Source organism: Ligilactobacillus faecis (genome assembly GCF_029889745.1).
Classification (GTDB): Bacteria; Bacillota; Bacilli; order Lactobacillales; family Lactobacillaceae; genus Ligilactobacillus; species Ligilactobacillus faecis.
Window position 1 is genome coordinate 760858 of the sequence record NZ_CP123639.1, and the last position, 109143, is coordinate 870000.

Annotated in this window: 101 protein-coding genes, 2 rRNA genes, 2 pseudogenes and 1 other annotated feature (2 of these 106 cut by a window edge); of the genes and pseudogenes, 81 read left to right on the plus strand and 24 right to left on the minus strand. The window is 41.0% G+C overall.

Annotated features, from left to right (window positions below; all coding sequences use genetic code 11):
• On the plus strand, nucleotides 1–632 hold the 3' portion of the coding sequence (locus QFX10_RS03740) for a DHHA1 domain-containing protein (protein WP_280606874.1). The gene continues 457 nt to the left of window position 1, outside the view; only the last 632 of its 1089 coding nucleotides appear in the window; its start codon lies off the left edge, out of view; its stop codon occupies nucleotides 630–632.
• 38 nt (nucleotides 633–670) lie between these two features.
• Here the strand turns inward: QFX10_RS03740 and QFX10_RS03745 are convergent, their stop codons facing one another.
• Nucleotides 671–1366: a GntR family transcriptional regulator gene (locus QFX10_RS03745; protein ID WP_280606875.1), complete on the minus strand. Its 696-nt coding sequence runs from the start codon at nucleotides 1364–1366 to the stop codon at nucleotides 671–673.
• Nucleotides 1367–1545: 179 nt separating this feature from the next.
• On the opposite strand from QFX10_RS03745, the gene QFX10_RS03750 reads away from it, so the two are divergent.
• Both QFX10_RS03750 and QFX10_RS03755 read left to right on the plus strand, forming a co-directional pair.
• A complete protein-coding gene (locus tag QFX10_RS03750) occupies nucleotides 1546–3426 on the plus strand; it encodes a beta-glucoside-specific PTS transporter subunit IIABC (RefSeq protein WP_280606876.1) in 1881 nt (626 codons plus the stop codon).
• A gap of 18 nt (nucleotides 3427–3444) precedes the next feature.
• Nucleotides 3445–4872 (plus strand): 6-phospho-beta-glucosidase, encoded by a 1428-nt coding sequence (locus QFX10_RS03755; RefSeq protein ID WP_280606877.1) that lies wholly within the window; start codon nucleotides 3445–3447, stop codon nucleotides 4870–4872.
• Nucleotides 4873–4923: 51 nt separating this feature from the next.
• Here QFX10_RS03755 and QFX10_RS03760 read toward each other — a convergent pair whose 3' ends face one another.
• The 4 genes from QFX10_RS03760 to QFX10_RS03775 all read right to left on the minus strand — a co-directional run bounded on the left by QFX10_RS03760 (nucleotide 4924) and on the right by QFX10_RS03775 (nucleotide 6861).
• Nucleotides 4924–5154, minus strand: a complete 231-nt coding sequence (locus tag QFX10_RS03760; RefSeq protein ID WP_280606878.1) for a DUF2922 domain-containing protein — start codon at nucleotides 5152–5154, stop codon at nucleotides 4924–4926.
• Nucleotide 5155: 1 nt separating this feature from the next.
• Nucleotides 5156–5368, minus strand: a complete 213-nt coding sequence (locus QFX10_RS03765; protein ID WP_280606879.1) for a DUF1659 domain-containing protein — start codon at nucleotides 5366–5368, stop codon at nucleotides 5156–5158.
• Nucleotides 5369–5499: 131 nt separating this feature from the next.
• A complete protein-coding gene (locus QFX10_RS03770; protein ID WP_280606880.1) occupies nucleotides 5500–6174 on the minus strand; it encodes a VIT1/CCC1 transporter family protein in 675 nt (224 codons plus the stop codon).
• Nucleotides 6175–6180: 6 nt separating this feature from the next.
• Entirely contained in the window at nucleotides 6181–6861 is a 681-nt protein-coding gene (locus QFX10_RS03775) for a VIT1/CCC1 transporter family protein (RefSeq protein WP_280606881.1), read from the minus strand.
• Nucleotides 6862–7019: 158 nt separating this feature from the next.
• Between QFX10_RS03775 and QFX10_RS03780 the strand changes: the two genes are divergently transcribed.
• From QFX10_RS03780 to QFX10_RS03825, 10 genes are all read left to right on the plus strand, one after another.
• Nucleotides 7020–8810 (plus strand): DUF2207 domain-containing protein, encoded by a 1791-nt coding sequence (locus QFX10_RS03780; RefSeq protein ID WP_280606882.1) that lies wholly within the window; start codon nucleotides 7020–7022, stop codon nucleotides 8808–8810.
• 89 nt (nucleotides 8811–8899) lie between these two features.
• Entirely contained in the window at nucleotides 8900–9082 is a 183-nt protein-coding gene (locus QFX10_RS03785) for a PLDc N-terminal domain-containing protein (RefSeq protein WP_280606883.1), read from the plus strand.
• A 2-nt stretch (nucleotides 9083–9084) separates the two neighbouring features.
• The gene (locus QFX10_RS03790; protein WP_280606884.1) at nucleotides 9085–9981 is read left to right on the plus strand and encodes an ATP-binding cassette domain-containing protein; all 897 of its coding nucleotides are present in this window, start codon (nucleotides 9085–9087) and stop codon (nucleotides 9979–9981) included.
• A complete protein-coding gene (locus QFX10_RS03795) occupies nucleotides 9978–10721 on the plus strand; it encodes a hypothetical protein (protein WP_280606885.1) in 744 nt (247 codons plus the stop codon). The genes QFX10_RS03790 and QFX10_RS03795 overlap by 4 nt, the downstream gene beginning before the upstream one ends.
• Before the next feature lie 114 nt (nucleotides 10722–10835).
• Nucleotides 10836–11405 (plus strand): histidine phosphatase family protein, encoded by a 570-nt coding sequence (locus tag QFX10_RS03800; RefSeq protein WP_280606886.1) that lies wholly within the window; start codon nucleotides 10836–10838, stop codon nucleotides 11403–11405.
• Nucleotides 11406–11421: 16 nt separating this feature from the next.
• The gene (locus QFX10_RS03805; RefSeq protein WP_280606887.1) at nucleotides 11422–12909 is read left to right on the plus strand and encodes a family 1 glycosylhydrolase; all 1488 of its coding nucleotides are present in this window, start codon (nucleotides 11422–11424) and stop codon (nucleotides 12907–12909) included.
• Between the two features lie 137 nt (nucleotides 12910–13046).
• Nucleotides 13047–13466, plus strand: a complete 420-nt coding sequence (locus tag QFX10_RS03810) for a helix-turn-helix domain-containing protein (RefSeq protein ID WP_280606888.1) — start codon at nucleotides 13047–13049, stop codon at nucleotides 13464–13466.
• A 182-nt stretch (nucleotides 13467–13648) separates the two neighbouring features.
• Nucleotides 13649–15043 carry a tRNA uridine-5-carboxymethylaminomethyl(34) synthesis GTPase MnmE gene (gene mnmE, locus QFX10_RS03815; protein ID WP_280606889.1) on the plus strand — a complete coding sequence of 465 codons (1395 nt, stop codon included), beginning with the start codon at nucleotides 13649–13651 and terminating at the stop codon, nucleotides 15041–15043.
• Between the two features lie 15 nt (nucleotides 15044–15058).
• Complete coding sequence (gene mnmG / locus QFX10_RS03820) at nucleotides 15059–16969, plus strand: tRNA uridine-5-carboxymethylaminomethyl(34) synthesis enzyme MnmG (protein WP_280606890.1); 1911 nt, start codon at nucleotides 15059–15061, stop codon at nucleotides 16967–16969.
• Between the two features lie 78 nt (nucleotides 16970–17047).
• The gene (locus QFX10_RS03825; RefSeq protein ID WP_280606891.1) at nucleotides 17048–17509 is read left to right on the plus strand and encodes a DUF441 domain-containing protein; all 462 of its coding nucleotides are present in this window, start codon (nucleotides 17048–17050) and stop codon (nucleotides 17507–17509) included.
• A 53-nt stretch (nucleotides 17510–17562) separates the two neighbouring features.
• Here the strand turns inward: QFX10_RS03825 and brnQ (QFX10_RS03830) are convergent, their stop codons facing one another.
• On the minus strand, nucleotides 17563–18939 hold the full coding sequence (gene brnQ / locus QFX10_RS03830; protein WP_280606892.1) for a branched-chain amino acid transport system II carrier protein: 1377 nt from the start codon (nucleotides 18937–18939) through the stop codon (nucleotides 17563–17565).
• A gap of 74 nt (nucleotides 18940–19013) precedes the next feature.
• Nucleotides 19014–19276: a binding site (T-box leader), on the minus strand.
• A 237-nt stretch (nucleotides 19277–19513) separates the two neighbouring features.
• On the opposite strand from brnQ (QFX10_RS03830), the gene QFX10_RS03835 reads away from it, so the two are divergent.
• From QFX10_RS03835 to QFX10_RS03875, 9 genes are all read left to right on the plus strand, one after another.
• Nucleotides 19514–20536 carry an ABC transporter ATP-binding protein gene (locus QFX10_RS03835; protein WP_280606893.1) on the plus strand — a complete coding sequence of 341 codons (1023 nt, stop codon included), beginning with the start codon at nucleotides 19514–19516 and terminating at the stop codon, nucleotides 20534–20536.
• A gap of 20 nt (nucleotides 20537–20556) precedes the next feature.
• Nucleotides 20557–21498 carry an ATP-binding cassette domain-containing protein gene (locus QFX10_RS03840; protein WP_280606894.1) on the plus strand — a complete coding sequence of 314 codons (942 nt, stop codon included), beginning with the start codon at nucleotides 20557–20559 and terminating at the stop codon, nucleotides 21496–21498.
• A gap of 3 nt (nucleotides 21499–21501) precedes the next feature.
• Nucleotides 21502–22461 (plus strand): oligopeptide ABC transporter permease, encoded by a 960-nt coding sequence (gene opp4B, locus QFX10_RS03845; RefSeq protein ID WP_280606895.1) that lies wholly within the window; start codon nucleotides 21502–21504, stop codon nucleotides 22459–22461.
• A 10-nt stretch (nucleotides 22462–22471) separates the two neighbouring features.
• A complete protein-coding gene (locus tag QFX10_RS03850; RefSeq protein ID WP_280606896.1) occupies nucleotides 22472–23338 on the plus strand; it encodes an ABC transporter permease in 867 nt (288 codons plus the stop codon).
• A 15-nt stretch (nucleotides 23339–23353) separates the two neighbouring features.
• Nucleotides 23354–25072, plus strand: a complete 1719-nt coding sequence (locus QFX10_RS03855; RefSeq protein ID WP_280606897.1) for an ABC transporter substrate-binding protein — start codon at nucleotides 23354–23356, stop codon at nucleotides 25070–25072.
• A gap of 71 nt (nucleotides 25073–25143) precedes the next feature.
• The gene (gene yaaA / locus QFX10_RS03860; protein WP_280606898.1) at nucleotides 25144–25893 is read left to right on the plus strand and encodes a peroxide stress protein YaaA; all 750 of its coding nucleotides are present in this window, start codon (nucleotides 25144–25146) and stop codon (nucleotides 25891–25893) included.
• 346 nt (nucleotides 25894–26239) lie between these two features.
• The gene (locus QFX10_RS03865; RefSeq protein WP_280606899.1) at nucleotides 26240–27979 is read left to right on the plus strand and encodes an ABC transporter substrate-binding protein; all 1740 of its coding nucleotides are present in this window, start codon (nucleotides 26240–26242) and stop codon (nucleotides 27977–27979) included.
• A 24-nt stretch (nucleotides 27980–28003) separates the two neighbouring features.
• A complete protein-coding gene (locus tag QFX10_RS03870) occupies nucleotides 28004–29749 on the plus strand; it encodes an ABC transporter substrate-binding protein (protein WP_280606900.1) in 1746 nt (581 codons plus the stop codon).
• 26 nt (nucleotides 29750–29775) lie between these two features.
• Entirely contained in the window at nucleotides 29776–31515 is a 1740-nt protein-coding gene (locus tag QFX10_RS03875) for an ABC transporter substrate-binding protein (protein ID WP_280606901.1), read from the plus strand.
• A 46-nt stretch (nucleotides 31516–31561) separates the two neighbouring features.
• Here the strand turns inward: QFX10_RS03875 and QFX10_RS03880 are convergent, their stop codons facing one another.
• A complete protein-coding gene (locus QFX10_RS03880; RefSeq protein WP_437178595.1) occupies nucleotides 31562–32353 on the minus strand; it encodes a (S)-acetoin forming diacetyl reductase in 792 nt (263 codons plus the stop codon).
• 148 nt (nucleotides 32354–32501) lie between these two features.
• On the opposite strand from QFX10_RS03880, the gene QFX10_RS03885 reads away from it, so the two are divergent.
• The 3 genes from QFX10_RS03885 to QFX10_RS03895 all read left to right on the plus strand — a co-directional run bounded on the left by QFX10_RS03885 (nucleotide 32502) and on the right by QFX10_RS03895 (nucleotide 35444).
• The gene (locus tag QFX10_RS03885; RefSeq protein ID WP_280606903.1) at nucleotides 32502–33314 is read left to right on the plus strand and encodes a PfkB family carbohydrate kinase; all 813 of its coding nucleotides are present in this window, start codon (nucleotides 32502–32504) and stop codon (nucleotides 33312–33314) included.
• 14 nt (nucleotides 33315–33328) lie between these two features.
• Nucleotides 33329–33814, plus strand: coding sequence for an ECF transporter S component (locus QFX10_RS03890; protein ID WP_280606904.1), 486 nt, complete (start codon nucleotides 33329–33331; stop codon nucleotides 33812–33814).
• Between the two features lie 64 nt (nucleotides 33815–33878).
• Nucleotides 33879–35444 (plus strand): cation:proton antiporter, encoded by a 1566-nt coding sequence (locus QFX10_RS03895; RefSeq protein ID WP_280606905.1) that lies wholly within the window; start codon nucleotides 33879–33881, stop codon nucleotides 35442–35444.
• Nucleotides 35445–35471: 27 nt separating this feature from the next.
• On the opposite strand, the gene QFX10_RS03900 is transcribed toward QFX10_RS03895, so the two are convergent.
• The 5 genes from QFX10_RS03900 to QFX10_RS03920 form a co-directional block, all read right to left on the minus strand.
• A complete protein-coding gene (locus QFX10_RS03900; RefSeq protein ID WP_280606906.1) occupies nucleotides 35472–35927 on the minus strand; it encodes a hypothetical protein in 456 nt (151 codons plus the stop codon).
• 97 nt (nucleotides 35928–36024) lie between these two features.
• On the minus strand, nucleotides 36025–37941 hold the full coding sequence (locus QFX10_RS03905) for a M13 family metallopeptidase (RefSeq protein ID WP_280606907.1): 1917 nt from the start codon (nucleotides 37939–37941) through the stop codon (nucleotides 36025–36027).
• Between the two features lie 19 nt (nucleotides 37942–37960).
• Entirely contained in the window at nucleotides 37961–38812 is an 852-nt protein-coding gene (locus QFX10_RS03910) for an aldo/keto reductase (RefSeq protein ID WP_280607228.1), read from the minus strand.
• A 237-nt stretch (nucleotides 38813–39049) separates the two neighbouring features.
• Entirely contained in the window at nucleotides 39050–39703 is a 654-nt protein-coding gene (locus tag QFX10_RS03915; protein ID WP_280607229.1) for a sugar transferase, read from the minus strand.
• Nucleotides 39704–39717: 14 nt separating this feature from the next.
• On the minus strand, nucleotides 39718–40527 hold the full coding sequence (locus QFX10_RS03920) for a DUF4422 domain-containing protein (RefSeq protein WP_280606908.1): 810 nt from the start codon (nucleotides 40525–40527) through the stop codon (nucleotides 39718–39720).
• 289 nt (nucleotides 40528–40816) lie between these two features.
• Here QFX10_RS03920 and jag point away from each other — a divergent pair, with 289 nt between their 5' ends.
• Both jag and QFX10_RS03930 read left to right on the plus strand, forming a co-directional pair.
• Complete coding sequence (gene jag, locus QFX10_RS03925; RefSeq protein ID WP_280606909.1) at nucleotides 40817–41497, plus strand: RNA-binding cell elongation regulator Jag/EloR; 681 nt, start codon at nucleotides 40817–40819, stop codon at nucleotides 41495–41497.
• Nucleotides 41498–41529: 32 nt separating this feature from the next.
• Nucleotides 41530–42000, plus strand: coding sequence for a MarR family winged helix-turn-helix transcriptional regulator (locus QFX10_RS03930; RefSeq protein WP_280606910.1), 471 nt, complete (start codon nucleotides 41530–41532; stop codon nucleotides 41998–42000).
• A 294-nt stretch (nucleotides 42001–42294) separates the two neighbouring features.
• Here QFX10_RS03930 and QFX10_RS03935 read toward each other — a convergent pair whose 3' ends face one another.
• From QFX10_RS03935 to QFX10_RS03945, 3 genes are all read right to left on the minus strand, one after another.
• A complete protein-coding gene (locus QFX10_RS03935) occupies nucleotides 42295–42552 on the minus strand; it encodes a hypothetical protein (protein ID WP_280606911.1) in 258 nt (85 codons plus the stop codon).
• Nucleotides 42553–42657: 105 nt separating this feature from the next.
• Nucleotides 42658–43362, minus strand: coding sequence for a DUF4811 domain-containing protein (locus QFX10_RS03940; protein ID WP_280606912.1), 705 nt, complete (start codon nucleotides 43360–43362; stop codon nucleotides 42658–42660).
• Nucleotides 43359–44852: an MDR family MFS transporter gene (locus tag QFX10_RS03945; RefSeq protein WP_280606913.1), complete on the minus strand. Its 1494-nt coding sequence runs from the start codon at nucleotides 44850–44852 to the stop codon at nucleotides 43359–43361. Before QFX10_RS03945 ends, QFX10_RS03940 begins: the two co-directional genes overlap by 4 nt.
• Nucleotides 44853–45002: 150 nt before the next feature.
• Between QFX10_RS03945 and QFX10_RS03950 the strand changes: the two genes are divergently transcribed.
• From QFX10_RS03950 to QFX10_RS03995, 10 genes are all read left to right on the plus strand, one after another.
• The gene (locus tag QFX10_RS03950; RefSeq protein WP_280606914.1) at nucleotides 45003–45431 is read left to right on the plus strand and encodes a MerR family transcriptional regulator; all 429 of its coding nucleotides are present in this window, start codon (nucleotides 45003–45005) and stop codon (nucleotides 45429–45431) included.
• Entirely contained in the window at nucleotides 45431–45817 is a 387-nt protein-coding gene (gloA2, locus tag QFX10_RS03955; RefSeq protein ID WP_280606915.1) for an SMU1112c/YaeR family gloxylase I-like metalloprotein, read from the plus strand. The genes QFX10_RS03950 and gloA2 overlap by 1 nt, the downstream gene beginning before the upstream one ends.
• Before the next feature lie 20 nt (nucleotides 45818–45837).
• On the plus strand, nucleotides 45838–46113 hold the full coding sequence (locus QFX10_RS03960) for a hypothetical protein (RefSeq protein WP_280606916.1): 276 nt from the start codon (nucleotides 45838–45840) through the stop codon (nucleotides 46111–46113).
• Between the two features lie 149 nt (nucleotides 46114–46262).
• Complete coding sequence (locus tag QFX10_RS03965) at nucleotides 46263–46631, plus strand: PadR family transcriptional regulator (RefSeq protein WP_280606917.1); 369 nt, start codon at nucleotides 46263–46265, stop codon at nucleotides 46629–46631.
• The gene (locus QFX10_RS03970; RefSeq protein ID WP_280606918.1) at nucleotides 46610–47248 is read left to right on the plus strand and encodes a DUF1700 domain-containing protein; all 639 of its coding nucleotides are present in this window, start codon (nucleotides 46610–46612) and stop codon (nucleotides 47246–47248) included. Before QFX10_RS03965 ends, QFX10_RS03970 begins: the two co-directional genes overlap by 22 nt.
• Nucleotides 47232–48176, plus strand: coding sequence for a DUF4097 family beta strand repeat-containing protein (locus QFX10_RS03975; protein WP_280606919.1), 945 nt, complete (start codon nucleotides 47232–47234; stop codon nucleotides 48174–48176). The genes QFX10_RS03970 and QFX10_RS03975 overlap by 17 nt, the downstream gene beginning before the upstream one ends.
• 24 nt (nucleotides 48177–48200) lie before the next feature.
• The gene (locus QFX10_RS03980; protein ID WP_280606920.1) at nucleotides 48201–48470 is read left to right on the plus strand and encodes a PspC domain-containing protein; all 270 of its coding nucleotides are present in this window, start codon (nucleotides 48201–48203) and stop codon (nucleotides 48468–48470) included.
• 89 nt (nucleotides 48471–48559) lie between these two features.
• Complete coding sequence (locus QFX10_RS03985; RefSeq protein ID WP_280606921.1) at nucleotides 48560–49000, plus strand: DUF3290 domain-containing protein; 441 nt, start codon at nucleotides 48560–48562, stop codon at nucleotides 48998–49000.
• A gap of 9 nt (nucleotides 49001–49009) precedes the next feature.
• Complete coding sequence (locus QFX10_RS03990) at nucleotides 49010–49651, plus strand: DUF421 domain-containing protein (RefSeq protein ID WP_280606922.1); 642 nt, start codon at nucleotides 49010–49012, stop codon at nucleotides 49649–49651.
• A gap of 63 nt (nucleotides 49652–49714) precedes the next feature.
• Nucleotides 49715–50206: a hypothetical protein gene (locus tag QFX10_RS03995; protein ID WP_280606923.1), complete on the plus strand. Its 492-nt coding sequence runs from the start codon at nucleotides 49715–49717 to the stop codon at nucleotides 50204–50206.
• A 34-nt stretch (nucleotides 50207–50240) separates the two neighbouring features.
• Here the strand turns inward: QFX10_RS03995 and QFX10_RS04000 are convergent, their stop codons facing one another.
• The gene (locus tag QFX10_RS04000) at nucleotides 50241–50552 is read right to left on the minus strand and encodes an ArsR/SmtB family transcription factor (protein WP_280606924.1); all 312 of its coding nucleotides are present in this window, start codon (nucleotides 50550–50552) and stop codon (nucleotides 50241–50243) included.
• A gap of 168 nt (nucleotides 50553–50720) precedes the next feature.
• On the opposite strand from QFX10_RS04000, the gene QFX10_RS04005 reads away from it, so the two are divergent.
• Together QFX10_RS04005 and QFX10_RS04010 are read left to right on the plus strand one after the other, a co-directional pair.
• Nucleotides 50721–52445, plus strand: a complete 1725-nt coding sequence (locus QFX10_RS04005; protein ID WP_280606925.1) for an ABC transporter ATP-binding protein — start codon at nucleotides 50721–50723, stop codon at nucleotides 52443–52445.
• On the plus strand, nucleotides 52442–54223 hold the full coding sequence (locus QFX10_RS04010) for an ABC transporter ATP-binding protein (RefSeq protein WP_280606926.1): 1782 nt from the start codon (nucleotides 52442–52444) through the stop codon (nucleotides 54221–54223). The genes QFX10_RS04005 and QFX10_RS04010 overlap by 4 nt, the downstream gene beginning before the upstream one ends.
• A 29-nt stretch (nucleotides 54224–54252) precedes the next feature.
• Here the strand turns inward: QFX10_RS04010 and QFX10_RS04015 are convergent, their stop codons facing one another.
• Nucleotides 54253–54597 (minus strand): winged helix-turn-helix transcriptional regulator, encoded by a 345-nt coding sequence (locus tag QFX10_RS04015; protein ID WP_280606927.1) that lies wholly within the window; start codon nucleotides 54595–54597, stop codon nucleotides 54253–54255.
• 159 nt (nucleotides 54598–54756) lie between these two features.
• Between QFX10_RS04015 and QFX10_RS04020 the strand changes: the two genes are divergently transcribed.
• Both QFX10_RS04020 and QFX10_RS04025 read left to right on the plus strand, forming a co-directional pair.
• Nucleotides 54757–55683 carry an ATP-binding cassette domain-containing protein gene (locus QFX10_RS04020; protein ID WP_280606928.1) on the plus strand — a complete coding sequence of 309 codons (927 nt, stop codon included), beginning with the start codon at nucleotides 54757–54759 and terminating at the stop codon, nucleotides 55681–55683.
• A gap of 2 nt (nucleotides 55684–55685) precedes the next feature.
• The gene (locus tag QFX10_RS04025) at nucleotides 55686–57224 is read left to right on the plus strand and encodes an ABC transporter permease/substrate-binding protein (RefSeq protein ID WP_280606929.1); all 1539 of its coding nucleotides are present in this window, start codon (nucleotides 55686–55688) and stop codon (nucleotides 57222–57224) included.
• A 135-nt stretch (nucleotides 57225–57359) separates the two neighbouring features.
• Here the strand turns inward: QFX10_RS04025 and brnQ (QFX10_RS04030) are convergent, their stop codons facing one another.
• Nucleotides 57360–58715, minus strand: a complete 1356-nt coding sequence (gene brnQ, locus QFX10_RS04030; protein ID WP_280606930.1) for a branched-chain amino acid transport system II carrier protein — start codon at nucleotides 58713–58715, stop codon at nucleotides 57360–57362.
• A gap of 191 nt (nucleotides 58716–58906) precedes the next feature.
• On the opposite strand from brnQ (QFX10_RS04030), the gene QFX10_RS04035 reads away from it, so the two are divergent.
• From QFX10_RS04035 to QFX10_RS04080, 10 genes are all read left to right on the plus strand, one after another.
• Nucleotides 58907–60772 (plus strand): heavy metal translocating P-type ATPase, encoded by a 1866-nt coding sequence (locus tag QFX10_RS04035; protein ID WP_280606931.1) that lies wholly within the window; start codon nucleotides 58907–58909, stop codon nucleotides 60770–60772.
• Between the two features lie 143 nt (nucleotides 60773–60915).
• A complete protein-coding gene (locus tag QFX10_RS04040) occupies nucleotides 60916–61917 on the plus strand; it encodes a LacI family DNA-binding transcriptional regulator (protein ID WP_280606932.1) in 1002 nt (333 codons plus the stop codon).
• 99 nt (nucleotides 61918–62016) lie between these two features.
• Nucleotides 62017–64275, plus strand: coding sequence for a glycoside hydrolase family 65 protein (locus QFX10_RS04045; RefSeq protein WP_280606933.1), 2259 nt, complete (start codon nucleotides 62017–62019; stop codon nucleotides 64273–64275).
• Nucleotides 64276–64286: 11 nt separating this feature from the next.
• A complete protein-coding gene (pgmB, locus tag QFX10_RS04050; RefSeq protein WP_280606934.1) occupies nucleotides 64287–64952 on the plus strand; it encodes a beta-phosphoglucomutase in 666 nt (221 codons plus the stop codon).
• A gap of 350 nt (nucleotides 64953–65302) precedes the next feature.
• Entirely contained in the window at nucleotides 65303–65914 is a 612-nt protein-coding gene (locus QFX10_RS04055) for a LysE/ArgO family amino acid transporter (RefSeq protein WP_280606935.1), read from the plus strand.
• 18 nt (nucleotides 65915–65932) lie between these two features.
• Complete coding sequence (locus tag QFX10_RS04060) at nucleotides 65933–66574, plus strand: CpXC domain-containing protein (protein ID WP_280606936.1); 642 nt, start codon at nucleotides 65933–65935, stop codon at nucleotides 66572–66574.
• A gap of 70 nt (nucleotides 66575–66644) precedes the next feature.
• Nucleotides 66645–67220: a DJ-1 family glyoxalase III gene (locus QFX10_RS04065; protein WP_280606937.1), complete on the plus strand. Its 576-nt coding sequence runs from the start codon at nucleotides 66645–66647 to the stop codon at nucleotides 67218–67220.
• A 98-nt stretch (nucleotides 67221–67318) separates the two neighbouring features.
• Nucleotides 67319–68224 (plus strand): hypothetical protein, encoded by a 906-nt coding sequence (locus tag QFX10_RS04070; protein ID WP_280606938.1) that lies wholly within the window; start codon nucleotides 67319–67321, stop codon nucleotides 68222–68224.
• A gap of 121 nt (nucleotides 68225–68345) precedes the next feature.
• Nucleotides 68346–68909, plus strand: coding sequence for an alkyl hydroperoxide reductase subunit C (gene ahpC / locus QFX10_RS04075; RefSeq protein ID WP_280606939.1), 564 nt, complete (start codon nucleotides 68346–68348; stop codon nucleotides 68907–68909).
• 145 nt (nucleotides 68910–69054) lie between these two features.
• The gene (locus tag QFX10_RS04080) at nucleotides 69055–70362 is read left to right on the plus strand and encodes an IS4 family transposase (protein ID WP_280605492.1); all 1308 of its coding nucleotides are present in this window, start codon (nucleotides 69055–69057) and stop codon (nucleotides 70360–70362) included.
• A 270-nt stretch (nucleotides 70363–70632) separates the two neighbouring features.
• On the opposite strand, the gene QFX10_RS04085 is transcribed toward QFX10_RS04080, so the two are convergent.
• Complete coding sequence (locus QFX10_RS04085; RefSeq protein WP_280605405.1) at nucleotides 70633–72300, minus strand: IS1182 family transposase; 1668 nt, start codon at nucleotides 72298–72300, stop codon at nucleotides 70633–70635.
• 179 nt (nucleotides 72301–72479) lie between these two features.
• Between QFX10_RS04085 and QFX10_RS04090 the strand changes: the two genes are divergently transcribed.
• From QFX10_RS04090 to QFX10_RS04100, 3 genes are read left to right on the plus strand one after another with little or no spacing between them, the layout of a single operon-like run.
• Entirely contained in the window at nucleotides 72480–73406 is a 927-nt protein-coding gene (locus QFX10_RS04090) for an ABC transporter ATP-binding protein (RefSeq protein WP_280606940.1), read from the plus strand.
• The gene (locus tag QFX10_RS04095; protein WP_280606941.1) at nucleotides 73403–74179 is read left to right on the plus strand and encodes an ABC-2 family transporter protein; all 777 of its coding nucleotides are present in this window, start codon (nucleotides 73403–73405) and stop codon (nucleotides 74177–74179) included. The genes QFX10_RS04090 and QFX10_RS04095 overlap by 4 nt, the downstream gene beginning before the upstream one ends.
• Entirely contained in the window at nucleotides 74176–74943 is a 768-nt protein-coding gene (locus tag QFX10_RS04100) for an ABC-2 family transporter protein (RefSeq protein ID WP_280606942.1), read from the plus strand. Before QFX10_RS04095 ends, QFX10_RS04100 begins: the two co-directional genes overlap by 4 nt.
• A 221-nt stretch (nucleotides 74944–75164) precedes the next feature.
• On the opposite strand, the pseudogene QFX10_RS04105 reads toward QFX10_RS04100, so the two are convergent.
• Nucleotides 75165–76415, minus strand: a pseudogene (locus tag QFX10_RS04105) (RNA-guided endonuclease InsQ/TnpB family protein).
• Between the two features lie 74 nt (nucleotides 76416–76489).
• Between QFX10_RS04105 and tnpA the strand changes: the two are divergent.
• Nucleotides 76490–76939, plus strand: a complete 450-nt coding sequence (tnpA, locus tag QFX10_RS04110; RefSeq protein ID WP_280606436.1) for an IS200/IS605 family transposase — start codon at nucleotides 76490–76492, stop codon at nucleotides 76937–76939.
• On the opposite strand, the gene QFX10_RS04115 is transcribed toward tnpA, so the two are convergent.
• Nucleotides 76927–77649 carry a YoaK family protein gene (locus QFX10_RS04115; protein WP_280606943.1) on the minus strand — a complete coding sequence of 241 codons (723 nt, stop codon included), beginning with the start codon at nucleotides 77647–77649 and terminating at the stop codon, nucleotides 76927–76929. The genes tnpA and QFX10_RS04115 overlap by 13 nt on opposite strands.
• Before the next feature lie 103 nt (nucleotides 77650–77752).
• Between QFX10_RS04115 and QFX10_RS04120 the strand changes: the two genes are divergently transcribed.
• The 17 genes from QFX10_RS04120 to QFX10_RS04200 all read left to right on the plus strand — a co-directional run bounded on the left by QFX10_RS04120 (nucleotide 77753) and on the right by QFX10_RS04200 (nucleotide 95022).
• Nucleotides 77753–78511, plus strand: coding sequence for a formate/nitrite transporter family protein (locus QFX10_RS04120; protein ID WP_280606944.1), 759 nt, complete (start codon nucleotides 77753–77755; stop codon nucleotides 78509–78511).
• 103 nt (nucleotides 78512–78614) lie between these two features.
• Nucleotides 78615–79727, plus strand: a complete 1113-nt coding sequence (locus QFX10_RS04125) for an ABC transporter ATP-binding protein (protein WP_280606945.1) — start codon at nucleotides 78615–78617, stop codon at nucleotides 79725–79727.
• Nucleotides 79714–80517: an ABC transporter permease gene (locus tag QFX10_RS04130; RefSeq protein WP_280606946.1), complete on the plus strand. Its 804-nt coding sequence runs from the start codon at nucleotides 79714–79716 to the stop codon at nucleotides 80515–80517. The genes QFX10_RS04125 and QFX10_RS04130 overlap by 14 nt, the downstream gene beginning before the upstream one ends.
• A complete protein-coding gene (locus QFX10_RS04135) occupies nucleotides 80517–81347 on the plus strand; it encodes an ABC transporter permease (protein ID WP_280606947.1) in 831 nt (276 codons plus the stop codon). Before QFX10_RS04130 ends, QFX10_RS04135 begins: the two co-directional genes overlap by 1 nt.
• Complete coding sequence (locus QFX10_RS04140) at nucleotides 81344–82417, plus strand: ABC transporter substrate-binding protein (RefSeq protein ID WP_280606948.1); 1074 nt, start codon at nucleotides 81344–81346, stop codon at nucleotides 82415–82417. Before QFX10_RS04135 ends, QFX10_RS04140 begins: the two co-directional genes overlap by 4 nt.
• Before the next feature lie 343 nt (nucleotides 82418–82760).
• Nucleotides 82761–83753: a ribose utilization transcriptional repressor RbsR gene (gene rbsR / locus QFX10_RS04145; protein ID WP_280606949.1), complete on the plus strand. Its 993-nt coding sequence runs from the start codon at nucleotides 82761–82763 to the stop codon at nucleotides 83751–83753.
• A 107-nt stretch (nucleotides 83754–83860) separates the two neighbouring features.
• Nucleotides 83861–84781, plus strand: a complete 921-nt coding sequence (gene rbsK, locus QFX10_RS04150) for a ribokinase (RefSeq protein WP_280606950.1) — start codon at nucleotides 83861–83863, stop codon at nucleotides 84779–84781.
• Entirely contained in the window at nucleotides 84782–85174 is a 393-nt protein-coding gene (rbsD, locus tag QFX10_RS04155) for a D-ribose pyranase (RefSeq protein WP_280606951.1), read from the plus strand. It begins immediately after the preceding gene.
• A 13-nt stretch (nucleotides 85175–85187) separates the two neighbouring features.
• Nucleotides 85188–86075, plus strand: coding sequence for a ribose/proton symporter RbsU (gene rbsU / locus QFX10_RS04160; RefSeq protein WP_280606952.1), 888 nt, complete (start codon nucleotides 85188–85190; stop codon nucleotides 86073–86075).
• A gap of 359 nt (nucleotides 86076–86434) precedes the next feature.
• The gene (locus tag QFX10_RS04165; RefSeq protein ID WP_280606953.1) at nucleotides 86435–87664 is read left to right on the plus strand and encodes a nucleotide sugar dehydrogenase; all 1230 of its coding nucleotides are present in this window, start codon (nucleotides 86435–86437) and stop codon (nucleotides 87662–87664) included.
• Between the two features lie 187 nt (nucleotides 87665–87851).
• A complete protein-coding gene (locus tag QFX10_RS04170) occupies nucleotides 87852–89063 on the plus strand; it encodes a glycosyltransferase family 4 protein (protein ID WP_280606954.1) in 1212 nt (403 codons plus the stop codon).
• Nucleotides 89064–89086: 23 nt separating this feature from the next.
• Nucleotides 89087–89542, plus strand: coding sequence for a PssD/Cps14F family polysaccharide biosynthesis glycosyltransferase (pssD, locus tag QFX10_RS04175; RefSeq protein ID WP_280606955.1), 456 nt, complete (start codon nucleotides 89087–89089; stop codon nucleotides 89540–89542).
• 19 nt (nucleotides 89543–89561) lie between these two features.
• Nucleotides 89562–90050 (plus strand): PssE/Cps14G family polysaccharide biosynthesis glycosyltransferase, encoded by a 489-nt coding sequence (gene pssE / locus QFX10_RS04180; RefSeq protein WP_280606956.1) that lies wholly within the window; start codon nucleotides 89562–89564, stop codon nucleotides 90048–90050.
• Nucleotides 90037–91161 (plus strand): glycosyltransferase family 1 protein, encoded by a 1125-nt coding sequence (locus tag QFX10_RS04185; protein ID WP_280606957.1) that lies wholly within the window; start codon nucleotides 90037–90039, stop codon nucleotides 91159–91161. Before pssE ends, QFX10_RS04185 begins: the two co-directional genes overlap by 14 nt.
• Before the next feature lie 301 nt (nucleotides 91162–91462).
• Entirely contained in the window at nucleotides 91463–92383 is a 921-nt protein-coding gene (locus tag QFX10_RS04190; RefSeq protein ID WP_280606958.1) for an O-antigen ligase family protein, read from the plus strand.
• Between the two features lie 22 nt (nucleotides 92384–92405).
• Nucleotides 92406–93377: a glycosyltransferase family 2 protein gene (locus QFX10_RS04195; protein WP_280606959.1), complete on the plus strand. Its 972-nt coding sequence runs from the start codon at nucleotides 92406–92408 to the stop codon at nucleotides 93375–93377.
• 313 nt (nucleotides 93378–93690) lie between these two features.
• Nucleotides 93691–95022, plus strand: coding sequence for a lipopolysaccharide biosynthesis protein (locus tag QFX10_RS04200; RefSeq protein ID WP_280606960.1), 1332 nt, complete (start codon nucleotides 93691–93693; stop codon nucleotides 95020–95022).
• 84 nt (nucleotides 95023–95106) lie between these two features.
• Here QFX10_RS04200 and QFX10_RS04205 read toward each other — a convergent pair whose 3' ends face one another.
• Both QFX10_RS04205 and QFX10_RS04210 read right to left on the minus strand, forming a co-directional pair.
• A complete protein-coding gene (locus QFX10_RS04205; protein ID WP_280606961.1) occupies nucleotides 95107–95706 on the minus strand; it encodes a nitroreductase family protein in 600 nt (199 codons plus the stop codon).
• 88 nt (nucleotides 95707–95794) lie between these two features.
• Nucleotides 95795–97531, minus strand: coding sequence for an ABC1 kinase family protein (locus tag QFX10_RS04210; RefSeq protein ID WP_280606962.1), 1737 nt, complete (start codon nucleotides 97529–97531; stop codon nucleotides 95795–95797).
• A gap of 154 nt (nucleotides 97532–97685) precedes the next feature.
• Between QFX10_RS04210 and QFX10_RS04215 the strand changes: the two genes are divergently transcribed.
• The 7 genes from QFX10_RS04215 (at nucleotide 97686) to QFX10_RS04245 (ending at nucleotide 104785) form a co-directional block, all read left to right on the plus strand.
• Nucleotides 97686–100436, plus strand: a complete 2751-nt coding sequence (locus QFX10_RS04215; RefSeq protein ID WP_280606963.1) for a sigma-54-dependent transcriptional regulator — start codon at nucleotides 97686–97688, stop codon at nucleotides 100434–100436.
• A 159-nt stretch (nucleotides 100437–100595) separates the two neighbouring features.
• The gene (locus QFX10_RS04220) at nucleotides 100596–101009 is read left to right on the plus strand and encodes a PTS sugar transporter subunit IIA (RefSeq protein WP_280606964.1); all 414 of its coding nucleotides are present in this window, start codon (nucleotides 100596–100598) and stop codon (nucleotides 101007–101009) included.
• Nucleotides 101000–101491 carry a PTS sugar transporter subunit IIB gene (locus QFX10_RS04225; RefSeq protein ID WP_280606965.1) on the plus strand — a complete coding sequence of 164 codons (492 nt, stop codon included), beginning with the start codon at nucleotides 101000–101002 and terminating at the stop codon, nucleotides 101489–101491. The genes QFX10_RS04220 and QFX10_RS04225 overlap by 10 nt, the downstream gene beginning before the upstream one ends.
• A gap of 54 nt (nucleotides 101492–101545) precedes the next feature.
• Nucleotides 101546–102532: a mannose/fructose/sorbose PTS transporter subunit IIB gene (locus QFX10_RS04230; RefSeq protein WP_280606966.1), complete on the plus strand. Its 987-nt coding sequence runs from the start codon at nucleotides 101546–101548 to the stop codon at nucleotides 102530–102532.
• A gap of 36 nt (nucleotides 102533–102568) precedes the next feature.
• A complete protein-coding gene (locus tag QFX10_RS04235) occupies nucleotides 102569–103381 on the plus strand; it encodes a PTS mannose/fructose/sorbose transporter subunit IIC (protein WP_280606967.1) in 813 nt (270 codons plus the stop codon).
• Between the two features lie 14 nt (nucleotides 103382–103395).
• On the plus strand, nucleotides 103396–104316 hold the full coding sequence (locus tag QFX10_RS04240) for a PTS system mannose/fructose/sorbose family transporter subunit IID (protein ID WP_280606968.1): 921 nt from the start codon (nucleotides 103396–103398) through the stop codon (nucleotides 104314–104316).
• Between the two features lie 88 nt (nucleotides 104317–104404).
• The gene (locus tag QFX10_RS04245; RefSeq protein WP_280606969.1) at nucleotides 104405–104785 is read left to right on the plus strand and encodes a DUF956 family protein; all 381 of its coding nucleotides are present in this window, start codon (nucleotides 104405–104407) and stop codon (nucleotides 104783–104785) included.
• Nucleotides 104786–105003: 218 nt separating this feature from the next.
• Here the strand turns inward: QFX10_RS04245 and QFX10_RS04250 are convergent.
• Nucleotides 105004–106419: pseudogene (locus tag QFX10_RS04250) on the minus strand (IS1182 family transposase).
• 570 nt (nucleotides 106420–106989) lie between these two features.
• Here QFX10_RS04250 and QFX10_RS04255 point away from each other — a divergent pair.
• Nucleotides 106990–108554, plus strand: a 16S ribosomal RNA gene (locus QFX10_RS04255).
• A 202-nt stretch (nucleotides 108555–108756) separates the two neighbouring features.
• Nucleotides 108757–109143 (plus strand): 23S ribosomal RNA (locus QFX10_RS04260); it runs 2536 nt beyond the window's last position.
• Together the 16S and 23S rRNA genes form the textbook arrangement of a ribosomal RNA operon.

Here is a 109143-nt window from a genome sequence, read left to right on the forward strand (position 1 = left end):
TGATCCGTGCGTACGATACGTGGGATTGGCAAAAAGATCCTTTGATGACCCAAGAAGAACGCACAGCCGCTGACGAACTGAATCAGCTCTTTTGGTTTTACCCATTGAGCAAATCCAAGAGTTTTGTGGAAAGTGTCTTTGCAACTGGCTGGGAAAACTATCGCGCTCAAAATGAACTTTTGATCAGCACGTTAAATGGACGACGTCAACGCTATTTAGATAAACATTTAAAAAATGTTGAGACCTTTGAACTTGACGGACGCAGTTTTGGCGTCGTGTATGCTAGTGATTATAAATCTGAGATCGCCCACGCTTTATTAAAGCGTTTTGATGTCGACGCAGCTTTGGTGATCGATAGTCATAGTGTCTCGTTACGTTCAAACGGGCAACTAGATGTTGCTAAATTTGCTGCTGAATACTTTGGTGGCGGTGGGCATGCTGATTCAGCCGGAGGACGTTTAGAGATCGAACCTTTAAAAGTTGCCGAGCAAGCTGTGATCGAAGTCATCAAACAACAAGCTAAATTAAATGCCGATGTCGAAAAACAAAATCAAAGCGAAAAAGCTTCGTTGGCTGATCAATTAGATCCCCAAATGGCAGCTAAACTTGCCGCTTTATTTGAAGATAAATGAAAAAAGGCGCTCAAGGTATTTTTTCCTTGAGGGCCTTTTTACGTTGTACTTTGGATGAAAAACTTAGCATTTTTGAAATGATAAGTCGTTTTTGAGTGATCAAATGCCTCACCTGAGGTCAGATAGTAAGTTTCTTCGATCGTCAAGGCTGGCGCTTTTTCTGGTAATTCTAAAAGTTTTGCCTCTTTTTTAGATAATTCGATCACATTAAGATATTTATCAGAAAAACCGATCGCGATCCCTAGTTCACGGACGTAGTTGAAGATTGAACCTTGGGCGATCTGCTCATTTAAAAAAGAAACTACGGAAGTTTTGAAGTAAGATTCTTCTAAGCACAAGATCTGATCATCTAAATAGCGGATCCGTTTGACTTCGTAGACTTCTTTAACGTCGCCGTTGAAATACTTGATCATGTCTTTTGGCGGGGCGATCTTTTTTAGCGAGAGCACTTTAGCAGTCATCTTATGTTTGACCATGTCGGCTGTAAAACCATTATTATTGATCAAATTGATATGTTCATCAAGTTTGGGGCGTCGAACAAAAACCCCACTTCCTTGGATCTGATAGATCAATCCGCGCTGTTCTAGTTTGGCAAGGGCTTTGACGATCGTACTTTTACTGACAGCGTATTTTGCCATCAATTCAGTCAATTTCGGCAATTTATCCCCTTGCGTCAAGCCATCTGCGATGATCTGAGCTTCCATCTTAGTTGCGACTTCATCGTATTTGAGCAAATAGGTCACCTCACTTTAGGATCAGAATAATTTTTCTTGATTATATCATATTTCTAAAGCCAACTAGCACCGTGAAATATTTCCTGAGAAAATTTGAAAGCCTTTTCTTGACAAATTGTGAATTCACAATTATTATATAAATATACAATAAATAAAACGGTTACAAAGGAGGTCAATAAATGGCTGAAAAAGTTAGAGATTATAAAAAGCTAGCGCAAGAGATCGTCACGATCATCGGTCAAGAAAATATCAGTAGTGCGGGGCATTGCGCTACGCGTTTGCGGCTAGTCTTGACTAAGACACCGGCAGATGCTAAAGAGAAGATCAGTGAATTGCCAGGGGTGATCACAGTCGTCGAAAAAGGTGGGCAATTTCAGGTCGTGATCGGGCCACATGTCGTTGATGTTTTCAATGAGTTCAAGCAACTTGTTGATCTTGATTCATTGGCCAAAGTCGAAGTCGAAGATAAGAGCATCGTCAATCGCGTTATTGCAACGATGTCAGCCGTCTTTGCCCCATTTATCTATATTTTAGCTGCTGCTGGGATCTTACAAGGCTTGTTGATCTTGAGTAAATTAGCTTTTCCAGCTTTTGCAACAACGGGGACTTATCAAGTCTTTGACTTGATCTCTTGGGCGCCTTTTACGTTCTTGCCTTTATTCATTGCAGTTACGGCTTCCAAGCATTTCAAGACCAATGTGTATATCGCTTTAGCGTGTTGTGCCGCTCTAGTTTCGCCTAGTTTGACGGAATTGACGCAACAAGTCGCAAGTGGGAAGACAGTTGAACTGTTCTCATTACCTCTTTCCCAAACGACATACACGTCTTCGGTCTTACCACCGCTGATCTTAGTGTGGCTCTTATCTTATTTAGAACGTTTTGTCGAAAAACGTTTACCAGGAGTCGTTAAGCAACTTTTGACCCCGCTTTTTTGTCTAGTGATCATGGTGCCAGTTACTTTACTTGTATTAGGGCCGGCTTCAGCTGTTTTTGCGGCAGGAATTGCAAACGGATACAACTGGTTAGTCGAAGTAGCGCCACCTTTAGCTGCTTTGATCATCGGGGGTTTTTGGCAGATCTTTGTCATCTTTGGCGTCCATTGGGGCATCACGCCTGTGGTAATGGCCAACTTTGATATGTACGGACGCGATAGTTTCCAAGCTTTCCAAACGATCGCCGTTACCGCACAAGTAGCTGCAACGCTAGGCGTCTTTTTGAAAGCTAACAGTAAAGAACTTAAAAACATCTCGCTTTCAGCCTTTATCACGGGGCTCTTTGGGATCACCGAACCAGCGATCTACGGGGTAACGTTACGCTTCAAACGTCCCTTTATCTATGGCTGTATCGCAGGTGGTCTTGGGGCAGTCGTTGCAAGTTTCTTCAAACCTTTTTACTTTGCGTATGCTGGTCTCCCAAGCATTTTGACTAGTGTCAATGCGATCAATGAAAAGATGCCTCTGTCCTTTATTGGTCTTTTGATCGGTCTAGGCGTTGCGATCGTAACAGCTGTTTTATTGACTTTGATCTTTGGTTTTGGCGAAGATGAAGCAAAAGATGAAAAATTAGCCGCTGATGTTGCTGATAAACCAGCAGTTGCTTTGACAAAAAATGTTAAAGTGACGACACCATTAGAAGGTGAAGTTTTACCTTTAAGTGAAGTACCTGACGCTGTTTTTGCAAGTGGGGCGATGGGTGAAGGGATCGCGATCATGCCAAGTGATAATAAGATCTATGCACCTTTTGATGGTCAAGTTATCATGGAGACTAGCTCAAAGCACGCTTTAGGGCTTCAGGCTAAAAACGGGATCGAGCTTTTGATCCATGTCGGTCTAGAGACCGTTGAACTAAATGGAGCACCATTTACGTACCATGTCAGTGAAGGTCAGACCTTTAAAAAAGGGGAGCTCTTAATGGAATTTGACCGTGATGCGATCAAAAAAGCTGGTCTTTCTTTGATCACTCCAGTCATCGTCACGAATAGTGCCGATTACACGCAAGTAGTTCCAGAAAATGAACATCAACAGATCGTAAACGAGACAGTGATCTTTCAGATCAATTAAATGAAAGGATAATATGATATGCAAAAAGATTTTCTCTGGGGTGGCGCAGTTGCTGCCCATCAATTTGAAGGTGGTTGGGACGCAGATGGTAAAGGACCTAGCGTGATCGATGTTTTGACGGCAGGAGCACACGGTGTGCCACGGCGTTTAACAGAAACGATCGAAGCGGATGAATTTTATCCAAACCATGAAGCGATCGACTTTTATCATCACTATAAAGAAGATATCGCGCTTTTCGCTGAGATGGGGCTCAAATGCTTCCGAACTTCGATCGCTTGGACGCGGATCTATCCAAAAGGGATCGAAGAAGAACCAAATGAAGCTGGGTTAAAATTTTATGATGAAATGTTTGATGAGCTTTTAAAATATGGGATCGAACCAGTCATCACGCTCTCGCACTTTGAGATGCCACTTTATTTAGCCAAAGAGTACGGCGGTTTCCGGAATAAGAAAGTGATCGATCATTTTGTCAAATTTGCCAAAACGGTCTTTGAACGCTACCGAGGCAAAGTCAAATACTGGATGACATTTAATGAGATCAATAATCAAATGGATACGAACAATCCGCTCTTTTTATGGACGAACTCAGGTGTAACATTAAAAGAAGGTGAAGATCCCCGCGAGGTCTTATTCCAAGTAGCGCATAATGAACTTGTGGCTAGTGCGCGCGCTGTTAAACTTGGGCATGAGATCGATCCTGACTTTAAGATCGGCTGTATGATCTCACATGTCCCGATCTACCCATATTCATGTGCTCCAGCTGATATTTTAGCTGCCCAACAGGCGATGCACGAACGCTATTTCTTCTCAGACGTGCAAGTGCGTGGTTATTACCCGGGTTATGCCAAAAAAGAATGGGAAAGAAATGGCTACCACTTAGAGATCACCCCAGAAGAATTAGCCGACCTCAAACAAGGGACGGTCGATTACATCGGCTTTAGTTATTATATGTCGACAACAGTCAAAGCTGATGTTAAAAATGAGCAGCTAGAAAATGTTGTCAACGGTGGCATGGAAAATGCGGTCGAAAATCCATATATCGAAGTTTCTGATTGGGGTTGGGCGATCGATCCTTTAGGTTTACGGTATACGTTGAACAATTTGTATGAACGTTACCAACTACCACTTTTCATCGTTGAAAATGGCTTTGGTGCGATCGATGAATTAGAAGATGGCACTGTCCACGATCAAGCGCGGATCGACTATTTGACTGCCCATATCAAAGCCTTAGAAGAAGCAGTCGACTATGATGGAGTCGAGCTGTTAGGTTATACTCCATGGGGGATCATCGATCTAGTCTCCTTTACGACGGGGGAAATGAAAAAACGTTATGGTATGATCTATGTTGATCGCGATAATGCAGGGCATGGGACACTCAAACGCTATAAAAAAGATTCTTTTGCCTGGTATCGTGATGTGATCAAACATAACGGGATCAGTGAATAAAAAAGGCAAGTCCGACTTTTACGTTGGACTTGCCTTTTTGGCTAGGTGCGCCTATTTTTTAAAGCCAAAGAGCGGTTCTGTCGCAGTTGTGACGTAGGCAGCACTGACTGGTGTTTCCAAGAGTTTTTGCCCCTCTTTATCGACAAAGAGCTGCAATGAAGCGATCTCTTGCATTGCTTGTTGGACTTCTTGTGGACTCAATTCTTTTTCAACGTAATTGAGCTGGAGGCGGTGCAAAGTTTTTTGGGTACTTGAGTGAAAGCCTAAACTTAATTTTTTCATCTTAACGTTTCCCTCCTGTGATATTTGTCGTTGTTGTTTCAGTGACGCCAAGAAAAGTTTCGCCTGTCAGTAAAGCGATCAAGTGTCCAAATTTTTCCAGCTGGTCTCCGGTGACGTTTTGCGCGATGTTATTGAAAGTCCGTGTGCGTTTTTTCCCAAGCTTAGTTTGCAGTTGTACGCGGATCGCATTTTTTGTCCAAGTTGCTTCAGTCATTGAGATGACCCCCTTTTTTTAAATTCGTGTAAGTGTTGGCCGGCTTGGCTTACACTCTTAATAACGAATTTGAACTGGGATCTGTCAAGCTCGCTCAAAAAATTGCTAGCTAAAAAATAAGAGTAGTTATTTTAGAGCAGTAACCCGACAGAATAGTGGATGATCATCGTAATGATCCCGACGATGATATTGCGAATGATCGCAGTTTTGACCATGCCGTTGCCAAGACGTGCACTGAGATAACCAGTCAAACCGACTGAGACAAGTACGGCTAAGATCGTTAGGGGCCATTGATATTGGACGGGACTAAGCGACATCGCAGCGAGCGGGAAGATCCCACCGAGTGACGCTGAAACTAACGAAGATAAGGCTGCGTTCCAAGGATTCATATATTGGCCGAGTTTCAAGTTATATTTCACTGCGATCACAGTTTCTAACGGCTTTTTTTGCATGAGATCTTCAGCGATCAGCTGTGCAGTTTTTGAGGTAACGCCTTTTTCGACGTAAAAGACTTTGACCGCTTCTAATTCAGTAGCGAAATCGTGTTTTAATAACGCTTTTTCTTTGGCAACCGCCGCTTTTTCAGCATCTTTTTGAGTGCTGACTGAGGCGTATTCACCAGCTGCCATCGAGAAAGCGCAGGCTAATAGATCAGAGAGACCGGCGATAAAGATCGTAAATTGGTTAGTCGTGGCTACGGCGACACTAAATAAGACTCCGACAACGGTCAAGATCCCATCATTTGAACCTAAAACGCCAGCCCGTAAAGTGTTTAGTCGTTCACTCATTGAAGTAGTTTTTTTCATATGGTGTTACCCCCCGATGATCCGACCGATGATGTATGTCACCGTCATCGTCAACATGCCAGATAAGATATTGCGTAAGATCCCTTGCTTTTTATCAGCGTTACTTAAGATCGCAGCGCCCCAGCCTGTTAAAGCTAAGGCGATCAAGACTGCGATAAAAGTAGCTATGATCTTGATCTTTTCAGGAAAGATCGTGATCGCAAGCATTGGTAATAAAGAGCCTGTCGGAAACGAAAGCATTGAAGCAAGTGCAGCTGCATAAGGGTTGATGATCTCATTGATGTTTAACCCAAAGCGTTCCCGTACAGTTGTTACAAGGGGGTCTTTAGCCATCATCTCTTTTGTAGCTTGGTAGGCTAATTCTTCTTTGATCCCTTGCGCAAGATATTTTTGTTCGACCATTTGAAATTCGTGGTCATAGTTCAAAGTAAGGTAGCTCTTTTCTTGCGCGATCGCCTGTTTTTCAGAGTCTTTTTGAGTGCTGACTGAGACATATTCGCCCATCGCCATCGAAACAGTTCCTGCAAGCATCCCAGCGATCCCAGAGATCAAGATCGCATAGTTACTTTCATGCGCTCCAGCGACCCCGATGACGATCCCTGCAACAGAGATGATCCCGTCATTTGCTCCCATGACGCTGGCGCGCAAAACATTGACTTTTTGCGCTAAACTAAGTTGTTTTTTCATAAAACTTCACGCCTCTTTTTTAGAATCATTCTAAATCTATTATAGAGCAATTTTGTTTGATGTAAACTAAAAGCTTAAAGATATTTTAAGGATGTCAATAACTTGTCTCTTAAAATACAATTTGAGATAATTTAGGCAAAGTAGAGGGGGTGCGATAAATGAAGAAAGGGAAAGTTTTACTTGGGATCGTAAGTGCACTTTTATTATTGTTCCATCTGCAAGCGATCAAAGCTGCGGGAAGCTATGAGATCACTGGCTATAATGCGACAGCCGATATTTTAGAAGATGGTAGTATCGAACTGACGCAAAAGATAACATATGCCTTTGACGGGGATTTTAACGGTGTTTACTATGATCAAAATTTAACTAAGATCAAGCAATTAAGTGATGTCTTTGTCGCAGTCACACAAGCTGGACAAACGACAACTTTGAAAGAAGCTACGACTGGGGCTAATAATACTTACCAGCTATTACAAGAGGCAGATAAGCTACGGATCAAAGTCTTTCATAAAGTTTCGGATGAAGACGTGACTTTGACATATCGCTACAAATTGTTCGGGTTAGTCACTAATTATCGTGATACAGCTGAATTGAATTGGAAGATCTTAGGCGCAGGTTGGGATGAACCAGTCCAAAATATCAAAGTGACACTCAATTTCCCGACTAGACCTCAAAATGAGCTCCAAGCTTGGTCGCATGGGCCCCTGACTGGGTATACGGCTGTCGATAAAAAACAAGGTAAAGTTACTTTAACGTTAGCAGAATTACCAACAGATCAATTTTTAGAGACGCATCTTTTATTTCCAACGGCCGTCACCGCTAAAAATCAACAATTTGTTGATAAAGATGCTAAGCAAACTATCCAACAAGCCGAAGCTGTGTTAGCTAAAGAAGCAAATGAAAAGCGGAAAGCAGAAAAAAGGCAGATGCAAATGCTCAAAAATGGCTTTTTAGGTGTGATCTTACTTGCTTCAGGCGGGATGCTCTTTTTATTGTGGCGCGATCCAGGCAAGAAAAAACTGAAATTTCCACCAGTGACGCATAGTTATGAGGTACCTCGATATACTCCTCTTGAGGCGTGGGCGATCGTAAAAGATCAAACTCCAGATAGTCAGGCTTTTAGTGCGTATTTGTTAGAATTAGCAGGTCAAAAACGACTTATGCTCGAAAAAGTTCCTGGTAAAAAGGCTGAGAATTATTTGATCACTTTGAAAGATCAAACCTTACTCGACCAAGAGCTCTTCAACTTTTTATTTACCAAAGTCGGTACAGGGACAGCTTTTACTTTAGAAGAGTTGAAGCGCTACGGGAAGCGCAACCGCCAGGCTAAACAACTATCTAAAAGTTTTGATCAATGGTCTGAAACGAATTTTAAAAAAGCGCGCGCACTAGGGTATTATGATGCCCAAAGTACAGGCTGGTTATGGACGATCGGAATAGCAGGTGCGTTAGACATTTTTGCCCTGATGCTCATCGGTTTTTTTGTCACAGGTATTTGGCGCTACCTTTGTTTTGGGCTCGCCGGGGGAGTTTTAGTTTTAAGTTGGCGTTATCTGACAACACATGCGCGTTATACTGAGACTGGGCAAGAAGCTTTATATGAACTTAAATGCTTTAAAAAGATGTTAAGTGATATTGGACGTTTTGATCTTAAAAAAGTCGGTGATCTAGTCTTGTGGGAGCAGATCTTACCATATGCAGTCATTTTTGGCTTAGCTAAAAAAGTTATCCGAGCTTTACAAGTCGAGTTTGGAGAGGCTGAGCTAAGAGAAGCTTTTGGGACCTACTATTTCGTTTACTTTAGTGATGACTTTGATCATTCGTTTGCAAGTAGTTTTTCAAACACTATGACCAATGTTACGAGCTATTCTTCGGCTAGTGGAGGCTCAGGTGGTTTTTCAGGCGGTAGTTCTGGTGGCGGTGGTGGTGGCACTGGCGGTGCTTTCTAAAACTAAGAAACTAGAGTCTAAGGTTCTAAACGATTTTTAGAACTTTCGTTTGAGAAAAAATCTTATAATGTTTAAATGAAGGTGAAAAAATGAATTTGAAGATCTTGATCCCGTTGGTTTTGATAGGGATCGTCTACTTATATTTATGTATCCGCAGTATCTTTTGGAAAGATGAGACGCGCTATTTACCAAAGATCGTTTGGCTAGGGATCTGTTTGGTATCAGTTCCTTTAGGGGGCGTGCTCTATTACTTTGTTGGACGTGAGGTGTAGCGATGGATAAAACCCTTTTAGCTGTCGAGGCGCTGACCGTTAAGTTTGGCAAGTTTAAAGCTTTAGATACAGTTTCGTTTGCCCTCCAAACGGATGCTGGTGTCGTCGGGCTGATCGGGCCAAATGGGGCCGGCAAAACGACTTTGATCCAGACGATCTTACGGCAAAATCGAGCTCAAGGAAAACTTATGGTAAATTGTAAGATAGCCTATTGCCCAGATATGCCGGAATTTGAAAAGCAATATACGCCTGTTGAAGTGTTAGCTCAAGCACTTTATTTAAATGGGGCCAAGTTTGAGCGCCAAAGGGTCTTTTCGATCTTAAAAAGAGTTGGGCTAGCTCAAGCACTTGATCGACCAAATGGTGGGTTTTCCCGGGGAATGAAACAACGTTTAGGGATCGCCGTTGCGTTAGTTTTAGATCCCGAGATGATCTTTTTAGATGAGCCAACAAGTGCTTTAGATCCTCTAGGAAGAAAAGAAATTTTAACACTGATAAAAGAGATCGCTAAAGAAAAAGTCGTTGTCGTCTCGAGTCATCTACTCGTTGATATCCAAAATATTGCAACGCACCTTTTAGTCTTAAACGAAGGGCATTTGTTATATCAAGGAAAAACAAAAGATTTTTTAGCGACCTATGATCGCTTGGCGGTGTTAAAACTCGAAGCTAATGACCTTTTACGTGCTACACAATATTTAGCCAAGGCTAAGATCAAAGTGACTGTAGTTAAAGAGGAAGCAAGTTTATATTTTGAAAAAGAAAATTTGGCAAAAGTTATGCAGATCGTGTTAGCGTACCAACTCAAGTTTTATTTTTGTGGTGTTGATGATAATGGACTTGAACGCGCTTTTGAAAATATCGTCCAGCATGACCAAACTAAAAAGCAGGTGAGCCGATGATCTATAAATTAGAGTTTTTAAAATGGAAAAGAAGTGGACAACTGTGGCTACTATGGGGATTATTTGCCTTTTTTGCCCTTACTTCGATGGTCATGACGTATTATTTAAAAGATATCATGGAAAGCATGGACGCTGGCAATCTCCAGCTGGTCCTTCAAAAGCCAACATGGCAGGCTTTATTTGCTTCTTACTTGAAAAATGCAGCTCAGTTACTCTTACTGATCACAACGTATCTTGTAGCTTTGAACTGTACACTGGGCAACAGTGAAGCTTTGAACTTATTTTATAAAACAAACGCTAAAAGTCCGTGGCGTGTTTTTTTGCCAAAGATCAGCGTCAGTTTAGGTGTGCTTGCAAGTGCCCTTTGTGTTGGTGGGCTCTGTGCTACATATGTGACTTGGGCTTTTTTTGACGAGTTAGCAATAGATAAGATCATAGCGACTTTATTGCTACAAGCTTTAGGCTACTTAGTCTTTGTTTTATTTGGCAGTGTGCTTGCGATCTGGAATGGACGCCCTTTTATCGCAGCTGTTGTCGTTGAAGTCATCGTTTTAGTCGCGACACTTTTTAGTGGCGTCAAAACTTTTGCTACTTGGGCCCCAACCAGTTTGTTGCAGTCAGAACAGGCTTTAAAACAAGGGTTTGCTTGGGATGAGAGTGGTCAGGCAGTCTTATTTAGTTTGTTCTTATGTGCTATCTTTTTAGGGGTTTTACTCATTCGACCATTGAAAAAATCATAAAAATTTTATGTATTTCCTAAATTTCTAGCTGATTCTTTGCTCCGCCCTAAAGAAAGCGCTATACTTATTTATGTAAAGTCATATTGATAAAAGATTATACATTTTGGAGGTCTTATGGAACAGACGTTATATTTGATGCGCCACGGGCAAACTTTATTTGATAGTTTAGGCAAACTCGAAGGTTGGAGCGATTCACCGTTGACAGAAAAAGGCAAAAGACAAGCTAAAGCAGCTGCTAAGTACTTTGAACAAGTCGATCTTTCAGCCGCGTATTGTTCAGCGTCAGAGCGTTGTTGCGATACGTTAAGAGCGACGACGAATCTACCATATATGCGGTTAAAAGGCCTCAAAGAACAAAACTTTGGTCTTTTAGAAGGTGAGCACGATTATTTCCATCATCTTTTCCCATACGGAGAACGTTTTGTCAAATATGGTGGCGAAAGTGATCAAGCTGTCAAACAACGGATCGTTAAAACGTGCACTCATTTGATGCATCGTTCTAGTAGTCAAAATGTTTTAGCTGTCAGTCATGAAAGTGCGTGTCATCAATTTTTAGCGCATTGGGATGCCAAAAAAGCACGTCAGATCAAGCGGATCCCTAATGGATGTATTTTCAAATATGGCTTTGAGAAAAGGAATGATACTTTTAAACTATTAGAAAAGATCGAACTAGATCACGTGTGAGAAAGGATGAGCGCAGATGGCATTTAGAAAAGATTTTTTGTGGGGTGGCGCAACAGCGGCTAACCAATACGAAGGTGGCTTTGATGAAGATGGCAAAGGCTTGAATGCGATCGATGTCTTGACAAACGGTTCAGCGACCTCACCGCGCAAAGTGACTTGGAAACTACCAAACGGTCAGACCGGGGCCACACCAGTCGAATGGGGCGGTCAACCGTTCAAACTGCCTAAAGGAGCTGTACCGGCGCTTCTTGAAGGTTATTACTATCCGAGTCATACAGCGACAGATTTTTACCATCATTATGAAGAAGATCTCAAGCTGATGGCAGAGATGGGCTTTCGCTGTTACCGCTTATCGCTCAACTGGGCACGGATCTTTCCTAATGGTGATGACAAAGAACCAAATGAAGCAGGCTTAGCCTTTTATGATAAGATCTTTGAGCTCTGTCAGACGTATGGGATGGAACCGTTAGTGACTTTATCGCACTATGAGTTACCACTAGCTTTGATCCAAAAATACGGTGGGTGGAAAGACCGCAAGTTGATCGCGATCTTTGAACGTTATGCGCAGACAGTTTTTACCCGTTATCAAGGAAAAGTCAAATATTGGTTGACCTTTAACGAGATCAATGCGATCGATATGGCGCCTTACATTGCGGCTGGGCTTCTTGATTCAAACTTGAATGATCGTGCTAACGCTGCCCACAATCAATTTGTGGCTAGTGCATTAGCAGTCAAAGCAGCGCACGCGCTTGATGAACAGATGCAAGTCGGGCAAATGTTAGCTTACCAACCAGCTTATCCATATACATGTGATCCAGCCGACCAGATCAAAGTTATGGAATATAACCAGCAGATGCTTTTTTATACTGATGTGCAGACTGGTGGGCGCTATCCTGATTTTAAATTAAAAGAATACGAGCGCAAAAATATCACTTTAGATGATCGGCCCGAAGACTATGAGCTTTTGCGCAAATATCCAGCGGATTTCTTGAGTTTTTCTTGTTACGGTTCGAGTGTTTTGACGACGCATGAAGAAGCGGCACGTGAAAGTGGGAACTTAGGGATCAATGGGATCAAAAATCCATATTTAGAAACGAACGCTTGGGGCTGGGCGACTGATCCAGATTGTTTACGCTTAGCTCTAAACGTTTTGTGGGATCGTTACCATAAACCGCTGTGGGTCGTTGAAAACGGCTTAGGTTGGGCCGATGAACTCACGGCTGATGGCAAGATCCACGATGATTACCGGATCAAATATTTACAAGCAAATATCAACTCGATGAAAGAGGCTGTCGAACTCGATGGGGTCGATCTCTTAGGTTATACGATGTGGGGCTGTATCGACCTTGTCTCAAACGGGACCGGTGAGATGAAGAAGCGCTATGGCTTTGTCTATGTTGATCGAGACGATCACGGGCACGGAAGTTTAGCGCGGATCCCGAAAGACTCATTTTATTGGTATCAAAAAGTCATCCAAACTAATGGCGCCGATCTTTCGAATTAGTAAAACAGCGAGCTTAGAAATACTTCTAAACTCGCTGTTTTTTTACATTATCTCGGGAAATTTAAATTACTTTTTTCAAATTTGATCCAAAAATTTTGCTATAATCAAAATAAAAAATGAGAGCGAGGAAGAGGTAGATGAAATATGAACTGATGCTCTTTGATAAAAACTGGCAGTTTTCTTTATCAGAGTATCTGGCACAAATGGCGCACCAACATGAAGCGATCATGGCTCGCTCTTTTGAACGACAAGAACAGCTAAAAACTAAGCAACCTAAAGAAAGCGCACAACACACGACTTTTGAACCACAAGCACTAGTCCTTTCGCAAAAGACCAAAGCTTATTACCAACGGCAAAATCTCAAAGTCGATTACCAATTAGCTTTTCACCGGATCAGAAAACAGTTGGGGCTAAGTCAACGTGCTTTTGCTAAATGCTTAGGGATAAAACTTAAGCAAGTACAAGCGATCGAAGCTGGTAAGGTTTTACCAACGCTTGATGAATTGCTCAAGTTAGCGACAGTGAGCGGTCAAACTTTGCGCATCAGCTTTGAATGAGCTAAAACATTTGTTTGACAATTTGAACGTTTAACATTATATTAGAGATAATCATTCTTATCTTAATTGATAAAGTAGTCAAAGTGCTTTATCCACCAAAAAACTTGCCGTCAGGTGAGTTTATTTTTGCGTGGAGTAGGCGCTTTTTTTATGTTCAAAAAAGAAAGTAGGGAAATATAAGCATGGCTAATATGGCAGTAACTGAATTTGACACGATCGCTGCGATCGCCACCCCTCCTGGCGAAGGTGCGATCTCGATCGTGCGGTTGAGTGGTGATGAAGCAGTTACGATCGCAAATAAGGTGTTCAAAGGTAAAGACTTGACGCAAGTAGCAAGTCACACGATCAACTATGGGCATTTGATCGACCCTAAAAAAGATGAAGTGATCGATGAAGTCATGGTCTCAGTCTTACGTGCGCCGAAAACATTTACCCGTGAAGATACTGTTGAGATCAACTGTCACGGTGGGATCGTGCCAACTAATAAGATCTTACAAGTGCTTTTGACGAATGGAGCGCGGTTAGCCGAACCAGGTGAATATACGAAACGTGCTTTCTTACATGGGCGGATCGATTTGACGCAAGCCGAGTCAGTGATGGATCTGATCCGGGCTAAAACAGATCGTTCGCGCAAAGTTGCTTTAGGGCAACTAGATGGTAACCTTTCCCAAATGATCACGGCGTTACGCCAAGAGATCTTAGATGCACTGGCACAAGTCGAAGTCAATATCGACTATCCCGAGTATGATGACGTTGAAGAGATGACGTCTAAAGTTTTACGTGAAAAAGCTTTTGAAGTCAAAGCAAAGATCCAAAACTTGTTAGTGACCGCTGAACAAGGTAAGATTTTACGCGAAGGGCTTGCCACAGCTTTAGTTGGTCGCCCCAATGTCGGTAAGTCCAGCTTATTGAATTATTTATTACACGAAGAAAAAGCGATCGTAACTGATATTGCAGGGACGACGCGCGATGTGATCGAAGAATATGTTAACGTACGTGGTGTCCCACTGAAATTGGTCGATACGGCTGGGATCCGCGAGACAGATGACCTGGTCGAAAAGATCGGCGTCAAACGTTCACGAGAAGCAATCGCAAAAGCCGACCTAGTTTTACTTGTTTTGAATAATAGTGAAGAGTTGACTGCGGCTGACTATGAGCTACTTGAAGCAACTAAAGATAAAAAGCGGATCATCATTTTAAATAAGACAGATCTTCCGGCTCGCCTTGATCAAGCAAAATTAGCCAAAGTCGCTAAAACTGAAGAGATCTTAGCGACATCAGTCTTACAAAATGATGGCTTAGCAAAACTTGAAGAACGGATCGCTGAACTTTTCTACGGCGGGATCGAAAACTCGCAAACAAGTGTTTTAGTGACCAATGCCCGCCACATTTCACTGTTAGAACAAGCCGAAGCGAGTTTAGATGCAGTTTTAGCCGGGCTTGACGCAAGCTTACCTGTTGATCTCGTGCAGATCGATATGACGACGGCTTGGGAGCTTTTAGGTGAGATCACTGGTGATAGTTATCAAGATGAGTTGTTAGATCAACTCTTTAGTCAATTTTGTTTAGGAAAATAATAAGAGGAACAGATTATGCAATTTGGAGAACGCTATAAGGCAAAAGATTATGATGTGATCGTTGTTGGAGCTGGCCATGCGGGGTGTGAAGCGGCATTAGCTTCAGCACGGATGGGAAATGAAACGCTTTTGATCACGATCAATTTAGAAATGGTCGCTTTTATGCCATGTAACCCTTCGATCGGGGGACCGGCTAAAGGGATCGTCGTCCGTGAAGTCGACGCTCTTGGTGGACAAATGGGGAAAAATATCGATAAGACTTACGTTCAAATGCGGATGCTAAATACGGGTAAAGGCCCGGCAGTCCGAGCTTTACGGGCACAAGCTGATAAAAGTCGCTATTCGATCGAGATGAAGCATACGTTAGAAGATCAAGAACATTTAACGTTACGCCAAGGGATCGTTGATGATCTGATCGTTGAAGATGGGGCGGTCAAAGGGGTCGTGACCAACACTGGTGCATGCTACGGTGCTAAGGCAGTCGTTTTGACGACGGGGACTTCAGCTCGCGGTAAGATCATCATCGGCGAATTGATGTATTCTTCAGGACCAAATAATACCCAAGCCGCAGTTGAGCTCTCAAAAAATCTTGAACGTCTAGGCTTTGAGCTCAAACGCTTTAAAACAGGAACACCTCCACGGGTCGATGGCAATACGATCGAATACGATAAAACTGAGATCCAACCTGGTGATACTAAGCCTCATCTTTTCAGTTATGAAAGTAACGATAAAGATTATTTAGACGTCAAACAACAACTTTCTTGCTGGTTGACGTATACCAGTGAGATGACACATAAGATCATCCGCGCTAACCTCGATCGAGCTCCGATGTTTTCTGGGGTGATCGAAGGGGTCGGACCGCGTTATTGTCCATCGATCGAAGATAAGATCGTACGTTTTTCAGATAAACCACGGCATCAACTCTTTATCGAACCTGAAGGACGCGATACATCCGAATACTATATTCAAGGGCTTTCAACTTCCTTACCAGAAGACGTTCAACAACAGATGGTCCACTCGATCCCAGGTTTAGAAAAAGCGCAAATGATGCGCCCAGGCTATGCGATCGAATATGACATCGTTTCCCCATATCAACTGCGACCAACGCTTGAGACGAAGTTGATCAAAGGTCTCTACACGGCTGGACAAACAAACGGGACTTCTGGATATGAAGAGGCTGCTGGTCAAGGGCTGATCGCCGGGATCAACGCTGGGCGACATGCGTTAGGCAAAGAAGAGCTCGTCTTGAAACGAAGCGATGCTTATATCGGTGTGATGATCGATGACCTCGTAACAAAAGGGACGAACGAACCTTACCGTTTATTGACAAGTCGCGCTGAATATCGGTTGATCTTACGACATGATAACGCTGATCTCCGCTTGACTGAGATCGGGCATGACCTTGGTTTGATCTCTGACGAACGCTTTAACGCATTTGAAGAAAAAAAGGCCGAGATCGAAGCCGAAAAGAAACGTTTGTCAACGATCCGCATTAAGCCAAGCGCTGCCGTTGACGCTTACCTTGAAGCGCATGGTGATCGACCTTTAAAAGATGGGGTCTTAGCGAGTGAATTTTTACGGCGACCATACGTGACTTATGCCGATCTTTTACAATTCATCGCTGCTCCAGATACACCGCTTGAACGCCACGTGATCGAACAGATCGAGATCCAATACAAATATGAAGGTTACATCAAAAAGGCGTATGAAAAAGTCGAAAAATTAAAACGTATGGAAGAAAAGAAGATCCCCGCCCAGATCGACTATGAAGCGATCGAAGGTCTAGCGACTGAAGCACGCCAAAAACTGACAAAGATCCGTCCTGAAACATTAGCCCAAGCTGGCCGGATCAGTGGTGTCAACCCAGCTGACTTATCGATCTTGGCAGTTTATATCGAACAAGGTAAGATCGCTAAACTTGACTAAAAAACACTGCTCTTGTTTGAGCGATCTAAAAAATCTGCTAAGATGGACATAGTGTAAAAAAGATAGGGGTTTTAATATATGCAAACTTGGCTATTTTTATTATTGATCTTAGCAGTTTCATTTTTTGGCAAAAATAATTCCTTGATCATCGCGACGCTTGTCGTAATGGTGCTCAAAGCTTTCCCTTTTTTAGCGGAAAAATGGTTTCCAGTGATCCAAGCAAAGGGGATCAACTGGGGCGTTACGATCATCTCAGTGGCGATCTTGATCCCGATCGCAACGGGTGAGATCACCTTTAGAGATCTGATCGATGCTTTTAAGATGCCGGCTGGCTGGATCGCAGTCGGTTGTGGGATCTTAGTAGCGATCTTATCGCGTTATGGGGTCGAGCAATTGGCAGCAACACCACAAGTAACAGTCGCGCTTGTTTTTGGAACGATCTTAGGGGTCGTCTTCTTACGTGGCGTTGCTGCTGGTCCAGTGATCGCCAGCGGGATGACCTTTGTGATCATCAGTTTATTAGGTCTTAGTTTTAAGTAAAAAAGAGCCTCACATTTTAGCGTGAGGCTCTTTTTATATGTGGTTTTCCTGGGTTATTCTTCGACCATTTCCGGTAAGGAATTGCGACGTACGAAGTGGACTAATAAACCAACGACTAAGCCGACTAAAGCTGGAACGATCCAAGACATTCCGATGCTAGCAAGGGGTAGGTGGGCGCGGAGGTTACCAACTGCCAAGCCAAAGGTGCTGTGGCTGACCACTTTTGGAAAGGCAACGATCATATCGAAGAAAGCTGGCACGACGGTGCAGACAACAACTGCTAAGTAAACGACCCCATCACGTTTGAAGAGTGGTGAAAAGACTGAAAGCAAGATCAAGACCATGGAAAGTGGGTACAAGAACATCAACATCGGTGTTGACCAAGCGATGATCGTCTCTAAACCAAAGTTAGCAGTCAAGAAAGAAGCAAAACAACTGAGGAACAACCAAACATGGTAGCTAACTTTTGGAAAATGGTTGTGGAAATCTTGGGCAAAAGCAGCTACGAGCCCTACAGCAGTCGTTAAGCAAGTAACGGTCAAAAGCGTGGCTAAGACAGCTTGTCCGACTGAACCAGCGTAAGCTGTAACGATCTGTGAAAAGGCTGTCCCACCTTCAGCTGACAGTTTGAACTGACCAAGTGACATTGCACCTAAAACGATCAAGAGCAAGTAGATCAAAGCGACAGCTCCCATCGAGAAGAAGCCAGATTTAGCAGTTACTAAAGAAACGCTCTTTGAATCGCGGAACCCCATCTGCTTGATCGCTGTTACGACTGTTACCCCAAAAGCAAGTCCAGCTAAAGCATCCATTGTGTTGTAGCCTTCAAGGAAGCCATTTGTCAAAGCAGTTGAAAATGAAGTATAAGCAGCTGTAACAGGTGCACCAGTTGTTTGACCAAGTGGATTAGCAAAGGCGACGACGAATACGAGCGTCAAAAGAACTAAGAACAAAGGATTCAAAACTTTACCGACATTAGAGAGGATGTCATTTTCTTTATACGAAAATGCGAAAGCTGCGGCAAAAAATAAAGCTGAAAATAAGAGCAGTCCCCAGTGATTATTTGCCCCTAAGAAAGGTTGGAGCCCGACAGAATAAGCGACTGTCGCTGTTCTTGGAGTTCCGAAAAGTGGTCCGATCGTAGCGTGGATCAAGACCATAAAGACAAGGGCAAAACCTGTTCCAAGTGGTAACCCTACATCATAGACCCCTTCAGCTTTAGTGATGGCGATCGCTAAAACAGATAATAATGGCAGTAAGACACCAGTCACAAGAAAGCCTAATGTAGCTGGGACCCAGTTGTGGCCGGCTAATTGGCCAAGGTGAAGAGGGAAGATCAAGTTTCCAGCTCCAAAGAAGAGACCGAAAAGTAACGAACTGACAACAGCATAATCTTTAAACGACATCTTTTTTCCTGTAAGTTTTTGCATAAATCAAATCACTCCTTTTATCCTGCACAACAAGATCAGCAAAAGAAAAGGCGCCCTTAGACTAACTTATTTAGTCCAAGGACGCCTTTTGAGCGTGGTACCACCTTGTTTTATGAACGCCTCGCTACGTTCACCTTTCACGTACGGTCTCGATCTAGAATTAAGAGACGATACGCTAACACTGTAATGGGTGTACCCAGAGTGCCTACTAAAAACTAGTTTGTTCGACACAACGCTAAAAAGTGATCTTTCACTTTCAGGTGACCTACTCCCTTACACCGACCGGAGCTCGCTGTTAGGCACACTGAAAGTTACTTTTCTTTCTCATCGCGTTTGCTGATATTTATCGTTGAGATAAATCTACAACGCTTTTGAGTGACTGTCAATACTTTTTTGAAAAAAATCTATTTTTAGGTTCAGGTAATTTTATTTTACTGTAATTTATTATTTAGTAAATTTATTTATAAATAAAGTGAATTATCTGCGTATATACTAATTGTAAATGTTTTAAAAATAATTTTTATAAAATAAATTTTTCAGTAAAAAATTATTGACAAAAGTAAAAACCAAAATTATGATTGGTAAAAATAAATTTAAGTTCAAAGGAAGTGAGCTCGTGTTATTAGAGATCAAAAATGCAAGTACTGCGTTTAAAGTCAAAGGGCATTATTATAATGCGCTAGATAAGATCGATCTAACTGTCAATGAAGATGAAGTCGTCGCGATCGTCGGTGAATCGGGGTGTGGAAAGAGTACTCTTGCGACAAGTATCATCGGCCTGCATGACCCAGTACGGACGAAGGTGACGGGAAGTATTTTATTTAAAGGCAAAGAGCTAGTCGGAGCATCTGAGAAAGAGTTGAATACTTTACGGGGCGCTCAGATCGGGATGATCTTTCAAGATCCGTTAGCGGCATTGAATCCGCTGATGCGGGTCGGAGAACAGATCAAAGAAAATCTTGACCTACACACTGATCTGAGTGAGATCGAAAAAAAGACTCGCGTCGAAGAGCTTTTATTAGCAGTCGGGATCGAACAAGCTGCCCAAGTTGTCAACTACTATCCCCATGAACTTTCGGGGGGGATGCGCCAACGGGTCATTATTGCGATCGCGATCGCCTGTCAGCCAGAGCTCATTATTGCAGATGAGCCGACGACTGCACTCGATGTGACGATCCAAGCTCAGATCTTAGACTTATTAAAGGAGATCCAAGCTAAAAATCATGCCGGGATCGTCTTGATCACCCATGATCTTGGTGTTGTCGCCCAGATGGCTGATCGGGTCTGCGTGATGTATGCTGGGCAAGTCGTTGAAAAAGGAACGACGCGCCAGATCTTTGAAGATCCAAAGCATCCGTATACGCGCTCGCTTCTCCGTTCGATGCCACAAGCAGATGAACCGACAAAAGAGCTGTATGTGATCAAAGGGATGGTGCCTTCGTTACAGCAGTTAGAACATAGAGGCTGTCGCTTTGCCAAACGTGATCCGCGTTTAGCTGCGTTAGAACACGAAGAAGAACCGCAAATGCATCAAGTTGCGCCAGGACATTTTGTGCGTTGTATCTGTTGGCGCAACTTCACATTTCTCGAAGAATAAATTTTTTAAGGGGGGGTCATATGAATAACTTGATCACGGTAAAGGATCTAAAAGTCTACTATCCGATCCGTTCGGGCTTTTTTAACCGAGTAACTGATTATGTTTATGCAGTCGATGGAGTCTCATTTGAGATCTTACCAGGGGAAAGTTATGGGATCATTGGTGAATCTGGTTCGGGGAAATCGACGATCGGTCAAGCGCTCGTGGGACTTTTAGACGCAACAGATGGCCAGATCATTTATCAAGGCCAAGATGTGACAGAAAAAAGAGTTCGTAAGAAGATGATGTATAACCGCGATGTCCAAATGATCTTTCAAGATTCGCTCTCGAGTTTGAATCCAAAGAAAAAGATCATCGACATCGTCGGCGAGCCGCTAAAAAATTTTGAAAATCTCACAGGTGATACTTTAAAAGCACGTGTTTTAGAATTGCTAGCGACAGTTGGATTAGATGAAGAAGCAATGTATAAATATCCACATGAATTTTCAGGAGGACAGCGCCAACGGATCGGGGTCGCACGGGCAGTGGCGTCAAATCCGAAATTGATCATTGCCGATGAGCCAGTCTCAGCTTTAGATCTATCAGTGCAAGCTCAAGTTTTGAACTACATGAAAAAGATCCAAAAAAAATATGGAGTCGCCTATTTATTCATCTCACATGATCTCGGTGTCGTCCACCATATGTGTGACCATCTAGCGATCATGCATCGAGGACGTTTTGTCGAAGTTGGCACACGTGAAGACATTTACGAAGATCCATTACATATCTATACTAAAAGGCTTTTAGCGGCGATCCCACGGATCGATGTCAGTCGGCGTGAAGAAGATCGGCTTTTTCGAACTAAGATCGAAGAAGAATACATTGCCCAAAAAGAACAATACTATGATGAAGCTGGGCGTGTTTACGCGCTTGAGAAGATCACCCAAACACATTATGTGGCTCTGAGAAAGGAAGGTGAATAGAATTTGATAAAAACGACTTTACGCCGGTTAGTTTTGATGATCCCGCAGATCATCATTTTGAGCCTTATCGTTTTTTGGCTGGCAAAATTGATGCCAGGGGATCCTTTTACAGGGTTGATCACCCCAGAGACTTCAGCAAAACAGATCGAATATTTGCGCCAAAAGGCAGGTTTTTACGATCCGTGGTACGTTCAATATTGGCATTGGATCGTACGCTTATTTCACGGTGATCTAGGTCTGAGCTACCAATTTAAGATCCCAGTGACTCGTTTATTAGCCCAACGGATCAGTAATACATTGTGGCTTTCGCTTTTGACGATGATCTTGAGCTACTTATTTGCGTTACCTTTAGGGGTGATCGCGGGAAGGTATGAGAACACTTCACGTGATAAATTGATCCAACTGTACTCATTTATCACATATGCGATCCCAGCTTTTATCTTCTACTTATTAGGGATCTATATTTTTGGCTATAAGCTCAAATGGTTTCCAACATCAGGCTCAGTCAGTGTAGATGTCAACGGAGGTTTAGCTTATTTCTTTAGTCGGATCGATCATATGCTGTTGCCTGCGATCTTGATGGCTTTGATCAGTACAACAGCAGTCGTGCAATACCTTAGAAGTGAGATCATCGATAATTCTAAACAAGACTACGTTAAAACGGCTTTAGCCAAAGGTGTACCAGAGAGTGTTGTTTTTCGCAAACATATCTTTCGCAATTCATTACTGCCGATCGCAGCCTTTTTAGGTTATTCGATCACAGGGCTTTTAGGGGGCTCGATCTTTGTTGAAACGATCTTTGGCTACCCAGGTATGGGGCTCTTATTTATGGACTCGATCACAGGACGCGATTATTCAGTGATCACGGTTTTAGTTCTTTTATATGGGATCTTGACTTTGATCGGTTCTTTATTGTCAGATATCATTTTAAGTCTTGTTGATCCACGTGTACGGATCGATTAGGGGGGATTTTATGGGGAGATCTTCAAATTTAAAAATGATCGTTCGTGAATTCAAACAAGATAAAACGGCGACTGTTTTTTTTCTTAGTTTGACGCTTTTGATCGCCGTGATCTTTGTGTGGGCGGCTTGTTTAGATACGAATAAGATCATGACTGTCGATATTTTGAATCAATATGCACCCCCAGGTAAAGATGGGATGCTTTTAGGAAGTGAACAAGGTGGGAGAAATATTTTATATTTGCTTGTCGTGGGGACGCGCAATTCACTTTCGATCGGTTTTGCAGTTACATTGTTATCACAAGTGATCGGGATCAGTTTTGGACTGATCGCAGGTTACTACGGTGGCAAAGTCGATAACGCGATGATGCGTTTCTTAGATTTCATGATGACCTTACCGATGTTGATGTTGATCATCGTGATCGTTTCGATCATTCCAAATTATAGTATGACAAGTTTTGTTTTGATCATGTCAGCTTTTTATTGGATCGGAACAGCACGTTTGATCCGTTCAAGAACATTAGCAGAGGCTAACAAAGAATACATTTTAGCATCAAAAACGCTAGGAACGAGCGATCTGGTCATTATTTTCCGGGAATTGTTGCCCAATCTTAGTTCGTTGATCATCGTTGAAGCGATCTTGAATCTGACATCAAATATCGGGATCGAAGTTGGCCTCTCCTTTTTAGGGTTTGGGCTTCCCGAGTCAGTTCCGAGTTTAGGAACTTTGATCGGTTATGCGCAAGAGCCAGAGATCTTGACAGGAAAAATTTGGGTCTGGCTTCCAGCAGCATTATTGATCTTGTTTTTCTGTGTTGGGTTCAGTTATATCGGTAATGTGATCCGGCGGGCTTTTGATGCACGGCAACGCCTAGGATAGAAGGGGAAGATGAATATGTCAAAAAAATTATGGGAGGTAATGTTAGTAGTAGGTTTACTTATGTTTTTAGGGACTTTTACTGTTCAAGCTAATGAGTATCAAGCAAGTTATACACCTAAAGGATCTGTCAAAAAAGGAGGGACACTTAGAGTCGGTTATGTCAGTGATGATGCATTTAAGGGGATTTTTGCACAAGAATTGAGTAGTGACGGGCTCTCAAGTAATGTCAGTCAGTTTGGAACGATCCCGTTATTTAAGGCAGATCGAAACGATCACTATACAAAAGGTGGTTTAGCAGATCTTGCTTTTGATCGGAAAGCCAAAACAGCCACTGTTACGATCAAGCCTAAGACACGTTGGTCAGATGGAGCGCAAGTTACAGCACGCGATCTCGTCTTTGCTTACGAACTGTTGGCTTCACCTAAGACTAATTCTCCGTATTATAGTGAGAAACTTGAAAATATTAAAGGGATGCATGCCTTTCATACTGGGCAAGCGCAACAGATCAAAGGGTTAGAAGTTAAAGGAGAAAAGCAATTGGTGCTCCATTTTAAAGACTTTGTTCCGGGGATCGAATATGCAGGATCAGGCTATCTTTGGTCTGTCGCTGAACCATATCATTATTTAAAAGATATTCCACTTGACCAGTTAGCACAAAGTGATCGGATCAGCGAACATGCGCTTTTTTATGGACCCTTTAAACTTGAAAAGATGATCCCAGGTGAAGTGACTAAATGGGGACGCAATAAATATTATGGGGGCACGCCTGCAAAATTATCAGGTATCACGCTTGAAATCGTCCCTTCAGCCCAAGCAGGACAAGCGCTCAAACTCAGAAAATATGATCTGTTTTATAACGCTGAAGCAGTTCAAAATATTGCCAGAGCAACAAAAGCTTATCAGATATTAGGTAGTTTGACACCTGATTATACGTATCTTGGTTTTAAAGTTGGACATAAAAATGCAGCTGGGGAGAGTGTAATGGATAAAGACTCCCCTTTAGCTGATCGAGCTCTGCGGCAAGCCTTAGCCTATGCGATGAATACAAAGCAGATCGTAAAAAAACTCAGCAGTGGATTGATGGTCCCGGCGACAAGTGTAGTCTCACCAGCTTACGGCCCATATCACGACGAGAAGTTAAAGGCTTATCCGTTTGATCTAAAAAAAGCTGACCAGTTATTAGATCAGGCTGGTTACAAGTGGGGAAAAGACGGTTATCGTCTGCGCCCAAATGGTGAAAAGCTGAATTTAGTCATCATGGCTTCTGGCGGGAAAAAGTGGGCAATACTGTTACAAAATTATCGTCAACTTTGGAAAAAGATCGGGGTCAAAGTCACGCTTTATGGTGACCGTATCCAAGAACCAAATGTCTTTCATGAGAAATTACACAGCGATAACACAAAATTTGATATGTGGTTAGGAACATGGAGTTTAAATGCTGAACCTACCGCGGTAACAATGTTATATACACGAGATTCACCTTTGAACTATGGAAATTTTGCAACAAAAGAAAATCAAGCATTGATCGCTTCACTTGATTCCAAGCGGGCTTTTGAGAGTAACTATCGCATCAAACAGCTCAATAAATGGCAAGCGTATATGAAAAAAGAAGCTTTCGTCATTCCAATGATGAACATGTACCGCTTAGTGATCGTTTCAGATCATGTTTCGGGGATGGAACTTGACACAAATAGATACGACATTTGGGGAAATGTCGGATTAGTAGCTGATTAACGGAGAAAAAGGAAAGTAGCCGAGCGTTAAAGTATCTACGTGTTAAAATCAAAGCTGTGGAGGTAGAAAAGATGCAAATAATAATCTCACCAGCAAAGAAGATGTTGACACAAAATGATGACTTTTTAAGTCGAACAAGCCCGTGTTTTGAAGCTGAAGCAGACCAGATCACAAAGATCTTACAAAGTTATTCAAAAGAAGAGCTAAAAAAACTTTGGGGCTGTAGCGATCAGCTTGTTTTCAAAAATTACACGTTGCTTCATGGGCCAAAACTGAGTAAACAACCTGCCTTGTTTGCGTATGTAGGATTACAGTATCAAGCTTTAGCACCAGATCTTTTAGAAGATGCAGCATTAGCTTATTTGAGTGAACATTTAAAAATATTATCTGGGTTATATGGGATTTTACGTCCATTTGACGGGATCAGACCCTATCGTTTGGAAATGCAGGCAAAATTAAAGATCGGTCAAGCTAAAGATCTCTATGCTTTTTGGGGCGCTAAGCTGTATCGAACACTTTATGAAAAAGATCAAGTCGTGATCAATTTAGCTTCAAAAGAATATGCCAAAAGTATCACTAAATATTTACGTCCGCATGATCGGTTCATTACGTGTATTTTTGGAGAAGAGCAAGCTGGTCAGATCGTACAAAAAGCAACTAAGGTCAAAAAAGCTCGGGGAGAGATGGTACGGTTTTTGGCGCAAAATAATGTGACTGATTTAGAACAACTCAAAACTTTTGACGGACTAGGATATCAGTTCGACCAAAAACGTTCAACGGCGACACAATATATTTTTATACAACAAAATAAGTTATTTTGACTGTTAGGGGATAGTCGATGACTTGTAGTAAAGAATAGGGAGGTGATACAAAGTATCGCCTAATGTTATGTAATATTTATAGAAAAGGTGAAATGTGAGGTAAATATTATGGCAAGACTAAGTGAAGGGACTAAATGTCAAGTTTAGTTCAAATTTCGCTGATCCGCATAAGGGGAAAAAGGCGTTTTTCTAAAACTAGGCGAATAATGCAGTAGTATTATCACGATCGGGGGACTTGTAATACTTGTGTTAAGGAAAGTAAATAAAATTAAGGAGGGGAGTATATAATTCTTTTCTCAAATATAATTTTGGTTTATGTTTGTTCACATTTTATATAGCAAAAACAATGAAGAAAAAAAGAGTTAGTTGGCTAGTGCCACTAGTCTGTGTGGGGACATTATTGGTACAAAGTAATTTTGCAAGAAGTGTTTTAGCAGTCGAATTGCCTGTCAAGACGCATGATACGCGTCCAGTCAAACAAGGAGGTACACTGCATGTGGGGATGGTCAGTGATACTTCTTTTAAAGGTGTCTTTTCGCGTGAATTAAATAATGATGCCGCTACAACAACAGCGACAGAGTTTGCAGTTCCAGGCCTATACCGGGGAAATAAAAATTATCAATACGTTAAAGGAGGCTTAGCTGACCTGACTTTTGATTGGCAAAAAAAGACGATCACAGCTAAAGTTTCCCCTAAAGCTAAATGGTCCGATGGGAAACCGTTGACATCGCGTGATCTGGCCTTTTCATACGAAGTTTTAGGCAATAAAGATAGTGGTTCAGGTCGCTATAATGAGTCATTTGAAGAGATCGAAGGGATGAAAGAATACCACTTAGGACAAGCGCAAAAGATCTCGGGGCTGGAAGAAAAAGATGCTAAAACGTTAGTGATCCATTACAAAGCAATGCATCCGGCGATGCGTTTTCAAGGTTCGAAATATCTTTCGGGAACTGCCTTACCATACCATTATTTGAAAGATATTCCGATGAATAAATTGGCTGCAAGCGATGAATTGCGCAAAAAGCCACTTTCGTATGGGGCCTTTGCAGTTAAAAAGATCGTACCTGGAGAAACGATCGAATATGTTGCTAATAAGTATTACGTCAAACGGCCTAAATTATCTAAATTGACTTTTGAAGTCGTGTCAACTGCACAAGCGGCAGCAGCATTGAAAGCTAAGAAGTTTGATATGTTACTAGAGGAACCAAGTGGTGTTTATGCTAAAGTCAAAGATCTCAAAGATTTTACGGTCTTAGGTCAAAAAGACTTGGGTTACTCATATTTAGGTTTTAAGGTAGGGCATGTCGATCAAGCGGGTGTCAGTCAGATGACTAAAGGAGCAGCTGTCGGTGACCGCACTTTGCGCCAAGCGATGGCGTATGCGATGAATGTTGATCAAGTGTTAAAAAAATTTGGTTACGGTTTGAGTTATCGAGCAACGACGATCGTACCTGATGCCTTTGGCAAATATCATGATAGCAAAGTCAAAGGATATCCATATGATATGCAAAAAGCCAATACTTTATTAGATAAAGCCGGATATAAACGGCAAAAAGATGGGTATCGGACTCGTCCGAACGGCAAACCTTTGAAGCTCAAATTGCTAGCTTATCGTGGAAGTAAAGATTTTGAAGCTATTGTGCAAAACTACCTAGAACAGTGGAAAAAATTAGGTGTTCGGGTCGAATTGGTCAATGGTCGATTACAAGATTATCATACAGTGACTGACAAAGTCTTAAATGATAGCCGTAATTTTGATATGTGGATGTTAGGCTGGTCTGTTGGAGCTGAACCGACAATGCATGCGCTCAGCTATCTCCCTAAAGCTCCATATAATTTTGGACATTTTGCCACAAAGGAGAATACAGAATTGATCGATTCATTTACGCGCTCCCCAAAAGCCTTTGATCAAAAATACTTACTACAACAATTTTACAAATGGCAAGCATACATGGAAAAAGAAGCTTTCATATTGCCACTTAGCAATGATTATGCGACAGTTCCAGTTGCCAAAGATGTCGCAGGTGTCACGCTTGAAAACGGAAAAGATTACTATATGTGGTCAGAAGTCGGCTTTACTAAATAAGCTACATGAGAAGGGGAAATGTTTATGAAGAGGAAGAAAAAATCAAAATGGTGCGCGGTGCTAGTTTGTGTGGGGACCTTACTAGTTCAAAGTATTTTACCAACGTCGCTTGTATTGGCAACTGAGTTACCGCAAAAAATGCCAACAACACGTCCAGTTAAAAAAGGCGGGACGCTTCATCTTGGATTTGTCAGTGATACACCGTTTAAAGGGATCTTTGCTGAGGAGTTAAGTGATGATGCGGCAACTTCTTCGGCAGCAAGCTTTGCGATCCCTAGTCTTTTTCGGAGTAATAGTGAGCACAATTATGCTAAAGGTGGGTTAGCTGATCTAAGTATCGATTGGAAGAAAAAAACGATCACGGCTAAAGTTTCACCTAAAGCAAAGTGGTCTGATGGGCAACCGCTGACGGCACGCGATCTAGCTTTTTCGTATGAAGTTATCGCTAATAAAGATAGTGGTTCCCATCGATACAATGAGTCTTTAGCTGAGATCGAAGGAATGCAAGCGTATCACTTAGGACAAGCACAAAAGATCTCAGGGTTGGAAGAAAAAGATGCTAAAACGTTAGTGATCCACTACCAGCAGATGCATCCAGCGATGAATATCAAAGGTTCAAAGTATCTTTCAAATACAGCTTTACCGTATCACTATTTGAAAGATATCCCAATGGATAAGCTTGCTTCAAGTGATGAATTGCGCAAAAGACCCCTTTCGTATGGAGCGTTTGTAGCCCAAAAGATCGTACCTGGGGAAGCGATCGAATATGTTCCCAATAAATATTTTATTAAAAAACCTAAACTCGATAAGCTACTTTTTGAAGTCGTAGCTACTTCGCAAGCAGCGGCTGCCTTAAAGGCTAGAAAGTTTGATGTTTTGATGAATGAACCAAGTAATGTCTATGCAAAAGTCAAAAAACTCAAAGATTATACAGTCTTAGGTGCAAGAGAGCTTTACTACTCATATTTAGGCTTTAAAGTTGGGCATGCTGATCAAGCTGGTGTGAGTGTCATGAATAAAAATTCAGTCGTTGCAGATCGAACTTTACGGCAAGCTATGGCATATGCGATGAATGTCGATCAAGTTTCGAAAAAATTTGGTTCTGGGTTGAGCTATCGGGCAACGTCGATCGTACCTGATGCTTTTGGCAAATATCATGATAGCAAAGCCAAGGGTTATCCTTATGATATGAAGAAGGCAAATGCTTTACTAGATAAAGCTGGGTATAAACGGCAAAAAGACGGTTATCGAACACGACCAAACGGCAAACCTTTAACAGTTAGATTATTAGCTTACGAAGATAGTAATGATTTTGAAGCTGTCGTAGCTAATTATATCGAACAGTGGAAAAAATTGGGGGTCAGAGTCAAGTTAGTTCATGGTCGTTTCCAAGATTATAATGTGATGACTGAAATGTTGATCAATGATAGCTCAGCGTTTGACATGTGGATGCTAGCCTGGTCAGTTTCTTCTGAACCAACAGCCCATGCGGTTAGCTTTTTACCAAATGCTCCGTATAACTTTGGGCATTTTGCCACTAAAGAAAATACGGAATTGATCGATTCATTTACAAAGTCAAAAAAAGCGTTTAATGAAAAATATTTATTGAAGCAATTTTACAAATGGCAAGAATACATGGATCAAGAAGCGTTTATCGTCCCGCTTCAAAATACCCACACAACACTACCGGTGGCTAAAAATGTCCAAGGGATCGATCTTGAAGGTGGTAAGGGATATTACATGTGGACTGAAGTAGGATTTGCCAAGTAAAATTTTAAAGGAGGTAGGACTTATTTATGCGTAAAAAAAGGTATGGCTGGCTATTTGCTTTAGCGTGTGTTGGTACGCTATTAGTACAAGGGGAGAAAACGCAAACGGCGCAAGCACTTTCTTTTCCCCTCCAAACCCCAGTTGCGCACTCTGTTCAAGTAGGTGGAACTCTACGAACAGCGGTCGTCAGTGAAGCTCCATTCAAAGGAGCACTAGCCACTGAATTAAGTATTGATGGTACAGTAGGAAAGATTTTAGAATTTACAAACAACGATTTGTTTAACATGGATAAAAATTATCAATACACTAAAGGTGGATTGGCCGATGTGACATTTGATGAAAAAAATAAGACGGCTACAGTTAAGATCTCACCTAAAGCTAAATGGTCTGACGGACAGCCTCTGACTTCACGCGACCTAGCATTTTCTTATGAAGTTGTCGCACATAAAGAGAGTGGTTCAGTAAGTTATGGAGAAGCATTAGCTGAGATCGAAGGGATCACAGATTACCATGACGGCAAAGCGCAAAAGATCTCAGGTTTAGAGGAAAAAGATCCCCAGACGTTGATCGTGCACTATAAAGCAATGCATCCTGCAATGCGCTTTGTTGGAGCAGGCTATTTATGGAATACGGCGCTACCATATCATTACTTAAAAGATACGCCGATAAAAGAGTTAGCTGGTAGTGAAAAATTACAAAAAACGCCTCTTTCTTATGGTCCGTTTGTGATCAAAAAAGTCGTAGCAGGTGAAGCAGTCGAATATGTACGCAATAAATATTACCCTAAAAAACCTAAATTAGATAAAGTAACGCTTGAAGTCGTGCCTGTTTCACAAGCAGCAACGGCAATGAAAGCTAAGAAGTATGATCTGCTCTTTGAAATGCCAGCTGAAGTTTATAATAAAGTCAAAGATCAAAAAGATCTAACGATCATAGGAAAAAAAGAACTTGCTTACTCTTACTTAGGTTTTAAGGTCGGACACTCAAATGATGAAGGCTTAAGTGTGATGGATAAAGATTCAGTTGTTAGTGATCGAAATTTACGGCAAGCGTTAGCGTATGCGATGAATATCGATCAAGTTGCTAAAAAATTTGGTCATGGCCTAAGTTATCGGGCTAAATCGATCGTGCCCGATGCTTTTGGTAAATACCGTGACCCAGAGCTTAAAGGGTATCCATATGATCTAAAAAAGGCTAATGAACTTTTAGATAAAGCGGGGTACAAAAAGCAAAAGGATGGCTATCGGATTCGCCCAAATGGCAAACCTTTGACAGTTAGATTATTGGCCCGACGTGGTAGTCAAAATCATAATGCGATCGTAGAAAATTACATCGAACAGTGGAAAAAGATCGGAGTAAAGGTCAAATTAGTCAACGGACGCTTACAAGAGTCAAATACGATGACAAATAAGTTACTTAGTGATAGTAAAGGTTTTGATATGTGGTTATTAGCTTGGACTCTTCCACCTGAGCCAACAGCTGATGGGATCACCTATTTACCAAACTCACAGTATAACTTTGGTCATTTTGCTACTAAAGAAAATAGTGAATTAGTTTATTCATTCACAAAATCGGATAAGGCTTTCAATGAGAAATATTTATTAAAGCAGTTTTACAAATGGCAAGCTTATATGAACAAAGAAGCATATATCGTACCGATGCAAAATAATTATTATACGATGCCAGTTGCTAAAAATGTTACTGGAGTTTCATTAGCGAACAACGGCGATTATTACAGCTGGGCGAAGGTAGGTTTTGTTAAATAAGTTAAAAAAGCAGGCAGTGTGCCTGCTTTTTTACTGGATCAAGACATTAGTTAAATTGCATACCACCGTCGACTTCTAACGTATGCCCAGTGATATAATCCGAATCGCTACTTGCTAAAAAGGAGACTGCAGCTGCGACTTCGGCTGGTTCAGATAAGCGTCCTAAAGCGATATTTTTTGCAAAAGTTTGCATGCCCCAATTATCATCTTTACCAGCATGGCGACTGACTTGATGTGCGATGTCGTACATCATAGGGGTCTTAACGATCCCTGGTGCAAAAGCATTGACGGTGATCCCATCTTTAGCAAGATCGCGGGCAGCCACTTGAGTTAAACCGCGGACAGCAAATTTTGTACTACTGTATAGTAAAAGATTTGGATTTCCGACAACACCAGCTTGAGAAGTTGCATTGATGATCTTACCGATGATCTCATGTTCACGTCGTGGCTTCTTTTTGAATTGTGCAACTGCGGCTTGGATACCCCAGACGACACCACCGACATTGATCTGATAGATCTGGTCAAATTGTTCTGGTGTGATCGTTTGGATCGGGGTGGTCGGACCGATCCCTGCATTATTGACGATCACATCAAAGCCACCTAAAGCTGAGACTGTTTTTTGGACTGTCGCAGTCACGCTATTTTGATCTCGGACATCGACTTTGAGTGCGATCGCTTGTTTTCCGGCTGTTGTAAGCTCAAAAGCTGTTTGCTTTGCTAGTTCTAAATTTAGATCTGCTACAGCTACGGCAAAACCATCTGTAGCTAAGCGTTGCACGATCGCTTGACCGATCCCCTGTGCTCCGCCAGTTACAAGTGCTACTTTTGTCATGGTCATTCCCCCTCGTAATGAGTGCCCTTTGCTACATTTAAAGTATAGCATTTTTAAACTACCCCAGAAAGCGTTTTCTTTAGATTTATCTACTTTGAAAAATTCAGTAAAAAAGTTATAGTTAATGTAATAGCTTTACGAGGGGGAAAAGAGGATGCAAAAACGCTTATTGCTGGCACAAGATCTATCCGTTGTCGGAGATCTATCTTTAACAGTTGCATTACCACTGCTAGAAGTCCAAGGAGTAAAGACGTTACCGCTCCCGACAAGTCTTTTATCAACGCAAAGTGAAGGCTTTGGTGAACCTTGTATCTTGCCGTGTTATCCTTGGATCGAGCAAACTTTAGCCCATTTGCAAAAGCTAGATCTCACACTTGGAGGAGCCTTGCTTGGTTATTTAGATGACCTAAAAACAGGACAAGCACTGCTTAACTTTTTACAAGAACAGAGCTTGGCTTTGACAGTCATCGATCCTGTTTTTGCAGATGAGGGAAAATTTTATCCTAATTTAGGCCCTGAGCACCTGGCTTTACAAAAAGAGCTTTTGCAAGTGGCTGATTATGCTACGCCAAACGTGACTGAAGCACAATTCTTAACGGGGATCCGGTTATCTGATGAGCCAAGCAAAGCAGAATTTTGCGCACTTTTAGAGCAAACACAGCAGTTAGTGAAAGCGACAGGGCAAGTTGTGATCACTGGTCTTTCATTTGGTGCTGAAAAAGGGTGTCTTTGGCTTGAAGAGGGAACTTTGAAACAGTGTAGTTATCCGAAGTTAGCAGGTCATTTTTATGGGAGCGGGGATGTTTTTGCAGCGTTATTGACAGGAGCTTTATGGCAAGGCGCCTCTTTTAGTCAAGCGATCAAAAAAGCGACTAAAGAGACGTATGAAGCTTTATGTGAAACGGCAAAGAATTATCCAAAACGCCAAGAAGGGATCGATATCAGTCGTCTTTTACAAAAATTATAGAAGGAATGGTGAAGATGAAAAGTTCATTGCAAAAGCTTGTTTTGCTAGCTTTGATAAGTGCATTAAATGTCGCTGTAGCTCGGATTTTTTTGATCCCAGTTCCTTTTACAAATGGTAATCTGAATTTGTGTGATGCGGGGATCGTTTTGGCAGCCTTACTTTACGGTAGGCGAGCTGGGGCTACCGTGGGGGCTTTGAGTGGTCTGCTCTTGGATCTCTTAGGCGGATATCCGCAGTATATGCTCTTTTCTTTAGTGATCCATGGCGCTCAAGGGGCGGTAGTCGGAGCATTTTATAAATCCAAACGCCATTTTTGGAAAATTTTAGGACTAGCAGTCGGGGTTTTAGTGGGTGGCTATTTTATCGCTGATAGTTTACTTTATGGTTTTGCAGCTGGTTTTTTAGGCTTAGGGACTAACTTGCTCCAAGGCTTATGTGGGACAAGTGTTGGTTATTTTTTATATAGACGTTTAGAAAACTTACCGAGTTTGAAGCGCTAAGTTTAGTTGGTAGGCAGAAAGTTCATTTTTTTGCTATAGTAAAAGAAAATAAGGGGGGATGAAGATGCATATGTTGAGTGGCTGGTTTCTTTTGCTTTTTGCGTCAGTTGCAGCCAGTATCGTAGCACAATTTTTTCCAAAGATCTCAGAAAATTATATCAGTATGGCAGTCGGGGCGTTGATCGCACTTATTCCAGTATTGAATAAAATGATCCCACCGTTTGAGCCTGAAGTTTTTATGATCACGATCATTGCACCACTCTTATACTTTGAAGGGCAAGCGATGTATCTCAATCGCGTGAGGCATAAGTTCAAAACGATCTTGGGGATCGTCGTTTTATTAGTGGTGATCAGCACATTAGTTGTTGGTTTTTCCTTGGCCTTTATTACCGGGATCGGGTTACCGTTAGCGTTAGTGATGGCAGCGATCAGTACGCCAACGGATGCAACTGCGACCGAATCAGTCTCAGAGGGGCTCAAATTACCTAAAAGAGAGCAATCATTATTAAAAATGGAAGCTTTATTCAATGATGCTTCCGGGATCATTTTGTTGAATGCCATGGTCTTATTATTGTTACGCGGTCAGATCGACTACTCACAGACAGTACGAGATTTTTTAGTGGCCGCCATTGGGGGCGTTTTGTTTGGAGCTATCGCCGCTCTGGCAGCGATAGCATTTCGTCAAACACTTTTACGCTTACCGTTTGATAATGCTGTCAATGCGATGACGATGTTAGCGTTAGCTTTACCGTTTGTGATCTATGTTCTTGCCGAGGAGATCCATGTTTCCGGGATCCTCGCAGTTGTTTGTGCAGGTTTGTTGCATAACAGTGAGGCGCAGCGTAGTCGTTTCAGTGATACTCATCTTTTTTATTTGAACAAAGGTCTGATCGGACTTTTACAAGAGCTTTTGAATAATGCTGTTTTCATCATTTTAGGCTTAAATTTCATGCGGATCATTTTAGATAAAAGTGTGACCTTTTCTTCTTGGGTCTGGATCACAGCAGGATTTGTCTTATATTTAGGAAATTTGATCGTTCGCTACCTTTATGCCAAAATAATGTTACGGCGTGACCGTTTAGGTGCGACTGTTTTTTCCTTTGGTGGTGTGCATGGGGCCGTAACGTTAGCGTTAGTCTTTATGGCAGCCGGTTTAGGTCTAAGTTCAAATCAGTTCAACTTAGTTATCATGTCTGAATCAGTTATGATCATTTTGAGCATGTTAGTGCCAACGATCCTTTTTTGGTTCATTTTGCCACGAAAAGAATATGACAGTAGCGAAAAAGATCGCTTACGTCAAGAAATGATCCAACGTGCGATCAATGAAGTGGAACAGATGTATCTACCTAAAAAAGTCAAGCAAAGTGTGATCTATGATCTGCATGATCAAAATGCTGAAACTAGTTTACGGCAATTTTGGCAACAATGGTTCTACGTTTCACGTAAACCAGCTTTTAATAAAACAGAACGTTATTTAGAACAGCAGGCGCTGATGTGGTCTTTTTATATTGAACGAGAATATTTAGCTGAACAGATCGAACAACAAGCCCTTGATCCAAGAGATCTCTATGATCTTTATAATGAAGTAGCTTTGGCTGAAGCGACTGTCTTAGATCCCGATCAAGCGTAAAAAGCCCCCGCCATTGCGGGAGCTTTTTTAGCGTCGGCGTGTTTTTCGCCAAGCGTAAAGAAAAAAGAGCGGTGCAAAAAGGATAAATAATAGACTAAGCAAAAGCGGTTTGACTAGGCGATAGATCCAGTTGAACGACTCATCATAATCTTGGGTATAAGGATTGGTAAATTCGTATGGATCAGTCAAGACGCCTTTAGTCGACCAACGCCCACGCGGATGATGTGCAGCTTTATCTTGGTGATACAGATCCAGAGCTCTTTTGCGGTAAGAGACGAATTGCTCTGAGCGATCAGACGAAAAATAGTGCGGAAATTTGAAACGGAAAAAGGGCAGTAAGCAAGCGGTCAAAATAAAATAGCATGTTAATGGAGTCACTTTAAAATTAGTGGGGGTGTTATACCATAAGACAAAAGCTAGGCAAAGTGAACTTATCAAACTATAATGTAAAAAACGTAATCCAAGCCGGATCTTAGCAAACATAGGACAGACACCTCGCTTTTTATAAAATTATACTAATTCAATTTTAATCTAATAGATAAAAAAACGCCACTGCAAATTTGCAGTGGCGTTTTGCTCATTACCAGATCGTGATCCGTTTTTCAGGAGCTAAATACATGCCGTCACCAGGCTGAACGTCAAAAGTCGTATAGAAATCAGCTAAGTTTTGTGGCTGGATATTGGCCCGCAACACATGCGGGGCATGAACATCGATCGCAAGGAGCAATTTTTCGCGTTCTAACGTCGATTTCATGCCCCAGATCCGCGCCCAGTTGATGAAAAATTCAGCTAGATCAGTATTTGGTTCAGCTTTAGCAGCTTCTTTAGCACAACTCAACCCACCTGCGTCAGCGATATTTTCCGAGACGACGAGTTTACCGTTGACTGTGCCAGCCGGAGTCTTTAGGCCATCAAATTGGGCGATCATCTTATTAGCAAGACTTTGGAAATGGTTCAGATCTGCATCGGTCCACCAGTTTGATAAGTTGCCGTGCTCATCGAACTGGGCGCCGTTGTTATCAAAAGCATGTGAGATCTCATGTGCGATCACAGCGCCGATCCCACCGTAGTTAGCGCTCTTACTTTGTTCCAAACTATAAAATGGTGCTTGTAAGATCGCAGCTGGAAAGACGATGCAGTTAAAGGAAGGGTGATAGTAAGCATTGACCATGTGAGCTGGCATCTCCCACCGCGTCCGATCGACTGGTTCATCTAAACGTTCATAGTGACGTTTAAGTGCGATCTGCGTGAATTTAGTTGCGTTATCAACTAAGTTCAGTTCTGGATCGACCACAAATTCTTCGAAAAGTGGGTCTAACTTATCGGGGTAGCCGACATTGATCCCTAAAGCATCGAGTTTGGTGATCGCTTTTTTACGTGTTGCTTCACTGAGCCAGTCGTTTTCTGTTAGCCGTTTTTTGTAGACTGCGATCATCTTTTTGACCATTTCTTGGACGTCTTTTTTCGCGGCTGGGCCAAAATACTTTTGTGCATAATAGAGACCAACGACTTGGCTATACTGGTTAGAGGCTAAATAGTAAGCCGCTTTTTTTGGATCCATTGCTTCTTTTGAACCAGAGAGTGCGCGGTTATACGTCCCCCCAACAACGCGAAACTGATCACTTAAAAGTCCAGTTAGATCGAGTAGGGTTTTGACAAAGAGCCAGCTTTTCATACTTTCAAAAGTATCTTCGTTGACTAATTCATTCAACGCTTCAAAATAGCGCGGTTCAGCTACGATGATCGACTCTGGTGTTGTTTTGACTAAACCAGAAACGATCTTTGAAAGATCAAGATAACGGCTCAAGCTTGCAAAATCAGCAAAAGCATATTTGTTATAAGATTTGACGTAATCGGCACGCTCAGTACTATCCTTTTGGAAAGGCGCTAATTTTTTATCGTAAGCTAAAGCCAATTCGATCGTTTTGTGGCTGAATTCTTTATCGTAACCTGCTAATTCAAAAAGTTCATTTAGCATCTGTTTTAAGATCGCAAGGAGCGCTTTTGCTTGTTCGTTTCCTTCTTCGTAATATGTCTTATCAGGCAAGAAAAGTGATGGGACATCTGCATGCAATGCATAGTGACGCGTATCTTTCATATCAGGTGTAACTGAAAGGGTAAAGGGTGCATCATAACCCGCTAAAAAGAGTTCGGGGAGTTGTTCTTGCCATGTAGCTAGGTCTTTTAAAGCTAAGATTTTATCTAAATATTTTTTAGCTGGAGCAAAGCCTAAGCGCTCTCTTGTTTCAAAATCAGAAGCAAGACGATAGAACTTAACGAATTGCTGCATCTCAGGTGTGAGCTCAGTTGCGTCATTTTCGAGTAATGCTTCGAAGTCAGCCATCAGCAATTTCTCGATATTATCAGCTAGATCGGCAAAGCCACCGGTCGTTGATTTATCAGCCGGGATCACCGCTGTTTTGAGCCAGGCACCATTGACAGCTTGGTAAAGATCATCTTTTAATAAAGATTTATCGACTTGTGTATTTTTCCCCATAAAATTCCAGATCCTCTCGTTAAAATGAAGCTGTATCTGGATCGGTCGCATAACCTGCGATCCCCTCCAGATCATCGAGTTGTTTGATTTCACTTTCAGTTAGTTCAAAGTCAAAGACTTGTGTATTTTCTTTGATCCGATCAGCATGGACTGATTTTGGTAACGGTAAAAAACCGTGTTGGAGCGACCAGCGTAGACAGATCTGAGCGATGGTCTTACCTTTTTTAGCCGCTAGTTTTTGTAAAGTTGGATCGCTAAAGATCTGACCTGTTCCAAAAGGACTATATGCTTCGAGCAAGATCCCATGAGCTTGACAGTAACTGATCGTCTCTTGGTCAAAGTCTCCCGGACAGATCCGGATCTGATCGACCATTGGTTGGATCGTTTGTGTTTTTTCTAAGACTTGCAAATGTTTAGGTTTGAAATTTGAGACCCCGATCGCCTTTAATTTCCCTGCATGATAGGCATCTTCTAACGCACGCCATGTTTCTTGTAAATGTTCTTCCCAATTCTCATCCCGAAAAGCTTTTGGATTTGGCCAATGGATCAAAAATAGATCTAACTGTTCGAGTTTTAAGTCAGCTAATGAACGGTCGATCGCCTCAGTCGCAGCCTCGTATGAGTGAAACTTATTATCAAGCTTACTCGTGATAAATAATTCTGAACGGGGAAGATCGCTTTCAGCTAGAGCTTCACCGATGCTTTGTTCATTACCATACATTTCGGCTGTATCGATATGACGAAATCCGGCAGCTAAGGCAGCTTGAACTGCAACTTTAGCTGTATCTCCAGCAGGAGTTTGCCATGTTCCAAAGCCTAAAACAGGGATCTTGTTCCCATTACTTAGTGTGTACGTATTCATTGAACTCATTTCTTCCACCGATCCTTTCACATAAGATCAAGTTAACTTTAAAGACAAAAGTAGATATAAACGTCATTTTCAGAATCGATTATACCATAGTTCGCAATTTCTTAAGAAAGAAACAGCTTGACAAAAAAAAACACTTCCCACCTTGTCTTGGAGGAAGTGTGTGTAAGGATATATATCTCAGTTGACGGATACGCATTTTTTGTGAGCTTTTTTGCGATATGTAAAGTGTCCAGTGCTCTAATAGGCACTATTTGGTTTGAATAAGATCTTGATCGTTAAAAATAGGATCTTAAGATCAAACCAGACACTGCATTTTTGGATATATTCTAGATCAAGTTGGACCATTTCCGAGAAGCCAACTGAATTACGAACGGTCGCTTGCCAAAGACCAGAACAACCAGGGACCACTAAAAGCCGTTGCTTATCATAATCGGTGTACTGGGCCACCTCACTTGGAAGTGGGGGACGCGGGCCGATCAAACTCATTTCTCCTCGAATAACGTTAAGTAATTGTGGTAATTCATCGATACTTGTTTTGCGGATAAAATGGCCGATCTTAGTGACGCGTGGGTCATTTTTCATTTTAAACATCGGACCTTCAACTTCATTTTGCTTTTTAAGTTCTGCTAAACGTTTATCAGCATCGACATGCATTGAGCGGAATTTGAACATATAAAATTCACGTTCATCTTTTCCGATACGTCTTTGTTTATAAAAGATCGGGCCTTTATCTTCAAATTTGATCCGTAATGCGACCACTAAAAAAAGCGGGCTCAGTAGGATCAACCCACATAAACTTGCGCAGAAATCAAAGATCCGCTTCACTAAATGATAGCCTTTTTTCCTAGCTAACGCCTCTTTATCGATAATTATCTTTTGTGTTTCCAAAATTGATCACTCCAGCATTAAAAACTATTCTCATACCGTTGATGGAAAAACTTAGCTTTTAGGAAAGCTGTGCCTTTTTTCCACCAATTTACACCTTCGACATAAACAAGTGGGAGTTCTGTGATCTCATCCGTTTTGATCACTCCATTTTTAATTTGTTGTTGGAGCCAAACGTTAAAAATTATTTCACTGACTCGCCCATAAAAGCGTTGTTGAAATGGGGATAGTTCAGATGCCCCCATTTCTTTTTCGAGTGCGAACAAAATCTTAAAGAGCCATGTACAATAGTCATTCAAAAGATCTTTTTGCATGATCATCATATTGAACATGTAACCAGAACGTTGTTTTAAAACTTGATCGTAAGTGGCAAGATAATCGGGATAAAGCTTCTCGATCACTCGTCTAGTCGCATCAAGTTGGTTTGAATAATGTGTATGCTCATAGTGTGAGTAAAGCGTTTCGATGTAATAGTGTCGTTTTTTGGGTAAGATCACTCGATATTTGCCTAACAAAGGTGCTAATTCGGTGTACTTAATGATCCAAGCTAAGCGTTCTTTACCAATGCGTTTTTTACTTCCAAAATGGCGCCGATAATGCGCTAAGCCGATATAGTCGGCATCCAGATTCTTCCAAGCCCAATAAAGCCCAGTCAACTCACTATAACTATTATTCTTTTCAGAAATATTTTCCCCAACGTTATCTTTTTGGTATCCTAAGTCAAGTTCTGGATGTAAACTTGCCCCCACATGGAGAGGGATATACATCGAGTCATCAGGCATAGCATACTGTTTATGTGTAGCTATGACTATTTTAACTTTATTTTCCAAAAGTTCTCTCCTCACTCATATCCATCTAGTTAAGACATCGTCATAGATGGGACTGTTTGCATAAAATACTTTATTTATAATTATACCAAACAAAGTATATACTACCTAAACAAATATAGCACAATTAGCATAAAAAAGCTTTAAAAATAGTAAAAACGATAGCTAGATGACAAATAATTAAAAAAATCACGATAGGTGTGTGTAAGAGAAAAGATTATGCTATACTACTAAATGAGTTGCGGGCGAGATGTCTGCTTATTTTTGTTGATCACTTTTAGGGGGAAACAGCGTGAAATTTTGGGGCAAGACAACGCAAATTGCGATCCGATCTGGCTTAGAGAAGTTACATACAACAAGAGAACAGGTCGAAATAAAAGTTATCAGCGAAGGCCGCCGTGGTTTTCTTGGATTAGGTAAAAAACCTGCTGAAGTCGAACTCTTACCTAAAGCAGTACTGCCTAAAAAAGAAACTAGACCACAAAAAAATGTTGAGAAACAGGCCAAAGAAAGTGAGTTGGAAGATCAGCTACACAAATTAGGTTATTATTTGGCGGATATCACTCAAAAAATGGGGATCGAAACAACGATCGAGGTCGTTGTTTCCAAAAAAGTCGTGACTTACATTTTTGAAACAAAGCAGGAAGGGATCTTGATCGGACGCCACGGCAAAACGCTCAATGCACTGCAATTATTAGCCCAAGATTTTTTAGATCGGCAGAGCCAAAAAAAGCTTCAAGTCGTGTTGGATGCCGCAGATTATCGGGCACGTCGCAAAGAAACATTGCGTTTATTAGCTCAAAAAGTTGCTGCCGATGCTCTTTATCAACAAGAAAAACAACAACTTGATCCAATGCCAGCGTTTGAACGCAAGATAATCCATGCTGCTTTAGCCCAAAACAGTCAAGTCACGACCTATTCTTGTGGAAATGAGCCGCGTCGTGCGGTCGTTGTGGAACCGGCCAAACGTTAAGGCGAATAGTTGATTAAGAGAGGATTTTGACTATGTTTGAGCACAAACCTGACCATTTGGAAGATGAATTATGTTTTTCGATCTATACAGCCCAACGCTTCTACAATCGGTTTTATACAGAATCGCTGAAGCAATTTGGTCTGACTTATGCCCAATACATCACATTATTAGTGTTGTGGGAAGCAGACGATAAGATGATCATCCGCGATCTTGGACTTCGTTTGAAGTTAGATACAGGGACTTTGACCCCATTATTAAAACGGATGGAAAAAGACGGTTGGATAACGCGGACACGAACAAAAGAAGATGGTCGTAAAGTATTTATCGAACTGACTGCTAAAGCACGTGAACTTGAACCAAAGATCAAAAATCAAGTCACGACATGTTTTGCTTCGTTCAATATGACAGAAGCTGAATATCAACAAGCAGTTGAATTTGTCAAAGTATTGTCGAAAAAACTCGAAGATAACAACAAATTGTTGCTCAATACAACACGTTTTTAAGTTAAAAGACCCGTCCAAGGTGGAAGTTGGCCGGGTCTTTTTTAGCGCAAAAAAGAAGAGATTTCCCAGGAAATTTACATTCAGGTAAAAAAGGGTAAAAATAGTAAGAGTAGAAAGTGTAACTAAGTAATTTTGCTAAAGACATTTGCGTTGGGCAGATGGATACCTTGCGCCCTTCAGTCAAAGCTTATTTTTTAGATCTGCTGCATTTCAAAGTCGTTTCGGCTAAAAAAATTCGCCCCAAATACCAACAAAAAGAGGCCCCCTGTAAAGTAAGAGGACCTCTTTTTAGAGTTAGAAGGAGTATTGTTCGATCGGTGTTTCAAACCAATCATAGCGTAGAAGTTGTTTGAGCTTTTTATTAACTGGGATCCAGATCCCACTCTTTAAAATATCTTTCATTGTTTGGATGAAGAGCGCATCTTTTTTAGTGCTTTGAGGCCGTGCGACCTCGATCACTTCATTTTCTTCAGTTTTCACGGTGATCGTTTGTTCTTGTACTGCCACGACTTGGGCCGAAACGATCTCTTGATTCTTGTTTTTTGTATCCATAATTGATGTTCCTTTCTGGATCAAGTACCTATGATACGATACAACTACTAGGCTACACCAATAAGGTAAATTTATCTGTAAGTAACTCTTAAAAAACATTTAAAATTATTTAAGCGTTTGTTTGATCAGATCAGCGACCGTTTGTTGGAGGGCCTCTTGCTGTAATTCTTTCAACAAAGCAGCTTGTTTAGCTGTCGACATCGTTGGGTTAGCTTGCAAACGTTTGGCAAAGCGTTCTTGCACGAGTTTAGTCGTTGCATGTTGGATGCGATCTTTGTTTTGTGAAAAGACTTGCTTGAGTCTTTGAGCTTGTTTTGTACTCAAAACGTACCAATTTTGATTGATCGCAAAGTCATAAGTTCTGTGCTTGAGGCGTTTATCATTGTGTAAAATGCTAAAGAAAAATTTAGACCATTTATTTTGATAAACATAACGCTCTTCAGTGATCGTTACTGTTGGCGTTTTGGTTGTGTAGTGATATTTGACAGTTGTATCAGCTGTTTTTGTCGCTTGTGGTTTCTTTTGCGCGACATCTGTTTTATAGAGATAGACACGTTCTGAACCAGTTCCAAGTTGTTGGTAAAGTAAAGTGTCAAGTTGCTCTGTTGTTGAAGAGACTAACGGGCGGGTCGTTTTAGTCGTTTCAACTTTCATCCCAAATTCATAAGAATCATTCAAGACGATCACACTTGTCATCCCGATCATCACGGCAAAAGCTAAAAGAGCATAGATAAAGCGGTGTTTGATCGTCGGTAAGACAGTAAAGATGAAAAATAAGATCGTCGCTAAGACTAAGATCACGATACTCATTTAAGATCGCCCCCCTTTTGTTCTAATGGTGCTTTGCGGGAAGTAATATTGCCTTTCTTTAAGAAGAAAGCAAAGAAGAGCGCACAAGCAGCAAAGAGAACGGAGATAAAGAAAGCAGCGTGATAACCATTTAAAACAGCAGTTGTTGCTTGATCAGCATAAGTCAACGGTGTTTTGACTAAAACTTGATGGGCCGGCATCGAAGCCTTAGTGACTGAACTCAAAACTGAGATCAAGATCGCTGTCCCGATCGAACTCAAAACTTGACGGAAAGTGTTGTTGACAGCTGTTCCGTGAGAGATCTTATTAAACGGCAAGACGTTCATTCCGGAAGTCGTGACTGGCATCATCGTTGCTGCGATCCCAAACATTCGGATCGCATAAAAGACGATGATCAACATGATCGAAGTCTCTTTTGTGATGAAAAGAAATGGGATCGAGCCTAACGTCAACATCGTCATCCCAGCAAGCGCCATAAAGCGAGCTCCATAGCGGTCAAATAAACGGCCTGTGATCGGAGACATGATCCCCATCGCTAAAGCGCCTGGAAGTAAGATCAAGCCAGAATGAAAGGCTGATTCGCCTCGGATGTTTTGAATGTAAAGGGGAATGACCATTTCTGAACCGACTAAAGCTAAGTTAGCGACCCCACTCAAGAGTGCGGCTAAACTGAATTCACCGTATTTGAAGACGGTGATATCGAGGAATGGTTCGTCCATTTTGAGTTGGCGTAAGCAAAAGAGTGCAACAAAAAGTGTCCCTAAAAAGAGATAGAACAATACGGCTTTATCGCCCCAGCCATCATTTCCAGCTTTAGAAAAGCCATAAAGTAAAGCCCCAAAGCCGATCGTTGAAGTAATGATCGAGATGATATCGATCTTTTGATGAGTATTTGGAACGACGCTTTTCATAAAGAAAAAGGCTAAGATGATCACGACTAAAACGATCGGAATGATCATGCCAAAGAGTTCGCGCCAAGTCCAGTTATCAACGATCCAACCTGAAAGGGTCGGTCCTAAAGCTGGCGCTAAGCCGATCACGAGACCGACTGTCCCCATGGCAGCTCCACGTTTTTCTGGAGGAAAGATCGAAAGCATGATCGTTTGTAAAAGAGGCATCGAGACTCCAACGCCGATCCCTTGGATCAAACGTCCCGCAAGTAAGACGCCAAAATTTTGCGCTAAAAAAGCCACAACTGTTCCCAGTAAAAAGGTCGACATTGCCCATAAATACATCGCTTTTGAGCTAAAACGGTTGATCAGCCACGCTGAGATCGGGATCATGACCCCGTTGACCATCATAAAACCTGTTGTTAACCATTGAACTGTAGCAGTCGTAATATTAAAATCCTTCATGATCGCTGGAAAAGCGGTATTCATCAAGGTACTATTCAAAATCGTACAAAAAGAACCTACCATCAAAACTAATACAAGTAAATTACGGTTATAAGTATTTCCCGCAGTATCGGTAGGTAGCTTTTGATTTTCCAAAAGATCACTTCCTTACAAGCGTAAAATAAAATGTAGTGCCAACTATATACTTATTCTTAAATTATGTCAAGTATCTTGACAAAGTTGATAAAAAATATACAATCAATAGCAAAGGGGTAATTCAAGTAAAGATTAAGTGAGGGAAAAATAATGCATAAGAATAAGCCAGAATTTATCCATGATATTCAGATCGGGATCGGGGATGTTTGTAAGATCACAGGCGTTTCTGGACGCCAGTTACGTTACTGGGAAGAACGTGGCTATATCCATTCTTTAGATGATCCTAAAAGTTCCGTACGAAAATATAGTTTAGATATCTTATATAAAGTCGGTTCGATCAAGCATTTTATCGATGAAGGCTACACATTAGCTAAAGCAGTCGAAAAATCAGAACAGCGTAGTAAAGAGATGATGGTCGTGCGCCATTTTATGGTCGATTGTTTAAAAGAAGTCAAAGTGACAGATTTAAAAAAAGGTTACGGTGAACTTGAGTTAGGTACTTATGCAGGTCAAAAAGTCGTCGGGATCCGGGATGAAAACGGCTCGCGCTTTGAAATGCGACCGTTGGAGGGAAAGTGATGGAATTTAGCACACCACATCATATCGCGCTTATTTGTCATGACCGTACAAAAGCGCTCCATTTTTATCGTGATATCTTAGGTTTTACTTTAACAGCAGAACATGTAAGACCTGAAAAAAATGATATTTTATTGCTGTTATGCAAAGCAGAGCTTGTCTTAGAGCTCTTTATCAAACCAGACGCCCCAGCGCGTATCAGTGGAAGCACAGGCGAGGCATGTGGTCTACGTCATCTAGCGTTTAAGACAGCTGACGTAGAAAAAGCTAAACGCTATTTAGAAGCGCAAAATGTCAAATGTGAAGCGGTCAGAGTCGATGATTATAATGGGAAGAAAATGCTGTTTTTCTTTGATCCAGACGGTTTGCCCCTTGAATTACATGAATAAAAGTAAAAGAGATGATATGTATGACTGAGAAACTAAAACAAGCGCTCATTCATTATCCGATGACAGCGCTAGTCGTGTTGATGACTTTTTTAGCTTGTGGATTTTTACCGTTGAGCATTTTCAATAAACTAGCTTTACTTGTGATCGTCTGGTGGGTCGGCTTTGAATTTGAACGACCGATCAACAAGATGATCCAGCAAAAGAAGCTAAATTCGTATGCTGGGCGCGTTTTTTGTTTAGTTGTGACGCTAGTCTTTGCTAGCGTATTAGCTTATGTTCAGATCAGATTTGCTTAAAGAGCTTGAGTCGTTAGGACTCAGGCTTTTTTTGTTCAGAAAGATTTTATTTATATTTTTTAAATAATATTACTTGACCATCTATATTATACGTCATATAATATCATTGAAGTTAAGATAATATAACAAAGAAAGGTGGAGAAAGTCGTATGGAAATCAAAGTAACTGCTGATCTATTAGATGGTTTAGTATTAGCCTTGCTTGAGCGCCAAGACTATTACGGCTATGCCTTGACTCAGGATATGCAACAGGCGATCTCGATCTCAGAATCGACGATGTATCCTGTCTTGCGACGCTTACAAAAAAATGCCTATGTGACGACTTACGATGCACCTTATCAAGGGCGCAATCGGCGTTACTATAAGATCACAGAACGCGGGGAACACCACTTAGAACGGATCAAAAAAATGTGGAATGATTATAAAGAAAGCTTAGACGCTGTTTTTGCAGCAGTCGATAGTTATCATCGAACTGAAGAAAATGAGGAGGGGCAACCATGGATCGGGAAAGATATTTAACAGAATTGGAGGAATACTTACAAGCTTTGACGCCTGAAGAACGCGCCGATGCGATCATGTTTTATTCGGAATTTATCGAAGATGCTGGGCTAGAAACACGGGCGCAGATCGAAGACCGTTTAGGAACACCGAGAGCTTTGAGTAAAAAAGTTTTAGCTGATTATTCGATCAGATCGGTCGAAAAAGAGGTCAAGCATCGTAATACGGCAACTCCACGCTCAAATATCAAAATGATCTGGCTTGTGATCTTAGCCTTATTAGCTTCACCTGTTTTGATCGGGGTCGGAGGGCTTTTGATCGGGCTCTTAGTTGCGATCGTGGCTGTCTTTTTAGCCGTTGTTTTTGGCGCCGTGATCCTCTTTTGTGGGGGCGTTGTCTTGATGGGCGTTACGTTATATATCGGGTTTGCTTTGTTGATCTCAAATTGGGCCGTGGGTCTGTTTTATCTAGGGATCGGGGTAACAGCATTAGGGGCTTTACTTGTCACGATCCCGATCGCTTATTGGATCATTCGAGTGGTCTTACAAGGGATCGCGAATCTTTCCCGTTACCTCTATGACAGACTAGTCAAAAATCGCAATCATATTGGAGGGGATAGAGATGAAAAAGATATTTAAAGCCGGTTGGATCGTTTTAGCTTTAGGGATCATTTCATTGGTCGTTGGGATCGCCTTTAATGGGGTACGCGATATCGAATTTGATGGTCTGAGCCCACAAGTGGCTAAAAAGAATCAACGGATCGAAAAAACTTACGCTAAAAAAGAATTTACTAAGATCGATCTAAAAGATCTCGAAGCTGTCGCTCAAGTCGAGATCAGACAAGGTGACACCTATAGCATCAAATATGACGGGAATTCGCAAAATGAACCTGATATTACGTATCGAGATGATCAAGTCGTGATCCAAAGAAAGAAAAACTTAAGACGGCTCACAGGCTTTGCTTCAGATGTTTATGAAGCCAAACTGGTGATCACTGTGCCCAAAGATAAAAAGCTCGAAAATGTCAAATTCGATAATTTCTTCACGGGCTCATTTTTCTTAAAAGGTCTCACACTAAAAGAGCTAGAGTTGAATGCAGATCTTTCTGAGTTGACCTTGGAACAAGTAAATATCGAGCGGGTCAAGATCGATTCTTCTGTTGGAAGTGATATCACCGTGCGAGATTCGAATTTAAATGACGGTGAACTTAAATTTGAATCTGGCGATCTTAAAATTTATGGGGGGACCTTGAAAAATATTCAGATCGACCAAGAAGCAGGCGATGTGCACTATCAAAATGGAACTGTGTTTGAAAATGGTTCGACGAGTTTAGAAGATGGTGATCTTACCGCTGAGAATGTGACCTTTAATGGACACTATACCGTTACAAATGAAAGTGGAACTAACCGAGTAAAAAATGTAAATACTAAAGGGTATCGTCTTGTAACAGAAACAGGGACGAACAGGTTGCGTGACCAAACATCAAAAGATCAACTTGAAAGTGGGATGGACCAAGCAGATACCTTGAGTTTGACTGTTGAAGATGGCGATAATATAGTTGAGTAAAAGATCAAAGAAAGGATGATAGTTATGGCAAGAAAAACGAACAAACAGTTGACTAAATCAAAAGATAAAGTTGTTTCGGGTGTTTTTGGTGGGGTAGCTGAGTACTTTGGTTGGGATAAAGCTATCACGCGGATCATTGGTGCGATCTTGATCATTTTCCCGGGAAATGTGATCTTAGGACTTTTGATCTACTTTATTGCAGCTCTTGTGATGCCAGATGCACCTAACAATGAACAAAAAAGTTACCGACAAGACGATGATGATGTGATCGAAGGTGAATTTAAAGAGCGCTAATATGACTGCTAAGAAGCTTGGAGCTAGGCCAAGCTTCTTTTTTTAGCTAAAAATATTGTATAATATATAAAAAATAAAGGGGCTAGTATATGACTTTTTACACATTAGACTATTTAAAAGCACAACATCAAGTCGATCAAGCTGTTCTATACGGGGTGGGAGTAGTCGTTTTATTGATCTTGACTTTGACTTTGTTGGCCTACGCTAAAAATCGTTTAAAAACAAAGTATCGCGATCTAAGTATCATCATGGTCTTGATCATGCTATATCTTTTTGGACTAAATTATAATAGCTTTGAACAGCATAAGAGCCAAACGCTCTCGTCTTCTCAGATCCAACCATTTTTACGGTCAGTGGCAAAAGAGACCCGAGTACCACAAGCTAAAGTATCCGTAAATAGTAGGACTTTAGCTGATGGGATCATCGTCAAAGTTGCCGATAAGTACTACCGGGTCTCGCTTAGTCCTGATCGCAGTAGTTATAATTTAGAGCGGACACATATGATCGACCAAAATATCAAAGTGCAGTAGGGGTAAAAAATGGGATTTTATAGTGAGATCTTGATCAAATTTATTTTAGGGATGTTAGCGATCATCATTCAGATCAATTTAGTCGGGAAACGTAATTTAGCGCCAGTAACTCCGTTAGATCAACTCCAAAACTATGTTTTAGGGGGGATCATCGGGGGGATCATTTACAATCAAGCTATCACGATCTTACAATTTTTGATGGTCTTAGTGGCGTGGACTTTAGTCGTGATGATCTTACAATTTTTGAAAAATCACGTACGTCTCTTCAAGCTTTTTGTTGATGGACGCCCGACAGTGTTAGTCAAAAATGGGCGCTTGAACGTTGAGGCTTGTTTGAGGCGTGGGATCACGGCTGATGAATTGATGTTTCGTTTACGCAGTAGTGGGATCTACGAACTGGCAAAAGTCAAAAGTGCTGTTTTAGAGCAAAATGGGCAGTTGAGCATCATCGAGTATGGCGAAGCTGAGAGGATCCGTTATCCGTTGATCAGTGATGGGATCGTGAATCTCGATATATTAGAGATGATCAAAAAAGATGAAGTTTGGGTCGGACAAGAGCTAAGACGAGCAGGTTTTGAAAATGCTAGTCAAGTCTTTTTAGGTGAATATATTGACGGAAAATTGCATTTGATCAGTTATCCAACAAAGTAAGGCGACCTTTTTTTCAAGAAGTGCTATACTAAAAAAGTAAAATTGCTGAAAGAAGGATGCACTATGGCATTAAATGAAATGAGCTTTGCGTTAGGCCCTAAAAATATTCTTGAAGAGCTGGTCAAACGGTATAGTGACCGTGAATTTCTCTTGTATAGTTCAATTGTCAGATCACAAGATTGTCTCTTAGTTGACATCTCAGGTAAAGAATCTGTCTTTGAAACAGGGCTAAATTATCGTGTTGTCAACGCGATCGGTCCGACAGATTGGGACGGACTTTTAGAGTTGCGCTATATGACACTTGATACAGATCAACAAAAAGTCTTCAATGCAGTCATGGCTTCTTGGGATGATCCAAAAGCCCGCCCACTTGGCTTGAAGTCAGCTAAAGTTTTGCTCTCTTTAAAGAAGAGTTATCAATTCCTCTTGCTTAATGTCTGGGAAGATGAACAAGATTATTTAGCTTGGAATCATGCCGCTGATAACAAATTAGCACAATTTGGACATGATGGTAATAAGGCTCCGATCGACAAGCTCTATACACGAGTCAGATAACAAAAAAGGATGGAACAAAGCGTTCTATCCTTTTTTAGTCTTCACTGATATGTTCTTTGACTTGTTTGAAAATCATGATGATATGTTGGTCAGCTAAGGCATAGTAGACATGTTGACCGTCACGTTTGCTTGAAACGAGACCTGTTTGGCGGAGGATCTTTAACTGATGAGAGACAGCAGATTGTGTCATCGCGATCGTCTGGGCGATCTCATTGACTGTCAATTTTTGGCCAAAGAGTAAGGATAAGATCTTGTAGCGCGTCTCATTTCCAAAAGCTTTGAAGATCTGGACGCTAGCATTAGTCTCTTCTTCAGTTGGAAGAGTTAATTTTTTTTCTATTGTCATACGTTCACCTGCTTAAATTTTACACTGTCAAGCTGATCAATTTTCATTATACCAATCAAGTCAAATTTTGAGCAAATAGAGTTGAATGTTTTTTATGTTTCAGGTAGAGTAGTAAGTACTAAGCTTAAAAATGCTTAAGAATTTTTTCATAATATGAGGGGTAGAATAATGCAGATCTTAACACCACATTTGAAGCATTATCGTGGTGCGATCGTCGGGGCAGTGATCACGATCATTATTGCTGCGACCTGTACATTGATCCAGCCACGAATGCTGCAATATATCTTAGATAGTTTGCTTAAAAATGACCGTCAAGCGATGTTTAGAGACAGTATTATTTTGATCTTACTAGCAGTCATCGGGGTCATTGCTGGGATCTTGAATGTCTATTTTGCGGCTAAGATCGCGCAAGGGACGACAAGTGACTTACGTGCGCAAACTTACCGTAAGATCCAAAGCTTTTCTTTGAGTAATATTGAAAAATTCTCTGCGGGGACACTTGTTGTGCGTTTGATCAACGATATGAATCAGGTCTTGAATATCGTGATGACGACTTTCATGCAGATCTTACGCATGCCGATCATGATGGTCGGCGCGTTTGTGATGGGGATCGTGACGATGCCACGTTTTTGGTGGGTCCAGATCGTCATGCTCGTAGCGGTCGCAAGCGTGATCGTCTTGACTTTTCCCAAGTTAGGTAAATTATTTGACCGTTTCCAAAAGAATCTTGATCAAAGCAATACGATCGCTAAAGAAGCATTACAAGGGATCCGTGTCGTCAAATCTTTCAACCAACAAGAGCGTGAAGCTAAAAACTATGATGCTGTTTCTGATCAGATGAATACTTTGAACATCAAGATCGGTTACATGTTCTCAACACTATTACCGGCCTTTTTCCTTGTCTGTGATGCTGGGATCACATTAGTTATTTATTTAGTCGGAAAAAATATCGTTAATGCTCCAGGCGAATTAGCAGCGATCACATCCTATATCGGTTATTTGATGCAATTGCTGTTTACGTTAGCCTTTGGGGGGATGACGATGGCGATGTATGCGCGTGGTTTCATCTCACTTGGACGGATCAAAGAAGTTTTAGAAACGAAACCAGATCTGACTTTTGATCCAAACGCGCCTAAACAAGCTTTGAGTGGCGACGTTGAATTTGATGATGTTTCTTTTGCTTATCCAAATGCGAAAGATGAAACTTTAAAACACGTGAGCTTCAAGGTCAAACAAGGTGAGACGATCGGGATCATCGGGGCGACTGGTTCAGGTAAATCGACGTTAGCCCAACTGATGACGCGCCTGTACGATCCAACTGCCGGGACTGTCAAAGTTGGTGGCGTTGATCTTAAGCATGTCAATGAAAGTTCACTTCGCAAAGCCGTTGCGCTTGTTTTACAAAAAGCTTTGCTCTTTTCAGGAACGATCGCAGACAACTTGCGCCAAGGTGACCGAAAAGCAACACCAACAGATTTCAAGTGGGCGACAGATATTGCACAAGCTTCTGAGTTTGTCGAACAATATACTGATCTTTATGAACACCAAGTCGAAGAACGCTCAGCCAACCTTTCTGGAGGGCAAAAGCAACGGCTCTCGATCGCACGTGGCGTCGTGGGCAAGCCGAAAGTATTGATCTTAGATGATTCGACTTCAGCGCTTGATGCGCGTTCTGAAAAAAAAGTCAAAGAAGCGCTAGAGCAAAAATTAAATGATACGACGTTATTTATCATTGCTGAAAAGATCTTTTCAGTCATGGATGCAGATAGGATCTTAGTGCTTGATCAAGGTGAAGTCAAAGCCTTCGATACGCATGAAAAACTCTTAGAAACGTCAGAACTTTACCGTGAGATCTATCAAACACAACGGGCAAAAGGGGGCGAAGCTAAATGAAAGATCTAAAAAAAGCATGTCGTTATTTTTATAAGTACTTGAGTCCGTATTGGAAGGCGATCGCTGTCATGGTCATTTTGACCTTAGCTGCGACCTTCTTTCAAGTCATTGCCCCAGTCTATATGGGGAACGCTGTCACCGAACTTGGAAAATATTTGGCACAGTACATGGATCCTAAGACGCGCGCGACTGCTTCGATGGCAAGTTTTTATCAAGCTTTGTTCTTGATGGGGGCGTTCTTCTTAGCTAATGCGATCGCACAATACATCTCGTGGATGATCATGTCACGTTTTACATCGGATGCGACTAATGGGATGCGCAAAAACCTTTTTGCTAAATTGCAACGAATGAAGATCAAATATTTTGATACGCATCAAGATGGTAAGTTATTATCGCTATTTACATCAGATATCGATAATATTTTGAATGCTTTGAATAATGCGATCTTTGAATTGATCTCGCAAGGGGCGCTCTTTATCGGTGTGATCATCGTCATGTTTTCGATCAATGTCAAATTGGCCTTGCTTACGATGGCCTCGACGCCTGTTGTTATTTTGATCGCTCTGATCATCATGAATAAAGCGCGGAAATATTTAGACGCACAACAAGATGAGATCTCAAATCTAAATGGTTACGTCAACGAACAGATCAACGGTGAGCAAGTGATCTTGAGTAACGGGCTCCAACAAGAATCGATTGCTGGCTTTGATAAGCAAAATCAAAAAGTCAAAGAAACGATGTTTCGCGGTCAATTTTACTCAGGGCTTTTGTTCCCATTGATGCAAGGACTTTCGCTTTTGAATCTTGCGATCGTGATCGTTGGTGGAACTTGGATGGTCGCTGATTCACAGATGAATACAGCCGTCGGTTTGGGATTGATCGTGATGTTTGTGCAATATTCGCAAACATATTTCCAACCTTTGACACAGCTGACGTCGATCTATTCGATGATCCAACTAGCTTTAACGGGGGCAAGACGTTTAGCCGAAGTTGAAGAACAACCTGAAGAAGATACCGTTCCAAATGGTCAGGTGATGCAGCCAGTCAAAGAAAGAGTTAGTTTAGAAGATGTCCACTTTAGCTATAATAAAGGTAAAGAGATCTTGCATGGGATCGATCTTAGTGTTGCTAAAGGGCAAATGTTAGCGTTAGTCGGTCCGACCGGTTCAGGGAAAACAACGACGATGAATTTGTTCAACCGCTTTTACGATGTCGATTCAGGGGCAGTGAAATTTGACGGGCTCGATGTACGCACTTTGACGTTAGGATCATTGCGCCAACATATCGGGATCGTATTACAAGATTCTGTGCTATTTACTGGGACGATCGCCGATAATATCAAATATGGGCGCCCAGATGCAAGTGAAGCTGAGATGATCGAAGCGGCGAAACAAGCACAGATCCATGATTTTATCAGCACTTTACCAGCTGGTTATGCGACTCAGATCAGCGAAGAACATGCACTGTTTTCGACTGGACAAAAACAGTTGATCAGTATTGCACGGACATTGCTCTCTGATCCAGATTTCTTGATCTTAGATGAGGCGACTTCTAACGTCGATACGGTGACAGAAGAAAAGATCCAAAAAGCGATGGATGCCGTATTAGCTGGACGGACGAGCTTTGTGATCGCCCACCGTTTGAAGACGATCATCAATGCAGATGAAATCGCCGTTTTAAAAGACGGTTATGTGATCGAACAAGGTAGTCATGAAGAATTACTCCAAAAACAAGGCTTCTATTATGAACTTTATACGAACCAAATGGTCTTAGACTAAAAAAGAGTCAAGTCGACCCTAAAAGTGGGTCAACTTGACTCTTTTTGTTTGAGCTCAAGATACATCAGGCCCCAATCTTCAAGGGCACTGAAAAGAGGTCGTAAGCTATCGCCTAAAGGACTTAAACGATATTCGACGCGTGGAGGGATGACTGGAAAAACTTCGCGTAAAACTAAGCCATCTTGTTCGAGTTCTTGCAAACTTTGGGTCAGCATCTTTTGACTGACGCCTGCGACGCTTTGTTTGAGTTTACTATAACGTTTAGTGCCTTTGAGCAGATCACGGACGATCAAGAGTTTCCATTTGCTCGATAAAAGGTTGACCGTTGTTGCGACAGGGCAACTGCCGGCTTGTGGTAAAGGACGATTTGTCAATTTTAACACTCTCTTTTCGAGACTATAAAACTTTATGTTAGAGACCAGCTTGATCATGCTAGAGGTATCACAGCCAGACAAGCATATTGATTGTCTTTTTTGTAGATGTCAGGCAAACTATGGTAAAGTTCTTACTTATTCAAAATGTAGGTGGTCATAATGATAGAGTATCGAAATGTTGGGATGGTCTATGGTCAAAATGAGATCTTGACGCAGATCGATCTGACGATCAAAGATGGTGAATTTTTTGTGTTGGTCGGCCCAAGTGGGAGCGGGAAGACGACGCTTTTACGCATGTTAAATCGACTTACAGTCCCAACAAGGGGCGATATTTATTTAGATGGAACCAAGATCAAAGATCATGATATACAAAAATTACGTTTGAGCATGGGCTATGTTTTACAAGAAAGTAGCTTGTTTCCCAATTTGACGTTAGAAGATAATATTGCACTCCAACTCGAACAGCTAGGCGTTGCTAAGGTCAAACGGCGCAAGCGCGCCCAAGAATTGCTCGAGCTCGTCGAATTACCGGCATCTAAGTATGCCAAACGCTACCCAAAAGATATCTCGGGCGGACAAAAACAGCGAGTAGCTTTAGTCCGTGCCTTAGCGGCTGATCCGAAGCTGATCTTGATGGATGAATCTTTTAGTGCCCTTGATCCAGTTTTACGCCAACAGATGCAGACATTGATCTTAAAGTTGTGGCAAAAATTCAAGATGACCGTCGTTTTTGTCACCCATGATATGCAAGAAGCCTTGCGTTTAGGGCAGCGGATCGCGGTTTTAAATGAAGGTCAGCTCAAACAAGTTGGAACGCCACATGAGCTCTTGACTGCACCAGCTGATCGTTTCGTCAAAGAATTTTTCAGTCAAAGCCCCAAAAATTCTTTGATGTTAAAAGAGCTGATCGCTTCTTTAAGTCTAGCTCCTAAACCTTATGATGAGAAATGTCCAGAACTTACAGCGGTCGTTGAAGTGCTCAGTTACTTGCGCAAACAGCCAAGTTTAGATTTCAATTACCACGAAGCCACGTACACTTTGACGCTAGATCAGCTGCTTCAGTATCTTGAAAGTGCAGGTATTTAAAGATGACAAAATTGATCGAGACGCTCGTGACGCAAAAAAGTGAGATCTTGAGTGCTCTAGCTGAACATATCACTTTATCGTTTTTAGCTTTAATTTGTGCGTTAGTGATCGCTTTGCCACTTGCGATCTGGTTTAGAGATAAGCCTTTTTTAGGCGAAGCGATGCTCCAACTAGCTGGGATGATCCAAACGATCCCCAGTTTAGCTTTGTTAGGTCTTTTGATCCCACTTGTAGGGATCGGACCAGTTCCAGCGGTGATCGCTTTGACGTTATATGCGATCATGCCGATCTATCAAAATACGTATACGGGTCTGAAAAATATCGATCCTAACCTAAGTGAAGCCGCCGACGCTTTTGGACTTTCAAAAAGAAAAAAATTGCAACGGCTTGAGTTACCGTTAGCTTTGCCGCTGATCTTTTCAGGGATCCGGATCGCCCTTGTTTTAGTGATCGGAACGGCGACTTTAGCAGCCTTTATCGGTGCTGGGGGCTTAGGCACGTATATCATGCTTGGGATCCAGCAAAATAATAATACATATCTTTTGATCGGTGGGATCCTTTCAGCTGCGTTAGCCTTTAGCTTTAGCTTTGGTCTAAAATATATCGGACAAACTAAAAAAAGGATCCTCATAACGTTAGGACTACTAGCGACCTGTTTAGTAGGGCTAGCAGGCTATCAAACTTATGAAGCTGTGCGAGAAAAGCCAGTTAAGGTCGTGATCGCAGGCAAATTAGGTAGTGAACCGGAGATCTTGATGAATATGTATCGTGATCTGATCAAACAAGATGATCCTAACGCTAAAGTCAGCTTAAAACCAAATTTTGGTGGGACGACTTTTTTGTTTCAAGCTTTACAAAAAGATCAGATCGATATTTATCCTGAATTTACAGGCACAGTCTTAGAAGCTTTAGTCAAATTGGATCAAAAGACCCCAAGTGATCCAAACAAAACGTATACTTTAGCTAAAGAGGCGTTAGCTGCTAAATATCAATTGCGTTATTTAAGACCGATGGCGTATCAAAATGGCTATGACCTAGCAGTCACTAAGGAATTTTCTAAACGCTATAATGTTACGAAATTAAGTGATCTAGCGCGGGTCAATGCTTTTGTCAAAGCTGGCTTTGATCCAGATTTTTCGAACCAAGAAGATGGCTATTTAGGTTTGAAAAAGGTGTATGGCCTTGATTTTGGGAAGATCTCAGTCATGGAACCAGCGTTGCGGTATCAAGCGATCGCTAACCATAAAGTCAATTTAGTCGATGGTTACACAACTGATCCCCAGATCAAGCAATATGATCTGGTCGTTTTAGAAGATGACCGCCATTTTTTCCCACCATATCAAGGTGCGCCGTTGATGACAGAAAAATTTGCCAAAGAAAATCCGCAGATCGTAGCAAGTTTAGAAAAGTTAAGTGGTCAGATCAGTGCTTCAGAGATGCAAGCGTTAAATTATCAAGTCACAGTCAAGCATCGCAAAGCAAGTACCGTCGCACGCGAGTATTTATTAAAAAAAGGACTCTTGCAAGCTAAAGATAAATAAAAGAAGCTGTGACATAAGTAAAAAGACATCTTCAAATTCCGACGTTTGGAATTTTGAAGATGTCTTTCTTTATTCTGAAAATACTAGTTTTTATTAATGTAGATAATATGAAAAACTACTTATATCACAGACTCTTTATTGCGCACGTTTTTGGCTACGCACTAAGTACCAAATGATCCCGATAAAGAAACCGAGGAGACTAAAGCAGATCCAGCCAAAACCTAATTCAAAGAAAGGAAAATTGCGCGAAGCAAAACGTAACATACTTTGAACAAATGAAGTCTGCTTGAGCCCAGCTGGCAGAGCATTGACAAGATCAAAAAGTGCTGGGATCAAAGTAAAGAGCGTCGTTGTTTGGTAAACGAGCGAACTTTTTTGGAAAAGCGGTGAGGTGATCCCTAGTAGGATCAAAGTGATCGCAAGGGGATAGAGAAACATCAAAACTGGTAAAGACCAAGAAATGATCGTATCTAAGCCTAAGTTTGCGATCGTAAACGAAAGCAAACAGTTCAAAGCTAACATTTGTTTATAAGAGATCTTTTCAAAGCGCTGATGGAAAGTTTGCGAACTTGCGATCACAAGTCCCATCGAAGTCGAAAGGCATGTGACTGTCGTCAAAGTTGCTAAGAGAGCATCACCGAAGACGCCTAGATAGTGGTGAGCGATCTGTGTCAAAGTGATACCGCCGTTTTCAGCTAAGCCAAAAGTCGAAACGCTTTGAGCCCCTAATAAGATCAAGGCGATGTAGATCACGCCGATCGACAAGATCCCAAGTGAACCGCCTTTAGCTGTAGCCAGCGAAATTTCTTTTTGCTCGGTGACGCCCAGTTGTTTGACGGCAGTGATCACGGTGATCCCAAAGGCTAAAGAAGCTAAGGCATCCATCGTGTTATAACCTTGGAGCAAACCAGAAGAAAGTGCGTTAGTTGCATATTCTAAGGTGATCGGAGCGTTTTTAGCTAAGGCAAGTGGTGAACTAAATGCTAGTAAAAAGATCACAAATAACATGAGCAAAAAGACCGGATTCAAAACTTTCGCGATCAAAACAGTGATCTTACTTTCTTTACTAGAAAGATAATAAACAAGTAAAAAGAAGAGTGCAGAGTAGAGCAAAAGCCCACCAGTGTGCCATGTTTTAGGTAAATAAGGATCAAAGCCGATCGTAAATGGGACCGTTGCAGTTCTAGGAGTGGCAAAAAAAGGTCCGATCGTAGCGTAGATCAAGATCATAAAACTTAGTGCATAATGGTGTCCGATCGGACGAGCTAAGTCATAGATCCCTTGCGAAGAAGTGATACTGATCGCCAACAGCCCTAAGACTGGGAGCAAAACACCTGAGGTCAAAAAGCCAAGAGCCGCTTGCCACCAATTAGCCCCTGCTAATTGACCTAAATGCACGGGAAAGATCAAATTTCCGGCCCCAAAGAGCATCCCAAAGATCAAAGAACCGATCACGATATAATTTTTATAAGTCAAACGATTATTTTCCATGATTTCAATAAATAAAGCTAAAGATTCCTTTCTGCTATTATGTAAAATGCTATAAATTTTAAGCTACATTACTTGAAACATAAAGTCAACTTTTGAAGTACCTAGCCTTGTCAGAAAATGTGCAGTGTGCTACACTTTAATTGAAGATATGAACATATATTCATAAGTGTAGAATGAAAGAAGTGAGAACCATGAGATTTAAGGAATTATTAGTAACAGATAAACAAAAAACTTTTCAGATCGGAAGTACGCTAGTTTTATTTTTAGGAGCTTATTTACCTTTTTTTGGAGCTACAGCTAAATTTTGGCTTTATTTGTTAGCCTATCTGATCATTGGACTTCCTGTCATCAAAGAAGCGTTAGTGCATCTTTTTCAAGGAAAGTGGTTTGATGAGAATTTTTTGATGACGATCGCGACTTTAGGAGCATTTGGCGTCAAACAATATCCAGAAGCCGTAGCTGTGATGCTCTTTTATGCGATCGGAGATCTCTTTGAAGAAGTTGCAGTCGCGCGTTCAAAGCGTTCGATCACAGACTTGTTAGATATTCGTCCTGAATATGCACAAATAAAAATGGCTACTGGAGAACTCAAGCGTGTGACCCCAAAAGAAGTTAAAGTAGGCGCAACGATCGTTGTCAAAACAGGTGAAAAGATCCCGTTAGATGGGATCGTCACTAACGGTAGTTCATATGTCGATACGGCAGCTTTGACAGGTGAAAGTGAGCCTCGAGCGGTTTTGAGTGGTAGTGAAGTTTTAAGTGGGATGATCGTCAAAAATGGTGTCCTTGAGATCAAAGTGACCAAAGAATACGGCGCTTCAACGATCGCCAAGATCTTAGAGCTTGTTGAAAATGCCAGTCAAAAGAAAGCACCAACTGAAAAATTTATCACGCGCTTTGCCAAGATCTATACACCTGTTGTTGTCTGTTTAGCGGTCTTATTGGCGACGATCGCCCCGCTTTTTTTTGGTCGACCATTTGAACCTTGGTTTTATCGTGCTTTGATCTTTTTAGTGATCTCCTGTCCTTGTGCGTTAGTGATCTCGATCCCCTTAGGCTTTTTTGCCGGGATCGGGGCAGCTTCGAGACAAGGTGTCTTAGTTAAGGGTAGTGATTATTTAGAACGTTTGACAAAGATCAAAACGTTTGTCTTCGATAAGACCGGGACTTTGACGACAGGTGAATTCAAAGTCGCCCAAGTTGTTCCTGCTGAAAAAGTCACGCCAGAAGAATTAGTGCGCTTAGCTGCGATCGCAGAGCAACACTCACCGCATCCGCTCGCGCGTTCGATCGTTTCGAAAAATGGTCAAAGTCAACTTCCAGCAGTTGAAGCGTTAGATGAACAAGTCGGCGCAGGTGTTAAAGCGACTTATTTAGGAAAAGAGCTCTTAGTTGGAAATGCTAAGCTCTTAAAAACTCATGGCTTCCAGCCGTTAGTCGGTGATGTGAAAACAGTCGGTAGTATCGTACATGTTGCTTATGCTGGGCAAGTCAAAGGTTATCTCGTGATAACAGATACCCTTAAGAAGACGGCTAAAAAAACGATCGCCCAACTGAAAGCTAAAGAACTGACCCCAGTGATGTTGACTGGCGATCGTCAAAAAAGTGCCCAAAGTGTTGCTAAAGAGTTAGGGATCGCGCAGTTTAAAGCTGAGCTCTTGCCACAAGATAAGTTGATAGCTGTCCAAAAGCTCCAGCAAAAAAACGGACACCAAGTGGCCTTTGTCGGCGATGGACTCAATGATACACCAGTCTTGAGTCAAGCCGATGTTGGGATCGCGATGGGAGCATTAGGCTCGGATGCAGCTGTCGAAGCAGCCGATGTCGTTTTGATGAAAGATGATCCGCAAGCGATCTTAAAAGCTTTAGCCGTTGCCAAACGGACCCAAAAGATCGTTTGGCAAAATATCATTTTGGCTCTTGGGATCAAAACGCTCTTTTTGATCTTAGGTGCGTTTGGTGATGTGACGATGTGGGAAGCTGTCTTTGCTGATGTCGGGGTGACAGTGTTAGCCGTTTTAAATGCCTTGCGGATCATGTATCCATTGAAAAAATAACTAAAACGTCTGCTTGGCAAGGCAGGCGTTTTTTTGCAGGTATTTCCAAGGAAATAGGGCTAGTATTTGAGCTTGCAAGATAAGCTGTTTGCGGTATATACTCATATGTATGCAAACGTTTTAATAGAAAGTGTGGTGGCCAAATGGCAACGATAAAAGACGTCGCCAAACGAGCAGGGGTCTCACCATCGACCGCTTCACGGGCGATGCATGACAGTCCTTTGATCAGTGAAGAGACAAAAGCAAGAGTTAAAAAAGCAATGACAGAATTGGATTATTCGCCTAATTTTGTTGCGCAAAATTTAGCTAATCAAACTTCAAATACGCTAGGGGTCGTTTTGCCAGCGCGCGAAGAAGATGTCGGCGATAATCCATTTTTTATCCAGATCATCCAAGGTCTAGCTTCGATCTGTAATGCACATGATTATTTAGTTTCTGTGGCTTCAGGACAAACAAGTGCTGAGTTGATCAAAAATATCGAAACGATGATCAAACGTGGCAATATCACGCGTTTTGTCTTTGTTTATTCGCAAGCAGATGATCCCGTCTTAGAATTTGTCAAACGTCAAAAGCACGTGCGTTATGTGATGATCGGAACACCGTATACTGAAAAAGAGACGCTCTACCATGTTGATAATGACAACTACTTAGCTGGGTATGATGCGGCCTGCTTTTTACTCGATAAAGGCTATGAAACGATCATCTATGCGTATACTGATTTAGCAGAAAATGTCCAAAATGCCCGCTTCAAAGGCTATGAAGCGGCAGTGAAAGAGAGTGGGAGAAAAAGCCAAGCAGTGTGTTTTGCTGCCACGCGCGCCGATGAGAAAAAGGACCGTGAGCTTTTACAAAAAGCCTTACCAAAAGACGTTAAAAAAGTGGCGATCTTAGCTTGTGACGATAATTTAGCCCTAGCGCTCCAGCATTTATGTGGTCTGGAAGAAGAAGCGATCGCAGTGATGGGCTTCAACAATTCAGCGCTGGCTAAGCTAGCCCGACCAGCGTTGACTTCAGTCGAGATCTTCCCGCGCTTCTTAGGCTCAGAAGCGGCAGCTCTTGCGATCAAATCTGATACTTTGAAGTTAGAAAGCAATGCGGTGATCGTCCCGCATAAGATCATTGAACGCGAATCGACAAAAATTTAACGATTTTTGTCTTTTTTTACTTGCATGTGCAACCGATTGCATATATAATAAATGTATCGAAATGAAAACGTTTAAATTTGAAAAGGTGGTCAGAATATAATGAAAAGAATCTTTGAGATCGATCCATGGAAGATCGTCACACATGAATTGAAACCTGAAGACAAGCGACTCCAAGAAAGTATGACAAGTATTGGTAACGAATACATGGGTATGCGTGGGATGTTTGAAGAAAATTATTCCGGCGATACGCATAAAGGGATCTACCTTGGCGGGGTCTGGTATCCAGATAAGACGCGTGTTGGTTGGTGGAAGAATGGTTACCCAGAATACTTTGGCAAAGTGATCAATGCTGTTGATTTTACAAAAGTTGATATCAAGTTGAACGGTTCTTCGGTCGATATCGCACAAGATGCTTTTTCTGACTATGAATTAGTTTTAGATATGCAAAAAGGCTTATTGACTCGTAGTTATATCGTTGAAAAAGATGGACAAAAATTCCGTTTGAACTTTGAACGCTTTGTCAGCGTAGCTCAAAAAGAACTTTACGCTGCTAAGATCACAGTCGAAAACTTGAGCGATCGACCAGCCAACATCGAGATCAGATCTTATATCGATGCCGATGTCTTCAACGAAGATGCAAACTATGATGAAAAATTCTGGAACGTTTTAGCGGAAAATGTCGCTGAAGATCACAGTTCTTTGACTGCTCAGACGATCCCAAATAACTTTGGGACACCACAATTTACCGTGGAAATGTTAGCAGCACATGTGACAGATCTAGAAGCAAAACAAGCTGAAACAAGTGAAAAACATGTTGCTAATGTTTTTTCTGGTGAATTAGCCCCAGGGAAGACAGCTGAACTTGAAAAACGGGTCATCGTTGTGACTTCGCGTGACTATGAGACACGTGAAGCTTTGAGTAAGGCTGCTAAAGAGCTCAGTGAAAAACAAGCAGCATTCAGTTTTGCTGAATTAAAAGAACAACAAGCAGCTGGTTGGGCTAAACGTTGGGAAAAAGCAGACGTTGAGATCAAAGGGAACGCTGAATCACAACAAGGGATCCGCTTTAACTTATACCAACTCTTCTCAACATACTACGGGGACGATGCTCGTTTGAATATTGGACCAAAAGGCTTTACGGGTGAAAAATACGGTGGTGCCACATACTGGGACACAGAAGCTTTTGCAGTTCCGCTTTATCTAGCTTTGGCTGATAAATCAGTGACCCAAAACTTGCTCAAATATCGCTTTGACCAATTGGCTGGTGCTTACCACAACGCGCAACAACAAGGCCTAAAAGGTGCTCTTTATCCAATGGTGACCTTTAACGGGATCGAATGCCACAATGAATGGGAGATCACGTTTGAAGAGATCCACCGTAACGGGACGATCGCATATGCTATCTACAACTACACTCGTTATACAGGCGATAAAGAATATGCAACTCACGACGGGTTTGATGTTTTAGTTGGGATCGCACGCTTCTGGGCTGATCGGGTCCACTACTCGAAGCGTAAAGAGCAATATATGATCCACGGGGTCACAGGACCAAACGAATACGAAAATAACATCAACAATAACTGGTACACAAATATGTTGGCTAAATGGTGTTTGAACTATACACGTGAAGTGGCTGGTGAAGTTTCAGCTGAAAAATTAGCTGAACTTGACCTTACTCCAGCTGAATTAGCTAAATGGGAAGAGATCGCAGATAAGATGTACTTGCCAGAAGATCAAGAATTAGGGATCTTTGTGCAACATGATACATTCTTAGACAAGGATCTTACACCAGTCAAAGATCTACCACAAGATCAACTTCCATTGAACCAAAACTGGTCTTGGGATAAGATCTTACGCTCACCATATATCAAACAAGCTGATGTTTTACAAGGGATCTACTACTTTGTTGAAGACTTCACGCCAGAACAAAAAGAAAAGAACTTTGAATTCTATGAACCATTGACTGTTCACGAATCAAGTCTTTCCCCATCGATCCATTCGATCTTAGCGGCTGATCTTCATAAAGAAGATAAAGCTTTTGAAATGTACTCTCGAACAGCACGCTTAGACCTTGATAACTATAACAACGATACTGAAGATGGACTGCACATCACTTCGATGACAGGTTCATGGTTAGCGATCGTTCAAGGTTTTGCTGGGATGCGGGTCATTGACGGGCAACTTGAATTTGCACCATTCTTGCCTAAAGAATGGGAAGGTTACAAGTTCCGCATCAACTTCCGTGGTCGTCTCTTGAGTATCGATGTGACAAAAGCTGGTTCAACGATCAAATTATTGAAAGGTGAACCTTTGACGATCAAATTGAATGGTAAAGAAACAGAATTAACAGTTGCTTAGGAGGCAAGAAGATGAAAGGTGCGATTTTTGACCTTGACGGTGTGATCACCGATACAGCGAAGTTCCACTTTGAAGCGTGGAGCCAATTAGCCAAAGAACAATTTGGCCTCGAGTTGCCAGCTGAGTTTGAAGCTCAACTAAAAGGGATCAGTCGAACAGATTCTTTAGTGAAGATCTTAGAATTTGGTAACATCTTAGATCAATATGATGAAGAACAGATCGCGCAGTTGGCTGAAAAGAAAAATGGTTATTATTTAAAAGCGATCGATACATTGACAAAAGACGATATCTTACCAGGGATCACAGATCTGATCGCGCAATTAAAAGCACATGACGTGAAACTTTCGATCGCTTCTGCTTCTAAAAATGCGCCTGCGATCTTGAAAAAACTTGGTCTGTATGAAAAATTCGATGCGATCGCTGATCCAAGCAAAGTTGCAAATGGCAAACCAGCGCCAGATATCTTTTTAGCTGGTGCTAAAGCAGTCGACCTTGATCCACGTGACTGTGTCGGTGTTGAAGATGCGGTCTCTGGTGTGGCTGCGATCAAAGCAGCTAATATGACAGCTGTGGCTGTTGGTGATCCTAAAGAATTGAGCCAAGCAGATGCAGTTGTGAATACGACCGCAGACTTCTCATATGAGTTATTTGAAAAGACTTGGGAAAAAGCTAAGTAATAAAGTTTGAATGGTAGTACTATCTTTCTTGTTTAAGAGAGATGGTACTATTTTTTTGTATGATTGTGTTACTATGAACAAGTAGGCATTTACTAGTTGAGATTTTTAAGAAAGGACAAGTGTGGTATAAACATTATAATTTAAGGGCGAAGATTTAATCAAAGCAATACTGTTTTTTAGGTAAATTAAAGCGTATCATCAAATACAAGGTGGTGAAAATTTACTGAAATAGTACAGTAGTGCAAAGCTCTTTTTGAGCTGACTAAATAAAAAAGGAAAAAGCTATATCGCTTTTGCAAAGAGAAAGCACTCGTCTCTTTGGCCACACTTGATATAGTGACAGTAAGAAAATGGCATATTTACAAGGACTTTTGATCGGTTTTGCTTTTGTGGCGCCGATCGGGATGCAAAACGTGTATGTGTTCAACAACGGACTTTCATATAAATTGACACGAGCTTGGCTCTATACTTTTATTGTGTGGGTCTTTGACGCACTTTTTTGTGTGGCAGCTTTTTATGGGATCGGGGCTTTGATCGCTAAAAATGAACTGTTAAAGATCGTGATCATGCTCTTGGGGGGGCTGTTGACGGCTTATATCGGGTGGTCGATCATTCGTGCGGCTGATCAGCGTGCTCTAACAAGTTCCGAAAGTAAGCAGAGTTTAAAGCAGGCCTTTTTATCTGCTTTAGTCGTGAGTTGGGCCAATCCCCAAGCTTTGATCGATGGGACGATGATGCTTGGGGCCAGTCGGGGCACATTGAGTGTATCGGAAAGTATCTTTTTTATTATTGGGGTAGTCAGTGCGTCATTTATCTGGGATATGGGGATGACGACTGCATTCAACGTCTTTGCTAACAAGATCTCAGACCGTCTTTTACGAGGGATCAATCTTGTTAGTGGGGCGATCGTTGCCGTATATGGGATCTTCTTATTTATTGAAGGTCTAAAAAACTTTATTTAATTTTTGGGGGCGCTAAAAATGACAAAGATCTCGACACAAGTGCTGATCTGTCCAAACTGTCAAACAAAGACAACTTTTAAAAAATACGATTCGATCAATGCAACTTTAGAACCAAAGCTCAAAGAACAGCTTTTGACAGGTGAATTATTTACCTTTACTTGTCCTGCTTGCCAAACGAAAGCAACCGTCTTATATGATCTGCTTTACACTGATGTAAAACAAAAACTCTTGATCCAATATGTCGCTGATGAAAAAAATTTAGCGCAAGCGCGCCAAAATATCTCGCAAGCTTTACTTGCAGCTCATCAACTAAGCGACCAAGATCTTTTAGCTGATGGTTATGAGATCCGCTACACTGCTGATCCAGGGGCTTTACGTGAAAAGATCATGTTACGAGATGAAAAGATCGATGATCGGATCGTTGAATTGATGAAATACATTTTATTGACGCAACAAGAGATCGATTACGATCAAGTTTTATTTGAGCGTAAAGCTCCAGGAAAACTTGAATTAGTTGCGACAAAAGGTGATCAGCTTATCGCTAATGCACCATTTAGTTATGATTTTTATAATGAATTGAACAAGATGTTTGCTTCCCACTTGAAAGAGCGCCCGAGCAACGTCGATCAAACATACGCCCGCAAATTTTATACAAATTAGAGGCTTAAGATTTAACGAAACTTTGATCTTGGACTAAAATAGTAGTTGAGAAGACAAGGGGGTACTATTTATGGCAAAAACAGCAGCAGTGCTGATCGCACCAGGATGTGAAGAAGTAGAAGCACTTTCAAGCGTTGACGTTTTACGGCGTGCTGGGATCAAATGCGATATGGTCGGTCTAGTTGATAAGATCGTAAACGGAGACCACAATATCGTCTTGACTTGTGATAAAGTGCTGGATGAAAGTTTATTGGATTATGATATGGTGATCTTTCCTGGAGGTCTTCCAGGAGCAGAAAGTTTGCGTGACAGTGAAACGTTACGCCATTTGATGGTCAAACGTCAAGAAGCGGGTAAATGGAACGCAGCGATGTGTGCTGCGCCGATCGCTTTTGCGCGTTACGGTCTGTTAGACGGTAGTCACTACACGCTTTACCCAGGGATGGAAGCTGGGATCGCTGATGAAGTCAAAGATGGGATCTTTGAAGAAGGCTTAGTCGTCGTTGATGAAGAAAAACATCTTGTGACAAGTCGTGGACCAGCTACAGCTTGGGCTTATGCTTATGAGATCGCACAGATCTTAGGTGCAGATGTTGAAAAATTAAAGGACGGCATGCTTTACAATATGTTATTAGCTAGCCGTTAAGCTCTAAGAGGCCGCAACTGGATCGTGGCCTCTTTTTTGTACTCTGCGACTAAATCATGTATCCTAAAAGTAGATATTTTATTAAGGGGATGAGTGTAATGAAGAAATTATCTAAATTAACTTTAACTCTTTTATGTACAGCGCTCTTAGCAGGTTGTTCGTCTGAAAGTAAGCAAGCAAAAGATACGAGCTCTAAGACGCAAACATCAAAAGTAGCTGAAAAAAGCTCAAGTAGTCAAGCTAAAAGCAGTGAAACAAGTCAAGCGACTCAGGCAAGTTCAAGTAGCCAAAGCTCAAGTTCAAGTAGTGAAGCGAGCTCAAGTGAAAGCACCCAAAGTCAAACAAGTGGAGACGATAAAGGCGCTAATTTGACTAACAATGAACGGGTCCAATATGCCGCTGGAGCGATGCGCCAAAAACTGGGGGATTCGGCTTTAGTTGTGACGCTCTCTGGTCAAGAAGATACCAATAAAAAAGTCAACATCTTCTTTGAAGGAGATATCAATAACTATACTGCCAACTATTATTTAGCTAAAGAAGCTAAAAATATCAATGAAGATGGCGTTAAAGACGGATCCTTATATGCAACTTTGACTAAGAAAACTTATGCTAGCGTTGATGAAGCCAAAGACCAGATCGAATATACGACTGATGCTTCGCAAGGAAGTTTACCTAAGATCAATTTAGGTTATAACATCCAAGCTACCGTCAATAGTGGAGCAGGCCAACGTTATTTACACTGGAACGAAGGCAACTGGTCGTTAACGATGCACGGCAGTCCTGTGGCGGGCGAAAATCCGACAGTCGCGGCGCAAAAAGCAGTGGCGTTACTAGAACGTTATCGTTTACCAGCTCCGACCCAACGAGGGAACGCGCGCTTTGAAACAACTGATAAAAATGACTATTTAGGGCAAACTTTGACGTGGAACAAAGATAACGTCGTTTACGAGTTCAAAGCTAATAACTTAGAACGCTTGATCGTGATGGCCTCTAGTCTACAATGATATTAGTTTAAAAATTTTCTAAAAAGACCGAACTAAGCCCGATGTATAAAGGTTGACAAGTGAGGAGCTTGCGTTATACTAAAGGTGTATCACGAAGAAAATCTAAAGCGAGGCGTTGAAAATGAATTATGTTGGACAAGAGATCCAAGATTTTACCGTTAAAGCTTATCATCAAGGTGAGCTAAAAGATGTTGCCAAAAAAGATGTTTTAGGGCGCTGGAGCGTGTTCTTCTTTTACCCGGCTGACTTTACGTTTGTTTGTCCGACTGAGTTAGAGGACTTACAAGCCAATTACGAGCAGTTCAAAGCAGCTAACGCCGAAGTCTACTCTGTCTCAGAAGACACAGAGTTTGTCCATAAAGCTTGGGCAGAAACTTCTGAAGGGATCGGCAAGTTGGAATATCCGATGTTAGCCGATCCAGCTGGGAAGTTGGCGCGCGCTTTTGATGTCTTAGATGAAGATCTAGGCCAAGCCTATCGCGCAGTCTTTTTAGTCGATCCAGATGGAGTCGTGCAATCATATACGATCAATAACATGGGCATCGGGCGCAATGCTTCCGAAGTTTTACGAACGCTTCAAGCAGCTCAGTTCGTTCGCGCTCACGGAGATCAAGTGTGCCCTGCCAAATGGCACCCCGGTGAAGCTACTTTGACGCCTAGCTTAGATCTCGTAGGAAAATTATAAGATCAATAAAAAGACGAGTTTTCAAAGCCAATGTCATTAAGTTAAGAGAGCTTGTATCAAATTTCAATTTAGAAATTTGATACAAGCTCTCTTTTTTGACATCTATGACGTTAATAGAGATTATTAATGTACGGAGGTGAGCATTATGAATATAGCACAACTGAAAAAGTTATTTTTAACTACCCTTGACTCGATCGACCAAGAAAAAGAAAAATATGTTGTCGATCCCAAACGTGATTTTATACGTCAGAGAAAACTTGTTTTTAAAGACACGCTACTTTATATTCTATCAATGGGTGGCGGGACTATTCTAAGTGAATTATCACAACTAACAGGAGGTATACCGGAACTCACTGTTTCAGCTTTTACACAACAAAGATATAAAGTAAAAGCTGAGGCGTTTAAAAAATTCTTCCATCTGTTTTCCGATCGATTATCACAAAACACTCAAAGTCAAATCAGGATCCTAGCTATCGATGGCTCTAGTATTCATATCCCAACTGATCCAACTGATAAAAGCTCTTATTTTCCATCTCCAAATGGTCGCAAAGCTTATAATTTACTTCACCTTAACGCACTCTTTGACTTAGACAAACAAATTTATACAGATGTGATCGTCCAAAAAGGTATGGATAATGAGCGCAATGCCTTGAATAAAATGATCGCTCGTTCTAAAATCCCTAAGGCGCTCATTATTGGCGATAGAGGATATGAATCTTATAATACCTTAGCGCACATCCAAGAAAAAGGTTGGTCTTTCTTGATCAGAGTACGAAACAACAATGGCGTGATCAGTGGAATAGCACTTCCAGATGAACGCCAATTCGATAAACATTTCACACTAAAATTAACACGTAAACAAACTAGAGAAACTAAGGAATTATTTAGAGAACGTAATTCTTATAGATTTATACCGGCCAATGTGACCTTCGATTTTTTATCACAAAAAACCAAGAAAGCTGACCCAACTGAATTTTATTCACTTGAATTTAGAATAGTACGTTTTTCTGTATCCGAAGACAAGGATGTGACTGTAGTAACTAATCTAAATCAAAGTTCATATCCAGCTTGGAAACTAAAAAAGCTTTACCATTTACGTTGGGGGATAGAAACAGCATTCAGGACATTGAAACATACCTTGGGATTATTGAACTTTCACGCTAAAAAAATAGTGGGGATCCTTCAAGAGATCTACGCTAAACTTATAGTGTACAATTTCACCCAAATGATCATAGATCATGTATCACTCCAAGAAAAGGCTCGATCATATCAATATAAAGTTAATTTTACAGTCGCTGTGAGACTGTGTAGATCTTTTATTAGAGGAAAATCCCCACCAAAACGGTTAGAATCCTATATTTCTAAAAATATTCTTCCAATCAGGAATGGTCGGCATTATAAAAGATCATCCAGCAGAAGAAAAGCATCAGGATTCAACTACAGAATAACATAAAAGAACGTGCTGATAAAAAAATTTGATTAACTATCAGCTTATTTGTCGTGATAAAAAGAGATCAGATAACTACAAAATATGTTTCTGATCTCTTTTTCAATATCTAATCTTTAGTACTGTAGGCTTAACTTAATGACATTGGTTTTCAAAGCTCGTCTTTTTTGTTTAAGCTAAAGGCTTTATGCTAAAATAATTTACTCAAAAAAAACGCTTGTATCGTTGAAAGAAAAGCATATAATCAAGGGGCTGGGAAAAAACTACTAGCCTGAACTAAAAATACCTGATCAAATCTCGTTTTTGAGAAATTTGATCAGGTATTTTTCTTTTATGCTTGTTTTCGGATCGTTTTTTCAAAAATCCTCCCCCTATTTCTTTGAATAGGTGCCATAATTTTGATATATTGATCGTCAAAAGTATCAGTCCGATCTCATTTCGAACTGCTTTCTCTCCTCTAACATGTACTCGGCGTACGCCAAAATTACCCTTCATATCTCCGAAAATGGTTTCAACATCTGTACGTCTTCTCGCGTAGATCTTTGAACCCTTTTCACTTGAAAGGTCTTCTGCGGCACTATTTTTAAAAAATTCCCAGTTATAATTTATGGCTTTAGTTCGCTGATAGCCCTTAGGTGTCTTAGCTAAGTTTTCAAGTTCTTTAGTGGCCTGGAAAACATCAGCTACGTAAACTTTAAAGTTTCTTTTGAATCCATATTTGTCCACACTTGAACTGTATCTTTGAAACTTAAATACTACACCGTCAGGATCTGTATAATAATCATCTTCTGCATGATATGTCCAATTTTTGATATTGCGTGGATCTTTTTTGTATTTGCGACTCTGTTCTTTTTGATACATTGGATAGGGCATCAAGGGAATTTTTTCAAACATATCAGTAACAGCCTGATAGTTAGCTTCATTCCCATATCCAGCGTCCGCCACTATATATTTGAATAGTTCTAAGTTAGTAAAAGATTTTAAAAATGGCACTAATGTCCGTGTGTCCGTTGGGTTAGGAAATATATCATAATGTAGGACAAAGCGACCGCTAGTCGCGATCTGTAAATTGTAAGCAGGCTTTAGTTGCCCATTTTTCATATGATCTTCCTTTAAACGCATAAAAGTAGCGTCATTATCTGTTTTTGAGAAGCTATTTCGTCCCTGAAAGATCTTCCTATTACGTTCGTATCTTTCTTTTCTTGGCAGAAGATCAGTTTGGAGTTTGCGTTTGATGCTTTTTAGTCTTCGACGAGCTCGCTTATTTTTTGAACCACCTTTTATGACTTTAGGTTCAGTAGCGATATCTTCTTCAATCGCATCTAATTTAAGATCGGTCCCCTTAATAAGCTCCTTTATCGCATCACTGGACCCCAGCATATCTTTTGAAATAGCGATATCAACTTGGTGTTGGATCAGCTCGTCATAGGTCTTAGCTACTCTTTCATCAAGCGACTTTTCAAACTTATCAGAAGCATTTTTCCAGGTAAAACTATAGCGATTAGCATCAGCTTCTAATTTAGTACCATCAATAAATAAAGCTTCATCGGCATCTAACATACCATTTTTAGATAGAAGCAAGGTAAACAGCACAAAGGCTTTTTCGATGATTTCTTTAGCATGATCACTTGACCGGAAGTTATTGATAGTCTTATAACTAACAGAAGTATTTCCGCTTAACCACATCATTGGAAGATAGTATTGATTCAATTTAGCGATCTTTCTACCAGAAAAGACGGATTCATGGTAAGCAAATAAAGTCATTTTTAAAAGCATAGCTGGATGAAAAGCTGGACGACCGGTATGTGAAGTGTCCTCTAAAAGAATATCTTGGGGGATCGAATCAACAAAATGACTGATCAAAACAGCAATATGATCAGCAGGTAATTTCATTGAATAAGTGATATCCAATTCTAATTCAGATGTGTTATAATTTTTATACATGGTAGGTCTCTCCTTTATTATTTTTGGACAACTTAATATTAGCAAGAGATCGATCATATGAAAAGGCTCACGTTGAAAAAATTCGACGTGAGCCTCTTTCTTTATTAGAACTGAGTTTTTTCCCAGCCCCCATAGTTATTGCAATAACGGTGAGTCTTTTTTGAAAGGCAGGGGACGCCGTGATCGAATTAACTGATGTGTCGTTTGAATATACGACTTTTAAACGCCAAAGTGGTTTTAAAGGCAGTGTCCAAGACCTTTTTTCCCGTAAATTTGAAAAGATCCAAGCTTTACAGCCGACAGATCTAACGCTTGCGTCGGGTGCCATGGTCGGGTTGATCGGCCCTAATGGTGCAGGTAAGACGACTTTGATCAAACTTTTGACAGGGATCTTAGTTCCTAAAACAGGAACAGTCAAGATCGATGGTTATCTTCCCAGTCAAAAGCAAAAGCCGTTTTTACAACAGATCGGTGTTTTGTTAGGCCAAAAATCGCAATTATCCTGGGATCTCCCGCCACAGGCGACTTTTGACATGTTAGCTGCGATCTATCGTTTACCAAAAGCACAATATCGAGCACGCCTAGCAGAGCTGAGTTTACGCTTAGATGCGACCGAATTGCTCGATATCCCAGTGCGTAAGCTCTCTTTAGGACAAAGGGTCAGATGTGAACTGATCGCTGTTTTATTGCATCAGCCGAAATATCTTTTTTTAGATGAACCGACTTTAGGATTAGATCTAGTGACACAACGTGCGATCTATGAATTTTTGCGCACTGAAAATAAGAGATATCACACGACGATCATTACGACTTCACACTATGTCAAAGATATCGAACAGTTAGCTGATCAGCTTCTGATCTTGATGGATGGCAAAGTGATCTACAACGAACCGCTGACATGTTTCACGTGTAACATTGCTCAACACCAGTTTTTCACAGCCGAGCTCTTGACGGGTGGCCAAGTTGAAAAGATCCGGGTCGAACAAGAGCAGCTGGCCAATTTTCTCGCACAAGTCGAGCTCAAAAATTTAGTGTCGTTAAAGCGCCAAGGGCTGAGCTTAGAAGATTTTATCTTTGAGCTCTTTGAAAAAGGGGATAAGCGATGAAATATTTGTTTATCTTTATCAATAGCTTACAGCGCAGTCTGAGTTATCGCGCACAACTAGTTGTAACACTCATCAAAGTCTGTCTGCAACTGGGGATAACGCTCTTTATCTGGACGACACTTTATCAAGTCGGACCGCAAAAAAATGGTTATTCTTTAACACAGATGATCCACTATTTGATCGTCGCTAACTTTTTGACGCTCGTCTTTAGTACTGGACCGGCATTTCGTTTAGCCCGCCAGATCAAAAGCGGACAGTTGAATACGCTTTTGTATCGTCCACTCTCACTTTACGGTGAAAATTTAGCTTTTTTCTTAGGTGCACATGCACTTGGGATCGCTTTAGAGTTAGTGATGTTAGGTTTGATCGCTAAATTGACGCATGTTAGTTTAACGACTCTGTTGTTACTTAGCCTCTACTTGTTAGTCAGTTTAGGGATGTTTTTTACGCTCATGCTCACGTTAGGCACGCTGAGTTTTTGGCTCATCGAGCTGTGGCCGTTACGGGCTGCAGTCAACGCCTGTTATTTAGTTTTAGGTGGTAAATATTTTCCGTTGACGTTACTGCCCAAAGGTCTTTGGGCCTGGCTCCAGTACAATCCTTTTTCGCTCGTCTCTGATGTTTTAGCGCGTTTGCTTTTGCAGCCATTCACTTTAGCCACTTATAGTCGCGCTTTTTTGGCAGTCGTCATCTGGTGGCTGATCGCGTTTAAACTCTATCAGTGGGCCTCAAAGCGCGGGTTGTGTCGTTACGAAGGGGTCGAAAGTGTATGAGAGTTATTAAGATTATTTGGCAACAAAGTGTTCGGCAATTTACGATCTACCGTGCGACCAGTCTGATGACTTTTAGCCTAGCTTTAGTCTTTTACGGGATCGAGCTTTTGACAGGTTATGTTTACTTTGAAGCTGATCTTGTTGTGAAAGGTTGGTCGCGCTCAGACTATTTTGTTTTGATCACTGCGATCGCTTTAATCACGTATCTGTATGATTTTTTCTTTCTGATCGGACATGAAGAACTCAGTTTCCATATTTTAGAAGGAACTTTAGATCAACAACTGTTGCGACCTGTCGATCCATATTGGTTCGTTTCCGCCGGTAATTTTGATCTACCGAGTTTATTCAATGCCCTTTGTACTAGTGGGGTCTTAGTGTACTTATTAGCGCAATATGATCTGAGTTTCATGCAGCTCATTGGTCTTTTGTCAGCAGTATTTTTAGGCGTTGTCTTTTTGTTTGTGATCGATCAACTCTTAGTTTGTTTGGCCTTTTGGTTTGAAAGTCCGTTGAGTTTTACCGGATTAGTGGAAGATCTGACTGATCTTTTGAGTCGTCCGAAAGTCTTTTTCCCAAAAGTCTTCCAACTGTTCTTCTTGTATGTTTTACCGTTTTTGTTATTGAGCAATTTACCAGTTATGGTGGTAAAAGGGCAAAAGGCGGTCTGGTCTTTAGGGTACTTAGCGCTGCTAGACTTAGGGTTTTACTTACTCTCAAAAGTTGTTTGGAAAAGAGGTTTGACGCACTATGTGTCTGCAAATTAAAAAATAACGGTCCGCTATTTTGGGGGACCGTTATTTTTTTGTTGTCGTCAACCACCACTGACTAAAGTCAATGGCTTGTGAGCCGAAAATCCTCGTGGATTTCAGACCACAATTTGCGTAGATAGGGACAACTTGCTTGACCAACCAAGGTTGCAATCAAGTAGCGGTCGTCTAATTACCAACGCCTTTTATGTCCCCAGGTTGCCATAGGGACAGATAAGCTAGGATAATTTAGCAATTCCCTTATCCAGAATATTTTTAGCTGCATTCCAATCACGAATATGATGAATACCACAGTTCGGACACGTCCATTTTCGATCAGCTAACGTTAGTTTGTTCGTGCCATTAGTACCCATCACAAAGCCACAATTGTGACATGTTTGTGTAGTATTTCTTGGGCTGACTGTGATAAATTGTCGACCATATAGATCTGCTTTATAAGCCAACATGCCGAGAAAGGAACGCCAGCCAACGTCAGAAATACTAAGCGCTAAAGCATGATTCTTGAGCATATTCTTACTACGCAACTCCTCAGCTACTACTAAATCGTGGTTCTTGATTAGTGCAGTAGAGATTTGTTGGAGAAAATTATGTCTTTGGTTCATTACTTTGGCATGGAGTTTAGCAACTAACAAGCGTTGCTTTTGATAATTTTTACTATCGCGTAAAGAACGATGTTCTTTTTTGACACGCCGTTGTCGTCTAGATAGAATACGCTGTTCTTTAGCTAATTTACCTTTAATAGTGCGATAATATCGTGGATTAGGAACTGTGTTACCTTCATTATCGGTTAAGAAATTATCAGTATTAAGATCAATTCCAATATGTCCGTGATTAGCCTTGGACACTTTAACAAAAGGTTCATCTGAAGCTAGTTGCATTGATAGAAAGAAGTGATCCGCTGGATCTTTAGTCAATGTCACAGTACCAATTCTAGTCTCACACATTCTCCTCAAGAGACGTGCTTGGGAACCGGCAACACGTAACAATCCTATTTTAGGTACTTTGATATGGCTATTATCTAGAAAACATACTGTACCGTTAGTTAGCAACGCAGTCTTTTGCCCTGGGTATTGACAATTGGTTTGATAACGCCAGCGATAACTCTTTCGATGAAATTTAGGAACACCAGCAGTGTGAATCTTCCGAAAAGAATTCTAAGCTTTTCGGTAGTTCTGAATGGCATTAGCTTTCGCCAAACTGTCAATTCGTTTATCTTCTAAAAATTGATAGTGATTAGACAATTGTTTAGCGTTTTGACGCATAGTTAGTTGCTTAATGCGCTCCTGGACTGTGTCAATCGATAACTTAACTCTGCGAAGTTGCATCAGTTCCTTACCGATCGCAACCATTTCGTTATAGATAAAGCGACTAGCGTCACTGTTAATTTTAATCAACTGCTTTTGTTGGTCACTAGGGTAGCAACGCATTTTCAGGCCATAATGATATTGCATTTTTGCCATTGACTTCATTTAATTTCACCTCCTTAATTGATATAATGATATTGTATCATATGTCAATGATAATAAATATAGGGGTAAATAAAATGAGTAAAGATAAAATCAAAGACGCAGTATATACCAGACGATATATCTATAACTTCCATTTCCATCTAATTTGGGTTACTAAATATCGTCATAAAACTTTTACTACTGATGAGTTATCAAACGAAATGAAGGATATCCTATGGCAAGTAGCCGAGGATAACGAAATCTTAATCGAGAAAATGGAAGTTATGCCTGACCATGTTCATGTCTTAATTAGCTTTCCGCCTAGCAAGGCACCGACTAGCGCCATCAAAGCGCTCAAAGGCAGAAGTGCCTTTATTTTCTTACGTCGACACCCGGAAATTCGGCAGTCCCGATACTGGGGTGGTCATTTATGGTCGCCTAGTTACTACATGAGCACATTAGGTAATATGAGTAAAGAAGTAGTTGAGAAATATATAAACGATCAAAAATACAATGAGATGAAAAAAGCTCCTTACGGAGCTTGATTCCCATGACTAAAGTCACGGGATTTCCGGCTGAATCTCATTAAAAGATATAGATAGCGCCAAACGATCACAGATAAGATCAAAACGATCAGCCAGATCGTTTTGATCCCACAGATCTTTTGCAAACTGGCACTAACTAAAGCACCTAGCGCAAACGAAAAGGTGATCTCAAAATAAAGCAGGGCAGCGTGTTTTTCGTCTAGACTATGGCTAAAGAAAAAACCGTTCCAAGCGATCATGCCTTTTTTGACGTTCCCAGTCAAAAAGGAGTTGTTATACGGTATACCTTCGATCTTACTAAAAGATGTCGTTTGGATCCCGACGCCAAATGCTAACGGCGGAACGACCAAGTAATCAGGCGTGCTGACAGGCAAAAAGCCGATCACAAGGCAAGCGAGGATACAAGGGATCAAGGAGAGTGGCTTGACGTAAGGCGACTTGAATTTTTCGGCGATAAAACTGATCGTAAAGATCCCTAAAACAAAAAAGATCAAAGTAAACAAGCGCGTCTCTGTCAAGACAAAACCTTTACTGACGATATCGACGGCTAAAAAGACGATATTGCCAGTTTGCCCAGCGACAAGCGAATGTTCACGTAAGACGTAGGTATAGGCATCGATATAGCCCCCACAAAAGGCTAAAGTCAACCCCACTAAAAGCGACTCGGCGTATTTTTGTTTGATCGATTCTTCGACTTTGATCGGACTCACTTCCTGACGATTTTACTAAATTTTATTTTAGCACTTCGAAGGACTAGGTCAAAGGAATGTTCTTTAGTATAATTAAAGTAATTATATGAAAGGGGTTGCAAAGATGTTTAAAACACAGATCGATCAAGTCGGAAAGGCAGCTCAAAATAAAGTAGGCCTCTTACGACGTGATCCACTTAGTTATTTTCTTTTATCGATGTTGGCTGGGATGTATATCGGCTTTGGGATCTTATTAGCTTTTACAGTCAGCGGTCAACTAAATGGTGCAAGTGTGACAAAACTGGCGATGGGCGCCGTCTTTGGGGTCGCTTTGAGCTTAGTCGTGATCGCTGGAGGGGAGTTATTTACTGGCAGTAATTTTGTTTTAAGTGTTGGTCTGATGACTAAAAAAGTCAGCTGGACTGAAACGCTCTATTTATGGCTCGTTTGTTGGTTAGGGAATGCCTGTGGTTCGATCGTTTTAGCTTTGCTTTATCACGCAACTGGTCTCCAAGTCAAAGGTGTGGCTACGGCAATGGCAACGACAGCAGTGGCAAAGATGAGTGCGACACCGACACAGTTACTGACACGTGCGATCTTATGTAATATTTTAGTCTGTTTAGCGATCTGGATGACTTTTCAAACTAAAAGCGACGCCGCAAAATTGATCATGGTCTTTTGGTGTTTATTAGCCTTTTTTACTTCTGGATTTGAACATAGTGTCGCTAACATGACGCTTTTGACGGCAGCTTTACTTGAACCAGTCGGTAATGCCGTCTCTGTTGCCGGTTGGGGCTATAATCTCTTATGGGTGACTTTAGGTAATATGCTTGGCGCGATCATTTTTTTAGCGCTCCCCTATACGTTAGCGACGCGAAAATAAACTATTTTGCCAACAGGCTCTTGTCTGTTGGCTTTTTTATCGGTAAAATTGGTTTTTGTTATAATAAAGCTTAGTGATCAAATATGTTGAAGGGGTTGAGAGTATGAAAAAGCCGATCATTTCTTTTCGAAATGTAGTTAAAAGCTATGATGACGATGTGCCAGTTTTAAAGAAAGTCAGTTTTGATATTGAGGAGGGCAAGTTCTATACGTTACTTGGACCTTCTGGGTGTGGTAAAACGACGATCTTACGAATGATCGCAGGTTTTTCAGAACCAACTACAGGTGAGATCTATTTTGAAGGTAAAAAGATCAATGCGATCCCGGCTAATAAACGCCAAGTAAATACAGTCTTTCAAGATTATGCGCTTTTTCCGCATATGAATGTTTTTGAAAATATCGCTTTTGGTTTGAAGATCAAAAAAGTACCTAAAGAAGAGATCAAAAAGAAAGTCAAGGAAGCTTTGCGTCTTGTGCAGTTGGCTGGTTATGAAAAGCGTGGGATCAGTGAGATGTCAGGGGGGCAGCGCCAACGGGTCGCGATCGCCCGGGCGATCGTCAATGAACCAAAGATCTTACTTTTAGATGAACCTTTATCAGCGTTAGATCATAAGCTTCGTTTGAATATGCAATATGAATTACGTGAGCTCCAGCAACGTTTAGGGATCACCTTTATCTTTGTGACCCACGACCAAGAAGAAGCGTTAGCGATGAGTGATGAGATCTTTGTTTTAAATAATGGTAATATCGTGCAAAGTGGCAGTCCCGTCGATATCTACGACGAACCGATCAATCACTATGTAGCTGATTTTATCGGTGAAAGTAACATCGTAAACGGGATCATGATCAAAGACTGTTTAGTCGCATTTGCCGGCAAAGAATTTGAATGTGTCGATGAAGGGATGCGTCCAAATGAACCGGTCGAAGTCGTTTTACGCCCTGAAGATCTTGAATTGACAGACGTTTCACAAGGTAAATTACGTGTCAAAGTGTTGACGCAGCTTTTCCGCGGAGTTCATTATGAGATCGTCTGCCAAGATGAGATGGAAAATGAATGGATCGTTCATTCGACTAAAAAAGCGTCTGTTGGTAGTGAGATCGGGCTCTACTTTGATCCTGAAGATATTCATGTTATGCGCTTTAATGAGTCCGAAGCTGAATTTGATGCCCGCTTAGAAAGCTATGAAGATCAGGGGGAAGCCGATGAAACGATATAATCTTTTACTTGCGATCCCTTATTTTTTATGGTTGCTCTTTTTTGTTTTGGCACCAGTCATTTTAGTGATCACCTATTCATTTTTTGATCAAAGTGGTCATTTTACGCTTGCTAATTACGCTGAATATTTTAGTTCAGGCAAATATTTATTGATGACGTTCAACTCAGTCTGGTATGCGTTACTGATCACAGTCATCACACTATTGTTGAGTTATCCGATGGCGTATTTTTTGACAAAATTAAAGCATAAAGAGCTGTGGCTGTTGTTAGTCATCTTGCCGACTTGGATCAACCTTTTATTAAAAGCGTATGCCTTTATCGGGATCTTTGGGGTACATGGCGGTCTGAACAACTTTTTAGGCTTTTTTGGGATCTTACCTAAACAGATCTTGTTTACAGATTTCAGTTTTTTGATCGTTGCCGTCTATATCCAACTGCCGTTTATGGTGATCCCACTTTTTAATGCGTTAGATGAATTACCAGCTTCATTTATCACGGCTAGTAAAGACCTTGGAGCGAACTCTTTTCAAACGTTTACGAAAGTCGTTTTTCCTTTATCGTTAAGTGGGGTCAAAAGTGGTGTCCAAGCCGTCTTTATCCCTTCATTATCGCTTTTTATGTTGACGCGTTTGATCGGCGGTAACCGCGTGATCACTTTAGGAACAGCGATCGAAGAGCATTTTATGGTGACGCAAAATTGGGGCAAAGGTGCGACGATCGGCGTCGTTTTGATCATCGCGATGGTGATCGTCATGCTTTTGACGGGTGAAAAGAAGGCAGGTAAAAAATAATGCATAAACAAAAGTTTAGTTGGGCTAACTTATATTTGATCTTGATGTTTGCCTTTTTGTACTTACCGATCTTTTATTTGATCGTGTATTCATTCAATGCCGGGGAAACGATGAATAAGTTTGAAGGTGTATCGCTGACGCATTTTGCTGAGCTCTTTTCCGATACGCGTTTAGTGATCATCTTGTTAAATACTTTCCTACTCGCCTTTTTATCGGCTCTGCTTGCGACTTTGATCGGGATCTTTGGCGCGTTGTTTATCTATTATCTGCGTAAACGACGGCATAAGACAACGTTTCTTTCACTAAATAATATTTTGATCGTTTCGCCTGATGTTACGATCGGGGCTAGTTTTTTGATCTTATTTATCACACTTGGGACGCTTTTTAGTGGTTTTTCTCTGGGATTTTGGACCGTGCTTTTGGCCCATGTCAGTTTCAGTATCCCGATCGTCGTGTTGATGGTCTTACCTAAACTCCAAGAGATGAGTGATTCTTTGATCACGGCTGGCTATGATCTAGGGGCCAATAATCGCCAAATCTTGCGCGAGATCATTTTGCCCTATTTATCACCAGGGATCATCGCAGGTTATTTTATGGCTTTCACGTATTCACTTGATGATTTTGCCGTAACGTTTTTTGTCACCGGAAATGGTTTTACGACTCTGTCTGTCGAGATCTATTCGCGCGCACGCCGAGGCGTCAGTTTAGAGATCAATGCACTCAGTACGTTAGTCTTTTTATTTGCTTTAGTCTTAGTTGTTGGCTACTACTATATCAGCAAAGAAGAACGTTCAAGCAATAAGAAAAAGAAACGGGGGCGGTTACGATGAAAAAATTGCGTTCTCTTTTTATTGGGATCGTTTTGATCATTTGTGTGCTCTTTTTCGGGATCGTTTGGCTCGAAAAAACTTCTGGGATGCAAAATGCTAAAGTCGTCAATATTTATAACTGGGGCGACTATATCGATCCGAAGTTGATCACAAAGTTTGAAAAAGAGACTGGCTACAAAGTCAATTATGAGACATTTGATTCGAATGAAGCGATGCTCACTAAGATCAAACAAGGCGGGACTGCGTATGATGTTGCTGTTCCCAGTGATTATATGATCCAAAAGATGAAAAAAGAGCATTTGCTCTTACCACTCGATCAGCAAAAATTGCCTAATTTGCGCTATATTGCGCCTCAATATTTAAATTTAGCTTTTGATCGGCAAAATAAATATTCTGTGCCTTATTTTTGGGGGACTTTAGGGATCGTGTATAACGATAAATTTTACCGAAGTTCGCAGTTTAAGACGTGGGATGCGTTATGGGACAAGCAATTTGATAAGCAGATCATGTTTATTGATGGGGCGCGTGAGTTTATGGGGATCGGCCTGGCTAGCATGGGCGAATCACTCAATACTAAAAACGATGCGAAGCTAAATGCAGCTTATGAAAAACTCAAAGCTTTGACACCTAACGCTAAAGCGATCGTTTCTGATGAGATCAAAACATATATGGCAAATGAGGAAAGCAGTGTAGCCGTTACTTTTTCAGGTGAAGCAGCTGATATGATCGCTAAAAATCCACATTTGCACTATGTGATCCCAGCAGGCGGCACGAATCTGTGGTTCGATAACTTAGTGATCCCGAAAACAGCGAAAAATAAAGCTGGGGCGTATGCCTTTATCAATTTTATGCTAGAGCCTAAAAATGCAGCGCAAAACGCTGAATATATCGGATATTCGACCCCAAACCAAGGGGCTTTGCAATATTTACCTCGTTCAGTTACAAGTGATAAAGCTTTTTATCCAAGCGCTGCTCGTTTGAAGCAAATGGAGATCTATGAAGATCTCGGGTCAAAATATCTTGAGAAATATAACGATCTCTTTTTAGAGCTCAAGATGTATCGCAACTAATGCTGAGCAAATCATTTTTGATTCGCCTCAAGGTGCGGTATAATCATGTTTGGAGGGATAAGTTCCCTTGCAGAGATGTCAGATAATCAATGTTAGTATGATCAAGGATCGCTCCTTGATATAGTATATATCCTCAACTTAAGGGCTAGAGTGATCTCTAGCCTTTTTTAGCTTGACAGACGAGAGATTTCATGTTATTCTGAAGTTTCTATTATACGGTGTGATGTCGACTGTGGAAGGTCGGTATCAAAAAAGAGCTGCTTGTCGGAGCAGTTCTTTTTTTTGCACTATCATGAAAGCGTTTGTAAAATAAAGATAATCAAGCTTACAAGGGGGGATCTCAGTGGAAAAAAAGAAAGTAACGATCAAAGATGTCGCTAAATATGCCCAAGTTTCGCCGGCAACTGTTTCACAGATCTTAAATGGGCAGGCGAAACGTTTTGATCCTAAAACAGTCGCACGAGTTCGCCAAGCTAAAGAAGATTTAGGCTATGAAGCCAACTATTTAGCGCGAAAAATGGTCGGTAAACAGAGTATGATGATCGGGATCTTAGTTCCTGATATCACCAATCCTTTTTTCAATACGTTAGTTAAAGGGATCGAAGAAGTTTTATTCCAAGCAGGTTTTATTGCGATCTTAGGTAATGGTGGCTTTGACGGAGCTAAAGAAGAGCAGTGTTTGTTCGAATTTGCACAACATGGAGTCGATGGTTTCATCATTGCGAGTCCATCGATCTCAGATAAAGCCTTACAAACAGTGCTAACAGCTAAAAAGCGTCCTTATCTTGTGTTGGATCAAAAAGCACCTGATGGGCAAAGTGATGCGCTTTTGTTAGATGATCGTGCTGGGGGACGCTTAGCTGCAGAATATTTAGCTAAAAAAGGTCACAAAAAAGTTGCACTTGTCGTCCCAAAAGTACTACCAGCCAATTTAAAGCGCCGGATGCAAGGTTTTTTAGAGTACTATCCAGAGGCGCTGGTGCTTACGACTGAGTTTTCTAAAGCTGGTGGAAAAGCCAGTGTTCCCAAACTTTTAACGACTAAAGTCAGTGCTGTTTTTGCTTTGAATGATGAGCTTGCTTTTGGGATCTATCGGGGCTTAGCCGAGCATGGAAAGAAGGTCGGGAGCGATCTGAGCGTCGTGGGGTATGATAACGTTGAAATGTGTGAGTATGTGACGCCAGCTTTGACGACGATCAAGCAACCGCTAACGTTGCTAGGTAAAACGGCAGCCAAGCTGATCTTAGCACGTCTGAAAGAGCCAACAAGTGCTTATCAACAAGTAATGTTGCCAGTTGAATTGATCGAACGGGCGTCAGTCATCCAAAATAATTGAAACGCTTTCAAAAATGTGTTATCTTTTAGGTGCAGTAATTAAAACGTTTTAATACTTGTTCTGAGCCAAAAGAAGATTTTATCAACAAAGGTTAGAGGTGTATAATTATGAATACAGTAACAGTGATCGGAAGTATCAATTTAGACCGGACGATCCGTGTCAAAGCGATGGCGCGCCCTGGTGAGACGATCCATGCTTCAGAAGTCTTTTCTGCTGGTGGTGGCAAAGGTGCTAATCAAGCAGTAGCAGCTAAAAGGTCTGGTGCCAAGACGAATTTTATCGGAGCTGTTGGCAATGATGATGCTGGTAAGACGATGTTAGAACTCTTATCTTATGAAGATATCGATCTAAGCGGGATCGCTAAGTTAGAAAAGGTAGCGACAGGGCAAGCATATATCGTCGTGGATGAAAAGGGCGAAAATAGTATCGTGATCCATGCTGGTGCTAATGGAAAGATCACACCAGAACATGTGCAAAAACACGCAGATCTGATCGAAAAAAGTGATTTTGTGATCGCTCAATTTGAAAGTGATCTAGCCAGTACGATCGCAGCTTTCAAGCTTGCGCGTAAAGCAGGCGTCACGACGATCTTAAATCCCGCGCCTGCAATGAAAATCGTTCCAAAAGAGCTTTTGGAAACGACAGACTTGATCATTCCAAATGAAACTGAAACTGAGGTTTTGACAGGCGTTGAAGTTACCGACGAAAAGAGCATGGAACAAGCCGCTGCTAAGCTCCATGCTTTAGGGATCAAAGCGGTGATCATTACGATCGGGAGCAAAGGTGCATTTTATAGCAACGCTGGTCAAACCGGGATAGTTCCTGCTTATAAAGTCAAAGCAGTCGATACGACAGCCGCTGGTGATACGTTTATCGGGGCGTTGAGTACTGTTTTAGCTAAAGATCTCAGCAACTTAGTCGAAGCTATCAAATACGGTAATCAAGCTTCTTCTTTGACAGTGCAACGTTTTGGTGCACAACCATCGATCCCATATAAACATGAATTAGAAGAAAAGAAGGAAAATTAGATGAAGAAAACAGACGTTATCAATTCAGATATTTCACGGGTGATCGCCCAAATGGGTCACTTTGATACATTGAGCATCGGGGATGCAGGGATGCCTGTTCCAAAAGAGACTGAAAAGATCGATCTAGCTGTGTCGAAAGGATCACCTGCCTTTTTAGATGTTTTAGATAATGTTCTGACTGAATTAGCAGTACAACGGGTCTATTTAGCCGAAGAGATCAAAGAGCAAAATCCAGCACAGTTAGAAGAGTTAAAGAAGCGTTTTCCAACGGAGATCGTATTTATCCCACATGCTGAGATGAAACAAAACTTGAAGACATGCCACGCTTTTATTCGGACAGGTGAAATGACACCTTATTCAAATATCATTTTAGAAAGTGGCGTTATATTTTAGGGGGTAATGGATCTTGAACACAACTGCACTTTTGATCGGACTAGGACCTCTTTTAGGTTGGGGGCTTTATCCAACGATCGCCTCAAAGATCGGCGGGCGCCCAGCTGATCAGATCTTAGGCTCGACTTTAGGAACACTGATCTTTGCTTTAGTTTTGGCTTTGATCCAAGGTTTGAGTTTGCCTAGTGGCGCAGCACTTTTTTATGCGGTCCTTTCTGGGATCGGCTGGGGGACAGCTCAGATCATCACTTTTCATTCATTTGCTTTGATCGGATCGTCCAAAGCGATGCCGATCACGACTGCTTTTCAATTATTAGGTGCTTCACTTTGGGGCGTTTTTTACTTAGGTGATTGGCCTGGAACAACAGCTAAAGTGATCGGCTTTACAGCTCTATTCGTGATCATCATCGGAGCTTATTTGACAGTCTGGAGTGAACAAAAGACGGCTGAAAACACACAAGTTTTGACGAAAGCAGTGCTTTTATTAGCTGTTGGTGAGATCGGCTATTGGCTCTATTCAGCCGCGCCACAACAAGCTAAGATCGATGGGATAAAAGCTTTCTTGCCTCAAGCGCTTGGAATGGTCATTGCAGCGAGCGTTTATGCTTTATACTTATCGATCAAAGATCCAAAGAACTCACCGTTTACGCAAAGTGTTTCGTATAAGCAGATCTTTTCTGGCTTCTTCTTTGCTTTTGCAGCTTTGACTTACTTGATCTCAGCGCAACCAAATATGAACGGATTAGCGACAGGCTTTATCCTTTCGCAAACTTCGGTCGTTTTAGCAACGTTGACAGGTATTTGGTTCTTAGGGCAAAAGAAGACAGCTAAAGAAATGACTGTTACGCTCATTGGATTGCTCTTGATCCTAAGTGCTGCCGCGGTTACCGTTATGCTCTAAGATCAAAATAAGAAAAACCAGCGCTAACGCTTATTTTTGGAGTGTGGCGCTGTTTTTTTATAAAAAATCGCGTGTAAAAGTTAGCTGAACATCAGAAAAATATAAATATTAATTTATATATATAATAATACATAAAAAAAACAATATATTTGTCTGGGTCAAAGCTAGATGGTATATTATATGGTAAAGATATAATAGTTTTATAATAAAGTTAAATTAAGAAAAGTTATAAATGTTTTTGTAAAAGGAAATATTAATTTAAATTTAGATAAGATAGGTTTACATGGTTGATAACTCACGGAAATTGGCACTTAGTCCTTAAATGAGAAACATAGCGATTTATAAGTTAGAGGGTAGCAATGGAGAAGAATGGGCAAAAAACTAAAGCGTTATCAGTAACGGTCGTCGGCATGGGCTATGTTGGCTTGAGTATTTCAACGTTACTTAGTCAAAAATATCCTGTATGCGTTATGGATATCGATGCTAAACGTGTAGCTCAAGTCAATAAACGGATCTCGCCGTTTGAAGATAAAGAACTCACAACCTTTTTCACAACTAGAGAGCTGAAATTATTTGCTACTTTGGATACGACTGAAGCTTTTGGTTCAGCGGATCTAGTGATCATTGCGACTCCAACTAATTATGATCCAGACCTAGCAGAATTTGATACAAGTTCAGTTGAAACGACGATCGCGCAAATTTTAAAGCAGCGTCCGCAAGCGACGATCTTGATCAAGTCAACTGTACCTGTAGGTTTCACGCAAACTATGCGTGAACGTTATCCCCAAGCGCATTTGGCTTTTAGTCCGGAATTTTTGCGCGAAACTAAAGCGTTATATGACAACCTTTATCCTAGTCGGATCATCTTTGGATTTGATGAAAAAGATCAAACCGTTTTTAAGACGCTTGAGTGTTTCAAAACGATGCTTCAGACAACGGCGTATAGAAAAGATACGCCGATCTTGACGATGTCAACTACCGAAGCAGAGGCCGTTAAACTTTTTTCTAATACTTATTTAGCAATGCGGATCAGTTTTTTTAATGAGCTAGATACCTATGCAGAGATGAAAGGGTTAGAGACACGTGCGATCATTCGAGGAGTAGAATTAGATCCTAGGATCGGGGCTTACTACAATAATCCTTCTTTTGGTTATGGTGGATATTGTTTACCTAAGGATACGAAACAATTATTAGCCAGTTATGATTCTATCCCTCAAAACTTGATGAAGGCGATCGTCGATTCAAATGCGACTAGGAAAGATTTTATCGCACAGCGGATCTTGGAACTTTTGGCAGATAAAAAAGAAGATGCGATCGTTGGGATCTACCGCTTAACGATGAAGACTGATTCAGATAACTTTAGAGAAAGTTCGATCCAAGGGGTGCTCCAGCGTTTACAAGCTCAAAATATCAAAGTGCTGATCTTTGAACCTAAAGTAGCTGGTGAAACATGGAAAGGGTATCCCGTGGCTAAAAACTTTGCAACTTTTTGTGAACAGGCTGAACTCATCGTGGCTAACCGCTATGTCAAAGAATTAGATCCTGTAAGAGAGAAAGTTTATACGAAAGATATTTTTAAGCGTGATTAGCATAACGCGTAGCACAGATCAAAGGCTGACTTGATATCCATTAAGAAAGAAAAATATGGGGTGGAGACAGAGCGGTCATTTGTGTTGAGGTCAATAAATCAGGAAGGGAAAGCTATAGTTCTTTCTAGATTATGGCAGGTATCGTATAGAATATCTTCATAATTCCATATTATATAGCAGTAAAGTAATGAAGATCGCGATCTTGAATTCATATATTTTTCCGATCCCAGCAGTTAGAGGTGGGGCTGTTGAAACACTTATCGAAAGTCTTGTCAAAGGCGCAAATGAAGATCAAACAGTGGAACTTACTGTGTTTTCTCTTTATGATCAAGCTGCATTCGAGGTATCGAAAAAATACCCAAGAGTCAGTTTTAAATGGTTAAAAAGACCAGCTTATATCGATCTTATCGATAAAAATGTGACTACGTTATTGCGTCTACTCAAAAGAGATAAAAACTTGTGGCAAAAAAATTATCTTTGGCAACTGGTGAGCAAAAGAAAAACTAAAAAACTTTTATTAGCAGAAGACTACGATCTAGTTATCATCGAAAATGCGATTTTTTTGCCTAAATTATTCAGTTCTAAGAAATTAGCAACTAAGTATCGTGGGAAAGTCTATTTTCATACGCATAATTTACATTTCCGAAAAATTTATCCTGCAAAAGCTTTTGCAGGTGTGATCAGTGTCAGTCACTTTTTAGAAAAAAACACTAGATGGTGTTTTGGGAAACAGCTTCCATTCAAAGTCGTTTATAATGGGGTCGCGACAGCGCAATTCGAACGAAGGGTCACTAAAAATGAAAAAGAACGCTTGAAGCTGAAATATCAGATCCCAAAAGATGCGCCAGTTATTCTCTTTGTTGGCCGGATCATGCCTAAAAAAGGGGTCTTAGAAGTTGTCCAAGCTTTTCAAAAACTAGAAAATACTCACGCCCATTTAGTTATAGTAGGAGCTAGTTCTTTTGGAATGGGACAAATGACCTTATTTGAGCGTGAGTTATCCCAGATCGTGCAAGAGTATCCACGGATCCATGCGACGGGCTTTGTGAATAATCAAGAACTGGGAAAATATTATGCTCTAGCTGATCTAGTGGTTTTACCTTCGCTTTGGGAAGAACCACTTGGTCTAACAATGATCGAGACACAATTAGCTGGTAAGCCACTGATCACGACTAATAAAGGGGGCATTCCAGAAACAACGAGTGCTACAAATAGTATTTTGTTAGAAGTGACGGAAAATTTGTCCAAAGATCTAGCCTTTGCAATGGCAGAAGTTTTAAGTGATCTTCCAAGTTGGCAAAAAAAAGCCTTGCAAGCTCAACAAGTGGCAAAGCAGCGTTTTAGTGAACAACTTTTTTACCAAAATATCAAACGCGCGCTAAAGGAAATGTCTAAATAGCAGGTGTGAGGGGGTGCGCTTCCATGAGAGTCTGTTTTACGTCATCATCTGGCGGGCATTTTGAGCAACTTTTAATGTTGAAAAGTTTATTTGCAGAGTATGACAGTTTTATCGTGACTGAAAAAACAAAGTATAATCAAAATTTTAGTGAAGTACCGATTTATTTTACAAAGCAGGTCAATCGGCAAAACGTGACTTATTTTATTGCATTTTTCTACAATGTGTTGTTTTCGTTTTACATTTTTGGGGTAAAAAGACCAGATATAGTCGTATCGACAGGGGTCTTGTCAACGATCCCATTATGTTTGATCGCCAAGCTTTTCAGAAAAAAGGTCATATATATAGAATCCTTTGCTAAGATCAACTCTCCAACTTTGACAGGTCGGGTCATGTATAAATTTGCCGACATATTTTATGTTCAGTGGCCAGAAATGCTAAAGGTCTATCCTAAAGCTAAATATATAGGTGGGATCTATTGACTAAAGGATGTGTATAACTATGATATTTGTTGTTTTAGGGTCGCAAAAATTTCAATTTGATCGCGTCTTGAAGAAAATCGATAGTTTAAAAAATGCTGGTAAGATCAAAGAAGAGATCATCGCACAGGTCGGTTACAGTAATTATCGTCCTAGTAGTTTTGAAAATTTTGATTTTATCGAAAAAGAAATGTTTGATCAATATATCGAAAAGGCTGATACCATTATTTGTCATGGTGGGACTGGGGTGATCATCACAGCTTTGAAAAAAGGTAAAAAAGTGATCGCGATCCCTAGAGATAGTAAATATGGTGAGCATATAGATGACCATCAATTTCAGATCGTAGCTTTGTTTTCAAAATTAAATTATCTTGAAGCGCTCTATGATGTTGATGATCTAGAAAAAGTTTTGCATCGAAGTAAGCAAAAAAAATATCGGACTTTCCAGTCAACTAATGCTGTTTTCGTGAATGAACTTAGAAAGGATATTGAGAAAATTGGCAAAAGGTAGGACAAATGGTCCAAAGAAAACACTAAAGGTATTGCATATTCCCACTAGTGGCGTCAATGCTGGTGGGATCACTAAATTTATTTTGGATACTATGGGAGAGCTGAGCGCTGAAAAAAAGTTAGAGTGCCATATCCTATCGCCGTTTAATGTCGAGCATTCTTTGAAAAAACGCCTAAACCATTTAGGGTTATCGTTAGTAGTCATTAATGGTCGAACGCGCTTTCCGTTAGGGTATTTTAGCAAGTTACTTACTTATTTGCGAAAAAATAACTTTGACTTAGTTCATGTTCACGGAAGTAGCTCCTTGATGGCGCTTGAATTATTGGCGGCAAGATTAGCTGGAGTGGATGTTAGGATCGCGCATAGTCATAATACGACTTGTGATCATAAGTTCTTGCATAAATTACTTAGACCTTTGTTTTTAAGAAGCTATACGCAGGCTTTGGCTTGTAGTCAAGCTGCTGGCGAATGGCTTTTTTTGGCAAATGATTTTAAGGTGATCTATAACGGGGTCGATCTGCAACGCTTTCAATTTTCAGAGCGGCAGAGAAGTGCGATCCGAAAAAGCTTAGGGATAGCAAAAGATGCGTTTATTTTAGGGCATGTCGGTCACTTTAACCAACAAAAAAATCATACGTTCTTGATCGATGTTTTTCAAAAAATTGAGCGCGTTATGCCGAATGCGAATTTATTGCTGATCGGGACAGGTAGTCGCAAAGATCAGATCAAAGCAAAAGTTGAGCAATTGAAGTTAAGTGATAAAGTGTTTTTTATCGGGAATGTGACTGATGTTTATAATTGGTTTTCAGCGATGGACGTGTTTATTTTACCCAGCCTATTTGAAGGTTTTTCGATCGTTTTAGCTGAAGCACAGGCAAACGGGTTAGTGTCATTTGCTGCTGATAATATCCCACAAACAGTAGTCGTGACTTCCAAAGTTCATTTTGTCTCATTAAAAAAAAGTAGTAAATATTGGGCTGAAATGATTTTACAACAAGCCGGTGTTGAACATCATTTGAGTGAAGAAGAAAAAAGAGCTTTAAAAATTTTTGATGGACATGAGATCTCAACGCAGCTCTATGAAGAATATTTAACTCTTTTGGCAAAATGAGATCAGCCTAAAAGGAGCGGTTAAAATGACGTGGCGTACATTGGTCCAAAACAAGCCGGTGTTATATTTCTTGTTGATACCCTTTTTTATTCCTTATTCACTCAAATATATTCCTAGTCTGACCAAGGTTTATGAGCTGACCTCTTTTTGGAAGTTAGGGGCAGTTATGCTCATCTTTTTTTTATATTTACTACGGGGAAAGACCTCAGTCATAATTTCAATGATCTGGGCCATTAATTTGCTCTTGCTCAGTTCTTCGGTCTTTAACGGACTGAGTGATCTAAATGCCTATACAGATCTTTTGCCAGCTTTAGCCTTACCGATGTTGGTGGAGTTAGGTATTGAAGCAGATATAGCCAAAATAGTACATGTGACTTTTGTGATCTTAGCCACATTAACACTTGTAAACTTTGGCTTGACGCTCCTTTATCCGCAGGGGTTACCTTTTGCAAGTCTTTATACTCAAATACGAAACCCGCTTTATTTTTTAGGGCAAGACAATGGTATCGTATATAATTTGCTAAGTTTAGTAGGGCTCAATTATGTTCTTGCTGCGCAAAACTATTCGATTTTTAAAGTGAAATTGCTCATAGGCGACTACTTCATAAGGCTGACACCAAGAATATTCATTTTTAATGTGATCAGTATCTTAAGTATGCTACTCGTAGGTTCAGCGACTGGACTGCTGGTGATCAGCTCTCTTATCATATTGCTCGAGTTAAGTGCTTTAGCTAACAGAAAACATAATATTTGGCCCCTGGTCAGCCTTTACTTTAGCTTTTTTGTTTTTATCATCGTATTAGGTGATAGTAACCCGCTTGTGGCAGATTTTACGAGTTTGTTGGGACGAGACGCAGGTTTTACAGGAAGAAGCCTTCTTTGGGAACAAGCTTTAGAATTGATCAAGCAAAAACCTTTGCTCGGTTGGGGAAATAATCCTGAGATCATTCAAATATGGGGGGGCTATTTTTCTCCCCATAACCAGTTGCTAGATATTGCAGCTAGGGGTGGCTTACTTACGTTATTTCTTTATATCTGTCTGCATATATATGTTTTTTTGATTTTAGGAAAGATCCCAACAACGCTAGCAAATATTTTATTTATTACGATTTATTGTTTTTTGCTTGGGGGCTTGATGGAAGCTGGCGTTCGCCCTACACAGTATATATTTATAGCTTTAACATATTACGCTTGTTTGGACTACAAAAAGCCAATGATCTAATTAAAGTCACAGGGGGATTTAAATGATCAGTATAATTATTCCTTGTTATAACGCAGAAGCTTATTTAGAAGAATGCTTCAAAAGTATTAAAGCACAAACTTACAAAGAGCTTGAAGTTATTTTTATTGATGATGGTTCCAGTGATTCCTCATGGGCACTTTTAGAAGGGATCAGACAAGATAACCCAGAGATGGCGATCACTTTATACCATAATAAACAAAATCAAGGTGTGTCAGTTGCACGTAATATCGGCATAAGAGCGGCCAGCGGTGACTATCTGACATTTGTTGACGCAGATGATCACCTTGCCCCGCAATTTTTAGAAAGGCTCTTGCAAGGTAAGAAACGCGGAGATATGGCTGTCGTAGGGATCGGAGGCGCTGGCTTTGGTAAAGGGAGTGCTCCTTTTCAAGGTTTGATAACTAAAGAGCGCTTCGTATATGAATTTTGGTTGACAAAACATCTTTTTGGCTCGTGTAATAATAAAATATATTCACGAAAATTGATCTTGCGCCACGACATTTTCTTTGATCCAAGCTTAAAAATCATGGAAGATATGTTTTTTAATATGCGCTATTGTCAATATATCGATACGATCTATGTTTCTGAGCAGAAGCTGTACTATTATCGAAGAAACGAAGCTAGTGTCATGCACCAAAAATTTTCCGAAAATAATATGACTGTCATCAAGACTTTTCACAAGTTGCTAGCTCTTCCATTCACCGAAGAGGAGCAAAAGATCATCGAACTTCATCAAGTCAATAGTTTACTGTGGCTTTTACGCTTGCTTTATAAAGCTGATGATAAAGAAGCTACTAAGCAGTATGAAGAAGTGATCGTACAAGAGCTAGCCACTGCTAATACGAGTTTATTTTTTAAAAGTGGGTGGCAGAAAGGTTTTTCACGCTACGTAACGTTTTTGCTCTATCAACTCCATCCAAAATGCTATAAAAAAGTGATCACGACCTATTATAAGTTCAAAAAAAGACGGTAAGTGTGCTGAGGTGCCTATAAGCGATCGATATTTTGTCAGACGATCTGCCCTGTAAAGCTATGTGGATAATAGTAACTAAAATTTAGGAAAGGAAAAGCTATATTTTCTTCTGAAAAGGTGGATCTGCGATATAGTAGTTAAGATGATGTCAACAAGGACAAATAATGCAATAAAAAATATAAGTTATAATATTGGCTATCAGTTACTGATGCTAGTCTTAGGTTTTGTGAATCGAACGATATTTCTGTATTTTCTTAACGTTGAATATTTGGGGATACAGGCCGTTTTTAAAGATATCTTGACGTTATTGTCTATGGCTGATCTGGGACTGATCACAGCTATGACGTACAGTTTTTATAAGCCGTTAGCTGAAAAAAATGAGACTTACATCAGTGGTCTAGTGCATTTTTATAAAAAAGTGTGTAATGTGATCGCTTTAGTCATCTTTTTAGGTGGTCTGGGCCTGATCCCTTTTTTGAAATATGTGGTCAATTTGAAAACAGATCTACCACACTTAACGCTCTATTATTTGCTTTATCTGCTCAATACCGTTGCTTCATATATCGTTGTCTATAAAACGACGGTTTTAGTTGCTGATCAAAAAGGCTATATCACGGCTAAATACGGTAGCATTTTCAATATTTTGCAAAATGTCGTCTTATGTCTGTTTTTATGGCTGACCCATAATTTTTTAGTTTATCTGATCATCCAAGTGTTCTTTACTTACATCTATAATTTTGTTGTATCAGCGATAGCAAGTAAAGAATATCCGTATATAAACGAAAAAGTTTCGCTAGCAAAAGATGACATTCGGGGACTTTTCGATAATATCAAAGCCGTTTTTGTTTATAAAACTTCAAATGTATTGATCAATGCGACTGATAGTACTTTGATCTCGATCATAGTTGGTACGACAGTAGTGGGATTTTATTCAAATTATATGTTGGTCGTGTCGAAAGCGATCTCGTTGTTGACAACAGTTTTCAATTCATTGACTGCAAGCTTAGGCAATCTTATTGTTGAAGAAGGCAAAGCGAAGAGATATGAAGTTTTTCAGATCTTACAAACTATTTGTAGCGGGTTAAGTGTGATCGTTGTCACCTTGATGTTTTTTCTCTTGCAAGATTTTATTAGGTTATGGCTTGGCAAAGCTTATCTTTTAGATACTCTAGTCTTATATGCGATCATTATCAATTTATATTTTTCAGTGATCTTGCTTCCAGTGTGGGTCTATCGTGAAGCAACTGGGCTTTACAAGCAGATCAAATACGTTATGTTGGGAACAGCAGGCGCAAACCTGTTGCTTTCGATCATTTTAGGACATTTTATTGGTCTGCCTGGTATTTTATTTGGAACAGTGCTCGCAAAGCTTTTGACCTATGTTTGGTATGAACCGATCTTATTGTTCAAACAATTTTTTGGACATTCAAGTCGCAGTTATTTTTTAGAGCTCTTGAAAAATATAGCCTTACTACTTGTGCTGTTTCTTTTAGGAAGTTTACTCTCAAGGTTTTTATTTGTGACTGGTTATCTGAGTTTTATTTGCAAAGCTTTCTTGCTCCTTGTGCTCAGCGTTTCTTGTGTTTATATTTTTTATCGCAAGAGTACCGGTCTCCGCTTCGTCAAAGCCAAATTTGGTTTGTAAGTCAAAGACGCGCTTTAGATAATAAAAAAGCATCTGTGAACACTTTAGGCTCACAGATGTTTTTTTACAGTGCTTTACGCTTATTTAATCAAAAACGCGGAAGCGCTCTGCATCGGGCATAAATTCTTTTTTACCTGCAGGTGCTTCGATCGAACCAAATGGCATTTGAGCTCGTAAGACCCAATTTTTAGGTAGATCAAATGCAGAAGCGATCTTTTCGTCGATCAGTGGGTTATAGTGTTGTAAAGAAGCGCCGATCCCTTCAGCAGCTAAAGCAGTCCAGACGGCTTGTTGTGCGCCCCCCAGACCTTGTTCAGCCCAGTTAGCAAAGTTTTTAGCGTAAAGTGGGAAATCTTTTTCTAGACCGTGTACGATATTTTCGTCTGTGAAATAAAGGATCGTACCAAATCCCGCTCTAAATGAAGCGATCTTTTCTTTTGTTTTTGCAAAACTTTCTGCCGGGACCACAGCTTGCAATGTTTCTTCCACGATATCCCACACTTTATCTGAATTTTCACCAAATAAGATCACTGCTCGCACTGTTTGAGAATTGAACGCAGTTGGTGATTGACGCACTGCCTCTTCGATCGTTTCGACGATCTTTTCTTTTGGAAGTGTGACATTTTTACCAAGAGCATAGATCGAGCGACGTTTTTTTAAGTTTTCATTTACTGGATTTGTCATAATAAAAGCTCCTCATTTCTGTAGTTGTTGTTTTTATTATAACACTTACTTTTTGGAAGTTAAATACATTTTGCAAAATTTTTTAAAATTATTTCTTTTTGAAACGGCGGTGCACTTCGCTTAGTAATAAGAATAAGACGATCAAGGCGGCAAGAAGATACCCGATGACGCCGATATTGTAGATCGCAGGATGTTTTTCACTACCTTCGACTAAAAGTGAAGACCCCATGATCAAAGCGGCTAAGATGATCGCAAGTACGAGCCGGTTGACTAAAGTTTCTAGGCGATCGAGCAACTCTTTTTGTCCTTTCAATTTGAGATTCAAACGACTGTTTCCGTTCAAGCTATCATCAAGTAGGTGTTCTAACTTGACAGGCAATTTAGGGGCAACTTTAAAAGCACGATAAGCTTCAAAAGTGAGATCTTCTAACGCTTGTTTAGCATCAAAATTTTGTTTGAAATATTCTTTAGCAAAAGGACGAGCAACTTCAAGAAGCGAAAGTGTTGGGTCAAGGGCAGCAACGACTCCTTCCAATGAGGCAAAAGCTTTGACGAGCAACGTTACTTCTGAGCGGAGTTGTAAATTATTTTTGCGACATAGACTAACGACTTCAAAGAGCAAAGCAGAAAGGTCGATCTGTCCAAGTCCCAGTTCGAGATAAGGTGTCAAAAAAATACCTAGTTGGGTATAAAATTCTTCTTCATCGACAACGCCGGTTCGGTTGCAAACAGCTAAAACCGCTTTTCCGATCGCATATGTATCTTTGGTATTCAAAGCGATGACGATCTTAGCGATCCCATCAGCCATATTTTTAGTCAAACGCCCCATCATTCCAAAATCAAGATAAACGAGACGATAGGGTGGTAGACGTTTGGCGCGGGTCATTTCCATTGAAACATTACCAAGCTCTTTTTGGTAATGTTTAGTTGTTTGGTAGCGTGATGTTTTCTTTGCATCTAGTTCGTAAAATAAAAGATTACCAGGATGTGGGTCGGCGTGAAAGAAATTATCGGTAAAAACTTGTTTGATAAAGTTTTTGACGAGCACTTGAGCAAGATACGTGCGCATTGCTTGTTCTTTAGCACGCTTTTTGGGATCACTTGCAAGTGGTGTGACTAAATGCTTGATGCTTTGACCTGGCATTGCTTCTTCGACTAAGATCTTTTGGGCAGAATATTTAGGATAGACTTTAGGGACTTCGATAATATCTTTTTGGTCATTTAAACGGTAAAATTCGATACTATTTTTGAGCTCGACAGACGTGTCGAGTTCATTTAAAAGTGAGCGTTTGAGTTCTTGTAAGATCTCTTTTGGATCGACGACGCTCATATCAGGGACGAACTTTAAGATCTTTAATGCTTGTTTGAATAAAGAAAGATCTGTTTCGATCAATTCTTTGATGTGTGGATGCTGCACTTTGACGACGACTTTTGTGCCATCTTTTAAAGTTGCTTGGTGGGTCTGTGCCATCGACCCAGAAGCAAAAGGAACTTCTTCAAAACTGGCAAAGACAGCAGTCAATTTTTGACCACATTCTTGTTCAAAAGTGGCTTTGACACTTGCGAAAGGATCAGTCAACGCATTATCTTGTAATTTGCGAAATTCGTGGATAAAGCTTGGTGAGATCAGATCTGGTCTAGTTGAGAGCAATTGGCCAGCTTTGATAAAAGTTGGACCAAGCTCTTCGAATGCTTGACGGACAGCTCCAGGGTCTTTTTGACGTAAAAAATTACGAATGACTTCATATTTGCGCAAGATATGTAAGATCTCACGTAAGCGTTTGCGTTTATCTTTTGTCGTAATGAAGGGATCTTTTTCTTCCATAAAAGTAGGGCCTCTTTCTATTAGTGTGCATAATATTATAATAAAACTATTTTTTCAGTAAGAAAAAGAATCTGACTAGCGCAAGGATATGTTTTGCTAAAGTTGATACAGAAGTGATACACTGCTAATAGAATACCAAATGAGGTGAGAAGAGATGACGCGAAAAGAACGGATCTTAGCCTATGTCACGCAAAATAAGACAGCGCTAACAACAGCTGAGATCGCAACGGCATTAGATATTTTACGTAATAATGTCAGTAAAGAATTGAATACGTTAGTCCGTGAAGGGCATTTACAAAAGATCTCAGGACGACCAGTCAAATATCTTTTGGCAAAACAGACCGCGTCTAGCGCGCTTGTGGCAGACCAGATACAAGTTGAGCATCCGACCCAAGACATTTTTGCTTCGATGATCGGCCAAAAGGAAAGTTTGAAAAATCAGATCGAACAAGCTAAGGCTGCGATCTTATATCCACCGCACGGCTTAAATGTTTTGATCACAGGGCCTACTGGTTCTGGGAAGACATATTTTGCCAATGCGATGCATCAGTTTGCGAGCGAACAAAAGATGCTCAAGACAAAAGAGTTCATTACGTTCAACTGCGCTGATTATGCGCATAATCCTCAATTGTTGATGTCTCATCTTTTTGGTTATGTCAAGGGGGCCTTTACTGGAGCGGATGAAGATCGAGATGGTCTGATCCAAAAAGCCGATGGTGGGATCTTATTTTTAGATGAGGTCCACCGCTTACCACCAGAAGGACAAGAGATGATCTTTTACTTTATGGACCATGGGACATATAACCGTCTAGGTGAGATCGCTAAAGTCCACCATGCTGATGTGCGCTTGATCTGTGCCACAACTGAAGATCCAGAGAGTTCACTTTTGAAAACGTTTGTCCGTCGGATCCCGATCGTGATCGGGATGCCTCAGTTTGAAAAACGGAGCGTCCGTGAACAGTTGGCCCTCTTGAAACGCCTCTTGACTTTAGAAGCCAACCGCACTAAAAGAGAGATCGTCGTGCCAGAAGATGTTGTCAAAGCTTTACTTGGGAGTGTGACTTTTGGTAATGTCGGGCAGTTGAAATCAAACATCCAGCTCGTTTGTGCGCAAGGCTTTTTAAATAGTGTCGAACAGACAGAACAGATCAATTTAGAATTTGAACAACTTCCGCCAAATATCAAAGAAGGTTTGTCACGTTTAGCCAGTGACCGTGTACGTTTAGGCAAATTAGCCCAGCTTTTAGAACCAGTCATGGTGATCGTGCCTGACGGTGAAAAGCCTGTGATCAAAGAGAGCGACCGCTATGAATTACCGTATAATTTATATGAGATCATCGGTAATAAGGCAGCTCTTTTAAAAGAGGAAGGGTTGGATCAAAGTGCGATCAATAATTTTATCATGACTGATATCAATGTTCATTTAAAGTCATTTTATCGTGATAATAAGATCTCACGGACCGAAAAAAATTTAAATGAACTGGTCGATCAAGATACACTTCGTTTGACAAAGGAGATCATTGCTTTATTAAAACGGGAATGTAACTATCATGCAGGTGAAAATTTCATTTATGCGATGAGTTTACATCTAAGTTCATTTATCAAACGCGTCCAATCGGGACGGCCGATGCGCGAAGTTTCTGATGATCTAGTTACGATGGTCAAAGACTATCCGGCCGATTTAAAATTGGCTAAGTTGATCAAAGAAAAATTAGAAGCTCATTATGACTTTTTAGTTCCTGAATCAGAAGTGTATTATTTGGCAGTCTTGTTGATCTCGCTCAATTCGGTACCTAAGCATGGCAAAGTCGGTGTTGTTGTCGCAGCTCATGGAAATCATACGGCTTCTTCGATGGTCCAAGTCGTAACAGAGCTTTTAGCTGTAGATAATCTTAGTGCTTTTGATATGTCACTTGAAATGGATCCAAAAGAAGCTTTAAAAGCGATCGCACAAAAAGTCGTTCAAGTCGATCGGGGCAATGGTGTCTTGCTTCTAGTCGATATGGGGTCGCTTGGGACATTTAGCGAGAAGATCAGTGCTTTGACTGATATCAAGATCAAAACGATCGATATGGTCACGACGGCAATGGTTTTAGAAGCAGCACGAAAAACGGCTTTGATCGATAGTGATCTGGCGTCTGTTTATGCCGAATTGCGTGAATTCAACGGTTATTCGCGTAAAGTCGAAGAAGTACCAGTCGATGAACTCAAACCAAGGGCGATCTTAGCTTTATGTTCAACTGGAAAAGGTACAGCTGAAAAGATCAAGCAGATGATCGATGAGATCTTGACCGAGCATTTGATCGATGATGTTTGTGTCTTGCCGTTATCGGTCGTGGGGATCAAAGCCCAACTCAAACAGATCGAAGAAAAATACCAGCTCATTGCAACTACTGGAGTGGCTGATCCTAAGTTAGGTGTACCATATATCTCGCTTGAGGAGTTATTCCAAGGAGAGGTTGGAAAAAAACGCTTGGTCGAATGTTTAGAGCAAACAGAAACAGGGCATTTTGAGACTCAAACGACTAAAGAACTAGCTCCTGATGTGACGCAAGAGATGGCAGCTAATTATTTAGAGCAATACTATACTTTTATCAATCCCAAAAAGATCATTCATATTTTGTGGGAATACTGTGCGATCTTGGAACAAGAGAGAAAAGAAAAACTCACTGATACAAAGCGGTTAGCTGTCGTAATGCATCTTGGTGGGACGATCGAACGGAGCTTAAGAAATGCACCAGTCTCACTGACTAAAAAGCAAGCGCTTGAGATCAAAGAGGCACCATGGGCTCAAGCAGTCAAAAAAGCAGATACTTATTTAGAGACAACGCTTGATCTGAAGTTAGCACGAGCCGAAGAGTATTACATCATAAAATTACTTGAGACAGAAGCAGTCAAAAATTGATACACAATGATAACGATACACAAAATTTGTGTATCGTTATTTTTATTTAAAAAAATTTCTGCTTTAGTTTAAGGTCTTAGGTTCCGATACACAAAAGTTGGCACGCTTTTTGCTATATAGAAGGTGTATGAAGTTATTTTTTTAGAGAGGGTGGTCTCAATGGTAGGTTTGATCGTTGCGAGCCACGGCCATTTAGCAAAAGAACTTATCAACTCATCTTATTTGATTTTTGGCAAACAAGAAAAAGTGGTCGCAGTCGCTTTTGAACCAGCAGAAGATCTGCAAACTTTAAAAGATAACTATCAAACTACACTTCAAGCTTTTTCTAAAACAGATCAGATCCTGTTTTTATGTGACCTTTACGGAGGCAATCCGATGTTAGCTGCGACAGCGTTTGTCAAACAAGATCCTAAACGGTTTGCTGCGATCGGAGGTGTCAACTTGGCACTTTTACTTGAAGCTTATGCTTTACGAGAAAGTGGGGCGACTTTAGCGGAGTTGACTAAACAGTTAGTGCAGATCGGTCAAAGTGCGATCGCAACAGCTGAACCGGAGGGAGATCTATGGAAGTAAAACTTCTGCGGATCGATTCGCGTTTGTTACATGGACAAGTGGCGACAGACTGGGTCAAAAGTACTGGGGTCTCGCATGTGTTAGTCGTTTGTGATAACGCTGCTAAAGATGTGATCCGGCGGCGCTTGTTATTGCAAGTTGCGCCACCTGGTGTCAAAGTTCATGTCTTGACAGTTGCAAAGATGATCCGCATCTACCAAGATGAACGTTTTGCTAAATTATCGGTTTTGATCTTAGTTGAGGCCCCGATCGATGCTGTGCGTTTATTGATCGGAGGGATCAAAGTCAAAAGTGTCAATGTTGGTTCACTTAGCTTTGACCAAACACGTAAAATGATCACTGAGACGATCGCAGTCAACGAACAAGATCTCAAAGCTTTGACTTGGCTCAAAAAGCAAGGGATCATGTTAGATCAAAGAAAAGTCTCCAACGATCCTAAAAAAGATCTTTGGAAGACTTTATCTGATAAAGGTCTTGTTTAAAGAGGACGAGAGTTTGAAAAGTGTAGTTAAAAATATTTCATAGGAGGCGTAATAATGGTTGGTATTATTTTAGCAAGTCATGGTAGCTTTGCCGACGGTATTTTCCAATCGGGGGAAATGATCTTTGGTCAGCAAGAAAATGTTGCACATGTGACGTTAATGCCAAGCGAAGGTCCTGATGATATCAGAGCTAAGATGGAAGACGCGATCAAATCGTTTGATGATCCTGAAGAAGTCTTGTTCTTAGTCGATCTTTGGGGTGGAACACCATTTAACCAAGCTAATAACTTGGTCGAACAGCATAAAGATAAGTGGGCGATCGTTGCCGGGATGAATTTACCGATGGTGATCGAGGCTTATGCATCGCGATTCTCGATGGAAAAAGCCCAAGAGATCGCTGCTCATTTAGTTTCAGCTGGGAAAGATGGTGTGCGGGTCAAACCAGAATCGCTTGAGCCAAAAACAGAAGCAAAAGAAGAGACAAAAGCCGCACAACCGGTCGGAGCGATCCCACCGGGAACTGTTTTAGGCGATGGGAAGATCAAATATGTCTTAGCCCGGATCGATTCACGTTTGTTACACGGTCAAGTAGCTACATCATGGACTAAATCGACCAATCCAGATCGGATCATCGTTGTTTCTGACAACGTTGCGCATGATAAATTACGGAAGAGCATGATCATTGAGGCGGCTCCTCCAGGAGTGCACGCAAACGTTGTGCCGATCGAAAAGATGATCGAAGTTGCAAAAGATCCTCGCTTTGGCGATACAAAAGCTTTGCTCTTATTTGAAAATCCAGAAGACGCTTTGAAAGCGATCGAAGGTGGAGTTGACATCAAGACGTTAAATGTTGGTTCGATGGCCCACTCTGTCGGAAAAGTCGCAGTCAACAAAGTTTTATCTTTAGACCAAGAAGACGTAAAAGCATTTGAACAACTAGAAAAAGATGGCGTTAAATTTGACGTCCGCAAAGTTCCAAGCGATTCACCTGAAGATATGGATGCGATCTTGAATAAGGCGCGCCAAGAACTAAAGATGTAAGTTTGGACTGACAATAGAAATTAGGAGGATTAGAACATGTCTGCTATATCAATGATTCTAGTAGTAATTGTTGCCTTTTTTGCAGGTATGGGTGGGATCTTAGATGAATTCCAATTCCATCAACCTTTGGTAGCATGTACTTTGATCGGATTAGTGACCGGTAATCTTGAAGCCGGTATTATTTTAGGTGGTTCATTACAAATGATCGCCTTAGGTTGGGCTAACATCGGGGCTGCGGTTGCGCCTGATGCAGCGTTAGCCTCAGTTGCATCTGCTATTATTTTAGTGCAAGGTGGTCAAGGCGTAAAAGGTGTCGGGACAGCGATCGCTGTTGCGATCCCACTTGCTGTGGCTGGTTTGTTCTTGACGATGTTAGCGCGGACGCTTGCTGTGCCGATCGTGCACATCATGGACGCTGCTGCTGAAGAAGGTAACTACCGTAAGATCGAAGTTTGGCAAGTCATTGGGATCTGTATGCAAGGTCTTCGGATCGCGCTTCCAGCTGCTGCTTTATTAGTTATTCCATCAGCTGCCGTACGTGGATTCTTGGAATCGATGCCAGCTTGGTTGAATGAAGGGATGACGATCGGTGGTGGCATGGTCGTTGCCGTTGGTTACGCAATGGTCATCAACATGATGGCAACTCGTGAAGTTTGGCCATTCTTTGCGATCGGTTTTGTGATCGCTGCGATCTCTGACTTAACATTGATCGCCTTAGGTGCTTTAGGTGTCTCCTTTGGCTTGATCTATCTTGAATTGAAGAAAAATGCTGGTAATGGTGGCAACGGTGGTGGCCAAGCAAGCAACACTGGTGACCCATTAGGCGACATTTTGAATGACTACGAATAAGGAGGAAAGAAACAATGGCTGAAAGCAGAATCAAATTAACTAAAAAAGATCGTTTATCAGTTGCATGGCGTTCAACTTTCCTTCAAGGTTCATGGAACTATGAACGTATGCAAAATGGTGGCTGGTGCTTCTCAATGATCCCAGCGATCAAAAAATTGTATAAGACAAAAGAAGATCGTGCGGCTGCTTTGAAGCGTCACATGGAATTTTTCAACACACACCCATATGTAGCTTCACCGATCCTTGGGGTAACTTTAGCGTTAGAAGAAGACCGCGCTAACGGGACTGATGTGGATGACGCTGCGATCCAAGGTGTGAAGGTCGGGATGATGGGACCTTTGGCTGGTGTTGGTGACCCAGTCTTTTGGTTCACATTACGTCCGATGTTAGGTGCTTTAGGTGCTTCCCTTGCGTTAGGTGGTAACATTTTAGGACCGATCTTATTCTTTGTTGCTTGGAACTTGATCCGTTGGGCTTTCATGTGGTACACACAAGAATTTGGTTACAACGCCGGTTCAAAGATCACCGAAGATATGTCTGGTGGGATGTTACAATACGTAACGAGCTTAGCTTCGATCATGGGTATGTTCGTTTTAGGTGGTTTGATCGAACGGTGGGTAACGATCAACTTTACCCCAACTGTTTCGACTGTTAAATTGCAAAAAGGTGCTTATATCGAATGGGATAAGTTACCAAACAACATGCAAGGTGTCAAAGAAGCCTTGATCCAATATAACAATGGTAAAGGTCTCTCACTTACTTCTGAAAAAGTTACGACATTACAAAACAACTTGGATCAATTGATCCCAGGTCTAGCAGCACTCTTGCTCACATTCTTATGTATGTGGCTCTTGAAGAAGAAAGTATCTCCGATCATCATTATCGTTGCGATCTTTATCGTTGGTATTTTAGGTCACGTGATCGGCTTACTTTAAAATAAAGTTTTCAGACGGTCTCATTTCAAAGATGAGGCCGTTTTGTGCTATACTGAGCCTAATTTTAAAGAAATACGAGGAAAGCTAAATGGTTGAATCGATCAATTCAAAAGTCGATCTTGTGATGGAAGGGACTTCTTATATCGGGTTGACGGATTATGGCAAGATCATGATCGGGAATAAAGGCTTTGAGTTTTTTAACGATCGTGACGTGAATAAATTCATTCAGATCCCTTGGGATGAAGTCGAGCTCGTGATCGCGTCGGTGATGTTCAAAGGTCGCTGGATCCCGCGCTTTGCGATCCAAACTAAAAAGGATGGGACTTTTTCTTTTTCCGCTAAAAATTCTAAAAAGCTGTTGCGGGCGATGCAAAAGTACGTTGCGCCTGAGAAGATGGTCCGTTCGCTAACTTTTTTCCAAGTTTTAAAGCGCAACTTAAAGCAGTTATTTGCTAAGAAAAGCAATTGAGTAGGAGAGCTAAAAGGGCTGAGATCCTTTTAGCTCTCTTTGTTTAAGTACTGTCAGCAAGAGTTGTTGACTGCACAAAAAGAAGGAACTTGTTTAGTTGAGGACTGTTAGCGTATAAAGTGGCTGATTTACTAGCTAAAAAGAAGCGAAATCACCATAACTTAAAATAAAGCAATGCTCTTCCGATATGGAAGGGCATTTCAGAACGTAGACAAACTCTATTCAAATCGGATAGAGTTTGTTTTTTTATGTATTTTTATAACTATATACTTTGAAATATACGAATATAACAGGTTTTTTCCCCAGTATTTTTACCAGTTTTTTTAGATTTAGGCACGCAAATATCAACCCGACTTGAGCTAGAATTTTATCAATTCCTACTTCTCGGGCGTATCTCAAGTTGTGATATTCTTTTGCCGAACCAAAATTTCTTTCGATCGTCTCCTTTCGCGCTTCATACTTTAATTTTGAGCCAGTTTGATGCCTGATATCCTCACATTTTTCCATACTATCTTGCCAAACATGACGAGCGATAACTCTTTGATGATTTTTACTTTGTGTACATTTGTGCAGTAAAGGACATTTTTCACAGATTGTAGGATCACTTTTATATTCACGATAACCACTTCGATTAGTTGTGGAGTACATTAAGATTTGATCGCCAGGACATAAATAACAATCATAATATTCATCATAAACAAAATCTTTGGGTCTAAGCGTACCAACTTTGCCCCTTGGGCGTTTATAAGGAAGAATGGGAATTATGCCTTGAGATAGTAAAAAGTGTGCGATCGTGGGTGTTTTATAGCCAGAATCAGCGATAATATATTGTGGGTCGTACTTCCGTACTTTTTCAAATATTTCAGGAAAAAGTTGCGTATCATGGATATTTCCCGCACCGACCACATAAGCTAAGAGCCACCCATTTTTATCACAGGCAGCTTGAACGTTATAGGCAAAAACCTGTTTGTGTTCACCCTTATGAAACCATCCACTATCAGGATCAGTTTTAGATATTTTTACTTGTCTAGTTTTTTTTTAGGTTTTTCTTCTTTTAAGGGTTTCTTTTGATGTTTAGCTCTATCTACATTTATTTCTTTTTCGAGATCTTCACTCATAAATTTTGACTTAGTTTCAATAACTTCAGTAGTATATTTACGGCTGTTAGCAGCAGCTTTCAAATGAGTTCCATCAATAAAAATATCAGTTGTGTCGATAAGATCATTTTCTAAGCAGAGTTTCAAGATATGAGCAAAAATGGCTTCTATTACATGATTTTCAGCAAATCTTCTTTTATAGTTTTTACCGTAAGTAGAGAAATGAGGAACAGGATCATTTAAACCCAGTCCTAGAAACCATCGATAAGCGACATTAACTTGAATTTCTTTGATCGTTTGACGCATAGAACGAATACCAAATAGATTTTGAATCAAAGGAATCTTTATGAGTAATACAGGATCAAGACTGGGACGGCCATTATTTTTACAATAGGAATCTTCGACAAGATCATAAATAAAAGAGAAATCAATAATTTGATCAATTTTACGGAGTAAATGATCTTTTGGGACCAAATCATCTAGAGAAGTACGAGCATATTCACGGCGTTTGAGATTGGGATCACTCTTGCGAAGCATGACAAATACCTCCGTAATCGTTTTCTTTAATTATACAAAAAAAGTCACCAGAGCACATACTCTGATGACTTAGTCTACATTCTGCAATGCTCTTCCGATATGGAAGGGCATTTTTCAGTTTAAAACCGTATATTCTTGCAAACCTAGTTATAAAAATTCGTTATCTAAATTTTTGCAAAAAAAGTTTGCAAATAGTGTTGACGAACGCTAGAAATCAATGTATAGTTAATATCGTTGCTTGAGCGCAACAAGGTATGAGCGCTTGAGTGTTAAAAAAATAAAATTTATCTGTTGACATGATCTTTTAGATCTGATATGATTTAAAAGTCGTCGCTTGATTGAAAGTTTTGAATTTTTATTCAAAATAATTTCAAAAAAGCGGTTGACAAATAAATGAACAACTGATAAAATAATTTATGTTGTTTGATAAGTTATTACTTATCAAGTAGATCTTTGAAAACTGAACAAAGTTTCGATAAGCAAATGTGCAGGGTCTCTTATCTAAGTGATAAGAGCAAATAAACATTTTGCGAAGTCAATTCGCTAGTAAAAATAAAGAGTCACAAACTTTAAATTGAGAGTTTGATCCTGGCTCAGGATGAACGCTGGCGGCGTGCCTAATACATGCAAGTTGAACGAAACTTCTTTATCACCGAGTGCTTGCACTCACCGATAAAGAGTTGAGTGGCGAACGGGTGAGTAACACGTGGGCAATCTGCCCGAAAGAGGGGGATAACACTTGGAAACAGGTGCTAATACCGCATAACCATGAACACCGCATGGTGTTTATGTGAAAGGTGGTTTCGGCTACCGCTTTCGGATGGGCCCGCGGCGCATTAGCTAGTTGGTGGGGTAAAGGCTTACCAAGGCAATGATGCGTAGCCGAACTGAGAGGTTGATCGGCCACATTGGGACTGAGACACGGCCCAAACTCCTACGGGAGGCAGCAGTAGGGAATCTTCCACAATGGGCGAAAGCCTGATGGAGCAACGCCGCGTGGGTGAAGAAGGTCTTCGGATTGTAAAACCCTGTTGTCAGAGAAGAAAGTGCATGAGAGTAACTGTTCATGTTTCGACGGTATCTGACCAGAAAGCCACGGCTAACTACGTGCCAGCAGCCGCGGTAATACGTAGGTGGCAAGCGTTATCCGGATTTATTGGGCGTAAAGGGAACGCAGGCGGTCTTTTAAGTCTGATGTGAAAGCCTTCGGCTTAACCGGAGTAGTGCATTGGAAACTGGGAGACTTGAGTGCAGAAGAGGAGAGTGGAACTCCATGTGTAGCGGTGAAATGCGTAGATATATGGAAGAACACCAGTGGCGAAAGCGGCTCTCTGGTCTGTAACTGACGCTGAGGTTCGAAAGCGTGGGTAGCAAACAGGATTAGATACCCTGGTAGTCCACGCCGTAAACGATGAATGCTAAGTGTTGGAGGGTTTCCGCCCTTCAGTGCTGCAGTTAACACAATAAGCATTCCGCCTGGGGAGTACGACCGCAAGGTTGAAACTCAAAGGAATTGACGGGGGCCCGCACAAGCGGTGGAGCATGTGGTTTAATTCGAAGCAACGCGAAGAACCTTACCAGGTCTTGACATCTTCTGACAATCCTAGAGATAGGACTTTTTCTTCGGAAACAGAATGACAGGTGGTGCATGGTTGTCGTCAGCTCGTGTCGTGAGATGTTGGGTTAAGTCCCGCAACGAGCGCAACCCTTGTTGTTAGTTGCCAGCATTTAGTTGGGCACTCTAGCAAGACTGCCGGTGACAAACCGGAGGAAGGTGGGGATGACGTCAAATCATCATGCCCCTTATGACCTGGGCTACACACGTGCTACAATGGACGGTACAACGAGTCGCAAGACCGCGAGGTTTAGCAAATCTCTTAAAGCCGTTCTCAGTTCGGATTGTAGGCTGCAACTCGCCTACATGAAGTCGGAATCGCTAGTAATCGCGGATCAGCATGCCGCGGTGAATACGTTCCCGGGCCTTGTACACACCGCCCGTCACACCATGAGAGTTTGTAACACCCAAAGCCGGTGGGGTAACCTTTTGGAGCCAGCCGTCTAAGGTGGGACAGATGATTGGGGTGAAGTCGTAACAAGGTAGCCGTAGGAGAACCTGCGGCTGGATCACCTCCTTTCTAAGGATATTACGGAAACCTGCACTTTATCTGAAACTTTGTTTAGTTTTGAGAGGTCTACTCTCAAACTTGTTCTTTGAAAACTAGATAATATCTTTTATTTCTTTGTTAATTAAAATAACCGAGAACACCGCGTTTTAAAGAGTTTAAAACAAATTAGTTTGTATCGCTAAACTCATAACCATTATCGTAAGATAATTTAGGTTAAGTTATTAAGGGCGCATGGTGGATGCCTTGGCACTAGGAGCCGATGAAGGACGTGACTAACTGCGATATGCTTCGGGGAGTTGTAAGTAAACTGTGATCCGGAGATCTCCGAATGGGGAAACCCAATAGGTTTTATCGCCTATTATCGCTGAGTGAATACATAGCTCAGTTGAAGGTAGACGCGGGGAACTGAAACATCTAAGTACCCGCAGGAAGAGAAAGAAAATTCGATTCCCTGAGTAGCGGCGAGCGAAAAGGGAACAGCCCAAACCAAGAAGCTTGCTTCTTGGGGTTGTAGGACTGAACATTTGAGTTACCAAGAAACGAAGTAGTTGAATGATCTGGGAAGATCAGCCAGAGAAGGTGATAGCCCTGTAAGCGA

Bases quoted from the DNA above. Each gene is read 5' to 3' on its own strand.
- QFX10_RS03750 (WP_280606876.1), top strand. From the start codon at position 1,546: ATGGCTGAAAAAGTTAGAGATTATAAAAAGCTAGCGCAAGAGATCGTC.
- QFX10_RS03755 (WP_280606877.1), top strand. From the start codon at position 3,445: ATGCAAAAAGATTTTCTCTGGGGTGGCGCAGTTGCTGCCCATCAATTT.
- QFX10_RS03760 (WP_280606878.1), bottom strand. From the start codon at position 5,154: ATGAAAAAATTAAGTTTAGGCTTTCACTCAAGTACCCAAAAAACTTTG.
- QFX10_RS03765 (WP_280606879.1), bottom strand. From the start codon at position 5,368: ATGACTGAAGCAACTTGGACAAAAAATGCGATCCGCGTACAACTGCAA.
- QFX10_RS03770 (WP_280606880.1), bottom strand. From the start codon at position 6,174: ATGAAAAAAACTACTTCAATGAGTGAACGACTAAACACTTTACGGGCT.
- QFX10_RS03775 (WP_280606881.1), bottom strand. From the start codon at position 6,861: ATGAAAAAACAACTTAGTTTAGCGCAAAAAGTCAATGTTTTGCGCGCC.
- QFX10_RS03780 (WP_280606882.1), top strand. From the start codon at position 7,020: ATGAAGAAAGGGAAAGTTTTACTTGGGATCGTAAGTGCACTTTTATTA.
- QFX10_RS03785 (WP_280606883.1), top strand. From the start codon at position 8,900: ATGAATTTGAAGATCTTGATCCCGTTGGTTTTGATAGGGATCGTCTAC.
- QFX10_RS03790 (WP_280606884.1), top strand. From the start codon at position 9,085: ATGGATAAAACCCTTTTAGCTGTCGAGGCGCTGACCGTTAAGTTTGGC.
- QFX10_RS03795 (WP_280606885.1), top strand. From the start codon at position 9,978: ATGATCTATAAATTAGAGTTTTTAAAATGGAAAAGAAGTGGACAACTG.
- QFX10_RS03800 (WP_280606886.1), top strand. From the start codon at position 10,836: ATGGAACAGACGTTATATTTGATGCGCCACGGGCAAACTTTATTTGAT.
- QFX10_RS03805 (WP_280606887.1), top strand. From the start codon at position 11,422: ATGGCATTTAGAAAAGATTTTTTGTGGGGTGGCGCAACAGCGGCTAAC.
- QFX10_RS03810 (WP_280606888.1), top strand. From the start codon at position 13,047: ATGAAATATGAACTGATGCTCTTTGATAAAAACTGGCAGTTTTCTTTA.
- mnmE (WP_280606889.1), top strand. From the start codon at position 13,649: ATGGCTAATATGGCAGTAACTGAATTTGACACGATCGCTGCGATCGCC.
- mnmG (WP_280606890.1), top strand. From the start codon at position 15,059: ATGCAATTTGGAGAACGCTATAAGGCAAAAGATTATGATGTGATCGTT.
- QFX10_RS03825 (WP_280606891.1), top strand. From the start codon at position 17,048: ATGCAAACTTGGCTATTTTTATTATTGATCTTAGCAGTTTCATTTTTT.
- brnQ (WP_280606892.1), bottom strand. From the start codon at position 18,939: ATGCAAAAACTTACAGGAAAAAAGATGTCGTTTAAAGATTATGCTGTT.
- QFX10_RS03835 (WP_280606893.1), top strand. From the start codon at position 19,514: ATGATTGGTAAAAATAAATTTAAGTTCAAAGGAAGTGAGCTCGTGTTA.
- QFX10_RS03840 (WP_280606894.1), top strand. From the start codon at position 20,557: ATGAATAACTTGATCACGGTAAAGGATCTAAAAGTCTACTATCCGATC.
- QFX10_RS03850 (WP_280606896.1), top strand. From the start codon at position 22,472: ATGGGGAGATCTTCAAATTTAAAAATGATCGTTCGTGAATTCAAACAA.
- QFX10_RS03855 (WP_280606897.1), top strand. From the start codon at position 23,354: ATGTCAAAAAAATTATGGGAGGTAATGTTAGTAGTAGGTTTACTTATG.
- yaaA (WP_280606898.1), top strand. From the start codon at position 25,144: ATGCAAATAATAATCTCACCAGCAAAGAAGATGTTGACACAAAATGAT.
- QFX10_RS03865 (WP_280606899.1), top strand. From the start codon at position 26,240: ATGAAGAAAAAAAGAGTTAGTTGGCTAGTGCCACTAGTCTGTGTGGGG.
- QFX10_RS03870 (WP_280606900.1), top strand. From the start codon at position 28,004: ATGAAGAGGAAGAAAAAATCAAAATGGTGCGCGGTGCTAGTTTGTGTG.
- QFX10_RS03875 (WP_280606901.1), top strand. From the start codon at position 29,776: ATGCGTAAAAAAAGGTATGGCTGGCTATTTGCTTTAGCGTGTGTTGGT.
- QFX10_RS03880 (WP_437178595.1), bottom strand. From the start codon at position 32,353: ATGACCATGACAAAAGTAGCACTTGTAACTGGCGGAGCACAGGGGATC.
- QFX10_RS03885 (WP_280606903.1), top strand. From the start codon at position 32,502: ATGCAAAAACGCTTATTGCTGGCACAAGATCTATCCGTTGTCGGAGAT.
- QFX10_RS03890 (WP_280606904.1), top strand. From the start codon at position 33,329: ATGAAAAGTTCATTGCAAAAGCTTGTTTTGCTAGCTTTGATAAGTGCA.
- QFX10_RS03895 (WP_280606905.1), top strand. From the start codon at position 33,879: ATGCATATGTTGAGTGGCTGGTTTCTTTTGCTTTTTGCGTCAGTTGCA.
- QFX10_RS03900 (WP_280606906.1), bottom strand. From the start codon at position 35,927: ATGTTTGCTAAGATCCGGCTTGGATTACGTTTTTTACATTATAGTTTG.
- QFX10_RS03905 (WP_280606907.1), bottom strand. From the start codon at position 37,941: ATGGGGAAAAATACACAAGTCGATAAATCTTTATTAAAAGATGATCTT.
- QFX10_RS03910 (WP_280607228.1), bottom strand. From the start codon at position 38,812: ATGAGTTCAATGAATACGTACACACTAAGTAATGGGAACAAGATCCCT.
- QFX10_RS03930 (WP_280606910.1), top strand. From the start codon at position 41,530: ATGTTTGAGCACAAACCTGACCATTTGGAAGATGAATTATGTTTTTCG.
- QFX10_RS03935 (WP_280606911.1), bottom strand. From the start codon at position 42,552: ATGGATACAAAAAACAAGAATCAAGAGATCGTTTCGGCCCAAGTCGTG.
- QFX10_RS03940 (WP_280606912.1), bottom strand. From the start codon at position 43,362: ATGAGTATCGTGATCTTAGTCTTAGCGACGATCTTATTTTTCATCTTT.
- QFX10_RS03950 (WP_280606914.1), top strand. From the start codon at position 45,003: ATGCATAAGAATAAGCCAGAATTTATCCATGATATTCAGATCGGGATC.
- gloA2 (WP_280606915.1), top strand. From the start codon at position 45,431: ATGGAATTTAGCACACCACATCATATCGCGCTTATTTGTCATGACCGT.
- QFX10_RS03960 (WP_280606916.1), top strand. From the start codon at position 45,838: ATGACTGAGAAACTAAAACAAGCGCTCATTCATTATCCGATGACAGCG.
- QFX10_RS03965 (WP_280606917.1), top strand. From the start codon at position 46,263: ATGGAAATCAAAGTAACTGCTGATCTATTAGATGGTTTAGTATTAGCC.
- QFX10_RS03970 (WP_280606918.1), top strand. From the start codon at position 46,610: ATGGATCGGGAAAGATATTTAACAGAATTGGAGGAATACTTACAAGCT.
- QFX10_RS03975 (WP_280606919.1), top strand. From the start codon at position 47,232: ATGAAAAAGATATTTAAAGCCGGTTGGATCGTTTTAGCTTTAGGGATC.
- QFX10_RS03980 (WP_280606920.1), top strand. From the start codon at position 48,201: ATGGCAAGAAAAACGAACAAACAGTTGACTAAATCAAAAGATAAAGTT.
- QFX10_RS03985 (WP_280606921.1), top strand. From the start codon at position 48,560: ATGACTTTTTACACATTAGACTATTTAAAAGCACAACATCAAGTCGAT.
- QFX10_RS03990 (WP_280606922.1), top strand. From the start codon at position 49,010: ATGGGATTTTATAGTGAGATCTTGATCAAATTTATTTTAGGGATGTTA.
- QFX10_RS03995 (WP_280606923.1), top strand. From the start codon at position 49,715: ATGGCATTAAATGAAATGAGCTTTGCGTTAGGCCCTAAAAATATTCTT.
- QFX10_RS04000 (WP_280606924.1), bottom strand. From the start codon at position 50,552: ATGACAATAGAAAAAAAATTAACTCTTCCAACTGAAGAAGAGACTAAT.
- QFX10_RS04005 (WP_280606925.1), top strand. From the start codon at position 50,721: ATGCAGATCTTAACACCACATTTGAAGCATTATCGTGGTGCGATCGTC.
- QFX10_RS04010 (WP_280606926.1), top strand. From the start codon at position 52,442: ATGAAAGATCTAAAAAAAGCATGTCGTTATTTTTATAAGTACTTGAGT.
- QFX10_RS04020 (WP_280606928.1), top strand. From the start codon at position 54,757: ATGATAGAGTATCGAAATGTTGGGATGGTCTATGGTCAAAATGAGATC.
- QFX10_RS04025 (WP_280606929.1), top strand. From the start codon at position 55,686: ATGACAAAATTGATCGAGACGCTCGTGACGCAAAAAAGTGAGATCTTG.
- brnQ (WP_280606930.1), bottom strand. From the start codon at position 58,715: ATGGAAAATAATCGTTTGACTTATAAAAATTATATCGTGATCGGTTCT.
- QFX10_RS04035 (WP_280606931.1), top strand. From the start codon at position 58,907: ATGAGATTTAAGGAATTATTAGTAACAGATAAACAAAAAACTTTTCAG.
- QFX10_RS04040 (WP_280606932.1), top strand. From the start codon at position 60,916: ATGGCAACGATAAAAGACGTCGCCAAACGAGCAGGGGTCTCACCATCG.
- QFX10_RS04045 (WP_280606933.1), top strand. From the start codon at position 62,017: ATGAAAAGAATCTTTGAGATCGATCCATGGAAGATCGTCACACATGAA.
- pgmB (WP_280606934.1), top strand. From the start codon at position 64,287: ATGAAAGGTGCGATTTTTGACCTTGACGGTGTGATCACCGATACAGCG.
- QFX10_RS04055 (WP_280606935.1), top strand. From the start codon at position 65,303: ATGGCATATTTACAAGGACTTTTGATCGGTTTTGCTTTTGTGGCGCCG.
- QFX10_RS04060 (WP_280606936.1), top strand. From the start codon at position 65,933: ATGACAAAGATCTCGACACAAGTGCTGATCTGTCCAAACTGTCAAACA.
- QFX10_RS04065 (WP_280606937.1), top strand. From the start codon at position 66,645: ATGGCAAAAACAGCAGCAGTGCTGATCGCACCAGGATGTGAAGAAGTA.
- QFX10_RS04070 (WP_280606938.1), top strand. From the start codon at position 67,319: ATGAAGAAATTATCTAAATTAACTTTAACTCTTTTATGTACAGCGCTC.
- ahpC (WP_280606939.1), top strand. From the start codon at position 68,346: ATGAATTATGTTGGACAAGAGATCCAAGATTTTACCGTTAAAGCTTAT.
- QFX10_RS04080 (WP_280605492.1), top strand. From the start codon at position 69,055: ATGAATATAGCACAACTGAAAAAGTTATTTTTAACTACCCTTGACTCG.
- QFX10_RS04085 (WP_280605405.1), bottom strand. From the start codon at position 72,300: ATGTATAAAAATTATAACACATCTGAATTAGAATTGGATATCACTTAT.
- QFX10_RS04095 (WP_280606941.1), top strand. From the start codon at position 73,403: ATGAAATATTTGTTTATCTTTATCAATAGCTTACAGCGCAGTCTGAGT.
- QFX10_RS04100 (WP_280606942.1), top strand. From the start codon at position 74,176: ATGAGAGTTATTAAGATTATTTGGCAACAAAGTGTTCGGCAATTTACG.
- tnpA (WP_280606436.1), top strand. From the start codon at position 76,490: ATGAGTAAAGATAAAATCAAAGACGCAGTATATACCAGACGATATATC.
- QFX10_RS04120 (WP_280606944.1), top strand. From the start codon at position 77,753: ATGTTTAAAACACAGATCGATCAAGTCGGAAAGGCAGCTCAAAATAAA.
- QFX10_RS04125 (WP_280606945.1), top strand. From the start codon at position 78,615: ATGAAAAAGCCGATCATTTCTTTTCGAAATGTAGTTAAAAGCTATGAT.
- QFX10_RS04130 (WP_280606946.1), top strand. From the start codon at position 79,714: ATGAAACGATATAATCTTTTACTTGCGATCCCTTATTTTTTATGGTTG.
- QFX10_RS04135 (WP_280606947.1), top strand. From the start codon at position 80,517: ATGCATAAACAAAAGTTTAGTTGGGCTAACTTATATTTGATCTTGATG.
- QFX10_RS04140 (WP_280606948.1), top strand. From the start codon at position 81,344: ATGAAAAAATTGCGTTCTCTTTTTATTGGGATCGTTTTGATCATTTGT.
- rbsK (WP_280606950.1), top strand. From the start codon at position 83,861: ATGAATACAGTAACAGTGATCGGAAGTATCAATTTAGACCGGACGATC.
- rbsD (WP_280606951.1), top strand. From the start codon at position 84,782: ATGAAGAAAACAGACGTTATCAATTCAGATATTTCACGGGTGATCGCC.
- QFX10_RS04165 (WP_280606953.1), top strand. From the start codon at position 86,435: ATGGAGAAGAATGGGCAAAAAACTAAAGCGTTATCAGTAACGGTCGTC.
- QFX10_RS04170 (WP_280606954.1), top strand. From the start codon at position 87,852: ATGAAGATCGCGATCTTGAATTCATATATTTTTCCGATCCCAGCAGTT.
- pssD (WP_280606955.1), top strand. From the start codon at position 89,087: ATGAGAGTCTGTTTTACGTCATCATCTGGCGGGCATTTTGAGCAACTT.
- pssE (WP_280606956.1), top strand. From the start codon at position 89,562: ATGATATTTGTTGTTTTAGGGTCGCAAAAATTTCAATTTGATCGCGTC.
- QFX10_RS04195 (WP_280606959.1), top strand. From the start codon at position 92,406: ATGATCAGTATAATTATTCCTTGTTATAACGCAGAAGCTTATTTAGAA.
- QFX10_RS04200 (WP_280606960.1), top strand. From the start codon at position 93,691: ATGGCTGATCTGGGACTGATCACAGCTATGACGTACAGTTTTTATAAG.
- QFX10_RS04205 (WP_280606961.1), bottom strand. From the start codon at position 95,706: ATGACAAATCCAGTAAATGAAAACTTAAAAAAACGTCGCTCGATCTAT.
- QFX10_RS04210 (WP_280606962.1), bottom strand. From the start codon at position 97,531: ATGGAAGAAAAAGATCCCTTCATTACGACAAAAGATAAACGCAAACGC.
- QFX10_RS04215 (WP_280606963.1), top strand. From the start codon at position 97,686: ATGACGCGAAAAGAACGGATCTTAGCCTATGTCACGCAAAATAAGACA.
- QFX10_RS04220 (WP_280606964.1), top strand. From the start codon at position 100,596: ATGGTAGGTTTGATCGTTGCGAGCCACGGCCATTTAGCAAAAGAACTT.
- QFX10_RS04225 (WP_280606965.1), top strand. From the start codon at position 101,000: ATGGAAGTAAAACTTCTGCGGATCGATTCGCGTTTGTTACATGGACAA.
- QFX10_RS04230 (WP_280606966.1), top strand. From the start codon at position 101,546: ATGGTTGGTATTATTTTAGCAAGTCATGGTAGCTTTGCCGACGGTATT.
- QFX10_RS04235 (WP_280606967.1), top strand. From the start codon at position 102,569: ATGTCTGCTATATCAATGATTCTAGTAGTAATTGTTGCCTTTTTTGCA.
- QFX10_RS04240 (WP_280606968.1), top strand. From the start codon at position 103,396: ATGGCTGAAAGCAGAATCAAATTAACTAAAAAAGATCGTTTATCAGTT.
- QFX10_RS04245 (WP_280606969.1), top strand. From the start codon at position 104,405: ATGGTTGAATCGATCAATTCAAAAGTCGATCTTGTGATGGAAGGGACT.